The organism is Phormidium sp. FACHB-592 (assembly GCF_014695795.1).
Taxonomy (GTDB): Bacteria; Cyanobacteriota; Cyanobacteriia; order Leptolyngbyales; family Leptolyngbyaceae; genus Stenomitos.
This window is the reverse complement of sequence record NZ_JACJOZ010000074.1, coordinates 345524-445592: the sequence shown is the minus strand read 5'-3', so window position 1 is coordinate 445592 and position 100069 is coordinate 345524. Positions and strand designations below refer to the sequence as shown.

Annotated in this window: 153 protein-coding genes (2 of these 153 cut by a window edge); 73 read left to right on the top strand and 80 right to left on the bottom strand. The window is 48.9% G+C overall.

Features of this window, described 5'->3' with window-relative positions:
* Together H6F86_RS21170 and H6F86_RS21165 are read right to left on the bottom strand one after the other, a co-directional pair.
* Nucleotides 1-1286, bottom strand: partial view of a hypothetical protein gene (locus H6F86_RS21170; RefSeq protein ID WP_190450820.1) — the 5' portion only. The gene continues 112 nt to the left of window position 1, outside the view; only the first 1286 of its 1398 coding nucleotides appear in the window; it begins with the start codon at nt 1284-1286; the stop codon falls past the left edge of the window.
* Nucleotides 1287-1354: 68 nt separating this feature from the next.
* Nucleotides 1355-1867 carry a hypothetical protein gene (locus H6F86_RS21165; RefSeq protein ID WP_190450819.1) on the bottom strand — a complete coding sequence of 171 codons (513 nt, stop codon included), beginning with the start codon at nt 1865-1867 and terminating at the stop codon, nt 1355-1357.
* 60 nt (nt 1868-1927) lie between these two features.
* On the opposite strand from H6F86_RS21165, the gene H6F86_RS21160 reads away from it, so the two are divergent.
* Together H6F86_RS21160 and H6F86_RS21155 are read left to right on the top strand one after the other, a co-directional pair.
* Nucleotides 1928-2176, top strand: coding sequence for a helix-turn-helix transcriptional regulator (locus tag H6F86_RS21160; RefSeq protein WP_190450817.1), 249 nt, complete (start codon nt 1928-1930; stop codon nt 2174-2176).
* A 28-nt stretch (nt 2177-2204) separates the two neighbouring features.
* Nucleotides 2205-2462, top strand: a complete 258-nt coding sequence (locus H6F86_RS21155; protein ID WP_190450814.1) for a hypothetical protein — start codon at nt 2205-2207, stop codon at nt 2460-2462.
* Here the strand turns inward: H6F86_RS21155 and H6F86_RS32905 are convergent.
* From H6F86_RS32905 to H6F86_RS21105, 12 genes are all read right to left on the bottom strand, one after another.
* Entirely contained in the window at nt 2459-2587 is a 129-nt protein-coding gene (locus tag H6F86_RS32905) for a hypothetical protein (RefSeq protein ID WP_277881694.1), read from the bottom strand. The genes H6F86_RS21155 and H6F86_RS32905 overlap by 4 nt on opposite strands.
* Complete coding sequence (locus tag H6F86_RS21150; protein ID WP_190450812.1) at nt 2554-2850, bottom strand: hypothetical protein; 297 nt, start codon at nt 2848-2850, stop codon at nt 2554-2556. Before H6F86_RS21150 ends, H6F86_RS32905 begins: the two co-directional genes overlap by 34 nt.
* A gap of 4 nt (nt 2851-2854) precedes the next feature.
* Nucleotides 2855-3187, bottom strand: coding sequence for a hypothetical protein (locus H6F86_RS21145; protein ID WP_190450810.1), 333 nt, complete (start codon nt 3185-3187; stop codon nt 2855-2857).
* A complete protein-coding gene (locus H6F86_RS21140; RefSeq protein ID WP_190450808.1) occupies nt 3187-3597 on the bottom strand; it encodes a hypothetical protein in 411 nt (136 codons plus the stop codon). The genes H6F86_RS21145 and H6F86_RS21140 overlap by 1 nt, the downstream gene beginning before the upstream one ends.
* Nucleotides 3594-3812 carry a hypothetical protein gene (locus H6F86_RS21135; RefSeq protein WP_190450806.1) on the bottom strand — a complete coding sequence of 73 codons (219 nt, stop codon included), beginning with the start codon at nt 3810-3812 and terminating at the stop codon, nt 3594-3596. The genes H6F86_RS21140 and H6F86_RS21135 overlap by 4 nt, the downstream gene beginning before the upstream one ends.
* A gap of 40 nt (nt 3813-3852) precedes the next feature.
* Entirely contained in the window at nt 3853-4341 is a 489-nt protein-coding gene (locus H6F86_RS21130; protein ID WP_190450803.1) for a hypothetical protein, read from the bottom strand.
* Entirely contained in the window at nt 4341-5039 is a 699-nt protein-coding gene (locus tag H6F86_RS21125) for a hypothetical protein (protein WP_190450800.1), read from the bottom strand. Before H6F86_RS21125 ends, H6F86_RS21130 begins: the two co-directional genes overlap by 1 nt.
* The gene (locus H6F86_RS21120) at nt 5036-6121 is read right to left on the bottom strand and encodes a hypothetical protein (RefSeq protein ID WP_190450797.1); all 1086 of its coding nucleotides are present in this window, start codon (nt 6119-6121) and stop codon (nt 5036-5038) included. Before H6F86_RS21120 ends, H6F86_RS21125 begins: the two co-directional genes overlap by 4 nt.
* Nucleotides 6109-6231 carry a hypothetical protein gene (locus H6F86_RS32900; protein WP_277881693.1) on the bottom strand — a complete coding sequence of 41 codons (123 nt, stop codon included), beginning with the start codon at nt 6229-6231 and terminating at the stop codon, nt 6109-6111. Before H6F86_RS32900 ends, H6F86_RS21120 begins: the two co-directional genes overlap by 13 nt.
* Nucleotides 6228-6641, bottom strand: coding sequence for a hypothetical protein (locus tag H6F86_RS21115; protein ID WP_190450794.1), 414 nt, complete (start codon nt 6639-6641; stop codon nt 6228-6230). Before H6F86_RS21115 ends, H6F86_RS32900 begins: the two co-directional genes overlap by 4 nt.
* Nucleotides 6638-7024, bottom strand: a complete 387-nt coding sequence (locus tag H6F86_RS21110) for a hypothetical protein (RefSeq protein ID WP_190450793.1) — start codon at nt 7022-7024, stop codon at nt 6638-6640. The genes H6F86_RS21115 and H6F86_RS21110 overlap by 4 nt, the downstream gene beginning before the upstream one ends.
* Nucleotides 7025-7093: 69 nt before the next feature.
* The gene (locus H6F86_RS21105; RefSeq protein ID WP_190450791.1) at nt 7094-7279 is read right to left on the bottom strand and encodes a hypothetical protein; all 186 of its coding nucleotides are present in this window, start codon (nt 7277-7279) and stop codon (nt 7094-7096) included.
* 205 nt (nt 7280-7484) lie between these two features.
* Here H6F86_RS21105 and H6F86_RS21100 point away from each other — a divergent pair, with 205 nt between their 5' ends.
* The gene (locus H6F86_RS21100; RefSeq protein WP_190450789.1) at nt 7485-8177 is read left to right on the top strand and encodes a hypothetical protein; all 693 of its coding nucleotides are present in this window, start codon (nt 7485-7487) and stop codon (nt 8175-8177) included.
* A 4-nt stretch (nt 8178-8181) separates the two neighbouring features.
* Here H6F86_RS21100 and H6F86_RS21095 read toward each other — a convergent pair whose 3' ends face one another.
* The 5 genes from H6F86_RS21095 to H6F86_RS21070 form a co-directional block, all read right to left on the bottom strand.
* Nucleotides 8182-9366, bottom strand: a complete 1185-nt coding sequence (locus tag H6F86_RS21095) for a hypothetical protein (protein WP_190450787.1) — start codon at nt 9364-9366, stop codon at nt 8182-8184.
* A 600-nt stretch (nt 9367-9966) separates the two neighbouring features.
* Nucleotides 9967-10278, bottom strand: coding sequence for a hypothetical protein (locus H6F86_RS21085; protein WP_190450782.1), 312 nt, complete (start codon nt 10276-10278; stop codon nt 9967-9969).
* Between the two features lie 61 nt (nt 10279-10339).
* Nucleotides 10340-10510 (bottom strand): hypothetical protein, encoded by a 171-nt coding sequence (locus H6F86_RS21080; RefSeq protein WP_190450781.1) that lies wholly within the window; start codon nt 10508-10510, stop codon nt 10340-10342.
* Nucleotides 10511-10581: 71 nt separating this feature from the next.
* Nucleotides 10582-10932 (bottom strand): hypothetical protein, encoded by a 351-nt coding sequence (locus H6F86_RS21075; RefSeq protein WP_190450778.1) that lies wholly within the window; start codon nt 10930-10932, stop codon nt 10582-10584.
* 90 nt (nt 10933-11022) lie between these two features.
* Entirely contained in the window at nt 11023-11217 is a 195-nt protein-coding gene (locus H6F86_RS21070; RefSeq protein ID WP_190450776.1) for a hypothetical protein, read from the bottom strand.
* 210 nt (nt 11218-11427) lie between these two features.
* On the opposite strand from H6F86_RS21070, the gene H6F86_RS21065 reads away from it, so the two are divergent.
* Together H6F86_RS21065 and H6F86_RS21060 are read left to right on the top strand one after the other, a co-directional pair.
* The gene (locus H6F86_RS21065) at nt 11428-11625 is read left to right on the top strand and encodes a helix-turn-helix transcriptional regulator (protein ID WP_199305394.1); all 198 of its coding nucleotides are present in this window, start codon (nt 11428-11430) and stop codon (nt 11623-11625) included.
* On the top strand, nt 11626-12411 hold the full coding sequence (locus tag H6F86_RS21060) for a hypothetical protein (protein ID WP_190450768.1): 786 nt from the start codon (nt 11626-11628) through the stop codon (nt 12409-12411).
* Nucleotides 12412-12476: 65 nt separating this feature from the next.
* Here the strand turns inward: H6F86_RS21060 and H6F86_RS21055 are convergent, their stop codons facing one another.
* Genes H6F86_RS21055 through H6F86_RS21035 form a run of 5 tightly spaced genes read right to left on the bottom strand, consistent with a single transcriptional unit; the run spans nt 12477 to nt 13811 of the window.
* Nucleotides 12477-12785 (bottom strand): hypothetical protein, encoded by a 309-nt coding sequence (locus tag H6F86_RS21055; protein WP_190450766.1) that lies wholly within the window; start codon nt 12783-12785, stop codon nt 12477-12479.
* Entirely contained in the window at nt 12778-12966 is a 189-nt protein-coding gene (locus H6F86_RS21050) for a hypothetical protein (RefSeq protein ID WP_190450764.1), read from the bottom strand. The genes H6F86_RS21055 and H6F86_RS21050 overlap by 8 nt, the downstream gene beginning before the upstream one ends.
* Nucleotides 12967-12968: 2 nt before the next feature.
* Nucleotides 12969-13199 (bottom strand): hypothetical protein, encoded by a 231-nt coding sequence (locus tag H6F86_RS21045; RefSeq protein WP_190450761.1) that lies wholly within the window; start codon nt 13197-13199, stop codon nt 12969-12971.
* Nucleotides 13200-13209: 10 nt separating this feature from the next.
* Complete coding sequence (locus H6F86_RS21040) at nt 13210-13626, bottom strand: hypothetical protein (protein ID WP_190450759.1); 417 nt, start codon at nt 13624-13626, stop codon at nt 13210-13212.
* Nucleotides 13623-13811 carry a hypothetical protein gene (locus tag H6F86_RS21035; protein WP_190450756.1) on the bottom strand — a complete coding sequence of 63 codons (189 nt, stop codon included), beginning with the start codon at nt 13809-13811 and terminating at the stop codon, nt 13623-13625. Before H6F86_RS21035 ends, H6F86_RS21040 begins: the two co-directional genes overlap by 4 nt.
* A 91-nt stretch (nt 13812-13902) precedes the next feature.
* Here H6F86_RS21035 and H6F86_RS21030 point away from each other — a divergent pair, with 91 nt between their 5' ends.
* The 11 genes from H6F86_RS21030 to H6F86_RS20980 are packed head-to-tail and all read left to right on the top strand — an operon-like array spanning nt 13903 to nt 17682.
* A complete protein-coding gene (locus H6F86_RS21030; protein WP_190450754.1) occupies nt 13903-14139 on the top strand; it encodes a helix-turn-helix transcriptional regulator in 237 nt (78 codons plus the stop codon).
* A complete protein-coding gene (locus H6F86_RS21025; protein WP_190450751.1) occupies nt 14139-14390 on the top strand; it encodes a hypothetical protein in 252 nt (83 codons plus the stop codon). Before H6F86_RS21030 ends, H6F86_RS21025 begins: the two co-directional genes overlap by 1 nt.
* On the top strand, nt 14387-14647 hold the full coding sequence (locus H6F86_RS21020; RefSeq protein WP_190450749.1) for a hypothetical protein: 261 nt from the start codon (nt 14387-14389) through the stop codon (nt 14645-14647). Before H6F86_RS21025 ends, H6F86_RS21020 begins: the two co-directional genes overlap by 4 nt.
* Nucleotides 14648-14649: 2 nt before the next feature.
* Complete coding sequence (locus tag H6F86_RS21015) at nt 14650-15003, top strand: hypothetical protein (protein ID WP_190450747.1); 354 nt, start codon at nt 14650-14652, stop codon at nt 15001-15003.
* The gene (locus tag H6F86_RS21010; protein ID WP_190450744.1) at nt 15000-15224 is read left to right on the top strand and encodes a hypothetical protein; all 225 of its coding nucleotides are present in this window, start codon (nt 15000-15002) and stop codon (nt 15222-15224) included. The genes H6F86_RS21015 and H6F86_RS21010 overlap by 4 nt, the downstream gene beginning before the upstream one ends.
* Nucleotides 15221-15424 (top strand): hypothetical protein, encoded by a 204-nt coding sequence (locus tag H6F86_RS21005; protein WP_190450743.1) that lies wholly within the window; start codon nt 15221-15223, stop codon nt 15422-15424. The genes H6F86_RS21010 and H6F86_RS21005 overlap by 4 nt, the downstream gene beginning before the upstream one ends.
* On the top strand, nt 15421-15591 hold the full coding sequence (locus tag H6F86_RS21000) for a hypothetical protein (protein ID WP_190450741.1): 171 nt from the start codon (nt 15421-15423) through the stop codon (nt 15589-15591). The genes H6F86_RS21005 and H6F86_RS21000 overlap by 4 nt, the downstream gene beginning before the upstream one ends.
* Complete coding sequence (locus tag H6F86_RS20995; protein WP_190450738.1) at nt 15588-16289, top strand: hypothetical protein; 702 nt, start codon at nt 15588-15590, stop codon at nt 16287-16289. Before H6F86_RS21000 ends, H6F86_RS20995 begins: the two co-directional genes overlap by 4 nt.
* Nucleotides 16286-16915 (top strand): hypothetical protein, encoded by a 630-nt coding sequence (locus tag H6F86_RS20990; RefSeq protein ID WP_190450736.1) that lies wholly within the window; start codon nt 16286-16288, stop codon nt 16913-16915. Before H6F86_RS20995 ends, H6F86_RS20990 begins: the two co-directional genes overlap by 4 nt.
* Before the next feature lie 60 nt (nt 16916-16975).
* Nucleotides 16976-17383 (top strand): low affinity iron permease family protein, encoded by a 408-nt coding sequence (locus H6F86_RS20985; protein ID WP_190450734.1) that lies wholly within the window; start codon nt 16976-16978, stop codon nt 17381-17383.
* A gap of 47 nt (nt 17384-17430) precedes the next feature.
* On the top strand, nt 17431-17682 hold the full coding sequence (locus tag H6F86_RS20980; protein ID WP_190450726.1) for a hypothetical protein: 252 nt from the start codon (nt 17431-17433) through the stop codon (nt 17680-17682).
* Nucleotides 17683-18090: 408 nt separating this feature from the next.
* Here the strand turns inward: H6F86_RS20980 and H6F86_RS20975 are convergent, their stop codons facing one another.
* The 3 genes from H6F86_RS20975 to H6F86_RS20965 all read right to left on the bottom strand — a co-directional run bounded on the left by H6F86_RS20975 (nt 18091) and on the right by H6F86_RS20965 (nt 20234).
* Entirely contained in the window at nt 18091-19062 is a 972-nt protein-coding gene (locus H6F86_RS20975) for a helix-turn-helix domain-containing protein (protein ID WP_190450724.1), read from the bottom strand.
* Nucleotides 19063-19399: 337 nt separating this feature from the next.
* Nucleotides 19400-19855 carry a hypothetical protein gene (locus H6F86_RS20970; protein WP_190450723.1) on the bottom strand — a complete coding sequence of 152 codons (456 nt, stop codon included), beginning with the start codon at nt 19853-19855 and terminating at the stop codon, nt 19400-19402.
* Nucleotide 19856: 1 nt separating this feature from the next.
* Complete coding sequence (locus H6F86_RS20965; protein ID WP_190450719.1) at nt 19857-20234, bottom strand: hypothetical protein; 378 nt, start codon at nt 20232-20234, stop codon at nt 19857-19859.
* Nucleotides 20235-20380: 146 nt separating this feature from the next.
* Between H6F86_RS20965 and H6F86_RS20960 the strand changes: the two genes are divergently transcribed.
* From H6F86_RS20960 to H6F86_RS20935, 6 genes are read left to right on the top strand one after another with little or no spacing between them, the layout of a single operon-like run.
* The gene (locus tag H6F86_RS20960; RefSeq protein ID WP_190450717.1) at nt 20381-20911 is read left to right on the top strand and encodes a hypothetical protein; all 531 of its coding nucleotides are present in this window, start codon (nt 20381-20383) and stop codon (nt 20909-20911) included.
* A gap of 16 nt (nt 20912-20927) precedes the next feature.
* Entirely contained in the window at nt 20928-21494 is a 567-nt protein-coding gene (locus H6F86_RS20955; protein ID WP_190450715.1) for a hypothetical protein, read from the top strand.
* Entirely contained in the window at nt 21491-22270 is a 780-nt protein-coding gene (locus H6F86_RS20950; RefSeq protein WP_190450713.1) for a hypothetical protein, read from the top strand. The genes H6F86_RS20955 and H6F86_RS20950 overlap by 4 nt, the downstream gene beginning before the upstream one ends.
* Before the next feature lie 4 nt (nt 22271-22274).
* A complete protein-coding gene (locus H6F86_RS20945; RefSeq protein WP_190450711.1) occupies nt 22275-23975 on the top strand; it encodes a hypothetical protein in 1701 nt (566 codons plus the stop codon).
* A 45-nt stretch (nt 23976-24020) separates the two neighbouring features.
* Entirely contained in the window at nt 24021-24263 is a 243-nt protein-coding gene (locus H6F86_RS20940; protein WP_190450709.1) for a hypothetical protein, read from the top strand.
* Nucleotides 24260-24706, top strand: a complete 447-nt coding sequence (locus tag H6F86_RS20935; protein ID WP_190450708.1) for a general secretion pathway protein GspF — start codon at nt 24260-24262, stop codon at nt 24704-24706. The genes H6F86_RS20940 and H6F86_RS20935 overlap by 4 nt, the downstream gene beginning before the upstream one ends.
* Before the next feature lie 23 nt (nt 24707-24729).
* On the opposite strand, the gene H6F86_RS20930 is transcribed toward H6F86_RS20935, so the two are convergent.
* The gene (locus H6F86_RS20930) at nt 24730-24894 is read right to left on the bottom strand and encodes a hypothetical protein (protein WP_190450705.1); all 165 of its coding nucleotides are present in this window, start codon (nt 24892-24894) and stop codon (nt 24730-24732) included.
* A 38-nt stretch (nt 24895-24932) separates the two neighbouring features.
* Here H6F86_RS20930 and H6F86_RS20925 point away from each other — a divergent pair, with 38 nt between their 5' ends.
* The 3 genes from H6F86_RS20925 to H6F86_RS20915 all read left to right on the top strand — a co-directional run bounded on the left by H6F86_RS20925 (nt 24933) and on the right by H6F86_RS20915 (nt 26064).
* Nucleotides 24933-25184, top strand: a complete 252-nt coding sequence (locus tag H6F86_RS20925) for a hypothetical protein (RefSeq protein ID WP_190450703.1) — start codon at nt 24933-24935, stop codon at nt 25182-25184.
* 131 nt (nt 25185-25315) lie between these two features.
* Nucleotides 25316-25579, top strand: a complete 264-nt coding sequence (locus H6F86_RS20920) for a hypothetical protein (protein ID WP_190450701.1) — start codon at nt 25316-25318, stop codon at nt 25577-25579.
* A complete protein-coding gene (locus H6F86_RS20915; protein ID WP_190450699.1) occupies nt 25576-26064 on the top strand; it encodes a hypothetical protein in 489 nt (162 codons plus the stop codon). Before H6F86_RS20920 ends, H6F86_RS20915 begins: the two co-directional genes overlap by 4 nt.
* Before the next feature lie 34 nt (nt 26065-26098).
* Here the strand turns inward: H6F86_RS20915 and H6F86_RS20910 are convergent, their stop codons facing one another.
* The 4 genes from H6F86_RS20910 to H6F86_RS20895 form a co-directional block, all read right to left on the bottom strand.
* Nucleotides 26099-26380, bottom strand: coding sequence for a hypothetical protein (locus H6F86_RS20910; protein ID WP_190450696.1), 282 nt, complete (start codon nt 26378-26380; stop codon nt 26099-26101).
* A 90-nt stretch (nt 26381-26470) separates the two neighbouring features.
* Nucleotides 26471-26677, bottom strand: a complete 207-nt coding sequence (locus H6F86_RS20905) for a hypothetical protein (protein ID WP_190450694.1) — start codon at nt 26675-26677, stop codon at nt 26471-26473.
* A 10-nt stretch (nt 26678-26687) separates the two neighbouring features.
* Nucleotides 26688-27188: a type II secretion system protein gene (locus H6F86_RS20900; protein ID WP_277881692.1), complete on the bottom strand. Its 501-nt coding sequence runs from the start codon at nt 27186-27188 to the stop codon at nt 26688-26690.
* Entirely contained in the window at nt 27151-27699 is a 549-nt protein-coding gene (locus H6F86_RS20895; RefSeq protein ID WP_190450689.1) for an AP2 domain-containing protein, read from the bottom strand. Before H6F86_RS20895 ends, H6F86_RS20900 begins: the two co-directional genes overlap by 38 nt.
* Before the next feature lie 38 nt (nt 27700-27737).
* On the opposite strand from H6F86_RS20895, the gene H6F86_RS31940 reads away from it, so the two are divergent.
* Complete coding sequence (locus H6F86_RS31940) at nt 27738-27953, top strand: hypothetical protein (protein WP_206756066.1); 216 nt, start codon at nt 27738-27740, stop codon at nt 27951-27953.
* A gap of 386 nt (nt 27954-28339) precedes the next feature.
* Here H6F86_RS31940 and H6F86_RS20890 read toward each other — a convergent pair whose 3' ends face one another.
* The 3 genes from H6F86_RS20890 to H6F86_RS20880 form a co-directional block, all read right to left on the bottom strand.
* Complete coding sequence (locus H6F86_RS20890; RefSeq protein WP_190450687.1) at nt 28340-29116, bottom strand: EAL domain-containing protein; 777 nt, start codon at nt 29114-29116, stop codon at nt 28340-28342.
* A 6-nt stretch (nt 29117-29122) separates the two neighbouring features.
* Nucleotides 29123-29647, bottom strand: coding sequence for a hypothetical protein (locus H6F86_RS20885; protein ID WP_190450685.1), 525 nt, complete (start codon nt 29645-29647; stop codon nt 29123-29125).
* A gap of 157 nt (nt 29648-29804) precedes the next feature.
* Nucleotides 29805-30971 carry an RNA-guided endonuclease TnpB family protein gene (locus tag H6F86_RS20880; protein ID WP_190450683.1) on the bottom strand — a complete coding sequence of 389 codons (1167 nt, stop codon included), beginning with the start codon at nt 30969-30971 and terminating at the stop codon, nt 29805-29807.
* Between H6F86_RS20880 and H6F86_RS33215 the strand changes: the two genes are divergently transcribed.
* The gene (locus H6F86_RS33215) at nt 30888-31154 is read left to right on the top strand and encodes a ribbon-helix-helix protein, CopG family (RefSeq protein WP_347240798.1); all 267 of its coding nucleotides are present in this window, start codon (nt 30888-30890) and stop codon (nt 31152-31154) included. The genes H6F86_RS20880 and H6F86_RS33215 overlap by 84 nt on opposite strands.
* 73 nt (nt 31155-31227) lie before the next feature.
* On the opposite strand, the gene H6F86_RS20870 is transcribed toward H6F86_RS33215, so the two are convergent.
* The 13 genes from H6F86_RS20870 to H6F86_RS20810 all read right to left on the bottom strand — a co-directional run bounded on the left by H6F86_RS20870 (nt 31228) and on the right by H6F86_RS20810 (nt 37218).
* The gene (locus H6F86_RS20870) at nt 31228-31503 is read right to left on the bottom strand and encodes a hypothetical protein (protein WP_190450679.1); all 276 of its coding nucleotides are present in this window, start codon (nt 31501-31503) and stop codon (nt 31228-31230) included.
* Nucleotides 31503-32174 (bottom strand): glycoside hydrolase family 19 protein, encoded by a 672-nt coding sequence (locus H6F86_RS20865; protein ID WP_190450678.1) that lies wholly within the window; start codon nt 32172-32174, stop codon nt 31503-31505. Before H6F86_RS20865 ends, H6F86_RS20870 begins: the two co-directional genes overlap by 1 nt.
* Nucleotides 32175-32191: 17 nt before the next feature.
* A complete protein-coding gene (locus H6F86_RS31665; RefSeq protein ID WP_199305393.1) occupies nt 32192-32683 on the bottom strand; it encodes a hypothetical protein in 492 nt (163 codons plus the stop codon).
* Nucleotides 32684-32700: 17 nt separating this feature from the next.
* The gene (locus H6F86_RS20855) at nt 32701-32961 is read right to left on the bottom strand and encodes a hypothetical protein (protein WP_190450676.1); all 261 of its coding nucleotides are present in this window, start codon (nt 32959-32961) and stop codon (nt 32701-32703) included.
* A complete protein-coding gene (locus H6F86_RS20850) occupies nt 32958-33257 on the bottom strand; it encodes a hypothetical protein (protein ID WP_190450673.1) in 300 nt (99 codons plus the stop codon). The genes H6F86_RS20855 and H6F86_RS20850 overlap by 4 nt, the downstream gene beginning before the upstream one ends.
* A complete protein-coding gene (locus tag H6F86_RS20845; protein WP_190450672.1) occupies nt 33232-33906 on the bottom strand; it encodes a 3'-5' exoribonuclease in 675 nt (224 codons plus the stop codon). Before H6F86_RS20845 ends, H6F86_RS20850 begins: the two co-directional genes overlap by 26 nt.
* Nucleotides 33906-34268 carry a hypothetical protein gene (locus H6F86_RS20840; protein ID WP_190450662.1) on the bottom strand — a complete coding sequence of 121 codons (363 nt, stop codon included), beginning with the start codon at nt 34266-34268 and terminating at the stop codon, nt 33906-33908. Before H6F86_RS20840 ends, H6F86_RS20845 begins: the two co-directional genes overlap by 1 nt.
* Before the next feature lie 61 nt (nt 34269-34329).
* A complete protein-coding gene (locus H6F86_RS20835; protein ID WP_190450660.1) occupies nt 34330-34587 on the bottom strand; it encodes a hypothetical protein in 258 nt (85 codons plus the stop codon).
* The gene (locus H6F86_RS20830) at nt 34584-34820 is read right to left on the bottom strand and encodes a hypothetical protein (protein ID WP_190450657.1); all 237 of its coding nucleotides are present in this window, start codon (nt 34818-34820) and stop codon (nt 34584-34586) included. Before H6F86_RS20830 ends, H6F86_RS20835 begins: the two co-directional genes overlap by 4 nt.
* Nucleotides 34820-35224, bottom strand: a complete 405-nt coding sequence (locus tag H6F86_RS20825) for a hypothetical protein (RefSeq protein WP_190450655.1) — start codon at nt 35222-35224, stop codon at nt 34820-34822. The genes H6F86_RS20830 and H6F86_RS20825 overlap by 1 nt, the downstream gene beginning before the upstream one ends.
* Entirely contained in the window at nt 35224-35427 is a 204-nt protein-coding gene (locus H6F86_RS20820) for a hypothetical protein (RefSeq protein ID WP_190450653.1), read from the bottom strand. The genes H6F86_RS20825 and H6F86_RS20820 overlap by 1 nt, the downstream gene beginning before the upstream one ends.
* Before the next feature lie 18 nt (nt 35428-35445).
* Nucleotides 35446-36321, bottom strand: coding sequence for a GIY-YIG nuclease family protein (locus H6F86_RS20815; RefSeq protein ID WP_190450651.1), 876 nt, complete (start codon nt 36319-36321; stop codon nt 35446-35448).
* A gap of 75 nt (nt 36322-36396) precedes the next feature.
* The gene (locus tag H6F86_RS20810; RefSeq protein WP_190450649.1) at nt 36397-37218 is read right to left on the bottom strand and encodes a hypothetical protein; all 822 of its coding nucleotides are present in this window, start codon (nt 37216-37218) and stop codon (nt 36397-36399) included.
* Nucleotides 37219-37430: 212 nt separating this feature from the next.
* Between H6F86_RS20810 and H6F86_RS20805 the strand changes: the two genes are divergently transcribed.
* The 3 genes from H6F86_RS20805 to H6F86_RS20795 are packed head-to-tail and all read left to right on the top strand — an operon-like array spanning nt 37431 to nt 38206.
* Nucleotides 37431-37625 carry a ribbon-helix-helix protein, CopG family gene (locus H6F86_RS20805; protein ID WP_199305392.1) on the top strand — a complete coding sequence of 65 codons (195 nt, stop codon included), beginning with the start codon at nt 37431-37433 and terminating at the stop codon, nt 37623-37625.
* 25 nt (nt 37626-37650) lie between these two features.
* Complete coding sequence (locus H6F86_RS20800) at nt 37651-37884, top strand: hypothetical protein (protein ID WP_190450647.1); 234 nt, start codon at nt 37651-37653, stop codon at nt 37882-37884.
* Nucleotides 37885-37915: 31 nt separating this feature from the next.
* Nucleotides 37916-38206, top strand: a complete 291-nt coding sequence (locus H6F86_RS20795) for a helix-turn-helix transcriptional regulator (RefSeq protein ID WP_190450646.1) — start codon at nt 37916-37918, stop codon at nt 38204-38206.
* A 154-nt stretch (nt 38207-38360) separates the two neighbouring features.
* Here H6F86_RS20795 and H6F86_RS20790 read toward each other — a convergent pair whose 3' ends face one another.
* Nucleotides 38361-38531, bottom strand: a complete 171-nt coding sequence (locus H6F86_RS20790) for a hypothetical protein (protein ID WP_190450644.1) — start codon at nt 38529-38531, stop codon at nt 38361-38363.
* Here H6F86_RS20790 and H6F86_RS20785 point away from each other — a divergent pair.
* The 10 genes from H6F86_RS20785 to H6F86_RS20740 all read left to right on the top strand — a co-directional run bounded on the left by H6F86_RS20785 (nt 38520) and on the right by H6F86_RS20740 (nt 45530).
* Nucleotides 38520-38780: a hypothetical protein gene (locus tag H6F86_RS20785; protein WP_190450642.1), complete on the top strand. Its 261-nt coding sequence runs from the start codon at nt 38520-38522 to the stop codon at nt 38778-38780. The genes H6F86_RS20790 and H6F86_RS20785 overlap by 12 nt on opposite strands.
* A 184-nt stretch (nt 38781-38964) precedes the next feature.
* Nucleotides 38965-39243 carry a hypothetical protein gene (locus H6F86_RS20780; protein ID WP_190450640.1) on the top strand — a complete coding sequence of 93 codons (279 nt, stop codon included), beginning with the start codon at nt 38965-38967 and terminating at the stop codon, nt 39241-39243.
* A 170-nt stretch (nt 39244-39413) separates the two neighbouring features.
* Nucleotides 39414-39863 carry a hypothetical protein gene (locus tag H6F86_RS20775; protein ID WP_190450638.1) on the top strand — a complete coding sequence of 150 codons (450 nt, stop codon included), beginning with the start codon at nt 39414-39416 and terminating at the stop codon, nt 39861-39863.
* A 4-nt stretch (nt 39864-39867) separates the two neighbouring features.
* Nucleotides 39868-40050 carry a hypothetical protein gene (locus H6F86_RS20770; protein WP_190450636.1) on the top strand — a complete coding sequence of 61 codons (183 nt, stop codon included), beginning with the start codon at nt 39868-39870 and terminating at the stop codon, nt 40048-40050.
* Nucleotides 40047-40352, top strand: coding sequence for a hypothetical protein (locus tag H6F86_RS20765; protein WP_190450633.1), 306 nt, complete (start codon nt 40047-40049; stop codon nt 40350-40352). Before H6F86_RS20770 ends, H6F86_RS20765 begins: the two co-directional genes overlap by 4 nt.
* Before the next feature lie 57 nt (nt 40353-40409).
* Nucleotides 40410-43787, top strand: coding sequence for a hypothetical protein (locus H6F86_RS20760; RefSeq protein WP_190450631.1), 3378 nt, complete (start codon nt 40410-40412; stop codon nt 43785-43787).
* On the top strand, nt 43787-43939 hold the full coding sequence (locus H6F86_RS20755; protein ID WP_206756065.1) for a hypothetical protein: 153 nt from the start codon (nt 43787-43789) through the stop codon (nt 43937-43939). The genes H6F86_RS20760 and H6F86_RS20755 overlap by 1 nt, the downstream gene beginning before the upstream one ends.
* A gap of 11 nt (nt 43940-43950) precedes the next feature.
* Complete coding sequence (locus H6F86_RS20750; RefSeq protein WP_190450626.1) at nt 43951-44283, top strand: hypothetical protein; 333 nt, start codon at nt 43951-43953, stop codon at nt 44281-44283.
* A complete protein-coding gene (locus H6F86_RS20745; protein WP_206756064.1) occupies nt 44253-44975 on the top strand; it encodes a LamG-like jellyroll fold domain-containing protein in 723 nt (240 codons plus the stop codon). Before H6F86_RS20750 ends, H6F86_RS20745 begins: the two co-directional genes overlap by 31 nt.
* A 3-nt stretch (nt 44976-44978) precedes the next feature.
* Nucleotides 44979-45530 carry a hypothetical protein gene (locus H6F86_RS20740; RefSeq protein WP_190450622.1) on the top strand — a complete coding sequence of 184 codons (552 nt, stop codon included), beginning with the start codon at nt 44979-44981 and terminating at the stop codon, nt 45528-45530.
* 2 nt (nt 45531-45532) lie between these two features.
* Here the strand turns inward: H6F86_RS20740 and H6F86_RS20735 are convergent, their stop codons facing one another.
* Nucleotides 45533-46006, bottom strand: a complete 474-nt coding sequence (locus tag H6F86_RS20735; protein ID WP_190450616.1) for a hypothetical protein — start codon at nt 46004-46006, stop codon at nt 45533-45535.
* A gap of 140 nt (nt 46007-46146) precedes the next feature.
* Here H6F86_RS20735 and H6F86_RS20730 point away from each other — a divergent pair, with 140 nt between their 5' ends.
* Genes H6F86_RS20730 through H6F86_RS20715 form a run of 4 tightly spaced genes read left to right on the top strand, consistent with a single transcriptional unit; the run spans nt 46147 to nt 48383 of the window.
* Nucleotides 46147-46344 carry a hypothetical protein gene (locus H6F86_RS20730; protein ID WP_190450615.1) on the top strand — a complete coding sequence of 66 codons (198 nt, stop codon included), beginning with the start codon at nt 46147-46149 and terminating at the stop codon, nt 46342-46344.
* 52 nt (nt 46345-46396) lie between these two features.
* A complete protein-coding gene (locus tag H6F86_RS20725; protein WP_190450614.1) occupies nt 46397-46696 on the top strand; it encodes a hypothetical protein in 300 nt (99 codons plus the stop codon).
* Nucleotides 46693-46878, top strand: a complete 186-nt coding sequence (locus tag H6F86_RS20720; RefSeq protein ID WP_190450613.1) for a hypothetical protein — start codon at nt 46693-46695, stop codon at nt 46876-46878. Before H6F86_RS20725 ends, H6F86_RS20720 begins: the two co-directional genes overlap by 4 nt.
* 32 nt (nt 46879-46910) lie before the next feature.
* Nucleotides 46911-48383: a hypothetical protein gene (locus H6F86_RS20715; RefSeq protein ID WP_190450612.1), complete on the top strand. Its 1473-nt coding sequence runs from the start codon at nt 46911-46913 to the stop codon at nt 48381-48383.
* A gap of 18 nt (nt 48384-48401) precedes the next feature.
* On the opposite strand, the gene H6F86_RS20710 is transcribed toward H6F86_RS20715, so the two are convergent.
* The 6 genes from H6F86_RS20710 to H6F86_RS20685 form a co-directional block, all read right to left on the bottom strand.
* Entirely contained in the window at nt 48402-49604 is a 1203-nt protein-coding gene (locus tag H6F86_RS20710; protein ID WP_190450609.1) for an RNA-guided endonuclease TnpB family protein, read from the bottom strand.
* 188 nt (nt 49605-49792) lie between these two features.
* Nucleotides 49793-52195, bottom strand: a complete 2403-nt coding sequence (locus H6F86_RS20705) for a hypothetical protein (RefSeq protein ID WP_190450607.1) — start codon at nt 52193-52195, stop codon at nt 49793-49795.
* Entirely contained in the window at nt 52195-52692 is a 498-nt protein-coding gene (locus H6F86_RS20700) for a hypothetical protein (protein ID WP_190450605.1), read from the bottom strand. Before H6F86_RS20700 ends, H6F86_RS20705 begins: the two co-directional genes overlap by 1 nt.
* Complete coding sequence (locus tag H6F86_RS20695) at nt 52692-56972, bottom strand: hypothetical protein (protein ID WP_190450603.1); 4281 nt, start codon at nt 56970-56972, stop codon at nt 52692-52694. The genes H6F86_RS20700 and H6F86_RS20695 overlap by 1 nt, the downstream gene beginning before the upstream one ends.
* A 106-nt stretch (nt 56973-57078) precedes the next feature.
* The gene (locus tag H6F86_RS20690) at nt 57079-57528 is read right to left on the bottom strand and encodes a hypothetical protein (RefSeq protein ID WP_206756063.1); all 450 of its coding nucleotides are present in this window, start codon (nt 57526-57528) and stop codon (nt 57079-57081) included.
* Between the two features lie 32 nt (nt 57529-57560).
* Nucleotides 57561-58418 carry a hypothetical protein gene (locus H6F86_RS20685; protein WP_190450600.1) on the bottom strand — a complete coding sequence of 286 codons (858 nt, stop codon included), beginning with the start codon at nt 58416-58418 and terminating at the stop codon, nt 57561-57563.
* A gap of 650 nt (nt 58419-59068) precedes the next feature.
* On the opposite strand from H6F86_RS20685, the gene H6F86_RS20680 reads away from it, so the two are divergent.
* The 4 genes from H6F86_RS20680 (at nt 59069) to H6F86_RS20665 (ending at nt 62166) form a co-directional block, all read left to right on the top strand.
* The gene (locus H6F86_RS20680) at nt 59069-60043 is read left to right on the top strand and encodes a protein rep (protein ID WP_242033610.1); all 975 of its coding nucleotides are present in this window, start codon (nt 59069-59071) and stop codon (nt 60041-60043) included.
* 74 nt (nt 60044-60117) lie between these two features.
* Complete coding sequence (locus H6F86_RS20675; RefSeq protein ID WP_206756062.1) at nt 60118-61050, top strand: site-specific DNA-methyltransferase; 933 nt, start codon at nt 60118-60120, stop codon at nt 61048-61050.
* On the top strand, nt 61028-61801 hold the full coding sequence (locus tag H6F86_RS20670; RefSeq protein WP_190450599.1) for a PmeII family type II restriction endonuclease: 774 nt from the start codon (nt 61028-61030) through the stop codon (nt 61799-61801). The genes H6F86_RS20675 and H6F86_RS20670 overlap by 23 nt, the downstream gene beginning before the upstream one ends.
* A gap of 29 nt (nt 61802-61830) precedes the next feature.
* Nucleotides 61831-62166 carry a ribbon-helix-helix domain-containing protein gene (locus H6F86_RS20665; protein WP_190450597.1) on the top strand — a complete coding sequence of 112 codons (336 nt, stop codon included), beginning with the start codon at nt 61831-61833 and terminating at the stop codon, nt 62164-62166.
* Between the two features lie 279 nt (nt 62167-62445).
* Here the strand turns inward: H6F86_RS20665 and H6F86_RS20660 are convergent, their stop codons facing one another.
* The gene (locus H6F86_RS20660; RefSeq protein ID WP_190450594.1) at nt 62446-62913 is read right to left on the bottom strand and encodes a hypothetical protein; all 468 of its coding nucleotides are present in this window, start codon (nt 62911-62913) and stop codon (nt 62446-62448) included.
* A gap of 507 nt (nt 62914-63420) precedes the next feature.
* Here H6F86_RS20660 and H6F86_RS20655 point away from each other — a divergent pair.
* From H6F86_RS20655 to H6F86_RS20640, 4 genes are all read left to right on the top strand, one after another.
* Nucleotides 63421-64395 (top strand): protein rep, encoded by a 975-nt coding sequence (locus tag H6F86_RS20655; protein WP_242033610.1) that lies wholly within the window; start codon nt 63421-63423, stop codon nt 64393-64395.
* Nucleotides 64396-64469: 74 nt separating this feature from the next.
* Complete coding sequence (locus H6F86_RS20650; RefSeq protein WP_206756062.1) at nt 64470-65402, top strand: site-specific DNA-methyltransferase; 933 nt, start codon at nt 64470-64472, stop codon at nt 65400-65402.
* Nucleotides 65380-66153, top strand: coding sequence for a PmeII family type II restriction endonuclease (locus H6F86_RS20645; RefSeq protein ID WP_190450599.1), 774 nt, complete (start codon nt 65380-65382; stop codon nt 66151-66153). Before H6F86_RS20650 ends, H6F86_RS20645 begins: the two co-directional genes overlap by 23 nt.
* Nucleotides 66154-66182: 29 nt before the next feature.
* Nucleotides 66183-66518: a ribbon-helix-helix domain-containing protein gene (locus H6F86_RS20640; RefSeq protein ID WP_190450597.1), complete on the top strand. Its 336-nt coding sequence runs from the start codon at nt 66183-66185 to the stop codon at nt 66516-66518.
* A 279-nt stretch (nt 66519-66797) separates the two neighbouring features.
* On the opposite strand, the gene H6F86_RS20635 is transcribed toward H6F86_RS20640, so the two are convergent.
* The gene (locus H6F86_RS20635; protein ID WP_190450594.1) at nt 66798-67265 is read right to left on the bottom strand and encodes a hypothetical protein; all 468 of its coding nucleotides are present in this window, start codon (nt 67263-67265) and stop codon (nt 66798-66800) included.
* A 407-nt stretch (nt 67266-67672) separates the two neighbouring features.
* Nucleotides 67673-67915 (bottom strand): helix-turn-helix transcriptional regulator, encoded by a 243-nt coding sequence (locus H6F86_RS20630; protein ID WP_190450592.1) that lies wholly within the window; start codon nt 67913-67915, stop codon nt 67673-67675.
* A gap of 179 nt (nt 67916-68094) precedes the next feature.
* Here H6F86_RS20630 and H6F86_RS20625 point away from each other — a divergent pair, with 179 nt between their 5' ends.
* The 3 genes from H6F86_RS20625 (at nt 68095) to H6F86_RS20615 (ending at nt 69276) form a co-directional block, all read left to right on the top strand.
* Nucleotides 68095-68379: a hypothetical protein gene (locus tag H6F86_RS20625; RefSeq protein ID WP_190450590.1), complete on the top strand. Its 285-nt coding sequence runs from the start codon at nt 68095-68097 to the stop codon at nt 68377-68379.
* A 71-nt stretch (nt 68380-68450) separates the two neighbouring features.
* Nucleotides 68451-68759, top strand: coding sequence for a hypothetical protein (locus H6F86_RS20620; RefSeq protein ID WP_190450587.1), 309 nt, complete (start codon nt 68451-68453; stop codon nt 68757-68759).
* On the top strand, nt 68752-69276 hold the full coding sequence (locus H6F86_RS20615) for a hypothetical protein (protein WP_190450585.1): 525 nt from the start codon (nt 68752-68754) through the stop codon (nt 69274-69276). Before H6F86_RS20620 ends, H6F86_RS20615 begins: the two co-directional genes overlap by 8 nt.
* 81 nt (nt 69277-69357) lie before the next feature.
* Here H6F86_RS20615 and H6F86_RS20610 read toward each other — a convergent pair whose 3' ends face one another.
* The 4 genes from H6F86_RS20610 to H6F86_RS20595 are packed head-to-tail and all read right to left on the bottom strand — an operon-like array spanning nt 69358 to nt 71530.
* The gene (locus tag H6F86_RS20610) at nt 69358-69789 is read right to left on the bottom strand and encodes a hypothetical protein (RefSeq protein ID WP_190450583.1); all 432 of its coding nucleotides are present in this window, start codon (nt 69787-69789) and stop codon (nt 69358-69360) included.
* Nucleotides 69779-70441, bottom strand: a complete 663-nt coding sequence (locus H6F86_RS20605) for a hypothetical protein (RefSeq protein ID WP_190450581.1) — start codon at nt 70439-70441, stop codon at nt 69779-69781. The genes H6F86_RS20610 and H6F86_RS20605 overlap by 11 nt, the downstream gene beginning before the upstream one ends.
* 3 nt (nt 70442-70444) lie before the next feature.
* Entirely contained in the window at nt 70445-71236 is a 792-nt protein-coding gene (locus H6F86_RS20600; protein WP_190450580.1) for a hypothetical protein, read from the bottom strand.
* A gap of 3 nt (nt 71237-71239) precedes the next feature.
* Complete coding sequence (locus tag H6F86_RS20595) at nt 71240-71530, bottom strand: hypothetical protein (protein ID WP_190450578.1); 291 nt, start codon at nt 71528-71530, stop codon at nt 71240-71242.
* 92 nt (nt 71531-71622) lie between these two features.
* Here H6F86_RS20595 and H6F86_RS20590 point away from each other — a divergent pair, with 92 nt between their 5' ends.
* Entirely contained in the window at nt 71623-71808 is a 186-nt protein-coding gene (locus H6F86_RS20590; protein WP_206756061.1) for a helix-turn-helix transcriptional regulator, read from the top strand.
* Between the two features lie 5 nt (nt 71809-71813).
* Here the strand turns inward: H6F86_RS20590 and H6F86_RS20585 are convergent, their stop codons facing one another.
* From H6F86_RS20585 to H6F86_RS20560, 6 genes are all read right to left on the bottom strand, one after another.
* A complete protein-coding gene (locus H6F86_RS20585; RefSeq protein ID WP_190450574.1) occupies nt 71814-72299 on the bottom strand; it encodes a hypothetical protein in 486 nt (161 codons plus the stop codon).
* Nucleotides 72300-72545 (bottom strand): hypothetical protein, encoded by a 246-nt coding sequence (locus H6F86_RS20580; RefSeq protein WP_190450572.1) that lies wholly within the window; start codon nt 72543-72545, stop codon nt 72300-72302.
* Nucleotides 72545-73099, bottom strand: coding sequence for a hypothetical protein (locus H6F86_RS20575; RefSeq protein ID WP_190450570.1), 555 nt, complete (start codon nt 73097-73099; stop codon nt 72545-72547). The genes H6F86_RS20580 and H6F86_RS20575 overlap by 1 nt, the downstream gene beginning before the upstream one ends.
* Before the next feature lie 63 nt (nt 73100-73162).
* On the bottom strand, nt 73163-73582 hold the full coding sequence (locus H6F86_RS20570) for a hypothetical protein (protein ID WP_190450568.1): 420 nt from the start codon (nt 73580-73582) through the stop codon (nt 73163-73165).
* Entirely contained in the window at nt 73579-73941 is a 363-nt protein-coding gene (locus H6F86_RS20565) for a hypothetical protein (RefSeq protein WP_190450566.1), read from the bottom strand. The genes H6F86_RS20570 and H6F86_RS20565 overlap by 4 nt, the downstream gene beginning before the upstream one ends.
* Nucleotides 73942-73943: 2 nt before the next feature.
* Nucleotides 73944-74171, bottom strand: coding sequence for a hypothetical protein (locus tag H6F86_RS20560; RefSeq protein WP_190450564.1), 228 nt, complete (start codon nt 74169-74171; stop codon nt 73944-73946).
* Nucleotides 74172-74327: 156 nt separating this feature from the next.
* Here H6F86_RS20560 and H6F86_RS20555 point away from each other — a divergent pair, with 156 nt between their 5' ends.
* On the top strand, nt 74328-74792 hold the full coding sequence (locus tag H6F86_RS20555; protein WP_190450562.1) for a hypothetical protein: 465 nt from the start codon (nt 74328-74330) through the stop codon (nt 74790-74792).
* On the opposite strand, the gene H6F86_RS20550 is transcribed toward H6F86_RS20555, so the two are convergent.
* The 9 genes from H6F86_RS20550 to H6F86_RS20510 form a co-directional block, all read right to left on the bottom strand.
* Nucleotides 74782-75270 carry a hypothetical protein gene (locus H6F86_RS20550; RefSeq protein ID WP_190450561.1) on the bottom strand — a complete coding sequence of 163 codons (489 nt, stop codon included), beginning with the start codon at nt 75268-75270 and terminating at the stop codon, nt 74782-74784. The two genes, H6F86_RS20555 and H6F86_RS20550, sit on opposite strands and share 11 nt — an antisense overlap.
* Nucleotides 75267-80129 carry a hypothetical protein gene (locus tag H6F86_RS20545; protein WP_190450559.1) on the bottom strand — a complete coding sequence of 1621 codons (4863 nt, stop codon included), beginning with the start codon at nt 80127-80129 and terminating at the stop codon, nt 75267-75269. The genes H6F86_RS20550 and H6F86_RS20545 overlap by 4 nt, the downstream gene beginning before the upstream one ends.
* An 11-nt stretch (nt 80130-80140) precedes the next feature.
* Nucleotides 80141-80581, bottom strand: a complete 441-nt coding sequence (locus tag H6F86_RS20540) for a hypothetical protein (RefSeq protein WP_190450556.1) — start codon at nt 80579-80581, stop codon at nt 80141-80143.
* Between the two features lie 2 nt (nt 80582-80583).
* The gene (locus tag H6F86_RS20535; protein ID WP_190450554.1) at nt 80584-84858 is read right to left on the bottom strand and encodes a phage portal protein; all 4275 of its coding nucleotides are present in this window, start codon (nt 84856-84858) and stop codon (nt 80584-80586) included.
* Between the two features lie 81 nt (nt 84859-84939).
* A complete protein-coding gene (locus H6F86_RS20530; RefSeq protein WP_190450552.1) occupies nt 84940-86607 on the bottom strand; it encodes a hypothetical protein in 1668 nt (555 codons plus the stop codon).
* Nucleotides 86543-87001, bottom strand: coding sequence for a hypothetical protein (locus H6F86_RS20525; protein WP_190450550.1), 459 nt, complete (start codon nt 86999-87001; stop codon nt 86543-86545). The genes H6F86_RS20530 and H6F86_RS20525 overlap by 65 nt, the downstream gene beginning before the upstream one ends.
* A 22-nt stretch (nt 87002-87023) precedes the next feature.
* On the bottom strand, nt 87024-87554 hold the full coding sequence (locus tag H6F86_RS20520; RefSeq protein ID WP_190450548.1) for a hypothetical protein: 531 nt from the start codon (nt 87552-87554) through the stop codon (nt 87024-87026).
* Entirely contained in the window at nt 87551-87811 is a 261-nt protein-coding gene (locus H6F86_RS20515) for a hypothetical protein (protein ID WP_190450546.1), read from the bottom strand. Before H6F86_RS20515 ends, H6F86_RS20520 begins: the two co-directional genes overlap by 4 nt.
* A complete protein-coding gene (locus H6F86_RS20510) occupies nt 87808-88038 on the bottom strand; it encodes a hypothetical protein (RefSeq protein WP_190450544.1) in 231 nt (76 codons plus the stop codon). Before H6F86_RS20510 ends, H6F86_RS20515 begins: the two co-directional genes overlap by 4 nt.
* A 52-nt stretch (nt 88039-88090) precedes the next feature.
* Here H6F86_RS20510 and H6F86_RS20505 point away from each other — a divergent pair, with 52 nt between their 5' ends.
* From H6F86_RS20505 to H6F86_RS20435, 15 genes are all read left to right on the top strand, one after another.
* Entirely contained in the window at nt 88091-89332 is a 1242-nt protein-coding gene (locus H6F86_RS20505; protein ID WP_190450542.1) for a DUF2213 domain-containing protein, read from the top strand.
* Nucleotides 89333-89340: 8 nt separating this feature from the next.
* The gene (locus H6F86_RS20500) at nt 89341-90096 is read left to right on the top strand and encodes a hypothetical protein (RefSeq protein WP_190450541.1); all 756 of its coding nucleotides are present in this window, start codon (nt 89341-89343) and stop codon (nt 90094-90096) included.
* Nucleotides 90097-90618: a hypothetical protein gene (locus H6F86_RS20495; protein ID WP_190450539.1), complete on the top strand. Its 522-nt coding sequence runs from the start codon at nt 90097-90099 to the stop codon at nt 90616-90618.
* An 11-nt stretch (nt 90619-90629) separates the two neighbouring features.
* Nucleotides 90630-91601 carry a major capsid family protein gene (locus H6F86_RS20490; RefSeq protein WP_190450537.1) on the top strand — a complete coding sequence of 324 codons (972 nt, stop codon included), beginning with the start codon at nt 90630-90632 and terminating at the stop codon, nt 91599-91601.
* A gap of 8 nt (nt 91602-91609) precedes the next feature.
* A complete protein-coding gene (locus H6F86_RS20485; RefSeq protein ID WP_190450535.1) occupies nt 91610-92023 on the top strand; it encodes a hypothetical protein in 414 nt (137 codons plus the stop codon).
* Complete coding sequence (locus H6F86_RS20480) at nt 92023-92448, top strand: hypothetical protein (RefSeq protein ID WP_190450534.1); 426 nt, start codon at nt 92023-92025, stop codon at nt 92446-92448. Before H6F86_RS20485 ends, H6F86_RS20480 begins: the two co-directional genes overlap by 1 nt.
* Nucleotides 92449-92451: 3 nt before the next feature.
* A complete protein-coding gene (locus H6F86_RS20475; protein ID WP_190450533.1) occupies nt 92452-92832 on the top strand; it encodes a DUF4054 domain-containing protein in 381 nt (126 codons plus the stop codon).
* Between the two features lie 15 nt (nt 92833-92847).
* Nucleotides 92848-93315, top strand: coding sequence for a hypothetical protein (locus tag H6F86_RS20470; RefSeq protein WP_190450532.1), 468 nt, complete (start codon nt 92848-92850; stop codon nt 93313-93315).
* Nucleotides 93315-94136, top strand: coding sequence for a hypothetical protein (locus tag H6F86_RS20465; protein WP_190450531.1), 822 nt, complete (start codon nt 93315-93317; stop codon nt 94134-94136). The genes H6F86_RS20470 and H6F86_RS20465 overlap by 1 nt, the downstream gene beginning before the upstream one ends.
* 1 nt (nt 94137) lies before the next feature.
* On the top strand, nt 94138-94782 hold the full coding sequence (locus H6F86_RS20460; RefSeq protein ID WP_190450530.1) for a hypothetical protein: 645 nt from the start codon (nt 94138-94140) through the stop codon (nt 94780-94782).
* 10 nt (nt 94783-94792) lie between these two features.
* Complete coding sequence (locus tag H6F86_RS20455; protein WP_190450529.1) at nt 94793-95458, top strand: hypothetical protein; 666 nt, start codon at nt 94793-94795, stop codon at nt 95456-95458.
* 2 nt (nt 95459-95460) lie between these two features.
* On the top strand, nt 95461-96291 hold the full coding sequence (locus tag H6F86_RS20450; protein WP_190450528.1) for a hypothetical protein: 831 nt from the start codon (nt 95461-95463) through the stop codon (nt 96289-96291).
* Nucleotides 96288-98735: a right-handed parallel beta-helix repeat-containing protein gene (locus tag H6F86_RS20445; RefSeq protein ID WP_190450527.1), complete on the top strand. Its 2448-nt coding sequence runs from the start codon at nt 96288-96290 to the stop codon at nt 98733-98735. Before H6F86_RS20450 ends, H6F86_RS20445 begins: the two co-directional genes overlap by 4 nt.
* 10 nt (nt 98736-98745) lie before the next feature.
* Nucleotides 98746-99123, top strand: coding sequence for a hypothetical protein (locus H6F86_RS20440; RefSeq protein ID WP_190450526.1), 378 nt, complete (start codon nt 98746-98748; stop codon nt 99121-99123).
* A 65-nt stretch (nt 99124-99188) separates the two neighbouring features.
* Nucleotides 99189-99572: a hypothetical protein gene (locus tag H6F86_RS20435; protein WP_190450525.1), complete on the top strand. Its 384-nt coding sequence runs from the start codon at nt 99189-99191 to the stop codon at nt 99570-99572.
* Nucleotides 99573-99588: 16 nt separating this feature from the next.
* Here the strand turns inward: H6F86_RS20435 and H6F86_RS20430 are convergent, their stop codons facing one another.
* Complete coding sequence (locus tag H6F86_RS20430; RefSeq protein ID WP_190450524.1) at nt 99589-99732, bottom strand: hypothetical protein; 144 nt, start codon at nt 99730-99732, stop codon at nt 99589-99591.
* On the opposite strand from H6F86_RS20430, the gene H6F86_RS20425 reads away from it, so the two are divergent.
* Nucleotides 99726-99947 (top strand): hypothetical protein, encoded by a 222-nt coding sequence (locus H6F86_RS20425; RefSeq protein WP_190451110.1) that lies wholly within the window; start codon nt 99726-99728, stop codon nt 99945-99947. The two genes, H6F86_RS20430 and H6F86_RS20425, sit on opposite strands and share 7 nt — an antisense overlap.
* 18 nt (nt 99948-99965) lie before the next feature.
* On the opposite strand, the gene hisC is transcribed toward H6F86_RS20425, so the two are convergent.
* Nucleotides 99966-100069, bottom strand: the final stretch of a protein-coding gene (hisC, locus tag H6F86_RS20420; RefSeq protein ID WP_190451078.1) for a histidinol-phosphate transaminase. 946 nt of this gene lie beyond the right edge of the window; only the last 104 of its 1050 coding nucleotides appear in the window; the start codon falls outside the window, past its right edge — the gene reads right to left on this strand; its stop codon occupies nt 99966-99968.

The window sequence follows — 100069 nt, the reverse complement described above, 5'->3', positions numbered from 1 at the left end:
CCAAGTGCGAGAATACGATCGCGCACTAGCTGCATCACCTGAGCTTCAACGGCTGAGCTAGAGGCAAGAAACTTGGCTTGCTTTGGCAGGCGCAACCACTCTTGCAGTTTCGCTACTTGTTCGACTGATTCTGCTTTGTTGAGCGAGTTATCAACTGTTCTGAGAAAGGTTAGATCGGCTTCGCTAACGGTTGGTTCTTCAGTAGCGATCGCCTGCTTCTTCGGTTTTGCTCTAGGCTTATCAACGGCAACAAAACTATTACCTAAAGACTCAGCCGACTCTAGCGCTGCTGTTGGTAGATTGCCCTGTGAAACCTCATCACGGACAACATCGATCGCGGCTGCAATCTGTCTTGTGTTGGTAGCGTTTCTGATGCTGCGCTCGGTCTGACCCCAGATGGAAGATTCTTGATAGCCTTGCAGCATGGGCACATCGCCACCGATCAGCGCGATCGCTTCGGCACTACCACCCAGTCTTTGTACTTCTTTGAAAGCCATGAAACGCTGCAATGTTGACAGCCATTCAGGATCTTCTGATAGCGAGAGTGCCCAATAGGAACCCTTCGATCGTGTACCTGTTTGGTTGTAAACTGTCTTGCCGTTTACAGTGCCCTTTTCTTGATTTGGACGCATGATTTTCTTCTCTACTCTTGTGAGCGTGTAGGGAATGAAACCAAACGTCCAGGGAGAAGGTACAGGGCTAGAATCTAGCGCTCCATACTGTTTGTATAAAGCGCATAATTGCGAATGCAATCCTGTTAGGTTGTGAGCACCAGAAATGCTCATCATCCACGCTTTGGTAGCACCCATGCCCCCTGCGTAAAGCTCACGGACGTAGAAGAAGAATCGACCTGTACCTTTGCCACAAGTGGCGCATTCAGGTTCGTTACCTTTCAAGCAAGGCTCGTCTACGTTCTGTCGTTCAAACGAATACTTCTGCTCACCCTTCAGCCCTTTGTAGGGGATCTGGCACATCTTCTGCACAATCCGTTGACCGTTGCACCGATGCTGAAACCCTTGTGCTGTGTATGACTCGTACCACGTATCAAAGCATTCGTCAGGAGTGGCATAGGGCAGAAAGATGTTGAGCTTGTCGGGTCTGTCTGTGCCGTAGTGTTCGATGAACTTTTCGCGTGTGCGATCGTTGCACTCAATGCGGAACTTGTCGTTCAGCGTTTTGCCAGCACTGTTGTCTGACTTCTCTGCACCAACCCAGACGCGACCAATCACGTCAAGGTTGATCTTTTCTTCTGCCGTCGCTCGGTCTGTCTTGCCTAAAATAACCATCGCTTCTGTCCAGCTAGAGGATTAGGAAAGGGCGACAGGTGCCGCCCACGTCAACTGAGAAAGGAAAACTAGGCAGCGTACAGCTCTTTCACTGCTTGACGGTTGCGTGCTTCTCTGACATCGCTCCACTCTTTGTAGAGGTACTCAGCCGCTTGTACTGCCGTATCGAAGATGAAACTTTCACCGCTCTGTAGTCGGTTGCGTCCTACATAGGTCACGCACCACTGGCTACCCGTTGGCTGAACTTGACCCAAGAAGTGAGGACGACCGCCGCGACGTTGCCAGGAGATGTCGTAGGTTTTGGTGCTGCTATCGACCATCAAGTAGTTGATGCACTCGCGCTGACCGTCAGAGCTACCAGAGTCGAGCCAGGTGAAGTGAGGAGGAAGCTGAAGGGCGATCGCTTGAACTGCTGTCTGTGTGGGTGCCATAATTGCGGTATCCGTAGTTGGTTGATAGCTAGCTAGGGTCGCCACTGCTGAATGTCCTGAGAAAACTTGCAGCAGTGGCTTGAGTGCAGATTGGCAGCGGTGTTTAGCCGTTGCTTTTTCCGTATCTCTATATTCCGCTATTCTAGGCATTCTGTCAATATAGACATTCTGCAATTCAGGGTATAAGATATAGGAGAAGTTTTTTGGAGTATGGCTGTGCGTAATCGGGTAAAAGAATTTCTGGACAAAACCCCTGATCCTGTCACTGGTAAAGACAAGACGAGCGCCTACCGTTTTTGGAAGTTGACAGGATTGGCACGCGATACGGCTTACAAGCTCTACAACAATCCTGATTACGTACCTGGCGGTGAAGTGCTTGATGCTGTTTGCCGTTTCTACAAGCAGCAACCAGGAGAGTTTTTGGTATGGAGTCCAGACGACGAGACTGCTGCCAGTTAAATATTTGTTTGCTATAGGAGTAGTAATCATGAGTCTTGAGCTAATAGAAGATCGGCACTACAAGATTTTGGGTTGGTGTAACGTTGTTTACCTTGGTCCGCGTGAGGTGAACGGCAGTCTAGAGCACGGATTTATGCGGACTGATGGCATGGGCATTTACTGCATTGCACCTGATCAGGTTGATCTCCAAGTGCAAGAATGGGAGCCTGGCGAAGATAAATTGGCGGTTCGCGTTTTGAATCTGGGCGCAACGGCGGCAGAGAAAATGCCTGATCCAGCAATTTAAGGGCAAAAGCGCGGCAGTGGCTTGTGGAGCAAATCGAAGCCACTGCCCAGTAGGAATGCGATCGCCGATTGCCCCAGCGATCGCGGCAAGTCTAAGCGCAGTCCACCGGAAACAGTTTGAGCCACTGTCTTGGCGCTGTGCGGTGACGTGAGATGCGCGGTGAGAGGCGATCGCGCAATACTCGACGGTTGAATAGAATCACTCTGTCTGTCTGCCCGGTTAGCGGTGGGGCAGGCTTTAGCGTTGGAATGGGTGGCGGTGATAGTCTCATGGGGTCAGATGGGGTGAGGGTGAGATAACAACGGGAGCAAACAACGATCGATGTACCGCCTTCATTGATGGGTACCGTGGTGGGATGGTGCAGGGTGTCGCACTTGTTGTGGTTCACTGCGTTACCCTCCAAAGTTCAGACGTAGCTGAATCGGTTTATCAGGCACTTCGATCGCGCCTTTTTCTTCCAGCGCAATCAGCGCCAACTTGACCTGTTTGGGCTTAACCGTTTTGACCTTGTTCGTTTGGTGGTCGGGTACGCCACGCCACCGCAGGCAGAAGGCTTCGATGTCTAAGTCGCGATCGTCTCCTTCCATCAGCAGCGCAGCAGCAATGTAGCCGGTGGCGTTGATCAGCCCTAAATCCCATAACTCGATCAGGTTTGACTTGCTGAGAGTGCCAGCCTTGACCGCTTCATATTCTTTGGTTGGTAGTAGTTCTAAAGTTTGTACCATTACGCTGCTTGCTCCTGTACTGTGGTCTTTTTGCGTGTGTAGCTACCCTTGCCTGTCTTCTCCCATCCGTCTAACTCCATGCACCGATCGCGCACGGCATCAAGACGTTCATAAATTCCCTCCCATTGCTTGTCTTCATACAGGATTGTGAGGTCGTCCCACATTTCAACAATGGGCAACCACTTAGGGAAGACTTCTGCTACCTCTGGCAGTCGTGTTCTCCATTCCGGTATGAGTTGCAGCAGCTTGTAGCAACGACTGAAATCGTCAGCGTCAGAAGGAGTGTCAAAATTTATGCCGCACGATCGCCCTTGTTCTGAGATCGTGCCTGTCAGTACAGCCCAAATTGTTTTAGAGCTTGTCCCAACTTCGCCAGTTGTAATCCACTGATTAGCTCTTTGTCTTATCACGCTGCTTGCTCCTGTACTGCTTCAACTAACTCCATCGTCCCAATGCTTTTCTCTTCGGTGTTTTTGCCAATCAACACGTCGATGTAATTGGCAGTACTGCCCGATCGCTGATACACGAGCGTTCCAGGTTCGTAGTTCTTTCCTGGTTTCGGATCGAAAGTTACTGTGCCCGACCACGGACGCACCTTGAACGATTCATAGGTTTGACGCTTCACTAGGTCGCCTTTTTTAATCTCATTGCCGCTGCTTTATCCATTAGTTCGCCCTCAACATTTGGGTAAAAGATACGTGCGATCGCGCTTCACTCCTGGCACCCTCAGCCTCTGGAGCCACCCCAAGCTGACTCTCCATCACCACATCGCCTAACGGTCCTCGGTCTTTGTCCCTGTACTGCACCAATACGCCATCAGGTCGGGTGATGTTGCCCCAGAAAGACTTAGGCATCACTGCTGCCCACTCCTGTATCGTCTCCAGGTCGGGGATGGCAACGAGACGGGCGCAATACCGTCCGATCGCCGCTTCCATTTCTTGCCAGAAGTAGTCGGTGGGATTGGCAAGGTAGTAGATGATTGCGCCTGCCATGCCTGTGGCGTTGGTGTCAGTGGTGAGGGGCTTCGATCGTGCTCTGATTGGCATTGGGATAGAGACGATCGGGCAGTGGGCAGCGTCGTACAGATTGAGCGTGTACGTTTGAGTGGCGATCGCTGTGGCTGTGGATCCGCGGCGGCGTTTGGCTTCTCCCATTACGCTGCTACCTCCCACTTAATGCCTGAAACTGGGCGATTCTCTTCAACCGAGAGCCTGATGCCAGTGCGATCGACGTAACACTTTCTGGAAGCTTCCTTGATGCTGTGAAAAACTTCGCCAGTATCAGTGCGGCGAACTGGCATCGGCTTTCCATGTTTACAAGGTGGTAAAGCAGCGATCGCTTCAATCAGTTCTGGCTTAACACCAAGCCATGCCAAACCCTCTAAATCGACTTCAGCCAATTTTTGCCAGTGCTGTTCAGCAAAGGCTCTGAAGTCAGCTGCTCGGATGGCTCCAACGTTGCGGGTTACTTTGCGGTAGGGCAGCAAACCTTTTTCAATCCAGAGTTCAGCCCGATCTCGTTTGATATTCAAAGTTCTTGCTAGTTCAATGGTGCTGAAGTTGTCGAAGGATGCTTTGCAAGATAGTCCTAAGCGTTTCAGCCTTACTTTGATTGCCGTTTCTGACCGTTGCGCCCAACCCTTTCTCTTTGCAGTGTTGTTAAAGCGCTTGACTAAATCAGACAAAGGCAAGGTGCCTGCGACTTTTTCAAGATAAAAGTCTGCATCGGCTTCCCATGCCACCATGCCGCGCACTTGAGCGCTAACCGTGGCAGCACAACGTCGATTGCAGAACTTGCGGGGTCTGGTGTAAGTGAATTGGCGATCGCAGTTTGGGCAAGTAGATGTTTTCACGCCGCCACCTCCAACAAACTAAGCTGCCGCGGTTTCTGCCATGACCAGCAATACTCATTGCCTTGCCCCTGGTGATTGCTGCCCCCTTCTAAACCAGTCCCGCAACCAATCCGTGCCAAGATGCCCAAATCTTCCACCGCCCAACTATCTGCAAAAGCTTGCTCTAGCGCTGGCGATCGATAGTTGTAGGCAACCACCCGATCGCACACTCGACGCGCCTGCGTGACTGAATTAACCGCCATCCAAAACTCACTATCAGAGTGCGGCGCATGGTAGTGATAAGACGGGTTTAACTTGATGCCGTCTGACGGTTGCCAATAGGGTGGATCACTGATCGCTAGTTTGCGACCTCTGAGCGTGGCAGCGTATGCCGTCGCCGTTGCCCAATCATCAAACACAGCTACCTTGCAACCGGTTGGCAGGTAAGGGGATTGGTAGACCTTGTTGCAAGTCTTCTCTAGACGTTCTTGCCATCCCAGTGCTGAATTATTGGCACCACTGCCACTGGTACGCACGATCGACGATTGCGCTAGCCATCGGAACACGACACCGAATGCTGCTTTGAACTCAGTGTTATAGGCAGACTCATTACTGATGATTGAGTCGTACTGACTGCGCCATACTTTCCACCATTGCCACAACAGATCAGGGGTTTGAATGCGCCCTTGATTGTGCTTTTCTTTGGTGAAGTTCTTGCAGTACTTGAGTAGCTTGGCTTGCAACAGTAACCACTCAATAGATTTCAGTGGCAACCAATCAGCTTTGAAATAGGACTGGAAAGCAACTGCTAGAGGCGCGATCGCTTCTCTCTGCATTTCCTCAATCAGTGCGACCATTGCTGCTCTGAGCGCATCATCTGCCCAGGCTTGCCACAGCGCTCGAATGCAAGGGTCAGCGTCAGCTACAACGATATGCTTTACTTTGTCGGCGTAGGACGATCGTTGTAGGTAACGCATTAAACTACCGCCGCTGCCTGCAAATTGCTCCAGTAGCACTATGAAAGATTCATCGAGCGGCACATCGTCGTGATTGAGCTTGCTGCCGATGTAAGCGGAGTTGACCAGAGAGACTAGGCGTTGCATCGATCGCCCCCTTGCTGTTGCCTCTCCTGCCGCTTGGCAAGTAACAACTGCTTCGCTGCTGCCGCTAACCGCGCTTCAAGTTGCTGCCGTGGCGTTTGCTGTTGGTTCATGCTGCTGCCTCTCGCACAATTTCATTGCCTGCTTCATCAAAAAAGCGACAGCGATCGCCTTGAGGGTGAAAGTAAAAAACGTCCCCATCGTCGTATTGCACTTGGAGGTACGCACCCCCGCCACCCGCACCAACAATGCGCCCCATCTTGCTGCCAACTTCACAACGCATCCCATTGCATACAAAAGGCACATTGCGGTATTTAGCTATCCGTCTCACTTCCGACGAATCAATGACGCAGCGCAGCGATTTAGCTCGAATATCAGTAAGGGCAACTTCATGGTGCTCATTAACCATCCTGCAAAACTCAGCTTTTGCCTGTGTCAATTTCTGCCTGGTGTACTGCATCTTGGACCCCATCTCGGAGCCTTCCCACTTTTGTACCCAGCATTCGTAGGTGGTGACTTTCATGCTGCTACCTCCAGCGCCTGAAGGTAGGCAAGGAGAAGTGCGGTCGCTGGTTCAGCGTGCTGCCCTGTAAAGTACGCATGGTTTTTTGGCTTCAATACTTGAACGTAATGCTGCCCGTCCGTAGCGTTTTCAATCTTGTAGAGCCAACCATGTGCAGCGATCGCTTCTTGCAGGCAGGCTTGAAGAACAGCCTTTTCCATTACTCTTAAAGCGCTAGGAAGCAGATACCAGGCAACAGCATTGCCGTCCAAACTGAGCGTGAAAACTTGCCCGTCGTCAAACCTACTAACGCTACAGCGATCGGGTTCTAATGCTGCCCACTTTTCAAACACTGGCAGCAGTTCGATGTCTTCTGATGTCTGCGTATCTGTTACATTGTTCATTAGCTGAGTCCTGCCGTTGACAGGGCGATTTAGGCTATAGCCGGAGTACCATTCCGGCGTTCAATTTTTCTAAGCTGCGGTCTGTTGTTGCACCGCTTCGCTCAACAGCAAAGGCTTCAAGCGGTAAATGTTACGGGCACTCATTACCCGAAACCCATAAGCGACGGTCAGGCGCGCCTCAACCTGGTAAGGGGATAGACCCTGGTTGAGCAACGCTTTGATTTCGTTTTCGACAATTTTTGTTGCTGTAGCCATAGTCTTTGTGATGTTTGTCACAGATAGATTTCTGAAAAACCCCTGGTAGAGACAGGGGGCATGGGAAACGTCTTAGTAACGACCACAAGCAAGTGACCGACTCCTTCATACAACCACAAAACAACTCTAGTTGGCAACGCTAGTACGCAACTTTATACAATTCTGATGTTAGCGTTGTGTTGAATACTGAAAATGCGTTTGACAAATGCAAAGTTACTTGGACACGCTGAGTCAGTGGGTGGAGTCGGAAGCAGAAGCTGTCGGCGGTTACGCTGAACTGGCGCACAGAATCAGCGCTGCTTCTGGCGATCGCATCTCTTCTGAAGCCGTGCGAAAGTGGGCAAACCAGAAAGTTGGTCGCCACGGATTACAGGAGGATTCGCTTGAGAAGATTGCCGCTTATCGCAAGCAGACTAAAGAGCAGGTTAGAAAATGGCTGAACGGCGACGAGGCAAAAGAAAGCCTGGGGGAGTTCAATCTACAGGCGTTAAGGCAAGCTCCGATCGAGATTGTGGCTGAAGCGCTACAAATTTGCGCCGAATTACTGAAGTCTCATGTCACTCAAAAATCTGGAACGATCGTCACTGTAAAATCAGATTCTTATGTGGATGATCATGCTATGCCTTATGAATCCTTGCCAGCTTTGTTAGCGGATGCTTTTGCTCGTGCAAACTTGACGGTTGAAGAAGGTCAATCGAGGGTATTGGCTGACTTTGCAGACGGTCATGAAGCTCAGTTACAAGCGTTTATGAATGGCGAAGCTGAGCCTGATTTTTGCGGTTGCGCAGCTCTCTCCGTTGCTCTGCGTCAGATTACGGGCGACGAATGGACAGACGACATGATTGCACACAAAATAGCCCCCTGGTGTCACAAGGGGCTAGCTGATTCCTTAAACTAGGTTGTTAGCTGTTAGCGGTTGCAAGTCGGTTACGCCACCAAATTTTCTGCCAGACCGATCGCTCATCCTGATCGTTGTCTTCTACGATGGTCATCACTTCATCAGGAGACGCTAGCGCTACGGTACATTTGAACCGCCACGTTAGACCTTCCCAGAAATGTTCGTAGAAGTAAGTCTCATTCTCACCAGTGGCAATCACTTGCTCGATCGCTCGTTCGCGTGGCAACCACAAGTCTTTGTCGATCGTCCGTAGAGGCTTACCGATCAAATCAGAGATGGGCTTATTCAACCGTCCTTCTGTTAGTTCAGGTTTCAAAGCAAGGTAGTTGTAACCAGGTTTGGTGCTGAGCATTGCTACGGTGCCTGGTGTCGCTTTGAAAACGTTTAGATTTTGCTTCGCCCATGTTGAGGGCATAGTCTCAATTGCTATCATGGTGTTTGTCGGTATTGCTTGCACCCTCACCTTATCAAGGGAGAAGCTTTTATAAAAACTTCTCCCCACATAAATTTTGACCCACTTTAAGTTTGTTGGTAGAAGCGTGTTGAGATTAAACAAGAGTTCGCCTGCCTGCAATCGATCGCCGCAGACTACGGTAATTTCGTGTTGACGCCACTCAACTTTTAGCTTTTGCGGTTCTCCGGCTACACTGAGCCATTGCAGTACGGCTTGATCTTGAGCGCTAACTGTAAAACTATTTGTCATGGGGGCAAGACTTTCAGGGGAACCACGGTGCGCTGCACTGTTATTGTGCCCTAGCTTTATAAGCTTATCAGTACTTTCATCAACGCTGCCTGTGATGCTCATCACTTTAGCAGGTTCCAGCAATTCAATCCGACTAGCGCTAGCAATAATCAGCCCACAATCAGCCAGCCAGTCGGTTTGCTCTAAGATTTCACCGATCGGCGTTTGCACTTTAAGCGGATAGTCCAATACTTCTTCGCCTGCATCTAAGCGGGCGAGCAAGCATTCCCAATCTTCTAGGCTCATGAACTGCAAGACGCTTTGACCAATCACAGTCTTATCGTCAATACCAAGTACAGCAGCATTACCACTGATTAGATAAGTACCGTTGCGATCGAACACGCCAAAGGGAGGGCAACCGAGCGGAAAGTCAACAAGCATTTTTGTGCTGGGGGTAGCAGATCGCCATGCAAAGAAACGGGCGATCGTGGGCAACTTGCTTAACACTAAACTGAAGCCTGACTCCTTAACCTTAAGTGCTCCAGACTACTTTTGAACTTCGTAAACGAAAATTTATTTTTCTGATCGGTGAAAGCTGAAGACTCTTTACTGATACGTGTTTCTGCACAGATTGGATTCAAATTATTTTAACGATTTTGCACTTTGTGCGCTGCTGAACAAAAGCATTTACTGGCAAAAAAAGGAGGCGAGATCGCCCTAGTTGCTGCGGGGTGCGGGGTGTGATCGTCTTTTGTGCTGTCGGTGAGATAATAAGCCAAAACCCTCAAGGAACGTGCCGGGAAGCTGTGTTCTTGAGGGTTCTGACGTTTATGGGGGTATTCGCGCAATCCAATGTGAAAGCGCGGATAGGTTTTATTGTATGGTGCAGCGCAGATTATCTCCACGCGAACTGCGTGATCGAGTCAACAAAACTCAGTTTGAAATAGCTGTAGAGATAGGCAAGCAGCCCAGTACTTTGAGTGACTGGGAGACGGGCAGAAGATCTCCTTCTCTTAAGTTGCACGAGGTTAAAAAGATGATGAGAGCTTATGAGGCAACGCTAGAAGAACTTATTTGGGCGTTTGACCGAATTGACCCCGACGAGCTTTAGGATGAAACCTCCACAATGTCGAACCACTGACTCATCAGATAAGCTACGGCTGCGATCTTGTGTTCGTGCTTTGGCTCAAACGATCGCATGATTGTAGACAGATGGCGCAAGGCTGAGTCTTCATCAATGCCAGGTTTAGCTTTGATTTTGTTCTCACTCAACCCTGAAAAGAACCACTCCGAGGTCAGATCGGCATACGGGCTGCGTCTGTTTCTGTACTCATCTGGTATCTCCGCATACGGTGGCATTAAGCTGCTGACACTTGTTGGAAAAACCAGATTGACATCATTAATTGCTTGTGGTTGCATAGCATCACCTCAATAGTTGTTGACTTAAAGTTGGGAACACACGACTGACCGATTAGGCTTACTAAGCCTGAAGTTGCAGTGCGTACACTGCTTTTTGTGGACTTTCAATACTGGCACCGTGGCAAAGCGCGATCGCCTCTGCAATGAGTTGTGCTTCTGTCCAGCTAGCTGCTTGGATTAAGGGGTAAAGCCATTTCTCGCAATCTTTCAGGTAGATGTGGGCGTTGTACATGACGACTCAGGGGGGTTGATGTGTGTGGTTGCCTCAACTTTCTTCTGCGAGTGAGGCGATCGCGCTATTCCTTAAACGATCCGGCTAACATCTCCCTTCTTCGGCGTTCTCGGTCCAGGGATGCCATCACGGTTTGCATTTCTGCTTGACCCTGGTTCTGTACGCTTCGGTCCGCCAATCGTCTTCTCAGGGGTAAAGTTAGCAGCGCTAGCCCGTTTCGCACAGGGCTTACAGTCTGACACTCTGCCGTCCCAGACATTTATGCCAGGTCTGCCAGTGTTGTAACATTCACCACATCTGCCTGCTTGGGCGCAGTTGGCAGACAGGAAGATACTAGCGATTGTGGCGACAGTGGCAGTGGCGATCGTGCCTGTAATGGCAGCACTAGCGAGAGCAAGTTTAACGGTACGGTTGTGTGACATGATTGAGGGGTTCCAGTAATGGGACTTTTGTGAGGGCGCTGCTTTTTCTTCGCGGGAGGGGCAGCGCTTTCTGTTTTGGGAATGTGCGGTCTATTGACTTGCTTCGCTTGTTTTGTTTTCTGCAATCAAGAGCTTCGTTAAACGGTTGGTTAACGCTTTTTTTAACTCTTTCGTCTCACGTGCCAACTGGTCATCGAAGCCAGTTAAAGCAGACACTTGGCTATCACAGCCTGTAATAGCTCTTTTCAAAACTTCGATCGTTGCTTGTCGCTTGGTTCGCTTCATGGTGAAATTCTTCGGATTTGGTTGGGGTAAGGTGCCCGTCCGTGAGTGTCGTTAGCGGTGTTCTCAGGCGGGCTTGACGGAAGCAGGTTTGAACTGCCGCCCCTCACCATGTCTATAAGTATGTGTGAAAAAGTTAGCGGTGTCAACTAATTCACGCGAAGAAACTCATGCTAAGATAATGCTATGAATTAATGCATGGGAGAAAACTACGTGTCTAGAGTTGCAAAACTGCGCGAGGAGAAAGGTCTAACGCAGCGCCAAATAGCAGAGGCGCTAGGCGTAGATGTTTCAACTGTTCGCAACTGGGAAAAAAGTAGGGATGGCGTGAAAATGTTTGTCAGAGTCGCGAAGCTCTGCAATTTGTTTGAGTGCCAGCCTGATGATCTGTTTGAAGACGAGGTGATTTAGATGTCAACTTTTCTTCAAGCGGCGCAACCACTTTGCCATCAATGCCAGTCTTCTGACGCTTGGAAAAACGGCAAGCAGAAAAACGGATTGCAAGCATACAAGTGCAAAGCTTGCAAAACTGTTTTTACAAAAGAAAGCCGTCAAGGTTTTAAGAAACGTCGCAGATGTCGTAACTTTGATTCTTTCCGGATTCGCTATAAGCGTCTTTATTCTATTTGGGATTTGATGATTAAAAGATGCTATGACCCCAGTTACGGTAACTGGATACGATATGGCGGGCGGGGTATTAAGGTGTGCGATCGCTGGTTGAATAGTTTTGAAGCTTTTGTTTCAGATATGGGTGATCGCCCTAGCCCTGAATATAGTCTTGACCGCACTGATAATAACGCTGACTACACTCCTGAAAATTGCCGATGGGCGACTGCGAAGGAACAAGGCAGAAACAAGAGAAATAATCGCTTGATAACTATTAATGGGGAAACCAAATGCCTTTCTGAATGGGCAGAATCTTTTGGTATTTCGGCAAGCGTGGTTTATCAACGATTAAGAAGTGGTTGGGATTTTCAAACAGCCTTGAAAGCTCCTGTGCAAACCCTTTTTTCTTCTATTGGTAGAAAGAAACCTAGAAGGCTTTTAACTTTCAAAGGGGAAACCAAAACCATTGCTGAATGGAGTAGGCATACAGGAATCTCTAGACCTACTTTGCAAGCAAGAATTGATAAAGGATGGACTGCTGAAAAAGCATTAACAGAGCCAATAAATCAATCAAAGCGCCGATACGGCTAGTAAGGGATTACTGACTGGGCGATCGCTCCAGACTTTGCGGGAAGGGCGATCGCTTTTGATTTGGATTAGGGCTGAACGATGTCTTCGACTTGGTAGAGATACAGACGTAGTGCTTTGACCTCGGTAGGGTCATCAAAAAGAATCGTTTCGCCTCTGATTGTCGTCATGACTACGCTGTATGAAGCTTCGCTGTACGGTGAATCAGATTCTTCTTTAATCTCAACCAGTGAGATGTCATTTAAGTTAATGACGCGGTTGCCGACTCTGATAAATTGCATAGATCTCCAGTGGGTAATGTTTACTTGGTGCAAGCCATCAACAGGGAAAGTGCGATCGCTCAAGCTGTTCGCAGGCAGCAGGGAATGGTTAGTCAATCGTTAAAGCTTGCTTGAGTGCGCTGAAGTCTTCGCCTTCCATTTTGTATTCTTTGCCGTTTGCCATTTGCACATCGGCTTCGTCGTCATACCAGCGCACACTAGCGACTTGTTGAAAGTTAAGAGTTAACTCTCCATCCCAAACCGTTAAAAATTGCTGTTGCGAAAATGTGGTTGTCATGGTTAAAGTCCCTTAAAGTCGTTGTAAGCGTCGATCGCCTCATCCAATACGGCAAACTTTTTCTCAGGCACATACTTGCCTTTTGTTTTGCGGAATAGCTGAAAGTAATTAATATCAGCGTCAATGTCCCATACAGCACTGAGTCGCTTGCCTGAGTCGCTATCAGAAGCAATTACTTGTGTCACAACAAAATCGTTGAAGTCTTCTCTAGTGATGATGTGCGGCTTTTTCATGGCTAAAGTCCTAAATTAGATTGTGAGCTTCGTACTGTTCAGCCAGTTCGTGCGAGTTAGCACTGGCAGCAGCGATCGCGCTTAACTGCCCTTCTAGCGTCCATACGTTCTGTACAGTGCGTTCTACCCATACTTCTCGTAACTCAACTTCGTTGCTGCTGTAGGTGGCTGTAGTGCCGTTTGGATAGCGCACTGTTACTTGGCTGATGCCGTTGCGGTCTGGGTCTGATTCGCTGAGGTATTCGGCGGTGCCTAATGGTGTTTGGATGGGCGCGATCGTCTTTATCTGCATGGTGGGGAACCCGTAAATAGTTTCTAGCGCTCTCAATTCGGTGCGGATAAATTGCACCGATGAAGCTTGCAAGTAGGGACTTGTCTTTGCCGACCTGTGCGACTTGTAAAGCAGTAGCGCTTGTTCGTTGGTCATTGGTTTAGGAAGGCTTGGTGTTTTGCTTCGTCTTCAGCGTCCTGTTCCGCCGCTCTTGCCACTCCAGGCTCGGCTGCGATGAGCGTTGCCATCTCGTCGGCGGTCAGCGTCTCGGCGCGTTCCCAGGCTCTTAGCAGTTCGCCGGTGGTGCGTTGCGTCATCGGTTTGCGGTGTGTCGTTGTCATGTCTACAAATGTAATTCATCACGTGACACGTGTCAAGTAAAACGTGCTATATTGAACGAGTCGGTAGATTGTGAGAGATTAAAGGAAAGAAATGGTACTAGACGTGGATGTTGTACGGAGTCAAAAGATAACGGTGCCTGCTTTGGGCGACAAAATTAAGGCAGCTAGAAAGGCAGATAGCCGCACATTGAGCGCTATTGCTGCCGCTGCTGGTATGTCTACTCAAAATTGGTATCGCATTGAAGAGGAACGTCAAACCTTGCCGGAAGAGACGCTGCGACTGATTGAATCGGTTTTAGGCACTGATTTTGGAGTGAAATTTGACTAATGATCAAAATCGAAGACGTGTTGAACCACAAGTTAAGCGAGTGCGATCGCCGCATTCTTAGCGAGATTGCCAGTCTGCAAAAACTATTGGAGCAATTACAAAGACAGGTGGATAACGGTAGAGAGGACTGGACGCAGGGTAGCATCGATGCCACTGCTAATCGTTTGAGTGGAGAGTTGACTGAGCGATCGACATTGCGAGCTGTGCTGACTGATTTAGCCCAGGTAGAAAGCCAGAAGGTGAAGCTATGAACCATCGTTTTAGAGCAAAGCCTATTTATGACGGTGCTTTGCTGTCCGGTTGGCAAAGTATCAGCAACCCGCAGCAATTCAGCATTGAGCAATTCACCTTACTTTTAGATATTTGGGCAAGCAGTTTGACGAAGCACGGCATCTATTGGGGTGCCATTAAGAAAACCGATCACAGAGATGGCACTGTCACTATTGCTGCTCCTGGTGATGCTTGGCTAAAAGCGGCTCGTATTGCAAAGCAAGAGGCACAGCCATAACCATGCCAAGATACATCGTCAAGCTGCAAAATCATTATCTGGAATGGTCAACCGTTGTTGATGCCCCTGTAACCTACGGAATGTCGCTGGAAGAGTTTAAGGAATACTATCAGCAAGAATATGGCGCTGATGGCATGAGAAATCTGCCCGATCGCTTGTTGCGTGTGGAGGCAAAAGGAACATCATCTCAGCTAGATGACAGCGCTGAAAGTGTTGTCTCGTGCAACCGAGCAGGCAAAAACGAAACAAGCCTCACTGTTGAGCAAATTATCGATTTTTATTGCGTTAAGCAAGGAGAGGGCGATCGACCGATCGGAACTGACGACAATTTTGAAGATGAAGAGGTGAAGCCATGACCGACATCGCCATCCTGAAACATTTGCAGCAAGAGACAGCCGATCGCGCACTCAGCGAACTCGAAAACCTAGAGCTAAAAATCTCATATGCCAAGCGACGGCTCGGGCAGGGGCAGATTGCCAAGAGTTACAAATTTGCGGCGGATGCAGGGGCGATCGATGTTGCTATAGCCGAGCACGCCACACTAACTAAATTAATTGAAATGGAGCAAAAGCCATGACTCAACGCTTTTACATTGGTTACGTCATCCGCAAACTGGACAACGAGAAAGTACCTGTCAGCGCATCCTCGTCTAGGCGAGCAGCGGGTGAAGCGATGGAGACTTGGATCGACGAGCAAGATCCGCAGCAACTTGACTACAAGGTTGGCGCTGTATTCGCCAATTCAGTGCCACTCGTACAACTTGGGGAGAAGCCATGACCATCAACAACGGCACCACACCACAACCGACGCACGATGAAACGGGCAGACCGATCGCCGCTGCCTACCTAACTGCTGGAGGTACCTGCCTCTGGTATAGCGATGGGCAACTGCCAATGGTTCGGCACGTACTGCAAGGGCAATTAACACTGGAGCAAACGCCATGATTGATGACAAAAAGATCTACACCCCTGAAGAATTAGAACAGATTTGTCTAAATGAAGTGAACAGCTTTATGGACAAAAAGAAAGTTCCTCAATCAGTTTTGCTTGTAGAGCAAGACATTGAGACAGCCAACAGCATTGCAACTGATTTGATGGGTGAGCTTGGCTCGTTTATTGGCGCTAAAAGACTGCTAGAGATTAATTCCTACTGGGAATTTCGCGATCGTGTCCATGAATATCAGAAGCAGTACAACGTCAGCGGGTTAACGTTTGGCGAGATGACGGTTGACGGTAAGTTGGTTAAATTCCCTAAGGTCTGCGGTCAGTTGATCTTGCTGCCCGATGACATGGACGTGCTGAAAGCGTTTGTTCCTAGAGCGATCGAGCTATTCCGTCACTGGTCTGAGCGTAATAACGCTTATGTGCGTTATGTTGCCAATCTCAAGGGTGGTTGGGAGTTTGATGTTGAAACAAATTTACGCCACATTGAATACGTTTCTGAAAGCGCTGACTGGGTAGAGCTTGACTTCTTTCTGCCGTCTTCAGGGCATCACGATGAAAGCATGATGATTGAGGTTGGTTGGGGTAATTACGCTGCTGCAAATAGACTTGATGATACTGCTGGCGATTCAGTTCTTTTCTATGCCGATCGTTCTTGCGCGTTCAAACCGTCTAGCCTTCAACTTGAGGCTGCTAAATGAAGACTTTAGACTCTCTGACCGTTGAGATTGTATTGGTTGATGGCAAGCTAACCGCAGTCTGCCGTGATATAGGTGTAACTGTAAAAGGCGAACATCTATTCGGGTTGTTGCGCGACAGTTTAACAAGTTGTGTAGACGACAAACTTTTTGCTCTGCATGAATCCGGTAACCTTAAAATCAATGCTTTTGTTAAAGCGCTGATTGGCGCGGCTGATGCGTTGAACGGGGACGGAATTCAAGAATGGTTGTATCAAAAGCGGTGGGAGAAGCATCAAGAAGCGCTTAAAACTGCTTTTCATACTGCTTACCCTGTCTCAAAAAACCATATTATTTTGCCCAGTCCCTATCATGACCATGAAGATGAAGAATGGGATAAGGCGAAAGAAAAAGCAGAGCTTGGGCTGATTGCAAATGGCAAGCACGATCCTGATTGGGTTTTGTATTGCCAGGTTTGCTGTGGTTCAAAGTATTTTGAGTTTGGCGAAAGTTCAAGAGATCGATGGTATCAAAGCAATTTAGACTTGGGCTTACCGTTACTACCAATCGATCAAATCAAGGCAATGTACAAAAAACACGGATGGAAAGCTTTTGATTTTGATGCTTTTAGGTTAAAGCAACACCCGTAGCAGTGGCACGATCGCCCAGCATCTAGCAAGATAGAGCGATCGCACTACGCCCTTTGCTCCATGCCATTTAACACCCGGAAAACTAACAAGCTCTTTCGCAGAGTCGCTGAAAGAACAGCCAAAGTGATGGGCGATCCGATCGCCTTCGCCACCGCTCTCGTTGTCACCTTGCTTTGGCTAGCAGCAGGTCCGTTCTTTCAATTCAACGAGGGTTGGAACTTTGCTGCCAACAGCTCAACGACAGTCATCACCTTTCTAATGCTGTTCCTGGTACAGAACTCGCAGAACAGAGAGGCTCGCATCGCTTCACTCGAACGGCAGGCAATACTTAAAGCGATCGCGTCAGTGCCAAATACCATGATCGGATTGCACGACGATGACGACGATCGCCTAGACGAACTGGAAGCGGAATTGAAAGAGGTGAGGCAGGAAGCAGACCAGTGCGATCGGGCTGATTCTGACGGTTAACCTAGATGAGGAAGTTGTAGGGTCTTAGCAAACTATTTTGGAGATAAATGATGAACGAACAACTACAAAAGCAAAACAAGCTTGTTGATAAATTGCAAGGTCATCTCGCTTTCGCGATCGATGACGGAACGGCAGAGCAAGTGAAAGATTTGGCGTTCGCGCTTGAGGCTGCGATCAATGGGCTGACTGCGCTCAAAACGTTGGCAGTAAACGATGAAGAGATGGCAACGAGAGACAAAGCCTACGCTGAGTTTGAGAGCAAACGCAAAAAGTTCATGGAATCACCCCCCAAACTTTAAGCCACCCACGATCGCCGCTGCTCCTCTGACAAGCCTGACAATGGCATCATCTTCGGCTTCTGGAACTCCGCATCCTCTGCCCGGTTCTCAGCAGGGTCAGACGCTAGTAGGACATAGCCAAGCTTGCGGTAGTGTTGACTAGCTGCTCAGCCCTTTGAATGCTGGATGCCGCTCACAGGGCTGTAGTCAGGCACTCTAATGGAACAGGCGTTATATCGTTTCCACGGTTGTCCAGGCTCCTGTATCCAGAGAATCTTGGTGCGATCGGTTGATGATGCGCTGCGCCACTGCATTAGTCCAGGCATAGGCTAACCTCACGATTTTTGCCATTCTACCCAGTGACCAGAAAAGTGGGTAAGGGAAGCCCGACGATTTATGGCGCGATCGTCGGGCTTTGCTGTGTCTGTCCTATGCTGCACACTCCGCTAGTTTTTGCCGTTGCTGCTCTCTGATGAATATCTCCAACTTTTTCAGATGGACGTTTTCAATAACGAAATCGCTTAAGTCTTTGCGGCTCGATTTCTGCCATGAAAGATCCAAAATCGACCAGTGCTTGTACACCGGATCGAAAAACATTGGCTCTTTGACCTCAAATCCGTCATCTAAGGTGGCTGATTCGCTAATCTCTGGTGTGTAGCCACGATCGAGCAGCCAGCGGAATACGGGGCTAATCCAAGCCATTTCCAACTTTTCGCCGGACGGCAGCGCGTACATCTTTAGCTCTGCGATCGGCTCGTCCTTTTTCACCGCAGCAAAAGTTTCTGACTTCTGAAGAAACTCCACTCTGCCATTAAAAAACTTGGCTAGGTGTTCTGCTGCTTGATAAACGATGCGATCGTCTGGACTTAGACTCGCCACATCAACATCTGAGTTTCTTTCTTCTTGAGCGTGAGCGTCGGAACCTGCCCCTAAAGGGCAAGGCTCCAGAGCGGAAGCGAAATCTTTGTTTTGTCTTTCTGCTATCTTATTTTTCTTTATAGGGTCAACGTCGTTGACTACATCTGGTACACGACGTTGACTACCCTGGTCTACCTCGTTGACTACCTGTGGTCTATCAGGTTGACTAGCTTTAGGCTTCCGCACGTCTCGCAACTTGTAAACGTTGCTGCCCTTTTTCGGTCCACCCTGCTTCTTCCAGATGTACCCAAGCTCTACCAGTTTCTTAGTTGAGTTGATAATTCCTTGCTTGCTTAAGCCAGTAAGCTTCATCAATGTCTGAATACTTGGGAACGCTTCTCTAGAGTTGCACCCGTAACGGACGATAACAGAGTAGACAGCCCAAGCAGGAGCACCCATAGCAGCTATATGCCCATCGTCTACAACGTCATTAGCAACCCACCAGAAAGGCTGGTGTCTCGTATCTTGAACACGTCTAGCCATGCTAAAATTACCTCAAGTACGTCATTAGTTTGAATATCTTTGAAGCCTCACCGATGACCGCAAATCTAGGTGGGGCTTATTCTATTTTACTCGTTAGCAACAAAGCCCGATCGACTCGTTAATAGCGATCGCTTTTATGCACAATCTTGGTTTCAACTAATAATTAAAATCAGTAGAGCCTCTAAAACACGTCACCCCATCCGCTGAAACCCGCTCACAGAGCCGATCGCTAAAACAGGCTTCAAACAGGGGTATACCCCTATAGTCTGACGCTCAAACACGCTCCAGCAATTGATTGCAGCCATTTAAGGTGAGAAAATAGCTGATACTTTTTTTCTCACCTTAAAAACGTGACCAATCTATTAACTTTGTACGTTTTTTGCTGGCTGAACTTAACGTTTATTTCACGCATACGTCGATAAAGTGTGGGCAAGCTCATGTCCACACCTCTAACGCTTAAAGCTCTAACTAAATCATTGCCAGCAACTATCTCGCTATTGTCTAAATACTCAATTACTGCTGCTACTTGTTCTTGATGTTCCAAAGAGTAGGCGATCGCGTGAATGTCAGACTCGCGCAAACAGCCTTCAGCGTTTTTGGACCGAAGAACAGCGATCGCGGTTAACTTGCAAACTTGCTCAAAGGAAAACAGTTTTGCACCTTTGGGGATGTCTGCCCACGATCGCCAATTGCGCCAAGTATTGGGTGAAGGCTTAGATCCGTAGATTTTGATTGCGTATGTTTTGGCAAAAGCAGCAGGAAAATCTCGCTGCTGCAATTCAAGATCAATCATGCTAAACCTCTGATTCTTCACTCCCTAATTCTTCATCGGTTGACAGACCCCAAATCTTGCAAAGGGCTTTTGCTGTAGCGGGTACATCTACGCCTTGCACTTGGTTGTATTTGTTCTTCAATAAAAACGTTTCCAGCACAACAACAGGCGGCTCCCCCGACAGCTCAGAGCGAAACAGGATGCTATCGCGCAGTTCTTGGACATTTTGACTAGCCTTGGCTCTATCCATCAAAAACTGCTCCATCGCCCTAGTCGTTGAACTATTGCGAATAAATTCGCCTTGAGCGCAATAAAACAACTCAGTCTCAAGCGGCAACCCCACCTGATAACGTCTCGATCTTGGATCGTCCGCCGATTTAGCCACTATCTCTGTGCTCACACGCATTTACCTTAAGCGTAGTTGTTATCGCCATTCTAGCCAACGGTTTGCAATTGGAGCGATGAACTATCTATTTGTACACCTATTGGTGTCCAATTGCAAACCAATGTGTTAAGCTATCCTCAAACATTTGGTAGGTGTACATCATGATTCGAGATTTGAGCGAAAGCGGAAACAGCGAGCTAGCCCCAATGCCGCCAGCACGACCAGGCAGTGTTGCCAAACCTGCCCCCGATCGTGCCCAGTTGGCAACGGGTAAACCAGCACCAGTTGTTAAGTCAAGAGTGTCAGCAGAGCGTGAGCAAATGGCACCGATCGCGGCAAAGGCAGCGCAACGTGTGAACGTGCGCATGTCTGAGGCACTGGTTGACTTAGTAGGGGTGGTCAAGACTGCGGAACAGCAGCAAGACCAGCTAGCAGATGAATTGGCGCAACGGTTGGCAGCAGCATCAGACCCTCAAGCGTTTATGCAGAAGGTCATGCTGCGGACAGGTGAACTGTTGAGCGGCGAAGCGCCTGCTGCTCAACTTGACTTTGACTTTCTGGGCGGTGCACGTGAACAATTGGCACTGCTACCGGAACGTGAAATTGACACGACTAGCTTAGAAGCGTGGTTGCAAGAGTCAGAGCAGCAAGGGCAGCGGCAAATTCAAGCATTAGCAGAAAGCGAACTTTAGATAGGAGGTGCGATCGATGGACGACTTTGAACGGGAGTTTACGCAGGCAATGCAGATACAATCAGCGCCGGTTGCTTTTAGCAGGCGTGAGCGCATTCAGCCGATGCCTAAGCAAGCAGCGGCAGATTTTTTTGCTGACCACTGGATGGTGCTTGCTGGTGTTGGAGTGTTAGCTGCATCAGTCTTTGCTTCGTTACCGGCACAGTTAAGGAATAGCGCTGACCAGGCAAGACTTGCTGAGACAGTGCGCCCCATATCGGCACAGTTTCAGTTAGATGCGGCGCTTAACGGTTTGGCGGCTCAGAAAAACCAGATTGCTGAAGACCGTTTTAGTAACCCTAATTGTGTCGTGGCAGCAGCAGTAATCTCTGGTGAGCCTGTTTATAACATCGATCGCCGCTTGGTCAGTGCAGGCTCTACTGTGTGCGGTCTGGATGGTTCAACAGGCGTGGTCATTGGGCACCCCACTGGACGGCTTGACCATGTAACTGGGACAGCGATTATGCGCCCGATCGCAGACAAGGTTTACAGCAGCAAAGGTGCTGCATTTGCAAAGTTCAAAGCTAAATGGGGCAAGTCATGACAACAACAAATCAAGGTCAATCTTCAGGACGATCACCGCAGGAACAGCAAAAGGATTTTGAGCATAGCGCTGCTGCTGCCCTGGCAGTAATCCTCTTGCTAGCTTTGGTAGTGGTGATCTTCCTCAACTTCATCCCTTACTACATGGCAGCTAGTTGGATCGTTGGCAAGGTGCCTGGGTTAAGCACTCTGCTTACTGATTCAAGCCGCATTGTGTTCCCGATCGCCGTTGCCGGTGTCAGCGCCTCCGTTTACTTCTTCGCACGTGGCATTGTTGGTGCCAGCAAAAAAAGCACTCGCTCTAAGAAAGCAAAACATCTGCCTGTGCTGTTAGCGTTCGTGGCTGCAATGGTCTGTGTTGTTTCTCGCACACCAGCCGATCAGGTGTTCGTAGCGTGCTTAGGGTCGATCGCGGGTGCTTTTATTACCCTCGTACAATTCCGCTGGATTTTGTTTCAGCACAACGCGAGAGCCATCCTGGCATCGATGCAGGATGAGTTGGTAAGGGATGAACCAAAGGATGAAGATTTGCGGGTAGCCACTCGTAGCGAACGTCAGACCCTCAAGCAGCAAAACAATGTGGCGATGGTGATTGACGGTCTAGTGTCTCTTTGTGTCTATCCACCTGTTGCGATGCAGATGTTGCCAGTGGTGATGCTGACAGCAAACCTTTCTCTAGTGGACTGGGGCAACGTGATCATGATTTTTGTGACCACTGTGCTCACAGGTTGGTTGCTGCGGTTCTATTTAGGTCAAGCCAGAAAAGCTCAAGGGTAAGGCAATGGAAGATAAAGCGATCGTGCTACAGGGTGCGTCAAGACTAGCGCCTGTACGAGTCAGTGAAAAGCTGCAACTAAAAGATGAAAGTGAGGCTTCAGGGCAAACAGCCTTGGCAGCGTTTGGCTTTGCTGGTGCTGTTTGGCTGCTCACCGCTAACCCCATTGGCGCGATCGCTGCTCTAGGGGTTGGCTTTTTTATCTACACCAGAGTTGATAGCAAGGAAGAGGATAGAGCAGAAGCAATTAACGGTAACGCCCTCAGTGCGGCTCTTAAGCCCCAACAGTTAGACCAGTACTTGCAGGAAGTAGGCAGCGATCGTGTCCGTGCTGAATTGCAATGGGCAGAACGGCAGCATATCAATCTCCCTCGCAAGCAGCGGCAATTACTGGCAGCACTTGAGGCTGATTGCCCGCATGACGTGTTAGCGCTGTCTCAGGGTGAACTCATTGACCAGACGCGCAGGCACGGCATAAAAGCTGTACTTGAAGCCTTTGAAGCAGCGATCGCTGACGGGCACTTGCTCAACGAGATGCAGAAAACCTATGTCAGCATGGCACGGCAAAAGCTTGGAGTTACAGCCTCTCAAAATGTTGGCGTGGAGACACGGTTAAACGCGATTGCGGTTGACTCTCAAGCAGATCCCACAGTTGGCGGCGTACAGCCTCAACCTGTTGCACCTCAAGCTTTGACCGAGCCAGCACCAACAAAGCCTGCCACCCAAGCGCCCGACATTACCGACTTTATTATTGATCAAGGCAATAGCTTGGTCTTTCTAGGCGGTCAAGGTGTTGGCAAGTCGCGACTGATGGCGATTACTTCTCAACGTGGTCTAGAGCAAGGCAAGTATAAGCACGTCACAGTGTTGTCAGGGCTGGCAAAAGCGAACGAAGATCCCATTTATTGGCAGCACTGCGTCAATCAATTGTTTTTCGACCTGGCACCAATGGATGATCGCGATCGCGAGTTAGCACTAGCCAAGCAACTGAAAGCGATCCAAGACTTCAAGAATGCTGCCAACTCAGAGAATCCAGGTTTATTGATTCTGGATGAGATTGCTTTTCAAGCTGCTGTATTGGCTCGGTCTGGAGAGCATACGGTGCAATACGCCTTGCAAAAAGAGATCACTGATATTTTGCGGGTTGTCTGTAGCGGTGGCGCAAAACGTGGTTGGTTCGTGTGGGTTGGCACTCCACAAGGCGCGATCGGTGACATGGGTGATATTGGTCGAGCCATCAAGAAGCTAAAGCCAGTCTGCTGCGCGATCGCTCCGATGTCAGCAGTGAAGTCAAGAGGGCACTCTACCACTTGGGATGAAGGGCTTTATCAAGCTGCAAAGCTGAACTTTCCAGCTTTGTACTTTCCTCCGTCTACCATGAGCGATCGCATTGTGTTCTTTGATGGGCGCTGGCTACCGCAGACACGGCACGAACTGCAAACTGCAAAACCATCAGAGGCAAAGCAGTCAGGCAGCAAAGCGCAAGACTTAAAGGCAGCGATCGACAAAATTGTTTTTGCTGCTTTGAAGGGTCGAGGCTTTATCACTGCGGCTGAGTTGCGCCCCTACTGCGCCCAGTTTGATCCCATTCTGGTCTTGAAAGCTTATGCCCAAAGCCAGCCCGATCATTTCTATTTGCGTGATGCAGGGGCTAGCGATGTGCTGCTAGGGATGAAGCAGACGGCAAAGGTTGAAGCAAAGGTGTGAAAGGTTTTTCAGTTAATCAGTTCTAATCATATTGAGGCTTAAATCATGCAGACATACGATCGCAACTACATTAACGGACAGCTTGTCAAATATCAAAAAGCCTCTCCACAAGGGAAGGTCAACTGCCTTTGGCGCATTGCTAGCCACGCCGACATCTTCCCGCTTCATGAATTGGACTGCACAGGTGGTTTGAATATGGTGCAGGAAGACACGATCGTTGAATGGCTAGGGGTTGAAGGCTTCACGGTTGTTGGCAGCATGAAAATCCGGCAAGAGGCAAGAGTATGAGTGCTTTGAGCAGGGGGAAGATTGACTACCATCAGTACATTAATTCGGAGGAGTGGCGATCGAAGCATCCTGGTTTCCTAGCAGCAGCCAACTATCAGTGCAGTGCTTTTCCGTGGTGCAAGGTCGGCAAGGGTGCTCACTATCGTTGCCATCACGTTTCATACGCCAATTTAGGCAATGAGAAATATTGGTGGGATGTGCTTTGTCTCAGCCCATTCGCACACAAGCATATTGTTCACGGCATCTTGTCTGGCTATAAACGCCCTAGCGAGCAAGACTATTACCCCAATCGATCACAGTCGCTTTTCCATTCTTACTGTCGCTTACCTGTGCCTGCCAAGTATGCAGTAATGGTCTTTCTCTTCGCGCTTGCTGGCTATCTGGGTGCTGGAGAGTTAGGCATGGCAGCAGGGATGCTGATTGTTGTTCTTGTTCTTAGATGAAGACAAACCACAACCCAACCCACCTAGCCGATCGCGCCACTCACGCCGATCGGCTTTTCCAGTATCAGCGCCACCTCGCCAGCACTCGGATAGGGCACGGCATCATCATCCACCGCCACTATCCCGTTGATGCCTAGCCAGTACACGCCGATCGGGTCTAGGGCGATGTAGTCCATGCTAGTAACCATGTTGCACCTCTACCGCGTGCACCCTGGTCCCACCCCCCGTGCGCCTTCCTGGTATGCTCGATCGCTCTGCCTCAAGTACTATCACCCCTACTAATGCCAATGCCAAAAATGCTTTACCCACTGCCGCGCCCTCAACTGATAGCCCCACTATGCCTTGGGAGGTAGGGCATCCATCAGATAGAGACTACGGGAGTTTAGAGGGCAGTGGAATTGCTGATACGCGAGTACTACAAAAAAAATCTCACACCCACTTGCTTGACATCGGGAGTAAAACGGGAGTAATCTTATAAGTATGGAGGCAAGCAAAACACTTTTACTGCTTGCAAAGCAAATGGAAGCCCCTTTCAAAGGTCATCATTTAGTAGAGTCTGCTTTATCCGTTGACATACCTGGAACAATTACGTGCCCATCAAAAGAGTCTATGTATGCCACTCTTGCCGAGATTGCTGAGTTTTACGACAGTCCGGTCTTGCAAAAATTAGGCTCACCTTATACAGCGTTTAAGCGTTTAATCAGAGGCGATCGCAGTCGTACTGCTAAAGATAACGGTGTGACTCATCACGTTATTACTGTTACCCCTTGGCAAGGAATGACGCGAGATGGAAGAGACTTTTATCGGCTTCGGTTGGCTACTGCTGGAAGTTACAAGGTTGCCGCAGAACTGACAGAGTTATTCAATCTATGACAGGCATTCTCTGGCTGGTGCCCATCACGCCGATCGCGGTGTCAGCCATTTACCCTAATACTCAACGTCAACACGTCACTTTAGCGTATGGTGTTGAACGTAAAGACTACGAAAATATTATTGGGCTATCTGCCAGTGTCGGCATTTTAGAAGAATGCTGGAATGATGAAGTACAAACAGTGTCAGTCGTGCTGCAAAGCTGGCTACCTTGTAACAACTTGCATCCACACATCACTATCTCATGGGTCGATAGCAGTGCTCCTGTGATGTCAAACCTAATGCTACAAGGGGAGCATTATTCAAAAGCGTTGGATGGTTCAGTGTTGCCATGCATGGTCGAGTTTTTAGAATGGACTGACCCTGTTGACCCGCACAAGTGGCGCGATCGCTCTCCTGCCATCTGCAAGCAACCGGGCTGTGATAAAACGACTCGCAGTTTAACAGGCTACTGCCGCAGTCATCGACCCGCTACAAAATATCGTTAGACTCAGCCGATCGCACAGGTCGGCTTTTTCATGTCTACCGATCTACATTCTTAAAATCTTCCACCCACTGCCAGCATTGAAACTGCTTTTGCACTTTCAAATCACCATTGCCATAATCTTCGTACTGGCAGACCTGCAAGTGAACAACAAGCTTCTGGCTAAAGCTGCGTGATGGACGAATAGCAAAACCACCAGGAGCTTCAGAGTCGAACGAGACGCGAAAGCGCCAATCGTCAGTGTACCAACCTGAGCCTGGTGGCAGTCCGTAAGTATTAATTGGGCGTACTGGTTGCCCTGGGAAAAACTTGTGTGCCATCGTTTTGGGTGGCGTGTACTCTCCAACTCGATCGTGTAGATGCTGACCCTTAGATGGAATGCTTGATGCCCTTCAATTTTAGCCTGTAAGCTACGGTAGGCACTGCTCACTTTTGCCTAGCGTCTCTTTGAACACTTTCACTATTTTGTCTCTGACCGAGAAGGCGGCAGCGATCGCGGCATCAGTTTTAGATGCGGGCATATTCACCGACAAATAGATCTGCCGTATTTCATCCCTAGTCATTTGGCTCAGGATGAAACTCAATTCATGCAACTCCTCAGGCGTTAACTCAGGCATGACTTCTTTTTTATGGTGGACACTGCTCACTCTCCTCTGGTAAAACCACGGCGATCGTTACAACCACATCATCGCCATTGTTTCGATCTTTGATGTCGTAGTAGTCATGGTTATGTTGCCGTATGCCATCTGGTCCGAAGGAGTTGATCCGTACAACTCTCGCAATCTTCCCGTCTGGTGTTGATAGACAATGGCTGTTGTAATCGATCGACTTGCCCCATGCCGAATCTGGCGGCAGCTTGAAGCTTGGCACTTCATCGGGTTTGACATTGGGCTGCACATCAGGAGGGAACCGCCCGTTCTTCTGTCGATACCCAATAATTTCAGGCTTCATTGCTTCAATATCAGTTAACGCCTGGACCCGTTGAGCCTTACGAATTTGATTTAGATAGGCAGGCAACGCCAATGCTGCGAGAATTGATAGAACTCCGATCGCAACCAGGAGTTCTATCAAGGTTAAGCCGTCATCTGACTTAATTTTGTTTTTGTAGCAAAGAGTTTTGGAAAGCAATGTGTTTTTCAATAGCCTCCGCCTCGGTATCAAATCGACCTAAGAAAACTATTTTTCCATCCGCCTTCCCGTATGCCCGCCATTTCCCACTTCTTTTACAAAGGCATCTTCCTTTGAAACTTCTTCTAGGAGCATTAGAATCTCTAATAAACCTCACAGGTATGACACGTTCAGGTAAGTAGTTCAAATAAGCAAATTCTCCGAAAGCCTGAAAAGCAGCGTCGTTATAAACCTGAGCGGCTTCTTCTGGCGTAGCGTAGCCACCAAGCCCCGTTTTTTTACCGTTTACCGTGATTTGCGCTCTCCAAGCTTGAGCCTTGGGATCGTAATCAACTCCTTTGTAGCCACTTTTGTTCAGGATGCTAGGTCCTCTATTTACCCTGTTTTGTTGCTGAGTTGCAAGCCGCAGGTTTTCAAATCTGTTATCAAGTTTGATTCTATTTCGATGATCTATTTCCAGTTCCGAAATGTCGACTTCAGAGGAGTGCCACTTAAAGATCTCTCGATGCATTGATACGTGAACTGGCGCACCTGCCGACGAGTCTGCTCTTGAAGCGTAACCATTATAACCACCTGACTTGTAGTACCACTTCCACTGACTTAACCATTCAAAGTCACGTGCATCAACGATCGCCTGCTTCCCTTGCGTTAACTGATCGCTTTGTCGTCAAGCTTAACACCCCGATTTCTCAAGGACTTGCAATTGATCTTGGCTATGGCACAGGGTATGCAGTGATCCTTCTGGATTTTTTACGCAAGGAATGACACTGTTTTATAAGTATTGCTCCCGGCACTGAAATTAATGTAGGTGGTCAGACCTTACAAGTAATTCAAAGCACAGGATTGACGTTAACGGTTGACAACAAACTAAAGGTAAAACGTGGATATTAAAGCTGTTGGTATCAGACGAGAAGGCGGGGAAAACAATCAGACCGCCCAAGTTGTTCTGGAAGTTCAATTAATGGATGGCACCTATCGAGAGATAGGGAGAGAAAACATAAATAGCAGCTTTTCTTCTTGGTGGAATTTGAACTTAATCAATGCTGGTGATAGAGGGCACTGCCCCAACTGCGGCTCTCTTGATATTGGGTTGAGGTGTAACATAGGCATTTGCAAAGAGAAAATTAGCCATTACTAGTTACCTGAAAATTCTATTGATGGCTACACGGCACAGGTCGCCCATATTCATGCCCCTGCCCGTACAGCGTGGCGTATGGTGCTACCTCCTGATGGATCTCCCTGAGCCGTTGCTCGATCGCCTGATTCTCAATCATCTCCGCAATGCAAACGATCTTGAGTCTTTGAGCAATGACCAGAGTGCCCATGACGATCGCCACGCTCACCTCAGAAGCCAATAGTGTTTTACAGTAAGCCCCATCAATCTTCAGGAACTTTGGTTTGACTATATCAAGCGCACTGAAGCCGTTTTGCTTCTGCCCAAAGTCATCCAAGCCAATCCAGTGAAAACCAAAGCCGCGCATCTGGTCAAACACTAACAGCGATGGTGGCTGCAATGCGGATGATTCTGTGACTTCGAAATGGATGCGCTCTCGATCCACGCTCTTGTCTGCCATATGGTCAGCGATGAAACCTAGCAGCCCGTAGTCGTTCAGCGTTTCTGCCGATAGGTTCACCGCATGAACAGCGTTATCCTGATGCGCGATCGCGTGCAAGATACTTGCCCGATCAATCCGCTTCAACAAGTCAGGATGCTCGACCAGTCCATCGATCCATTGCATGGCAGGCACGATTTGCAAGAAGCCGCGATCGTCCGGTTCATGCAGTCGAGCCAACAACTCAAACATTAACGGGGGGTCAGCGTCAGTGCCGCCTGCAAGCAACTTAATCGGTTGGCAGTGAAAGATGATACGCCCCTGGTCTAGAGCGCTTTCAATGCGGTGGCGGAGTGTGCGATCGCGGAGTTTCATGCCGTCCTATTCAGTGTTAGTCATCTTTTTATACTCAGCGATCGCCAACCCCAAACAGCGGTTGCCATCATCTAGCCAAGCAATATCAAGCGTTTGGTCATCACAACAGAACGGAAATTCATTCTCAGTCTTGCAACGAATCAAAAGCGCTTTCTCAGTGCAAGTGAATAAACGACGCTTCAATCTTTTGCACGTTTGAACAGCGATCCAAAGCCCCCAGCTAGCTGGGAAAGCCGATAGGTCAATGAATAAATCGAACAACGCCCTAGGCTGATACGAGTCACGAGCCAATGCCGTAGTGCACTTGATCGTGTGAGTCGGGATTGCTCCGTTAATAGGTCTAAATCCCTCTCCCAGCAAGGCTTTTGCCGCTTCTGGTGTGATGGCAGCGGCAAAGAGGTTGTGGGTAACACCTGTGGTGGCAGGGATCTCGCCGCGATATTCGGCTGCCCAGGGCGTAAAAAGAACTGTCCCGAACGCACTAGACCCGCTATATTCTTCTTTCTTTCCACCGAATAAGCCTCTAAGCACTGGAGATATTCAGGCATCGTGTGCAATTAATCTAGACGCAACGCAGATGCTTATGGTGCCGAAATAGCCCTGATGCTCTCATTGTGACATTCTCCCAGCTTTATGATTAACATAAAGTGTGGGCTTCTCTCTTCACAGGCTCGGTCTTCCGATCGCCTCAGAGAGCTTGAACGGGATGACCCACCGCTCTTTTTTGAACATTAATTGCTGCGTTGTGATCACGATCTAAAGAGCACCCGCACTCGGAGCAGTTATGCCAACGGTCTTGCAGCGTTTTGAGAACTTTAACCCCACAACTTGAGCAGTCTTGACTTGTACCGTTTGGATTCACTGCAATTGTAAGCAATCCGGCTCTTTCAGCCTTGATTGAAAGGATTTGCAGGAATTGACCCCATCCAGCATCGTTGATAGATTTTGCCATACGGGTTTTTGTCAAACCCTTGATATTCAAGCTTTCATGCCCAATACTCTTTCCTTGACTCAACAGTTTTTTAGCTGTCTTGTAGTGAAAGTCTTTGCGCTGATTAGTAATCTTGCGATGCACCTTAGCAACTCGCTTCACTGCTTTTTTGCAGCGATTAGAGGCTTTCTTTTTCTTGGATAGCTGCCGCTGCAAACGCTTCAGACGTTTTTCAGCTTTGCGGTAAAACTGAGGAATGATAACCTCTTCACCATCGCTTGTCACCAAAAAAGACTTTAGCCCAACGTCAATTCCTACCGTATTCTCTGGGGTTGGGGAATCGAACATGAGTGATGGTACTAATTTATCTTCAAGCGATAAACTGACATACCAGGCACCAGCTTTATAAATGATGGTTGCGGTCTTCAGCTTGAAGCCATCCGGCAATGGGCGATGCAGAATCAGTTTGACCTTGCCAATTTTGGGCAGGTTGACTGCTTTACCGTTTACCCATTTAAGCGAAGCTTGTGGGTAGGTGAACGACCGATAACGTCCTTTACCTTTGAACCGAGGTCTTCCGCTGCGAGTGCCGTTGCTGTCTCCCTTCAAATAGCGGTCAAACGCCAGCTTAACCCGCTTCACCATATCCTGGAGCACCTGAGCATAAACCTCTTTGTACCAAGGACGTGCTTGCTTCATTGGTACTAAAGAGCGCTGCTGGCTATAGCAATCAGGCTGATTTTTGAGCTGTGGTAAATGACAGACGAGAGGGCAAGCATTGACAGGACAGCGATGCTCTTCCCACCATTGAAACCGTTCTGACAGCAGCCAATTGTACTGATGCCGCAATTTTTCCAGCCATTGATCCATAACGGCTTGCTGCGGGGCTGTTGGGCGCAATCGGTACTGGTACGTCGTTCTCATGATACGATTATACCATATTGCTACAATATTGCTACCATGACACAAATCAGTATTAGGCTACCAGACCGCGAAATTGAGCATTTGCAGGCATACTGCAAACTGACAGGTAGAACCCAAAGTGATGTTATCCGTGAATTGTTGAGAAAACTATCCGTTTCAGGGGTGCTAAACCCTATAGATTAATGCGCTTTCATTGTATGCATTGCGTATTGATTCGGTGATGAAAGTATTCAATATCACCCCATTGGCTGCACAATCAGGTAGGCGGCATATCCCAGAAAAACTTGCACCCGAAAGCGGTTAAGAACTTTTCTACTTCTCTGAATTGAGGCACATGAGCATAGAGCGCCCATCCACATTCATGCCCCGTCCATTGCATTCTGCCTAAATAGAGCGGCAAGCCAGTTAAAAACAAGTCGTTCATTGTATAGGTTGGCGATTCAAGATCTTCTCGAATCATTTGCCACCCGTACAACTCAGCGCTTTTTTCCAATTTTGCAGCTTCAAACTGTTCTTCAAGTGTCAGAGGCATCACATCAACACCTCTTTGGCTTTCAGTAAATACTTAAGCCGATCGTCGTAACCGTTATAGCCACCATTAATCCTGAGCGTAATGGTGTCAAAGTCATCCTTATCTGCCAGCGCTGAGAGGTTACGACTGTTCCAATACCAGAAGGCTGATGTGAGGCAGTCGGGGATACAGGCAAGCCTATCAGGATCGTTCAAGTAATCAATCCCCACAGCCTTCGATAAATCGCTGTAGTTGCTTCTGCCTGTTACCTGAATGAGTCCACGCCCTTTGAAGCGGCAACCATCACCCGGTTTAGTATTGCCCAAATCATCGCGCCATTCGTAGTCAGCGCCAGAGGCAATCTCTTCCTGGTATTGAAACTCTCCACTCTCATGGAGGACTTGAGCCAGGAAGTGGCAGATCCTTAGCGGCGTATCGACCTTGTACTTCTCAAGGTGTTGATTGAGTGGCAGCACAAACTTCTGCAAGCGCTCTTTAGGGGCGACCAAAGTGATCTTCAGTAGATCGTCTAACGTCACGAGTTCGGGTGGTACTGGCGGCGCTTTTCGCCATAACTCAGCGAACTTTGTCAGCACTTCGGCACTGGTTTGCTCTTGCAGGTACTTCAGCGCTTCCTGCTGTTGAGGGAGCGATCGATAGTGTTGAGCAACGTCAGTGAGTTGGATTGTCATTGGTGCCTGCTTAGAATTTACTGCTGCTGCGTCTCACCCAACACTTTGAGAACTTTATCGGCTTCGATGCGATCGCTCTCTTGTTCTGCATCTGATAGCTGACTGTATGGTGTCTCCATCTGCCTCATCCACCGTTCGACCTTAGCAGCAGGTATAGTAACTGAGCCATCGGCATTCTTGGTGCAACACTGGAATAGCCACCGCATCCAGTGTGACCAAATCTCATGCTGCAAGTCTGCCAGTTTTTCTCGCAATGGTGCAGCGCTGTTAGTCTCTCTAATCATCTGCCAACCTTTAATCATCTCTTGCTGAAGGTAGCCTGAGCCGTGTCGCCTTAGCTGTGCAGTAGCGCGATTGTCACGGACAAAAGCCAATCCAATGCTGTTATTCTCCTCAATAGCAAAGCCTATTCGATGAACTAAACCGCAATCACAGCAGGCAAGCCTGAGAACCTCTCCAGGTTTCATCTCAATGCCTTCACCGTCTTCCATTTTGGGATACAAGGTCATACAGGTGCCATCAATGGTTACTTGCGGGGTACAAAAAACTGCCCGATCGCGCCTGCATCAATAGTCACGCCTAGCGCTGTGCCAATCAGGGTAAAGCAGGAGAGGAAGGTGAGCGGTGGCACCTCCCGATTATTCTTGTCTGCTACAAGGCACTGATAGCCCAGGAACAGCGACACAATCAACGCGAAGAGATATGAGCCTAGTTTGCCTGCTTCACGCTTAACGGCTACTGGTGCCTCTACTGGTGCCGCCACAGGTTGTAATGGTTCGTCGCTCATCCTTGCCTCCAAAACAGCATCACGCCCAAACTGACAACCTGCAACGCCAAGATCACAATTTGCCACCCGCTGATGCTCCGCAGGCGATCGTCCATCCTACTCTGCCGCTGTTGAGAGGCTATAGCTAAATTGTTCACGTCATAACGCAGACCATCAAAGCGTTCCATCGACACTTGCCGAAACCGTGCTTGCGTCTGTTCTCGGTTTTCAGCTTGTTCGTACTGCGTGACTTGGCGTGGTTCGCGGGAAGTGCGATCGGGTGGCGTTTCTTCAGTCATCACGTTTTGAGTAGGCATCAAGAAATTCCCATAACTGTTTGCAGTAACGAGCGTCATCAAGCGCATTGTGGGCAGTGCTTGCTTGCTGTGGTAATTCGGGTTTCCCTAGTCGTCGCCATTCCTGCATGATGTCGTTGATGTACATCGGCAATCCCTTTGGCAAGTCCATCATGGTGCCGTACAACTGGCAATGCGAAACATGATCGTAGCTGCCGTAGTAAGCCCAAAGCTCAGGCTCTTCACCAAAGCTTGGATCGTTAAAAATGTCTTGAATCTTAGGGCTTGGATGCTTGGCTAGACCATCGGTGCCAAAGATCCGCGCTGAAAGTTTAGCAAGCCGCGATCGCTCAAAATGGTGCAAGTCAACGATCGGCAAGTCTTTCAGAAAAGCCATCACCTCAATAGAAATTACTTCGCGGCTTTTCCACGCTTTAGACTCGCCCCAAAGCCGTGGTGATACGCCACCGCTCATGGGGTTTATAGGGTGGCGTGGTGGCAGTTTGTCTAGTACATTGTCTTTCACCCATTGACTCGCGTGGTTAGGGTTGAATTCTGTGCTGATGGCGTAGTATTCACGATCGTCTTCGGCTACCACCGCGATGCTGATGAGGTCGATCGGGTGTCTGTGCCCTCGTTCTATAAATTCCGCGTCGATCCAATAGCGCATTACAACTCACCCGTGTAGCTGTTGCCCGTACCACCTTGTTCAACCTGTCTATGTACCTGGAGCGCCTGTAAGAGTTGCCGTTGCAGTTCTAAATCTTCAGGCTCGATCGACGCTTCTACAACGTTCTGCAACGTCTTCGCCAGATCGACTGGTGTTGTACCAATGAGTAACTGAGTTTGCAGCTGCTTGATCGCCATTATCATTTCAGGCAGTGCCTTGATCGCCTCACTGGACTGCGCTTCAGAATGGTGAGATATGCCAACTGTGGCAAAAACTCTTTCTGTGAATGTGTCTACGGTCCTGCTGAGTGCATCAACTTTCTCGTTTAGCAGTTCAATTTCTGTCTTAGGCACTTCAGGCATTAATTAGTACCGCGATCGACACCTATATTTTGCCCTGTGTACAAGGCTTTGGGCGTAAAATTCACATTCGATGGAAGCTATCAGGCAAAACTAGAAAGCCGTTACGCTCAATCAGTTCAATTTGCGCGATCGCCTCCAACAATTTCTCTACCTGCGCGATCGGGTAAAGGACATCTGCACCGGCTTTAACTCCCCAGATGTTGTGTTGTTCTTTGACTGCTGCAATAACGGTGGCTGAAATAGTAGGATACTTCTCCCTAACGGCATTCCCTACCTCGTAAGCCGATAAATGCGTTCTAACCGTCTGGTGCTTTTTCATTCTTGCCTCTCTCCAATAACTTTAGGATGCTTCCAGATGGGTGCATTCGTATGAGCCCAGACGATCGCATCCGCCAATGCTCTCAACGCCTCCACCAAGCACTTACCCTCACCACTGATGGCGCTGCCGTTCTTTACATCTTGCTCAATACGAACATAGACGCGACCGCTTGACTCATAAATGGTGAGGTTGATGTTTTCAAAGACTTTGCGATCGTCGCCTGCTGTGGTCATCAACATTCCTCTCGATACCGTGACTCGATCGCTTTCATCCCTGAAACGTCTATTGCAGGTGATTTGATCGAAAGCCAAAAGGTAAACAGGTCTTGTGTGTTTGCAACGGCATAGCAAAGAGCACATATCTTTTGTTCATGGCTTAAGTCGCTGTTGACGATCGTGTCAGGGTCAAACGGTCCGATAGCCTTATAGACTGGTGAAGCTTTGGCTCTTTCAGCATCCACGTCATAACCCTTTTCAAGCAGCCCTGCCTTCAAACCTCGATATTGCTGCGCCAATCCTTCAGCAGCACGATTGAACGCCTCATCCCATGTGATCTCTCCTGATTCTGCTGACGATAGGCAAAAGTAAACAACGCTGCTCTGACGGGCAATCTGCGCCAACACTGGTGATATTTCCATCAGTTCTCCTTCCCAAATACAAGATCAGCAGACGCGATCGCTCTCTTAGTCGCCTCATCCATCGTGCAAGTCTTCACCCGCAATTGCTCCTTCACCAGTTCCAAGATGTACTGCTGCCGTGCGGTCATCTCTGGCTTCTGACACATTGAATCGTGGAGAAGCGCGATCGCTGTTAACTCTTCCGGTGTGTACTCTAGTGCCATTTAACTCCTAATTCGCTGTTAAAGGTATTCATATTCATCTTCCCACCGTCGCCCATGCAACCAATTTGCCGGCTGAGCCAGAAAGGCTAGGTTGCCGTTGCGCTTCATGTGCCAGTCCTGCTGCTTATTCAAGATAGTAATAAGCGTTTGCACGTCTACATCTTTAACCTTTTTGAATGCAGATCTAGCATTTTGTTTGTTGGTCTTCTTTTTCACCGCTTCCCAGAACAGATCAAAATCCCTCTCTCTGTCTATAAACGCAACCGCAGACGTAGTAAAGACAGCCTTGCAATCTACCCGATCAGGTTGCAGATAGTTTGCTTTTTCGCTTACCATCAACGGCTCATATTTGCTTAGAGAAAAGCGGCTTTGCTTTTGAGCCTCTGCGACTGGGTTAGTTTTAGCGATCGCTCCATCCCGCAACTCTAAAGCAATCTGCAAAGCTTCCTTAATCTCGTAAGGTGCGTTGCCTTCAATGTGGAAGCCTGAAAGCAAGTCAATCAGCCTGTCTAATTTAGTGGCGCTACGATCGGCAGTCTCAGGCAAGCTTTTGTGAGTAAGACTATATCGAAGCTTGGCGCGAGTGCTTTGACTAATGGTTTCGTTTAGTGGGCAGTTAAACCAAGCGATGAATAGTTGCTCTGATGCGCTCAATTCATTCTCATGACAACCGACTGAGACAATACGGGCAACGTCATAGTAGCGCCCTAAGTTCAAGCCTTTGTGGTGCCCTCTTACCCAGCGCTGCCGAATGTTCTTAGCTTTGCCAACATACAGAACGGATTGCTCTGCCACTACTAAATATAGTCCTGGCATCTCAGGCAGTAGATGCAGTTGATCAAAAGCGTAACCAGGAATCTTAGCAAGGTCGATCGTTCTTGGATCTAAAGCCATGCCTCTACCTCTCTCCCCTATTCAACTTTTTAAGTATGCTTTTGGTAGATATCACCATTGTCCTTCTTATATTCCTCATATCATTTGTGGTTGTTCCAAATCTTTAGCGACCTTCTTATTCAGGAAGTGTCTAGAAGCTTTCATGCAGAGAGTCCTATAGGGAGAAGCATAGATATTAGTCAAACGCTTCCAGTAACGACCTTTAGAAAAGAACACTCTACTGTCTTCAAACATTCCGCCAGCCTGCACAAACACACGATCGCTCACTGCATCTTGCACAGCTTGAATTAACTGACGTTTAACGACCTTCGGCAAGCCTTTCTGAATCCGCCCATGTTTAGCATCAGCATCATTGGAAAGCCTGCGCCTGATTGTGCGATCGCTCCTGCCTAACGACTTAGCGATCGTTGACTGCTTGGTGCCGAACGGAATGAAGTCTTCAGAAACATAGGTGGCACTGCGACCATGATGAAGAACTTTACCTCTTACGCCAACGGAATAGTGCGACGGGCTAAGTAAAGCGCCTGGTTTGGCAAGTCCACGTTTATGTTTCTGTTGCGCCTTAAAGCGACTGCATTTCTGTAAGTGCTGGGCTTGTGCTTCAGCGGCGATAAATCGCATGTGCCGCAAGTCTCCAACCGTTACTTCGACCACAGCGCCAAAGTTGCTGATCTGCATTCGACGGCAGACATTATGCAGTCCGGCATAGTACACCCTGTACTGACCAGCACCCAGACCGTTTACTGAGCGAAATAACCGCAACTTCAGACCGTCACGCAGATACCGCTGAACGGTAGAAACGCCTCGACCTAAGCTTGCTGCCATCTGCCGCAAGTCAAACTCCGCACAGCCTCTTCCGAGCGTGTCAACAGCACGAACGGCAAACCATAGCTGCATAGCGGCATAACCCCTGGAATCGGAGCATAAGCCACCATCGGCTAAGGAGGCATGGAGTCTGACAGGTAAATCTGAGTACAAAGCATTAAAGCGACCGTACTTCTACACTTTAACAAAAGTGAGGCTTAGTGTGGGTACTTTTATGCATTGTGATAACATGGTGAGTGTACCAACGTGGTACCTTAGTAATGTAGGTTTTCTGGGGTACCCCTATGGTTCAAATGATTGTGACAACTGATAAGAAGCGCCTCACTATTTATGTAGGCGATGGCATGAAGGAAAGCTTGGATGAGATAGCTAAAGAGCAAAAGCGCTCGGTTAGTAACCTTGTAGAGGTCTTCCTAGCTGAGAAAATCGAGGAATATCAAACTAAGAAAGCAAAGCGTAACCGAAATGCAAAAACTTGATTCAAACCCTGTAGATGGAGGTTCTATGACATTCATCAGAACGCATTACTTAGAGCATGAATTTATTCGGGCAGTGTGGAAGGTTTACCCAACTCTTTGCGCTCAGACTGTTGCAAGGATTCAGTACGAGCTAGGTATCGAGCCTACCCAGGCAGGCAACGTGGAAATGTATACAGTCTCAGACTTCGACATGGTGATGCAGGCAATCCCAAAATACAAGCTGGTCGAAAACGCGGACGGATGGCTTGAACTAGCATGATTCCCATAACGAACAGCAGTCAGAGGAAAGCATGAGTGCAGCGAAAGACAAAATTTCTAGCCAAATTGGCGATCGTTTTAGGCAATTACGAATAGCGTCTAACAAAACTCAAAAAGAAACAGCAAAATTTTTGGGGATTCATAGAACAGCTATAGTCAAAATTGAGTCAGGCGATAGACTTGTCGCTGCTTGGGAACTATCTGCCGCTGCAAGCTTATTTGGCGTTGAAGTTATCAGTTTTTATCAAGGCGGAATGGTGCCGAGTGTTAAAGCGCCGAAAAAACAAGTTTTTGACTTTAATCAAGCCCCGTTCACTTGCTAGGGAAAAGTAAAATGGCTAAACATAAACAATGTTCGCACTGCGAAGGTGAAGGCGAAATCGAGTACTACCCGCCCTATGGAGCAGACGCTTTTGATGGGTGTGGTAACGCAGTGACTATAGATGTGCCCTGTTTTGTTTGTTCGGGCAAAGGGGTCTACCGCAAGATTCGCAAAGTTAAGTCGCTGTTGAGACGAGTTGCTTGATAACGGAATTTTGGCAGGGTGAGGCAACGACGATCGCCGCCCTGCCCATGGAAACTAGCCAATAAAAAGCGATCGCGTTTGCCCACAAACAAGCTAAGGGGAAAGATAAGATGAGTCTGCAAGAATTTATAGAGCGGTACAAAACGGATTGTTTTGATAGTTACGAGATTACAGACTCGAAGCTCTGGATTCGGTATGAGCGGATATTGACACCCGGCACTTATCCTTTTCTTAGCGTTCCAGGGAACAAAGAGCTGCATAAGTTTAGCGACTTGTTGGACGGCAGAATTTGCCATTTTGAGGGCAAAGAGTCTGTTAAAGGAGTGAAACTAGCAGTGATCGAAGTGGACACGTTTCGAGTGGGGTATTGACGGTGCAACTAATGACATAGACAAGGCAATTAAATATTTTCTAGATTACATTTCTTGATGATAAAAAGCGATCGCGTTTGCCCACGATCTCCCAACCATGCAGTCTCACCCAGATTCTAGCCTTTAGCGCTGAGTGAGACGATGGCTGATAGAGTAGGGGCGACCTTAAACAAGCGAGGTGAATATGTCTGAGCAGAAGTCTTCTAATTTTAGTATCCGCACTGTCACCACTCGTATTTACAAGAACGGTGAATTGGTTGGCGAAGAGACGAAGGAAATACCTGGAGAAGCGCGGTCTGTTGTAGTTGATACGTGTGGCGCTGACGCAGCAGTTACGCTGTCAGGCTTCAAGCTGTCTGCCGATGATGACTGCGCTGTTAGAGGGTTGAACTACTCTGTTCGCCAAATCCCTGTAGATGAGTGGAGATTGATAGACTACGAAGAAGCTGAAAAGAATAAATAAACAATCCTGTCAGCAAGTCTGAGGGGCAGGACTTGAATCTGCAACGTGGGAGCTACTCCGGCATAACCTTTCAGGGTGCGACCCTGTACCCAAACCAGTATTCTGGCACCTTTACCATTTGGCGACCATCAGTAAGATAATCATGGCACACCCACCAGTAGGCAAACGAAATGGCTAACAGCGAGAACTTATCTTGGTGGCAATACCACGAGCAAATTATCCGCAAGCAAGATGTGCATTGCTTTGACTACATTTTTAAGTGGGATTTGTTGTACAAGGCAAGATCTTACTATTTGACGCACGAAGGCTGGGGGACTGGCACAACTTGCTGGTATGTTGCGCTTGAAATTGGTTCCCGCTATATGTGTTGCGCCGATACCCCAGAAGAAGCTGTAGCGGTCGGGCTAAATACAGCCATAGCCTACTTGCGCCGCAAGTTAGAAACGTTTAACGATGGCAAAACAAAAGAGTTGTTGCTCCCTCACGAAACTGAGCGCTATCAAAAACTGCTGGAAGAATTGCAAGCGATCGACACCGCATGGGTAGACAAACCAACTCAAGACAATTACCACGACTGCGTTCAACGAAAGCACAATGAGAGATACGGTGTTGTTAGGTAAATAAATGGATGTTAGACAGGCAATGATCCAGGCGATCGCCCGAACCCGCACAACTTTCAGAACCACGTTAAGCGACCCGCGATCGGGCGGCAGTTACCTGGAGGGACGGCGAAGCGGTAATCTGACCGCTAAGATTAAACTGCCTGATGGGGCTTCAACTGTTAACCGTGTAGGGGGTTTTCGATGACAAGCGGTAGCGATTTTCTGAACGACATGCTCAACGGCAAACCCTCTCAGCAAGAGCAGGAAGCCATCATTAATCTTGATGCCTACATGGGTTTTATTGGGATGTTTGCCACCATAGCCTATGCCAGCACAAAAAAAGGTGAGTCTGATGCTGATGTGGAAGGGGAACTTTCAGGTCTTGGGCGGCTGCTAGTAACCCGCTTAAATAAAGAGCATCCGAATGATCCTGAGATGGTTCAAGCCGCGATCGATAAATACCTGACAATTTACAAAGAGCAAATAATCGCATTCAAGAACTTATAAAAACCATCAAACCGAATAGGCAAGGGCATAATAGAAACAGCTTTTCAAACGTTCTAAATGCCCTCTCTTTACGGCACCTGTAGATCCATCCCCACAGGCATCACGATCGCCCCCGCTTCAGGTGGTAGCCTTTCCACATCTAGCACCCTTTACCTATCGACTCAATACAGAACGAGAGGTGGCTTATCACTCCATAGCGCTATTACCCCGATCGCCTATTCCGCAGGACAAAAGATTGTCGTCACTGTCACCCCTTCAGCCTTAGCCAGTGGCGAGTTAGGCAGTGTTCACGAGATCGTCGTTAGCGGGTCAACCACGAATGATGTAGCGCAGATGGTGAGGTTGGGCGCGATTCCATTGCTCGCGATCGATCAAACCACGCAGCTTTCACTACCACGCAGCTTAGAGCTTTCCACTAACGCCCATATCGCACTCTCTGCCAGTGTCGCCACGATCGCTGCACTCCCTACAGGCAGCGACAGATTGAACGGCATGGTGCGGCTAGTCACTGCGACGGGTCAATATCTCCGCTACGACTCCACAGCGACAACAGGCGTAGTACTCAGTGCCCCTGGCTATTGGGTAGATTATTACCCCTGGGTTGGTGCAGCGAATGGTTTCACAACTTACATCGGCACTGCGACAAATGTTGATGGTGGGATTGATAATGCCATCACTGAGATCAACCCAGCAGATGTACTGCGATCGCTCCCGTATGCAGCCGATGGTGGCAACTCCACACCGCTCAGGCTTTGCTACCTCAACGAGTTGGTAGAAGACGGAGGCAACGCGATTGAAGCATTGGCACCGATCGCTGTTTCGATGCTGTTGGACAATGTGGATCAATCCACCGCTTTCAGCAACAAGATCTACGCTCGCTATCTGGGTAAGTTTAGGAAGCTCGACGGCACGCTAGACACGACTTTTGCTGCTTCTGCAATTCCAGTACTGATTTTTGACACAAAGGACGGACGTACAGAAAGTAACCTGTTCTTTCCTGAGTTCCTTGATCGCGGTTACGGTGCCCTCTACGAGTTTTATCTAAACTTCCGCAGCGACGAGATAGCTGCACTCAGAGATGGGTCAACACCGTCCCTCAGCTTTGGACCCGCAGGCGAGGTAGGTACTTATAACCCATTAGGATTCATCACTGGCAATGGGGTCTTTGGTGCAGAGTCTCGGTTGTCAGCAGTCGGTGTTAATGATGAATATCTGCGGGTTATCCCAGGCTCTAACAGCGTTGTGTCCCTACCTGGGGCAGCGTCGATTTCTTCTTACATTTTCTTTCGGGCAGCTAATCGATCGGCTACGGGTTTAGCGCCTAACACTGCTGGGCAAAAGGTCGTCATTAGCGGCACTTCTCGCGGTCAGATCGTAGTGCAGCCACCGGGCTATATGCTGGAGTCGATCGAAGCCATCCGTGCGATCGTTTCTACCGCTTCAGGCACGGCAACACCGGGCGCTTTCTTTGCCCCTGTCTCGGTCGGCGCTAGTGGCACACTCTCAGTCAGCATCACCATACCTGCACTGATTCGGGCTAACTATCCTGATGTGATTGCAGGACTGGCAGCAGGTTACAACGTGCCAAACCTCAAGGTTTATTTACGTTTCAGTGGCACCATCACCGCTCAAACGGCACTGGTGACAGTGGGTGCGGGTCTGACGACACTCAACTTTGTCATCACTACCAACGCAGGCACGGTTGGAGCTTTACCGACTAACCCTGACACGACCTTTAGCCTGTTCGCTAATCCCACGATCGCCACCGTCACCGCAGGCACAGGCGGTAATCTGGCAGCAGGCAGCTATGAAGTAGCGATCGCCAATCATTACCCCGCAGGCAACACGCAACTATCAGCAATCAGCCATGATCCGGCATTGGGTTGCCTCAAGGAGGTTACGACTGATTTAGCAGACGCGATCGCAGGCGCAAAGGGTTATACGCTCACCACTGCAAGTTATGTACAGCCTCCGGTTGGTGCGTTAGTTGTCGTTAGCGTTCCCAACACGGCTATCTTCGGCATTCTCCAACCGCTTTTTGTGCAGGGCGGCGGCGGCTATCTGTTGACAGGTAAGACGGCAAACACACTGACGCTTGAGCGATCGACTGATAACGGTAGTGACTATGCAGCAACAGGTCAAACGATCGCTTCTAATGCTCTAGTAGTGCCCGGCGGGATGCCCGGTACAGTTGGCGCTTCAGGCGAAGTTGCAGGGCTGCGCTACACCTTCAGCAGCATTACAGCACCAACGCCTGCTAGCCAATCGCTGCGGCTCAACAGTGCAGCGCCTAGCGGTGCCACCGCAATCTACGTCAGCGAGTTCGATCGCGCTGAATACAACGTCGCTACAGTCCTAAACACGCTCACCCCTGGCAGTTTGCTGCTCTTAGCCAGTAGTTCTGATCAGTCCGTCTATCACTACTATTCATTTGTTAGTCAGGTAGACAACGGCAGCGATCGCACCCTAAACGTTACCTACGCAGGCGGCGGCGGTGCCTTCATCGATCTATCAGACGTGTCTTTGAGCCTTTTGCTGAAAGGTACACCAGGCGCACCAGGCACGACTGGCACCAACGGTCTTGATGGTATCTCAGGGTTTGGTGTGCGTTACTCGTTCAGCACCTCCACTGCCCCTACCCCTACAGTTGGGCAGCTAAGGCTTAACAACGTTGCCTACAACAGCGCCACGCTGCTTTACGTCAGCGAGAGCGATCGCTTTAACATCACTGCCAGTTTGACGCTAAACAATATCAGTGATGGTTCAACCCTGCTAATCTTTGACGAAGCTGACCCCACCGCTTATGTGTATGCACTGCTAACTAGCCAGACGGACAACGGCAGCGATCGCACGTTTGCCATTACCAACGTCACCAGCAGCGGCACCTTATCAGGCAACGTTACTCTATCATTTGCTCCTAAAGGTGCCCCTGGAGCACCCGGTACGGTCAACGACACCGTAAATCTAGGCTTGTCCAGTGTCGGCACTGATCCGATAACAGCGGCAGACATCATTCGGCTATACAACAAACTTGGTCAACTTGTGTGGAGGCAGGCTAGCAATGGCTCTGTGCTGTTTGCTGCTGCCACCAACCTCGAACAGTCATGGGCAAAGGCTCAGAAAGCGACCGTCACAACGTTGATCGATAACACCACGATCTCCCTTGATGCTTCTCTGAGCAACCTTTATCAGGTGACTCTGGCAGGCAACAGAACACTTGCTAATCCAACTAACTTAGCGATCGGCACTAACTTTGAGGTCAAGCTGATTCAAGATTCTACGGGCACCCGCTCTTTGTCCTACGGAACGGCTTATAAGTTCTCCAGTGGAACGGCACCGCCACTATCAATCGCGGGTAGTGCTGTTGATCTCCTGAGTTGCCGCAGTTATGACGGTACGACGCTGCAATGTGATTTAGGAAAAGGGTACGCCTGATGCCGATGCCATTGTTTATCAAGCCTGCTGGGTTCGGTGTTGCTGTTGTTGAACAACCTTATGGTTTTGATTTCTATGTTGAGGACTGGGTTTCGTTTGCGATGTCAGGCATTGAAATCGAAGTGAATGGCATTGTTTTTTACACAGAGTAGCAAGGAGGAAAATGCCAAGTATCAAGGTTACAACCTATATCCCACCGTCAATACAGACAGGTCCGTTTACGTTCGCGATCGGTCAAGAAGTGAGCGGTGTGGTGTTTAACAGTGGCAGTCCAGCACTCGCTACGATTCCGCTAAACAGTGTGGTGCCTTTCCCGGTGGGTGTACAAATCCCGGTTCTAGTTGTCGGTGCTGGGCAACTAACTTTTTCGCCAGCTTCAAACGTTTTTCTGGGTTCACCTGATAACAAGCGTAAATCAAGAGTAATTGGTTCTCCTGCGGTGCTACAGCAAACCGAGCTTAACGTTTGGTGGTTATCTGGAGACTTGGTAGCGTGATCCATCAAGGCGTTTTAGGCGCGATCGCCGCTTCTGTTCAGGTAGCAGCACCAGCACCAGGCGGAGGCACAACTATTCTTGAGTTGCTTTTCAATGGTGCCAATGGCAGCACAGTTTTTACTGACACCTCATCTTATAACCGCACTGTGACTGGGTTTGGCGCGGCTCAAATTAGCACGCTGCAAAGTGTTAGCGGCGGGTCATCGTTGAAACTGAACGGCGATCCTGACTACTTACAGTTCGCTTGGAACTACCCGCTTATTGGGGATTTCTCGATCGAAGTTGGCTTGTACGTAACAGGCTATTCGCCGGGTGATGCGCCTGGGACAAGTGAGATTTTCTCGATCGTCAGCGACACCCCTGCTGTTGATTTGCTGCTGGAAGTAGAACAATCGTTGGGCAACCAAGTCAGATTCTCGCTTCGTGATGGCAATGCCGGTACGGTCTATTTCGACTTCTACTCGAACACAGGCTTAACGCTGTCTACTTGGACACGAGTTCGTTTTGAAGTTGTGGGGCTTGTAGCCACTATTTACTTCAACGGATTGGCTAATGGGACAGCCCCAGTCACTGGCAATGGACGGATACAATCGCTGACGATCGGGCGCGTTGGTCGTCTTTTCGCGCAGGGCATCACCGCTCGCGGTTACACAGGCTTTATTGACAACCTTACAGTTACTGATTTGGAATAACCTATGTTTCGCCACCGCGACAATCAGATCACATTGGATGATTTAACTCTGCCGCTAGCCTTCTGGCAGCTACAAGAACCGGGTTACGTGCTACCGAACGGCGCGATCGGTCGTGAGTATACGCCTGATACAGAACACGTTGTTATCTATCCTGTGGGCATGATGGGTGCTGACTTGCCGTGGACAGATGGCGACACCTACCTAAGTAAAGTTGAGCAATACGAAGCCGCTTACACCGCATACCAGGCAGAGCAACCACCGTTTGTCGATGGCGCAACATTTCCACGCTGGCAGAAATTGACAGATGCGCTCCGCAGTTCTGACTTGTTCTCAAAAGCCTACTCAGCATCAACTTCTGCCCCTGGTGCATGGAGTCTTTTGCTAGCATCACTGAACAGTAACAGTCCTGCTGACGACATGGGGCGATGGAAAGACTTTGAGTTTGCGATCGCGCAATTACGCCTAGCACTAGGAGAGGACGACTTTACCGCTGAACAGGTAGAGCGATTTAACAACATCCTTGCCGAGTGCCAGTTTGATGCCGCGATCGTCTAACCCTACTCAAGATTAGATTGCGACTTGCTGACCAGCTTGCCATCGCTGAACGTGGCAAAAATAACACCGTCACCTCTAGCCGTCCACTTCCTAATCTCGGTTGTGCCTGCTTGACTGACAAGCTCACCCTTGAACCCGATCACGTTGCTAGCCTGCACAAAGGTTAAGCTCTCGATCAAGCAAGTCTCAAACACTTCTTTAGTCGTCTGCGTTGTCTCAGGGTCGCACACTGGGTTATCAGGTACATCAACCACTACCGTTGTGCCTGTAGCGTCTACCTTGCCGATGTTGCTGTCCTTCGCAGGCTTTGCCGCTTCAGTCGGACTAGGAGACGTTTCAGGTGATGAGGTAGGAGAGGGCGCGATCGTCTCTGGCGTGGTCGAGGCGATCGGCTCCGGTGCTTTTGCCGTGCTGCATCCACTGATGCTGATGACTGCCAACAATGCTGCCAAGATTAGCGGTTGATTCTTGCTCACGAGGGTAAGGGTAGGGGACGCTACTACCATGCCCCTGATCATCCAGAAAAGCTCAAAGGTGCAGAAAGTTTTTATCGCACATCATTTGCCGTGTTAGCCTTAAATCTGTACACCACTATTATAATATCTGGTTTACGCAAATGGCAGGCAGAAAGAAGCTCGATCGCGCAAATTTACACGCCAGAGTAGCGCCATCTACAGGTGAAAAACTCAAGCAGATAGCCTTAACTCTTGGTTACACGTATAATGGCGAAGGTTCTACTGGACAGTTGCTAGACGCGATCGCGGATGGCGATGTGATTCTAATAGCGTCAAACAAATCTTCTAAAAGTGGTTGACGCTTTTATCTATACCTGACATACTAAAAGGGTAGAGAGCGAGAAAAAACAGATGAATGCTAACGACCTTAAATTGACTTTGTTTGGCAACCAGTACAAAGGGCAGAAGTCTCGCAACGTGTTTCATATGTGCGGCACATTAAGAGAAGAACTAGGCGCTGAACTCTTTGAAGCGTCAAACAACCTCAACTGGCTGATGAGTACCGGACGGCTAAATCCTCCTTACTTGCTAGCGCTGCGTGAAGGCACCGCTCAACAAGTTTGTAACGTCATTGTTAACTTGCAAGGCGTTGTGAGCGAAACAAACATGATTAAAGCGGTCGAAAGCTCAATCAAGCCTGTCAAAGTATGAATGATGATGACGACTTAATTTGGTTAGAGGCTTGGCTAAGTTGTTGTGATAATGCCTTAGCCAATTTTTTATTGACTGCTGAATTTGGCAGCGTGGCAGACGCTCATTATTTTCTTCGGTGCTTCAAGCGTGCCAAAACTGCGGCTATTGAAAGCCTGAAAGAAGTAATTATTTTTGACTAAGTCATCGTGCAAGTTTCGCGCAAAATAGAGTCATGGATCTAAAAGCCGCGATCGCGCAAGCCCTTGCCACACAACAGGAAACCGTGATCGGTCGTGCCTTGAGACTGGGCAGACCAGGAGACACGATCGATGTATCTATTCCTAACTCTAATGCGACGATACGGGCACGGTGCGCGACTGAAGTTAACAGTGGCACAGTGACAGTGGTGAAAACTTTACAGGGTGCTTGGGCATTTTGTAGCACGGCACCGCAGACGGTTGTTAACTTGCCAGGTGCCTTCCTGAAGGTGCGACCGAAGCTTAACCCTGTGCTAACAGGTCAAATTAAAATCCTGTTTAGTCGCGTGATTGATGGCGATCTGGTCTTTTTCATTGGTGGTGACAGAGAAACGCCTGATCAAATCTTCACGCTGCCACTTTCCGCCAATATACGGGCTTCTAGTCTGACGAATACCGGGGTAGATGCCGATGACTGGGTTGTTGGCATCGCATGGCGGGACGGTCAAGATGCAGGCTTGGAGCCATTAACCACCGTCGTTAATTTAACACCAGCCAGAGAGATGCGCTTAGGAGCAAGCCGCGAAAACTCTTATCTAGAAGCAAGGGGTAGCGGCTTCTGGAGTAGCCCTCTAATTGCTTCATCCACAATCAACCCCTTGATCATTGGCGCTATCTATGGAGAAACATCAACATCTAGCGAGTCTGGCACCCCGTCAAATGCAACTTACACACTTCTTACCCCAACGGTGCTCAGTGGTAGTTTAAACAGCGTCACCAACGGGACTGACATCAATAATCAGACGAGTTTAACAACCGGATCTAGTTCTAACAAAGGGTTTGCATTCTGGGATCAGGCGATCGCAGTAGCAGTAGGTAACACCGACTGGAATCGCTCTCAGATCATCGTCAATGGTTTAGTAGTTGACGGTCTATCAGACAACAGACACACAGGCAGCGTTTACGTTGCGCCTGATTTGCAGAAAGCAGCGACGACGATCGACCGCACTACTCGCGTTGAAACGGTAAACAGTCAGACCTTCACCGAGCAGCGACGGTATGACCTCTGGGAAACTTATCTGTGTGGTGATCAGCGAGCCTTGGTCATATCGCGTATTGAAACAATTGATCGAGAGGTCAACAACAATGGAGTCGTGAGAAACATCAGCACAGGTAGCTTCTCGCTAGTGTCGGTCGATCGCTCTGGCAATTTGCCTGATGCACCACTGTCCCAGCCCCTTAGTGATCTGTTGCTGGTCGATCGCCGCAACGACTCAACCTTTAACCTAGTCGGGGATGTCGTGTGGGAGGCTGACATCAACAACCGCAATAACGATCCATCTAATTCAAACTTCTTTAACGCCATCAAGCAAGGTAACGTTGAGCTGTCAGTAAACGAATACGACTTAAACAGCGATATGGCTACGCCAACCACAACCACAAGTAACGTGTTTAAATTAGTTGACGATAACTCTTTGCAGATTATTGCAGCCTCGTACCATCCGTGAACTACCAGACACCGACCGCTAGGCGGTACGGTGCTGGCTTCCAACTTCAACCGGAACAGCCTTAGACACGGAAGATTTCCTTCCAACCCTCGGACTTACATTCCGTCCATTGGCAGTAGCGCTAGTTCCTAACGCTAATACTCGTAAGCCTTCATCTCGAATATTGATAGCCGCATTGATATCTCTATCGTGCTTTGTCTGACAGCTAGAACAAGTCCAGCTACGAACATCAAGAGACAGGCTACCGACTTGATTGAGGCAAACGTGACAAGTCTTACTCGACGGGAAAAACCGACCGATTTCTAGATAGGTCTTTCCGTCTCTTTCCGCCTTGTATTTCAGTTGACGAGTGAACTCTGACCAGCCACAATCGCTAATTGCTTTAGCTAGACAGTGATTCTTAACCATGTTCTTGACTGCCAGATTCTCGACAACGATGACTTGGTTTTCGTTCACCAGTTTGCGAGATAACTTGTGTTGGAAGTCCTTACGAGAATTTGCAATTCTTTCATGCACCCGTGCTACGATGCGTCGGGCTTTCTTTCTGCGATTTGAGCCCTTCTGTTTACGAGATAGTTTCTGTTGCTTTCGTTTTAGATTCTTAGCGCGTTTTTTCAACGGCTTAGGATTGTCAAACTTGGAACCATCAGAAGTAATCGCAAAGTGAGTCAGTCCCACATCAATCCCGACCGCTTTACCATCCGAAGAAACTTCGACATCAGGCAATTCATCATCAAATAGCAGGGAGGCGTAATACTTCCCTGCATGATTCATACTTACCGTAACTGTCTTGATTCTCCCCTCAAACGTGCGATGAATCTTGGCAGAAACAACGCTTAGCTTGCCGGGAAACTTCAGATGGCTTTCATCGACAATCTGAACTTTTTGCGGGTACTGAATCGATTGTTTATCATGCTTTGACTTGAAGTTAGGGAATGATGCCCGTCCCTCAAAGAAGTTGATAAACGCTCTCGATAGGTTGAGCGAGACGCTTTGCAGCACTTGGCTGTAGGTTTCACCCAGCCATTCATACTCTTTTTTGAGCGCAGGTAATCGGCTATTCATCCCAATCTGAGATAAGCCTTTACCCGTCTCTTTGTAAAGCTCATTCGTTGCGCTCAGTGAATTATTCCAGTACCAACGCGCACAACCAAACGCCTTAGAAAGCGTCTCCTTTTGCTCGATGGTTGGATAAATTCTGACCTTGACAACGTTTTTCATATTGTTATTTTAGCACAAACCATATTTACCGTAACTTCGGTGTACCGTATAAGAGATTGGTTGCTTCTTGCCTATCCGGTTTGTTCTTCAGCTTCGGTAAAGACCATAAACCGGACGGCAAGAAGCAACCCTGGCTTTCATCCCGACGCTCAATTAAAGATTAGAGCGCGGGACTTCCCGCCGATTAGTTAAAACCCTTGCGGCAGATTCGCCAATACCTTCCGCAGCAGTACCGGGATTCGTAGATAACGACCCAGATCTAACTTCATTCCATCGCAAGTGACTCTGCCGTTATCGATCTTCTCGCTCCAGCTATTGCCGAAGATGATGTATTGTTTGCCCCTGATCCAGCATAGGTCGCCTTCCCGGTAAGCCCGGTTGTAGCGGATGTCGGGCGAAACGCTAGCCGATCGCTCACTGTTGGTAATCGCTAAATCCAACTCGGCAGCAGCCCTCGCATCCTCTGTGAAGCGTGTGGTGTAACTCTTAGATCCTCGCTCAATGCGACTGGTGTACAACGGTGGCGATCCTGGGGTCAGTCCTTCTACTTCCAACAGATACTTAAAGTTAGGGTCAACCACTGCCTTTTGTGGGTTGATGCTGGAGTTAAGCACGATCGCGTCTGACGATAAATCATGCGTCGGTGGTCGTCCATTCACCTTCTCAGTGTTGCCGATACCTAACCCGTTTTTCAGGTTGGTGCCTTCGCTGTTCTGGGTGATAGTGGTGCGATCGTATGCCTCTTGCCCTTTCTGATTAGAGGTAATTGAGACACTAATGTTTTGCTCGAAAATGCGTCCTGTGGTGATCAGGGGCAGAGGCTTCTTGGCTGTGCTGTCGGGATCCGGTGCTGTATACAGCGTGTTCTCATAGGTGCGCTGACGCAGGCAGAACTTAGCGGGTGGTTCATTCGGTGATACAGGCGTATCGACAAAATATGAATTGAGGTTGCCTAGCTCGTACTCAGTAATTTTTGTCGTTGGGGCAATCAAATTAAATTGATATGCAGCAATCTGTTTGGTAAAAACTAATCGTTTAGCGTCAGCGGCACCGCCAGTACCCGGTACCGAGGCTCTCGCCAACATCAGATCAAGTGTCTCAGGCTTCTCAGCGCCTTCACTTTTCAGTCGAGTTAACCGTGTGCCAGTCTCGCTAATCTTTTGCAGGTAGCCGGATGAGTCACGATCCCATACGGTTGTTGTTTCTTCGACTAGCTTCCAGAACGCAGCAGGGACTATGCCGCTTGTGTACAGTGTTTGTTTGACGGTTGAGCTTGAGTTTGTTACAGGATCTACAACGTTCACGTTCACGACACTGTAAACGTCCACACCAGCGAAGGCATAGCCGTATTTTACAAACCGAGTCTCGATCGTCGTACGTCCGATCGACTTCGTAATCGTTTGGTCTTTTGTTGGTCCACCATTATCGAACGCAAGCCCGATGCTGCGTAAGTCTGCCACAGGGTACGGGTCAACAGGGCTTTCTTTTGGATTCACTGTAACGCTGATACCAGCACTCTCCGATGCAGGCTCATTAAAGGTCAGCACCGACTTTTTGTAGACTTCGGCTAACTGAACACCGTGATACCGTTGCTCTTTGCCAGGATATGAGGTGCTAAACTCACCCAGAATATCGGCATCGCTGATCGTGTGCTGCTGGGTTGCGCCAAAAGTACGCAGCTCGATCGCGTTCGGGTTGCTCAGATAGGTAAAGCCCTGACTCAACCTGCCATACTCGTCCATCAGATTGGCAACGGTAGCAGTGGCAGCGTAGGACACATCAGGGGCGATCGTTACGCCCATTCTTGCCCCTTGCACGTTCAGCCCTACCTGTTGTGCGAGCGTCGCTACATCTGTCGTACTGAAGCCCTTGCTGCCAAGCTTCCGCATATAAAACGGCTCGCTCATCAGGTATTCGTGCCTACCTGTTAGCGATACGCTCACGTCGATTACGCCAGTAGGGAATAGGTCACGCGATCGCTCAGTAATCTCGCAGCTATCCACCTCAAAGCCCATATCGTAGAGCGTGATGGGTGTGCGATTGGCAAACGCTAGTAACACCTGATCGTAGTTAGCGAGTGACGTGGTGAACTTGAAGTTAGCAGTGGGATGCCCCTCAAAGCTGCGACTGTAACTGCACTCCCCTTCTAGGTTCCACTGTGAATAGATTTCTGGGTATGGTCCTGGTACTTCATCAGTGGGGAGATACTCAGGTGGATAGTGATCCAACACCCCAAAATAGGTCAGTGATGGCGGGGCTTCGTCCTCTCGCAGGTACACCGTTACCGTGTCGCCATTCTGTACAAACTCCCCTTGCTGTGGGTTGCCTGAGTCCACAGCAGGACGGTAGGAGGGATTGTTAGCAGTGGCTAAAGCGGTGACAATCGTGCCCTCTGGCAATATCACCGTACCAACGCCATCCACGACGACCACTGGTACTTGACCGCTGACCGCTAACGGTTGACCCGCAGTAAAGTCGATCGTGCTAAACGGTGCGCCTGCGTTTGTGGCAACACCGATCGAACTGAAAGAAGCGCCTGCGTATTGCTGTCTAGTGGCAGTGGGTAGGTTAGGGGATTCAATCAAGAACATCAGCGCCTTCTCTGCCCCTCAAAGAATGTGAACCTCACCCCATTGCCTTCTCTGCGGGATGTCAGTTCTAAGCCTGTCCTGACGTTGCCTGCTAGCCCTTCTATCTCCTCGAAATACCCTAGCCGTGTAGTGAAGCCTGTCAACCTGTCTTGTCTCTCTGGGCGGCAGTAGTCGAGGATGGTGATGAGTTGATAGGTGCCAGGGACGGATTGCGCGATCGACTCTAACTCTTCCAGCGCATAGCGGATTTCTTCACGACCATCGGTAATAGTCACCTCCATCCCTAACAGTGCGGTCGATGCTGTCAGTGTGGCAGAGGTGAAGCCATCTCTACGCTCTATCTGCTTCTGTCTGATTGGCTTGTAGTCTCCTGGTTGCACTCGCAGGATTAGTGCATTGGCAACAGTGTCGAACAGTGGGCATTCTTCGTCAGGGTTGTTGTAGGCAGCAACCAGATCGACAGGGCATGGAATCACTAGGGAGTTGATGAATGGCATTACTTAATACTTGCGAATGTTTTAGCTAACCCTGCATCTGTTTCTCTACGGACCTGTTTGATGACTGTTGCAGTATCCGGTCCGTTAATGTTTTGAGTGATTGAAGATTCGATCGGTCTGATCGCTGCCCCTGAAATCCGCTGCAACTCTGCCAATATCGCTTTGCTGTCAGCACTGCTAGTCGCTTGCTGCTGTTGTGTCGCTGCTGTGGTCGTCTGTGTAGTCATTTGTGATAGCTGCTGTTTAATCGCTTCAATCTGCGGGTTAATCGTCACCTGTGGCAACTGTGCTGCCGTTGGGTTAAGCCCACCGGGTAGGTTGAAATTGCCACCTTGTGTCGCCGCCTGTCGAATCTGTTGCGTGTTGATGCCTGCGATGCTTGTAGACCCAAGCCCCAAGCCCCGCAAAATCTCCTTCTGAAACTTGTTCTGTGCGGCTTCCTGCTGTTCTTTCGGCAATGCCCCAATGAGTTCGCCGCGTGCCTGATTGGTCTGACCCTGTTGGGTTACGTTTAAGCGGGCGCGATCGAACTCTGCCGCTGTGTCCTGTGTCTGTTTCTTCTGTTCCAGTAACAGTCCTTGTAACTGAAGCCCTAACCCTGCTGCCCTCTCTGCCTCGACCGCTTGCTGTGCTGCCGCAACGCCTTCCGGTGTGGCGTTGGGGTCTGCTTTAGCCTTTGCCAAGTCTGCCTGCGCTCTGGCGACAGAGGCTTGATTCTGAATCTGGGCAATCCGGTTCTGAATTTTTTCGTTTTCCAGTGCTAATTGGTTGCGCTGAATCTCATTCTCCAACGACTGACGCTCAAACTCTTGCTGTTGCTGTAGCGCCTTCAGTCTGGATGCAGCAGTTAATAGGACGATCTTCTCGCGTTCCTCATCTGTTTTAGCCCCTTGTGAAAGCAGGCTTAACCCGGTCTGAGCAAAGCCATTAAGTGCTTCTTGTAGTCCACGTCTAGCGCCAAATAGCTTATTCTGATTGTCCAGTGATGCAGTAAGCGCTTCCTGTAGCTTTAACTGATTCTGTAGTGGACGTATCTCGTTGTCAGCGGCAATCTTCGCCCGTTGCGCCTGTCTGTCTAACCGCTCAGAAACGACTCTGAATAGCGCCTGTTGCTGCTCAATCTCGTTCTTGACTAACCGACCAACTAAATCTGCTGACTTCTGGCGACTAGCGCGAATCTTGGCTTGCCTCTGTTCCTCCTTGCCTTCATCGTTAGACTTTGGCAGGGCTTCCAGTTGAGCGATCTTCTGTTTCTCTAGGGCAAGCTCCTGGGCGATCGTGTCCTTAGAGTTCTGTACCCGCAACAACCCTGCCTCAGACTCGCGTATCTGACGGGCAGCGACAAGGCGATCGACCTCTGTATTACGTTGTGTCTCAGCAATCTTAACGGCATCCAGTGCAGCAGCTTGAGCACGTTCGAGGATGGCAAGCCTGCGTGCTTCAAACTGCTCGATCGCTGCCGTGCGTTTAACCTGAATCTCTGCTTCTTGAGCCGCGATCGCCTCTAGCCCTTCCTTATCTTTAGGGTCAAGCTTGCTGCGCTTCTGGGTAAGCAACTGTTGCTCTTTGTCCAGTCGTGCCTGCGTAATCTTCAGCGACTCTGCGGCAAACTGTTGTTCTCCAACTAGCCCCTGTGCTTTGCGTCCCTCCAGGATCTTCTGCTGTTCATCAAAGTTCTGTAGCTGTAACTGATTCTCCTTATCTCGCGCCTCTTTGTTGAGCTTAGAAACCTCCGCTTCCTGTGTCTGCTGCTGTGTCTGTAGTTCCTTCAGGCGTGACTTGCTACCCGTGCCTTTGGCGATCGCTGCCTGTTCTGCCTTAATCGCTTTGGTGGTGGCTTCCAGTTGTTTCGCCAATTCCTCAGACCGGACGGCAGTGGTACGCTTCGCCGCTTCTGCTTCAGATATGGTGCCATTGTTCAATAGCTCCTGAATGTCAGACTGTTGTTTTTGGAACTCTTGTTTCTGCTGGTCAAGTGCTAGTTTGCGTGCCTTCGTAATACCGTCTTGCGCGGCTTGTTGCGTTGCCAACTCAGCAGAGCTATTCGCAGCAATCTTGGCTAGTTCTTCCTGTGCTTTTTCGGGGCTAATTGTGCCCAGCTCTTGCGCCTGCTGAAGTAGCTTAATGCGATCGTCCAACGCTTTCTTAAGTTCTGGTCCTTTAGCGTTCTGAGCGATAATTCTCTGTGTATTGGCTAACTGAGTCTCTAACTGCTGATAGCTTGTGCCTAGCTTCTCAGCTTGAATGACACCGAACTCTAGCCCCTCGCCTGCTTTCTTGCCACCTTCGGCAATTTTCTCGCCAATCTTGCCACCTTCTTTTCCTGTCTCAGCAACCTTCTCGGTAACGCTGGTGACGTTACTCTTAAGCGCATTTAACCCTGCCTGAATCGCTGCTGAATCAATACCTAGCGTTTTGGCTACAACTTGGAATGCCGGATTGTTAATCAACCCCTCAACGGTGCTAACCACTTTTGACACAATTTCGGTTTGAAATTTGCCAACATTACTAATAGTGTCGTTGAGGGCTTTTGACACATTTGTAATAGCGCCACCGACCAGATCAAAAGCGGGTTTTAATGCGGCACCGATAACAGTAGCTAGCTTACCGACGAGCCCAACAGTTACTTGGACAATACTGCCTAGCTGCTTGAAGTAGGCTATTGTTTGCCCCTGAATTAGTGCCGCCAATCCAGCACCTAAAGCCCCAACAAGCCGTAATAGTGGCTCGAAGAATTTGATTGTGTTGCCCACACCTTCAGCGACACCAAGCAACCCTTTGATGACATCACCAATCACAGGCGCAATGAACTCGATCGCGCCACCTAAGACGCTTGTGATTGATGCTCCAACATCGCCAATAGTGCTGATGACAATGCTTAAGCCTGAAGCCAGTCCACCGATAAGGAATTGAATGCCAGGACTAGTACTGAGTTCGGTAGAAGCATCAATGATGCCGCTAAAGGCTTTAGTCAACGACAGAAAAGCGGCAACACCAGGCTCAACAATTTTAGCGATCGCTCCAAACGTCGCGCCAATGATTTGACCAAGTGGAGCAATTAAGGTTGAAACAGTGGTGATTAAGTTTTGCACCACAGACGCAACCACTTGGAACGTGCCCCCAATAGCAGGCGCGATCGTTTGAAACGCTTGAGTTAGTCCGGGTAAAACATTTTGGGCAAAGGTGCTAAGGTTTGCGCTTAATGTGCCAAAAGTTTGTTGCACCTTCTGCAAGATGGTCGGCAGTACACCTTGGATCGATGCCCCGATTTGATTGGCAGCGTTAGCAACAGACTGGCTAGCACCTTGAGCGAAAGCGATAAACGTGTCTTTGTTGTCATTGAGAATCTTAAAGACAGCTTCAACACTTTTAACCAGTGGCACCAGCAGTGGCTTACCCGCTTCCCGCCCAATGATTTGAAAAACGTCTAAAACATTGGTTAGCTGACCAGATAGACTCTCCCCAGACAAAATTTTGTTGCCAGCCACGCTAACTTCTAGGCGTTTTAGCAGTTCCTCAACCAATTTGCCCTGCCCTTTAAGCTTGGCAATGTCGGGTCCAGTCAGCCCCAACTTCTTCGCTACCAAACTGTCAGCCCCTACGTCGCCTCTTAGAATTGACGAGATCTCCTGGTTTGCTTGGCTTAAGTCTAAGCCCGAAAGCTTTAATTCACTGGCAAATCCTTTTGTGAGAGAGGTTAGCGCCCCTTTGAGATCTCGCTTTGTTGCGTCAAACTGCCCCACGATCGCTGGCGTGTTGCGAAGCAAAACGTCGGTAACCCCTACGACCTGTTCGCTTGTCACACCCACAAGATCGACGCTCTGAAGCTCAATCTCTTTCGTTAAGTCGGTGATAAAGCCTTTTGTGGCTTGAATCTTCCCAAAAGCATCATCAATGCTCTTACCATCAACTTTGATTGTGACAGCGTTGGCAAGGTTGGTTTGACTGCTAAGAATCTGTGAGTTAAGTTTTTCAGCAGCCCCAACTGTACTGTCGAAAAAGCCTTTAGCCGACGCAGTGACAGCTTGAATTGCTGCCTGTACACCAAAAAAAGCAGCGCCAATGCTAGAGACAGCCGCAAGAACACCACCAGCCGCACCGCCGATGCCCGTAACGCTTTGGCTTGCTTCTGATGCTGCTTTACCAATACCGCTGAGACTCTTAGCAGCATTGCCGATCGGCACATTGCCAACGCTTTGCAATTCCGACTGAACTTTTCTGAGTTCAGCAGATGCATTGTTAACGACGGAGAGAATTAGTTGAAGCTTTCTATCTGCCAATTCTGCCTACTCTTGCATCGTGAGTACAATAGGAGTAGACGAGAACTCAAACCTAACCCAATTATGCCCTCTATCCATTGTGATGAGGGCATTTTGCTGTTTGTGGCTAGTTCAAATTAACTTGGCTTTTGCTTTTAAGTTTTTTGTCTTGAAACACTGCGGTAATAATTTGGCTATCCTTCCCAAGATCCCACTGCATGATTTCAGTTGCACCCGACTGACTCGCAAGCTCACCCTTGAACCCAATTACGTTGCTAGCCTGCACAAAAGTTAAGTCCTCAATCAGGCAAGTCTCAAACACTTCTTTAGTCGTCTGCGTTGTCTCAGGGTCACATAAGGGACTATCAGGAACATCTACGGTTACAGTCGTGCCCTGAGCATCAGCCTTGCCGATGTTGGAGTTAGGGTTTGCGGCGATCGAAGGGGATGTACTCGGTGAAGGCGTTGGGCTAGGGGGCACGCTTGCAGCAGGGGTACTGGATTTTGGACTGGAACCCGAACACCCGCTCAAAGCAACAACCAACACAGCGATCGACAACTTCTGGTAAAACCCCATATCCTTCACCAACGCAACTGCACTACAGTAGCTCAGTCGGCTAGGCAAATCACAGGGGCGATCGTACTAGCCGCCTCTTCTCGCTTGGTTCTTGCCCTGCTGTTTAAGCATTCTATACAACCTCTACCGCCGCGATACCGCAAACTATATCCTGTGTTTTGGTATGGATGCTTCACGCAAAGACAGCCCAAGTATCGAGGTGTGCCGTCCAGTTCAGGAGCTAGTTTGGTTGTTTCCTGGAAATAGAAAGACATTGGCACCATTGGAGTTTTTACTTTTGCGTTTATCTGACCACATTTGACGCAACTGCCATGCCCAACACGCCTAAGACTTTGCCCTGTCCCGCTGTAATCATGCCCACGCTTGCAAAGCCTGCCAAGATAAACCTTAGACTCATCGAAGACGTGAAGCTGGACAGGCTTGCTAATTGCAATTTTTTTGTCGGCTTTATCCTTAAGCCATTCTTTGATTTTGTCCCACTTCCGCAACATTCCTGGTAGCTCTAGCTTTAAGATTTCTTCTGCTAGCTGCTCGGCTCTATAGCCGCTAATGCTGTAGTTGTAAATTTTGCCTGCCTGCACCAGTTCTGAAGTTTTACGGCTTTTTTCTCGCCAATCATCGGTGTATTGAGGGGATACCCTATCGCAGATAGATTTAATCCAGTCAAGAGACTCAAATGTTCCATAGAAACACAATGTAAGGATGCCGTTTTTTCTTAAGTGAGCGCAACCATCCCCATCAAAAAAACCTTTTACATAAGCTAAGGAGTGTTCAGGGTTTAAATTATTGGGCGGCTGAAGCGTCAAGCTTTTTCTTGGTGTGATGTTCCAATGCTTCTCTAAATCGTCAAACCAATTCTGGCAGCAGCTAATGCTGATTGTTGCCGCCATGCTTGCTTTTATCTCTCTTCCTAAAATCTTCTTTTCTACTGCCTTCTTCTTGCTTATACTTACGCTGCCCGTGTACTTACAGTCTTTCGCAAACCGCTCTAGCAAGTAGCCGTCTGAATGAACAAGCGCGATCCTCAAAGTTTTTGTTTTGCCGATGGTTGATTGGCTTATGCATCCGTCAGCCGCAATCAGCCCTGCCCAATAGCAATTAAGCAGGTTAGGCTCCTCAAAAAACTCTTTGCTTGCTGAATGCTTACAAGCCCACCGCTCAACCTGAACACCTAGCTGGCATATTCTTTGCTTGATCGCCAGTTGAGTCCTGCCTGGTAGCAGGCTTGAAAGCTGTCTGGATGTTAGCCTCGGATAATTGCTTCTAATGATCTCGTCTTCTTGTTCTGCCCACAGATTCTTGTCAGGCATCAAGCCAAGCTTGAACGCTCTCAAATGAACACCTTTGATCGTTCGACGAGGGAGTTTTTCAGCTACATCCTCGAATTATGAGGGATAACTCTGATTCGTAGAATCGGTGCTATCCCCTTTTGGGTAAGGGTTTGAGGCAGATTAAGAGATAAAAGCTTTTTGGGTTTAAAAGCCAAAACCCGTGATACGGTTGGGATACCACTCTCCAACTGAATATCACGGGTTTTTGAATGTCTGATTCGGGCGATTCAGACTTCGGCGTTTCTATGTCTAGCATAGCGCCTGAGTCTGCTGCATCCAATAGTCAGCCCATTGCCCTATCGGATGTAAGCCCACAGGATAAACCTTGGGATAAGCACAGAAGCTTTGCCGATCGGGTGGAGGGTTTTTATGCAGGCAGTGAGTTCAATGGCTACAGCAGCCGGATTCACTACTGCTCTGAGTTGCTCGAATTTGGGTTAGCACCGACTGAACACGATACGCTGAAGCTAAAGTTACGCTCTGCCCGTTTTTGTCGCTTACGTCATTGCCCTGTCTGCCAGTGGAGGCGATCGCTGATGTGGAAGGCGAAGGCATACAAGGTTTTACCGAAGATTGTTGAGGCTTACCCCTCTCACCGCTGGCTGTTTCTGACGCTGACCCAGAAGAACGCGCCGATCGTTGAGTTGCGCGAGACGCTCAAGCAGATGAATCGAGGGTATCAGCGCCTGGTGCAGCTTAAGGCGTTCCCTGGTGAGGGGTGGCTACGTTCTACTGAAGTCACGCGGGGTAGAGACGGCAGCGCTCACCCTCATTTTCATTGTTTGCTACTGGTGCAGCGATCGTACTTTGGCAAGAAGTACATCAGACAAGATGAATGGGTGGAGATGTGGCGTAAGTGCATGAGGCTGGACTATAACCCAGTGCTGGATGTGCAGGCAGTAAAGCAGGGTAGTAAGCCGATGGAGCTGGTGCCTGAACTTCTGAAGTACTGCACGAAAGAATCAGACTTGGTAGCCGATCGTGAATGGTTCTTGGAGCTAACCCGCCAGATGCACAAGATGAGGGCAGTGGCGACAGGTGGGGTGCTGAAAGAGTACCTCAAAGAGCTGGAAGAGGAACCAGAAGACCTGATTGGCAACGATGATCAGAGTGAGATGGACGACAAAACCTCGGTTTATTTTAGTTGGCGAAGAAAAGAAAAAATGTACAGACTGTCCCCATAGACGGTAAATTCATCGGATGTTGCTGCTAGAATCACCGTGTAATACACGGTAAACGTAAGGGGTTATTAGGTGTGGTGAATGTTCAATCGAGATTGCTGGATGGGTCTTCTGTAAAGCCTCCAGTCAAGCCTGATCTAGGTATCTCAGCGTTTTTGAACAAGTTTCATTGCGGCGATTGCTTGGACGTGCTGCTTTTGCTTCCAGACCAATCTGTTGATTTGATTGTCACTTCACCACCTTATGCAGATCAACGGAAAAACACCTATGGCGGTATCCACCCCGATCAGTATGTAGAGTGGTTTCTACCGATCGCCGCCGAGCTAAAACGTGTCCTCAAGCCTACTGGCTCGTTTGTTTTGAACATCAAAGAGCGGGTCGTTAATGGTGAACGTCATACCTATGTTTTAGAGCTGATTCTAGAGATGCGTAAGCAGGGGTGGCTCTGGACAGAGGAGTATTGTTGGCACAAGCGAAATAGCTACCCTGGCAAATGGAGCAATCGTTTTCGGGACGGTTGGGAACGGTGCTTACACTTCAACGTCAGCAAAAAGTTTGCGATGTACCAAGATGAAGTGAAAGTTCCGACAGGCGATTGGGCAAAGTCTCGACTGAGGAAACTGAGCGAAACTGATATGCTTCGTGACAATTCCAAAGTGGGAAGTGGTTTTGGCAAGAACATTTCCAACTGGGTTGGGCGTGACATGGCATACCCTGACAATGTGCTGCATATGGCGACTGAGTGCGCTAACAAAGGGCACAGTGCAGCTTATCCTGTGGAATTACCAAGCTGGTTTATTAAACTGTTTACACAGTCTGGAGATGTTGTTTTAGACCCCTTTATGGGATCTGGGACAACCGCAGTAGCTTGTGAAAAGCTTGCTAGAAGTTTTGTAGGGATTGATGTAAGTGATGAGTATTGTGAACTTGCCCGCCATCGTTTGGGTAGTTTAAGGCAGTTAGAGATACTATCTCCCTTACAAACCAATGTCGCTACAAATCAGTCTTGAAGCATTAGAAAATCTAATTATAGAGCGGTTGAGATCCTTCTATGATCGCCGTATCAGCAGGCTTTTAGAGTTAAAGCTTAACGATTTAGCTTCTAAAAATCCTTATTTATTTCGAGCAACTGGAATCTCTGAAGCACCTCAGTTGGTTGAAGAATTAATGAGGTCGCGCCTTATTAAATCAGATGAAACAATTTTTGGCGATGAGTTCTTCGAGAAAATTGCTAAGGCTGTTGGCGATGGCGCAAAAGCAGAGCAAGTTGGCATGGATATTGTTATCGAAACAGAGAGTGACTACATTGTTATCGAGATGAAGTCTGGTTCCAACTGGCAAAATGCTCGAATGGGTCGTGGGATTAAAGAGGACTTTGACAAAGCCTATCAGGACTACTGCCAGATGGGGATTCAGAAACGGTTTGTCGCAATTCTGGGTCAATCAACAGGTCAGGCTAACTCTGAGCCTGATGAAGAAGGTGGTCGCATCTATTTGATTCGTTCAGGTCAGGCTCTCTGGGAAGAAATTACAGGCGATTCTGACTTCTATTTGAAGTTAACAAGGTTGATGAAAGATTACCCGCTGCGTTTGCGTCCTGACTATCAGGACGCTTGGGCTACTACCTTAAATAAACTAACCCGTGAATTTTCCCTTTTGTTTGTTGATGAGGAAGGGCATATCAACTGGGAAAAGCTCACTCAAGCAAATAGCGGATACATTCCACCACGCAGGACTAGACGCAGGAGTTCTGCAAATTAGATAATCACCGTGTATTACACGGAAGATCTATGACTAAACAAAAGCGTAGCGACTGCGGACAGTTTGCCGCTAAGTCTGACGCACACCGCGAAGTACGCAGCATTCGTCTCACTGATACAACCTGGCAGCAGCTTGGTGAAGTCGCTGAGGCACAAAGTCTGACGCGGGCAGATCTGATTGAGCAGCTCACTGAGTCAAGAGCGTTCGACCAGGTGGTGCCTACCAACGGACTAAGCTTGGCGCAGGTGGATAATGCGATTGCTTGTGTCCTTAATGATCCAATGGTCACACGCAACGGTAAAGACCGAGGCTCGGTGCGCCGTGCTTTAGAAGCACTACGAAACTCTTTAACTTCATCCGTGTAATACACGGCAAGATGCCAGTACCAAGCTCTGCTGGAGAGTAACTTGGGGAGGTGGTAGCACTAGGCATCATCTCAAGTCAGGGGCGTAGCGTAGCGGAGAGCGTAGCGTCCCTTGACGGGCGAGAGAACCGCTATGCTCTTGCCTGCTCCAGGGGATTGCCACCAGACGCCGCACAAACCGACCTTACAAGTGCAATCCCCTGGAGTTGGCTCGCGCCGAGCGGTCTTTGATTGATTCAAACCCTAGGGTTTGAACTTTTAGTAATCGTTCTGGTCTGCGTTACAGGTTTAAGCTTCTTGCACTAATACTAAAAGCTATCCCTAATCCAGAAAGAGTAATTAGAACGATTGCAACGTTCAAATTTCTGCGTCTCTTTTCGATTAGTTTGTCTAATTGCTCAATCCCTTTTAGTGCTTGCCTCATCGTAAATAGCTTACATTTTTCGTCAGGAAGCCTGTAAATCTCTGCGTCAAGGAAGGAGGCAGGGTCAACTACTTTTCCAGCACTAGCGGGGGATAAGCCTAAACTGCATGAGACGATCGACATTGCTGAGAAAAAGCAAACGGCTACTTTTACCCAGACGAGCCATCCTTCGTCTGATAAACTTTCAGCGAACTTAAGAGCAACACCACTGAAAGCGAGTGCGCCGCTTATCTTTGTCGTGGTGTTGTCAAGGGACTTGTTCACCTTCTCCAGTGTTTTTTGCGTATATTCGTAGGCAAAAGTCGCATTATTATGTTCAGTCATGACTACTAATTCAAATTCAAATCAGGACGACAAACCTAAACCACCCCCGCCCCCGCCAACACCTGATCCCCCGAAAGTTCGGTACGAGCGCACAGATGGTGATGATTCAAAAGGAAAATGACTGACCAGGGTGGCGGATCACGTCCTTTGTAAAGATTTGTATATACGCTATCGTATGATGCTGATAGTAAAAAACTGGTGACTTCAGCGGTAACGTCAGATGCTTTGATGTGATCGCAGTCACCGATTAGAGAGGCTGATTTTTGCTTAAAAACTTTTACCGAACCCTTAAGGGTTCCTATGTTTTTTGCATATCGTTGCATGCTTTTGCATCCCTCCGCCTTCACTTGAATTATGAGGGATAACTCTGATTCGTAGAATCGGTGCTATCCCCTTTTGGGTAAGGGTTTGAGGCAGATTAAGAGATAAAAGCTTTTTGGGTTTAAAAGCCAAAACCCGTGATACGGTTGGGATACCACTCTCCAACTGAATATCACGGGTTTTTGAATGTCTGATTCGGGCGATTCAGACTTCGGCGTTTCTATGTCTAGCATAGCGCCTGAGTCTGCTGCATCCAATAGTCAGCCCATTGCCCTATCGGATGTAAGCCCACAGGATAAACCTTGGGATAAGCACAGAAGCTTTGCCGATCGGGTGGAGGGTTTTTATGCAGGCAGTGAGTTCAATGGCTACAGCAGCCGGATTCACTACTGCTCTGAGTTGCTCGAATTTGGGTTAGCACCGACTGAACACGATACGCTGAAGCTAAAGTTACGCTCTGCCCGTTTTTGTCGCTTACGTCATTGCCCTGTCTGCCAGTGGAGGCGATCGCTGATGTGGAAGGCGAAGGCATACAAGGTTTTACCGAAGATTGTTGAGGCTTACCCCTCTCACCGCTGGCTGTTTCTGACGCTGACCCAGAAGAACGCGCCGATCGTTGAGTTGCGCGAGACGCTCAAGCAGATGAATCGAGGGTATCAGCGCCTGGTGCAGCTTAAGGCGTTCCCTGGTGAGGGGTGGCTACGTTCTACTGAAGTCACGCGGGGTAGAGACGGCAGCGCTCACCCTCATTTTCATTGTTTGCTACTGGTGCAGCGATCGTACTTTGGCAAGAAGTACATCAGACAAGATGAATGGGTGGAGATGTGGCGTAAGTGCATGAGGCTGGACTATAACCCAGTGCTGGATGTGCAGGCAGTAAAGCAGGGTAGTAAGCCGATGGAGCTGGTGCCTGAACTTCTGAAGTACTGCACGAAAGAATCAGACTTGGTAGCCGATCGTGAATGGTTCTTGGAGCTAACCCGCCAGATGCACAAGATGAGGGCAGTGGCGACAGGTGGGGTGCTGAAAGAGTACCTCAAAGAGCTGGAAGAGGAACCAGAAGACCTGATTGGCAACGATGATCAGAGTGAGATGGACGACAAAACCTCGGTTTATTTTAGTTGGCGAAGAAAAGAAAAAATGTACAGACTGTCCCCATAGACGGTAAATTCATCGGATGTTGCTGCTAGAATCACCGTGTAATACACGGTAAACGTAAGGGGTTATTAGGTGTGGTGAATGTTCAATCGAGATTGCTGGATGGGTCTTCTGTAAAGCCTCCAGTCAAGCCTGATCTAGGTATCTCAGCGTTTTTGAACAAGTTTCATTGCGGCGATTGCTTGGACGTGCTGCTTTTGCTTCCAGACCAATCTGTTGATTTGATTGTCACTTCACCACCTTATGCAGATCAACGGAAAAACACCTATGGCGGTATCCACCCCGATCAGTATGTAGAGTGGTTTCTACCGATCGCCGCCGAGCTAAAACGTGTCCTCAAGCCTACTGGCTCGTTTGTTTTGAACATCAAAGAGCGGGTCGTTAATGGTGAACGTCATACCTATGTTTTAGAGCTGATTCTAGAGATGCGTAAGCAGGGGTGGCTCTGGACAGAGGAGTATTGTTGGCACAAGCGAAATAGCTACCCTGGCAAATGGAGCAATCGTTTTCGGGACGGTTGGGAACGGTGCTTACACTTCAACGTCAGCAAAAAGTTTGCGATGTACCAAGATGAAGTGAAAGTTCCGACAGGCGATTGGGCAAAGTCTCGACTGAGGAAACTGAGCGAAACTGATATGCTTCGTGACAATTCCAAAGTGGGAAGTGGTTTTGGCAAGAACATTTCCAACTGGGTTGGGCGTGACATGGCATACCCTGACAATGTGCTGCATATGGCGACTGAGTGCGCTAACAAAGGGCACAGTGCAGCTTATCCTGTGGAATTACCAAGCTGGTTTATTAAACTGTTTACACAGTCTGGAGATGTTGTTTTAGACCCCTTTATGGGATCTGGGACAACCGCAGTAGCTTGTGAAAAGCTTGCTAGAAGTTTTGTAGGGATTGATGTAAGTGATGAGTATTGTGAACTTGCCCGCCATCGTTTGGGTAGTTTAAGGCAGTTAGAGATACTATCTCCCTTACAAACCAATGTCGCTACAAATCAGTCTTGAAGCATTAGAAAATCTAATTATAGAGCGGTTGAGATCCTTCTATGATCGCCGTATCAGCAGGCTTTTAGAGTTAAAGCTTAACGATTTAGCTTCTAAAAATCCTTATTTATTTCGAGCAACTGGAATCTCTGAAGCACCTCAGTTGGTTGAAGAATTAATGAGGTCGCGCCTTATTAAATCAGATGAAACAATTTTTGGCGATGAGTTCTTCGAGAAAATTGCTAAGGCTGTTGGCGATGGCGCAAAAGCAGAGCAAGTTGGCATGGATATTGTTATCGAAACAGAGAGTGACTACATTGTTATCGAGATGAAGTCTGGTTCCAACTGGCAAAATGCTCGAATGGGTCGTGGGATTAAAGAGGACTTTGACAAAGCCTATCAGGACTACTGCCAGATGGGGATTCAGAAACGGTTTGTCGCAATTCTGGGTCAATCAACAGGTCAGGCTAACTCTGAGCCTGATGAAGAAGGTGGTCGCATCTATTTGATTCGTTCAGGTCAGGCTCTCTGGGAAGAAATTACAGGCGATTCTGACTTCTATTTGAAGTTAACAAGGTTGATGAAAGATTACCCGCTGCGTTTGCGTCCTGACTATCAGGACGCTTGGGCTACTACCTTAAATAAACTAACCCGTGAATTTTCCCTTTTGTTTGTTGATGAGGAAGGGCATATCAACTGGGAAAAGCTCACTCAAGCAAATAGCGGATACATTCCACCACGCAGGACTAGACGCAGGAGTTCTGCAAATTAGATAATCACCGTGTATTACACGGAAGATCTATGACTAAACAAAAGCGTAGCGACTGCGGACAGTTTGCCGCTAAGTCTGACGCACACCGCGAAGTACGCAGCATTCGTCTCACTGATACAACCTGGCAGCAGCTTGGTGAAGTCGCTGAGGCACAAAGTCTGACGCGGGCAGATCTGATTGAGCAGCTCACTGAGTCAAGAGCGTTCGACCAGGTGGTGCCTACCAACGGACTAAGCTTGGCGCAGGTGGATAATGCGATTGCTTGTGTCCTTAATGATCCAATGGTCACACGCAACGGTAAAGACCGAGGCTCGGTGCGCCGTGCTTTAGAAGCACTACGAAACTCTTTAACTTCATCCGTGTAATACACGGCAAGATGCCAGTACCAAGCTCTGCTGGAGAGTAACTTGGGGAGGTGGTAGCACTAGGCATCATCTCAAGTCAGGGGCGTAGCGTAGCGGAGAGCGTAGCGTCCCTTGACGGGCGAGAGAACCGCTATGCTCTTGCCTGCTCCAGGGGATTGCCACCAGACGCCGCACAAACCGACCTTACAAGTGCAATCCCCTGGAGTTGGCTCGCGCCGAGCGGTCTTTGATTGATTCAAACCCTAGGGTTTGAACTTTTAGTAATCGTTCTGGTCTGCGTTACAGGTTTAAGCTTCTTGCACTAATACTAAAAGCTATCCCTAATCCAGAAAGAGTAATTAGAACGATTGCAACGTTCAAATTTCTGCGTCTCTTTTCGATTAGTTTGTCTAATTGCTCAATCCCTTTTAGTGCTTGCCTCATCGTAAATAGCTTACATTTTTCGTCAGGAAGCCTGTAAATCTCTGCGTCAAGGAAGGAGGCAGGGTCAACTACTTTTCCAGCACTAGCGGGGGATAAGCCTAAACTGCATGAGACGATCGACATTGCTGAGAAAAAGCAAACGGCTACTTTTACCCAGACGAGCCATCCTTCGTCTGATAAACTTTCAGCGAACTTAAGAGCAACACCACTGAAAGCGAGTGCGCCGCTTATCTTTGTCGTGGTGTTGTCAAGGGACTTGTTCACCTTCTCCAGTGTTTTTTGCGTATATTCGTAGGCAAAAGTCGCATTATTATGTTCAGTCATGACTACTAATTCAAATTCAAATCAGGACGACAAACCTAAACCACCCCCGCCCCCGCCAACACCTGATCCCCCGAAAGTTCGGTACGAGCGCACAGATGGTGATGATTCAAAAGGAAAATGACTGACCAGGGTGGCGGATCACGTCCTTTGTAAAGATTTGTATATACGCTATCGTATGATGCTGATAGTAAAAAACTGGTGACTTCAGCGGTAACGTCAGATGCTTTGATGTGATCGCAGTCACCGATTAGAGAGGCTGATTTTTGCTTAAAAACTTTTACCGAACCCTTAAGGGTTCCTATGTTTTTTGCATATCGTTGCATGCTTTTGCATCCCTCCGCCTTCACTTGATCGGCATTTTGCCACAACAATCTCTAAGAACTTGGATCTCCCATCCTTCCCAAAGCTTACCGCCCATCCTCTCCTCCTGCCGACCCAGCAGGCTCTTCGTCTACAGTATCTATCACTACAAAAAGTTGCCGTATATCAACATTGAGTTCTTGGCACACCTTGAGAACCCGCAGGACTGCGCCAAGGTTTCGCCCATTCTCCCAGTTTTGAATAGTGGTCTTAGTAAGCCCCGACGCTTGCGCCAAGTCGTCTTGACTCAACCCTTTGGTCTTCCTGTACTCAGCCAGTTTAGAAGTCACTTTTACATCCTCATCTCTCTTTGACATAATCAATTTAACCCAAAACAATTAGCTAAGTCAACTTGACAGGTCTAAGCAGATTTGGTTAAATACAGTTATGGGCGATTAGCAATGAGTCTCGCAAACCCGCTAACCGCCCATAGAGTCCAAACTGCTTAGTTAAGGAACCTTAGCCCATTATGTCACCTCAACTCCTTTCCTCCAACACCGTAGAAACCGCCCCTAGCAAGACCGATCGCGCCCTCTTCGCTTTCCTCGGTATCAGCGAACCACGCCAGTACATTCATCGGGTGACGCTGATCAACCACAAGCTCGATCGCTCCATGAAGCTAGACGTGGTGACGCTCTCTGATAGCTTCTGCGACGTGTTGCGCGAGGTTGCTTATCTGCGTGACCTTTACAAGCTGACAGGCTATACGCTCGATCCTGAGTCTAATTTTGAGCTACTAAGCGATCCGTTCTAATCCTTTCTACCTGCTGCAACGGGGCGCTACGCCCCTTCTTAACCCACTGCACTTTAGAAGGACTTAGAACCATGCATAAACTTTATCCAGTAACAAAACGCGATCGCAGAATGCGTCGATTGCCTGCACTTCAACCCAAATTCAAGATCGGTCAATGTGTTGAAACTCGTTGGATTATTGACGAGGAGACAAAAGAAATGTCAATCGATCGCGGCATTGTGCAAGGCTTTGCTTACATTTCAGGCGACTACGAATGCACTTCGCGTAGTGGTTATGCACCCTCTTCTGGCTTTAGCTACAGCATCCTTTTTGGTGGTTACGCTATCGAGCTAGTCGATGAAAATGAGCTTTTCCTGGCTGAGGAGGCGCTTTGTGTCTAAAGAGTACCAATTCCCGCAACCGAAGTACAAAGCGGGTCAGCACATTCAAACCTCATGGCGTACTGATGACACTAGGGAAATGGTAGTCGAGCAAGGCGTGATCATTGCGCTTACCTATACCGACTACAGCAGCGATCGCCACCATTACGATCCTGGTTTCACCTATCACGTCCAGTTCTACAATTCGCGAGTGTTCGCTGACGCTGTGCCAGAAAACGATATTGAACTCATTGGAGAAAGCCCCATGACCCAACCCAATCAAATCAGCATCACTATTCCTGAGTCTGTGCCGACACCGAAGTTTAGCCTGTTTGAAGAGGCTTGTTACGGCAAACACAAAGGCATCATTACAGGCATGGCTTACGAAAATCCGCTTGAGTCTCTAAGACATAATTCAGCCCCAGGATGGCGCTACGACCTTTCTTATAGCTTTCAAAAAACTCCGATGGAAGCTGTCAATACCAGCGAGGATGACACGCTTATTTACGAAGACTCTTTGAGCCGTTGCGCTTGTTAGGTCCAGCCGAATAAGTCCATAGACAAAAAGCAGCGTATGACTCGCAATCATACGCTGCTTTTTCGTTGTCAATACAAACGATCAACGGCGACGATCGCCAACCACTACAGGACGTGGTTTCTGAAACCCGTTGCGTTGAGGCACTGTCTCAGGCTCTAGTTCAACGCCTTGCAACTGAGCAAAGACATTGATCAACTCTTCAAGCTCTAGATCGAGCGTGACCAGTTCTTGTCGTGAGCCGTTGGGCAGCAACACTAGCTCGTAGCTGCATAGATCAGGGTCAATGTCAGGCACGATCGCCTTGAGGCTGTAGGCAATGCGATGATGGTTTGATGGTTCTGATAGACGTTGCAGGACTAAGGCGGCATAGGTGGCTCGTTCAGCCTCTCTCATCGTTGACAAATCGATCGGCTGTCCTTTGGCATCCATCCCCAACACAGACGCGAGCGGGATAATCTTCAATCCTGTCAGGTCGTTTGCTTCATAGGTGCGATCGCGTAACTTAATCTGCATCGTCGTCATCTCCTAAGCCGACATAGTAGGAAGGCAAGCCCAGTGCCTCATTCAGAATCTTTCTATTTGCCTCTAGCAAGCGCCGATCGCGCTCGTGTATAAACTCCTCTAACCGTTCCTCACCCCTGTTCAGTTCGCTGAAAACGTGCATCACTTGGTCGATCGACTCAGCATCTAGCCATCCCATCAACCGCTCCACTTCGGATGGTTGCCACAGTGTTAAGAGGTTGCCGATCGTGTCATTGTCGTTATTGCCACAGGTTGGAAAGGGCAAGTTCTGAAGCGTTGGCACACCATCATCGGCAGTCTGTTTACGCTTATGCGGCTCATAGAGATGCAGTTGCACTAACTCACCCGCTTGATCTAGCTTCTCGCCATTTGCCAGAAACAACCGCTGTACAAGGTCTACGTCTGTTTTGAGCGGTGCCAATTTGAACGGCAGTAACTTGTGTGAGCGGATAAGCTTGCCGATCGCTTCAATCAGTTGCCAACCATCAACAGAAGCGACCAGAACCGCGCTCTTGCATTCTTTTTCAATCCATAATTGCAAAAGTCTCTGCGTGAGCAAATCAAGCAGAGACAGTTGGTTTCGCGCCACTGGATAAAGAATGGCGATCGTGCCATCGCCGTAAGTGACGACTAGATGGCGCATTTATTAACAGAAGTTAGAGAGTGGAATCAGATCAATCTCAGGACTGCCAGCAAAGAACCCTACCTCTGTCTGACCCTCACCGAAGTTGATGGAGCCTGTAGAGTCAACTGATACCTGCCCAAAACTAATGGTCAGCAACGATTTACCGTCGATCGTCACGAAGGCTAACCGCAGATTCAACGCAGAATATGGGATGGTGCCAAGTGAAGACAACGAAGCAATCACGGTGGGGATTTCAAACGAGACGGTACTGTTCCAAAGTCCAGAACCCCATTTTTGGGCGTTGTCAGCACCGATCGCAAAACCTAGCGGAGTGGTGGCAGCGTCAAAGCCTGCAAACGTGCCTTGTGTGAGTGCCGTTTGATCAGTAATACCAGCAGCGTTCAGTTGCCAAGCCTTAGAGACAGCATCCGCCGCAACACCGTTACCTAGCGTACCGATCGGCTTTGCTGCCACAATCCCATCAGGTGGGACGATAAAATCAGACTGAAAAATACTGCTGCTGACTGCTGTTCTTGTAACAAACTTACGGTTCAACTTGAGGGCGATCGTTTCTGGTGTGTTGGGAAACGTCAAGTTGACCTTTGGCTTTTCACTGGTTGGATAGCGCGATCGGGTAATCTTCACGCCTTGGCAAGAAACGCCTTCTAGGTCGGCTAACTCAATCCCTGTGTCGTAGGTAATCTGAGAAGCTGTTGGCAGGAGCAATGTTACTGGTGCTAAGGGGTTGCTATTGTCACGTACAGCAGTACGGACTAAGCCTTTCACCACTTTTTGAATGACATCACCGGGCATTTGTTAAGCTCCTGTCGTTGGGTGAGTTACTGCTTCCTTCTCGTGCTTTTGTTCAGCTTTGAGTGATGGCAAATGGATTTGTTTGAGAAGGCTTTCCTCCTCAGAAATGCTCAGGCGCAGATCGAGAATGTCGTCAGCACCCGATGCGGAACGCGATGTGCTAGCGGAGACTGTGAGTGTTAAAACTTCCAAACCATCCACGGTGACGGTTAAATGCGGCTCTTTGTAAACGGCTTTGACATCAAGCTCAACATCTTTTGTAGTTGTCTTGACTTCTGTAGCGGGTATTTTCATGTGGAAGCCAGTCTAGGAGGGCTAAAGCAGGAGAGTTACTTCCATTAAGCCCTTGACTGAGTAAACTAGAGGGGTGATATAACGCTTCCGTTATGGATTTCTCAGGCGAGTTACTTGGAAGGCTATTGGCAGCTAGAAACATGACGCAGGGCGAAGCTGCAATCTTTCTAGGCGTGAAGCAACCGACCATCAACCTATACGTCAATGGCAAGCGCAAGATGAGCGCCGATCGCTTCTTATTGTTCCTAGAAAAGTTTGGCGGCGAGGTGAGATTCTAAGGTGATCAACCGTAAACCGCCAGCTGAAAGCTCCAGATCAATACGTGCCATTTAGCTCTAACGTTGCTAGCACTAATATTTTTATCAGACTCGATCGCTCTGCTGCACTGAATCTGTAACTCTGCACCTGTCACAACGCCTGATGCTTGGCACAACCACGCTCTAATTGCCTTATCCACTGAGTAGCTGACGTTAGCAGAAACCTGTTGATCGTTTACACCGATTAACGGGAATATCTTGCCCAATAAAACAGAAGATGTGTAAGTAGCACGGTGTGCAGTTGAGCCTACAGAATCATCTTCTCGCACTCGATAGCCTGAGCCGTTGACTGAGGGATCGAAATTGCCAGCGCCTTGGAAGCCGTAGTTTTTCACCTGGAAGCGTTGCCAATCTGCCTCAAAGCGCCGATCGAGGTAGGGTAGCAGTCCTAGTGGTTCTGTGGTTTTGGTCAGAACTGCGGTGATGGGATGTTCGAGTATTGCTACTGGCATTTAATTGTCCTGTGAAACCTTCGCGAACCAAACCCGCACTACTTCAGCACCTTTAACCAAAAAACTTTGTCCGTGAATGTCATGGACTTCTACGAATCCACCAGTTTGCACCGACTCATTAAAACTGTTGCAAAGCGCTTTAACTGAATCTTTGGTTGGTGGCGCAATGTCGATGGTGAAATCACTGTCATAATTGTTCTTAAAACTGATCTCTAATTGATACTGATCCACGCTGTCAGTGTCCATTACTCTCTCCAAATAGTTTCAGCGCCATCACCGATCGCTAGTTCCATCAGCCTAAAATAAGTTTCGTCATCGGCATAGAAACCACCCGCTACGCCCTTACTCTCAGCGATCGCCTGTTGCCTACCAGCATAAGCCCTGTCTGAGAAGTTGGCTAAAGTATCGTTATCACCCTCTATCACCCAATTAGAGACGGTATCAGCGACAAGCCCTAGTGTGTCCTGTGCAAATTTACCATCGCCCTGTATGGCTGTGTTTTTGCGTGATGGCTTGAGCCTGCCCTCATACCCTTCTGAGTAGGGCAGTTGCGAGACCAAACCTGCCTGAGTACGGTTGATTTGCTCTAACTCTGGAATCATGCCCCGTAGCGCTGTGGCGATCCATGAGTTGTTGCTGAGTTGCGCGATCGTCCTTTCTAGATCGGCTAACTGCTGTGGGTTAAGAGTTAGGGAGATTTCAAACACTGTCGTAATGCTCCCTTTGAACAACAATCTCGTTGTGGTGTGGCGCTTTCCTCCAGATGTAGATGCCGCCACAGTCGTATCCAGGGTACTCACAGAGATACCAAGTCCCGCCAAGCCATTTTCTGAACCACTTAAAACGAAGCATAAGCTCTCTCCTTAAATCGCTGTCTGCCAGTCACCTAGCCCCATTTCTGCCAACTTCACCCCGTAGCGCATCCCTACGCCTGTCGTAGCTTCAGCATACGTGCGGCATCGTCTCCACCCAGTACCGTCGCCTAGATTCACGTACCAAATCTGACCAGGAGCGATCGCGCTTTGCCAGCCGTCACGCCCGAACGATCGCGTCAGTGTAGACAGTGGAATGGATGCCTCGTAAGCCTGCACATATTCGCCGCCATCTGTTAGACCAGGAGCTTGAATTGCGGTGATGTTGACTAAACCTGAAATGGTCAACAGTGGCACAGGTTTGATAACTTTAGTTTCGCCATAGCGTACCTGTTCCGGTCGCATCCCAACGCTTTGCATGATGCCGTCAAACTCTGGACCCGTTATCTTTTGGAAGAAACCATTTGTCACGATGTAGCTTCCTCTTTCTCATCCTTGATGCGCTGGGCGATCGCTTCTTGGTGTGCTTGCTGCTCAATCATTGCCGTTGCAAGACTTTCACGGCTATATAGCTTTTTCCAGATTGCCTTAAGTGCTGCTTGCCTAGCTTTCAAAGCGTGCATCATAGCAAACTCAATCTCTGATACTGAAAAAGTAAGTTCAGGGACTTTTGAGAAAAACTCTTGTATCCAAGCGATCGTCTTGCCATCTTCAAAAGTTTCAAGCATCTGATGCGCCATCTCTACTAGCCGGACAGCGTGCTGCTCACGATCGCTCATCGCTTCCCACTGCTTCTGATAGGCGTTACGCTTGTCTTCTGTGACTTCCATTGTTAACGTCCTCGCTCTTTGGCGATCGCTTCTGCTTTGTCGGCAAGGTTTAGCCACACTAGCCACATGTCGTCACCGTCTTCTAGTTCGAGAGATTCTATGAGATGAGGAGCCCACGGACGCTCTACCATTTCTCTTATAGATTTATCCAGATCTATTTCATATTCAGACTCGCCTGAAACGTAAGAAGGATATTCCACTTTCTGATTGTTTAAGCTTGCGTCGGACATGGTGAAGTTCCTGTGAATCACATTGACACTATTGTAGTCGCGCTGATAGTTTGGACACATGGAATGCAGCGAGCGCATCCACCGACGCAACAAAAGACCGCTGACCGAACGAAGCCCGACACTGCAGGGCACCCAACAATCTTAAGGACTCCTACAATGCAAGTCTCACTCTTCCAGTCTGGTGCTGGTCGTTTTTCCGTAGTCTTCGCCGCTAGCTGTTACGTTTCAATTAAGCTTGTGGCAGAAGCGATCGCGCACTCCATCAACCTTGCCTACACCACCGAGATTAAGCCTGTAGCGCTTGAAGTTCACCGCTTTTATACTTCACCTACCGCTAAAGCTTTGTACCGCTTCACAGGCAGGGCAATACTCGCAGCGATCGCCCTAGCCGCATACACAGCATTTATGGCAGGAGGCAAGTTCAGAGCATGGTCGGACGGTTATGTTGACTCGTGCCTTGAGAAAGAGGCTACCCCTGCCGTAACTGTCAGCGTGAAGCCAGTAGTGGTCAAGGCTGGGGCTGTAGAGGCGATCGCGCCAGTTGTCAGCACACCATTACCAGTGCGTACCGTGAAGGGGAAGAAAGGGCGATCGCCTAAGCTTGTCCCCGTCATGCTTTAGCCGCTTTCCTCGCGCCTGCTTTTGCTCTTGCCTGAAACCGTTTCTTACCGAGCTTCTTGCGCCCGATCGCTGCTGCTAGCGCTTTTGGATCATCAGCACCTTTAGCAGCTAGAGACTTGACCAGTCGATCGTATTTGCTCATCCCATCTTTGTGCTGTTTTAGAATGTCCAAGGCTGTGGCAGAGTCGATTTTAATGCCTTGCTTCTGGAACTTAGCGATCGCATTAACCAATGAATCAGTGGATGGTCGTATGGTGCTAGGTGGTTGGCTAGACTTTTCGTCCAGCTCTTGCTCTGCTTGCTTGATTAAGGCTTGAGTAGATGCAGGCAGATTCTCAAAGAAGTCAGTGTTATTAATTACGCCAACAAGCTTGAAGTACTTCGCTAAACTGTCAAACTTCAACTTCTTAAAGACAGGGGCATTTATTACCTTGCCTGCCCTTTGGCTCAATGTGGTAAAAGCTATCTCTTTGCTCATGACTGCTTGCTCAGTAGTTCAGACTGCATTCTTAATGCAGTCCTGTTGGTAATCATTGTGTAATCAGCTAGAGGTGTTTTGCCCCCTTTAGTATTGGCAATACTATAGCCGTCATAGCCACGGGCAGAAGCGTATGTACCTTCATTGAGAAAGAAATTGTCGTAGACTTTTGCTACTTTCAATTCTGCCAGTTCTGACATTTTTCGCTTTTTCAAAGACTCTTGAGCTTCTTCGGGTGTTTTGAATTTGGTGTCTTCTTCACGACGATACCCAGGTAGGATCGTGCGATAAAACTTTCCTACCTTCTTAACCTGTCCTGCATCAACGCCATCGATCGACATTGCATCTGTCTTGCTGTCAACCTTTTTCAAGCTGACAGTCTTGTTTAGGCGCTCGGTTTCTTTCTGAATAATTAACGGTGCTTTTTTCTCCTTGAAATCTTCCGCGGCTTCCTCCATTTCTTTAATCAAGGCATCGTGCTTGACTATTTTCAGTCCAGGCTTGATCGACATCCTGACTACTGTTGAGCCTTCGCCTGCATAACCGCTTGCAGTCTTGTAACCTAACCCCGGTGGATTATCGACTGCTGTATAGATGGAGTCGCCAAACAAACCACCTCCAACAAATAGCTCACCAGTTTGAAGCTGTTTGGCATGACTCTCAAGAGCCACCCCTCTATACGTTGCTGTCTCGCCCCTAGCTATAGCAGCATCCATATCTGCCTTAGAGGAAAGCTCTGGTTTGCCGTCAAAACCTTGTATTTTTGCCCAAGCTGCCCCAATCCTGTCGCCGTTAGCGCTAGTGTCGATACTGTCTAAGCGATCTGATATGTTAACCATCTCATCAGCAGTCAGCTTAACTGGGTTTAAATCGCCTGCCTTCGCTTTGACAACTCCATTCTTCACAGAGTCATCAGCTACTTCTGGTTTTGCTTTAGCGGCTTGTTTTTTGGGTGCCTTTTCTTTTTTAAGTTCTGTTGTTTTGACAGCTTTTGGTGGCGCTTTCTTTGCAACTGTCTTCTCTGGGCTAGGCTTTGTACTTTTAGCCCTAGTACAGCCTGGTGGCTTTGTACCTTGCCAACCTTTGCCACACGCTGCATCCTTCCTAAAAGCCTCGATCGCTGGTGTAACGTCAAACCCATCTGCTTTGTACTTAGCGATCGCGCTAATCAGTGACCCGGTAGAAGGTGACAGTGAATCGACGCTAACGTAGCCATATTTGCCCCTGTAGTTAGGGTTATCGCCTGCGGTGCCACTTCTACCGCGTGACGACTGGGGGGCAGAAGTGATGCCTTTGGGTTTGAGAGTAGGCTTAGGGCGATCGCTAGCGGTGGGGAAGCCCAACTTTCTCAGCACTTCGTCTTCTGCCTGCCACGCTGCTAGGTTCTCAAAAAGCTCTTTACGCCCTAGCCTGCCTTGTCTGGTTAGCTTCGTTTGAATCTCTTCACGCCGTTGTTTGGTGATAGCAGGGTCGATCGTGAAACCTTGTTCTACCTTGCGCTGAATTTGTGCTGCTACTTGACGCTGCTCTGGTGTGAGTTTGCTTAAGTCAGCGGTTGCTAGTTTCTGTTGATCACGCTGCTGTTGCTCCTTGCGTTGCTCAAACTCACGCGCTCTGCGTTCGTACATAGCAGCAGTTGAGCCTTCTTCTGGTGTAGGTGAGATCGCTCTCTTCTCCTTCTGCTTATCTTTCTCTGCCTGCTTGGTCAACTCGTTGACTGCCACTTGTGCCACAGCTAGCCCTTGGGCAGCGTTCACCAAGTCAGCCTGAGTATTGGCCTTCAGCCCTTCCATCGCTGCTTGTAACCGTTGCTTACCTGATCCTCCTGCGGGTAGCTTAGTTGGCTGTGTCTGTGTCTTCGATGGCGTAGTTTCAATGCCTAGACGACTCAGCGCTTCAGCGGCAACTGCCTGAATGCGATCGGCGTTCTTATCCTCTGCTTTGGCAGTGGTCTTCAGGTCATCGACTAAGCCTGCAATCCGGCGCGATCGGGCGGATGGCTCGACTTTGGGGTAGCCCATCACAGCCAGTCGTGCGGCTTCCGCTTCAGGGTTAGCCATCATCTCTGAGACTTCTGCTTTGGTCATGCCTTTGGACTTAGGCTTGCCACGCCCCTCGACTTCTGCCCTTAGCTGCTGTCGTGCTTTTGCCTTCGCTGTAGTCTTCTGTAACGCTTCCTTGGAAGTTGTTTTAGACTTTTCCTTGCTGCATTTGGCTCTAGGACTAATAAAAGATTTACCACAAGCAACTCCCTCGCCGCGGGCATCTTGCCTGAGCGAGTTGATCGCGCTATCAACGTTGTAGCCTAAGCGCTGATATTTGGCGATCGCGCTAATCAGTGCTGCTGTAGATGGGTGCATAGAGTCAGCCTTAGTCTGTTTTGTCTTTGGTTTGGCAGCGTTCACAGTGTCATCAGCTACAACTGTCCAAATGCGCTCTAATCCTGCTTTGCGTGCCACATCATAGGCGAAGTGGTTGCCCACCACTTCAAACTGCTCGTCGCCTGCTTCATTCTTACCAGTCGGCTTCACGACGATCGGCACCCAGTTACGCCCATTCGTCGCTAACAACTTCTTGGCAGCGGCTTCGATTTGCTCGTCGGTGCCTTCGTGCTGACGTTTGCCAGAGGGGGACGCGATCGTGTCTGAGTAGGCACTGATGTAATTGCCATAGTCAAACGATTGTTTGTCTTCTTTGTCGTCTGCCCGCTCTTTGCCCATTACCGCTGGGTTCTTTTTGTCAGGCACTTGCAGCATTTTGGCAAGTTCAATCTGATCAGGATTATTTGGCACGATGATGCTAAATGCTCGACCTTCTTTCGACCCTTTAGCAGCCGCGATCGTCCGGTTGCTACTCTCACCGATCGCTTCGTACTGATCTTTGTCTGTCTCAACCACTAGCGCAGGATTCCAGTTACGCTCACCGCGATCGAAAGCAGCAGTCAATGTTTTATCGCCTTTACCTGCTGACTTAATTTCATCAGCGTAAAGCTGCATCATATTGCCCACATCGCTGAATTTGCTTGTAACGCCACCAAGCGATCGAGCATCCCGTTCTTCATAGTTTTTCTTCAGCGTTTCAAGGTCGTCTGATGGCTGTGGTTTGGTTGTCGCTTTACTCTTTTTGGCAACTGGTGTTGCTGCTTTCGGTGTTGCTGACTTTGTAGGGGTGGGTTGCCCTTTCCCCGCTCTAGTGCAACCTGGCTTTGTGCCTTGCCAACCTTTACCGCATGGCTTAGGTGGTGAGTTCTTTGTAGTGGCATCTAACCTTGAATCAGTGCGAGCATTCAACTTGGCAACGGCAGCAGCAACATCACGCTTCGACATAGAGAATTGCCCATAGCCTTCGTCAGTCATGCCCATCTTGCTATAGAAACCCTTTGCCCCTTCCACTGATGAAGCTTCTAACCCTTTGCCCTGCTTGGCAGCATGAAGCAACAACTGATTGAACATTTCAGAGCCAGAGCCTTTAGCAGAACCATCAGCGCCAAAGTTCTGCACTGTGATAGTGTTCCGACCCTCTTTGTAAGACATTGCTCCTGTGATGCCGTCTTTAGCGTTGTGGCTAGTAATCAACCCGATGTTAGGGTTCTTAGCGTCACGCATGGCGGTGAGAGCGCCCATCTTACCCGCCTTGTTTGGATCGTCTGGAGTGACCTTAAACCGACCGTTTGCCAGCTTATCGACCAACTGATTGATACGGCTCGTTCTGCCCACTGCCTCTTTCTGCCCCGCGCTTGAGTTCAGGTCAGCGTTGGGGTTAAGGATATGGCGACTTGTAGCAGTTTTACCCTTTGCTTCCGGCTTGCCGTTCTTGCACGTGCCTGGGGGTGCGTACCCTTTGCCGCAAGGTTGCCACTTGCCATCGCTGCGGATAGAGTCGATCGCTGGTGCTATGTCGTAGCCTTGCTGCTGATACTTTGCGATCGCGCTGATTAGTGAAGCGGTTGATGGGTGCAATGAATCCATTTTGGCTTTCTTCCCAATCTTTTCAAGAAAAGCATTAGCCGCTTGTGGTGTTAGCTCCATAGACATCACGCCGTCGTTGCCGCCTTTCGTTTTGCCAGTGACACTGAAGCCTATTTTTTCGTAGAAAGGAATTGCACCTGGCAGTGCATCAAGCCTAATTTTGCCACCGTGCCCTTTATTCACACTTTCAGCAATGACAGACGCCATGGCGGCAGTGCCAGCACCTCTGACAGCCTTCTTGTCCTTCCCTGCGATATTCCAAGGTGCCGTTGCTAAATACTCAATTTCTAGGTGGTCTTTGCCTTCCTTAACGATCGCGGCAGCTTGCAGATTCCCTTTTTTATCTTTAATCCCTGTAAAGGAACTCTCGCCAGATTCGACTTTATCAAGTATCTCAAACGCAATACTAGCGTTATCTTCTAGTGTTTTAGGCGCATCCTTTTTGCCTCTAAGGTCTGCATTCTTTGAAATCCATGACCTTAGATTTTTTTCTACTTCTTTTTTATCGGCATCGGTTTTGATTCCGCTTGATTGGAGGGTTTCGGCTTCTGTGTTGCCGCCAGTGCTGACCCCGCTGCTGCTTCCAGTTCGTGTAACTCGTCCAGGTACTTTTGATCCATTTTCGGCTTCCTTTATTGATTTATCTTTTGGTTTTGCTTCAACTGCTTTAGTCTTAGCCTTTCTCTCTACTTGTTGTGGGGCAGATTCTTTTTTAACTGCTGTTGTATTTGAGGAAGACGCTTTGCTTTTAGCCCTAGTGCAACCTGGCTTGTTCCCTTGCCACCCTCTGCCGCATTCAGCATCCTCTCTCGCAGCCATCACTGCCACAACTTCAGCGATCGGCATCGAGTAGCGATCGGCTAGTCTTTCCATCTCAGTCAATGTCGGCATAAGGATTTCTCTCAGCGGTTTGTTTTGAGTTCTGACCAATCAGCAGGTTCTACTTGCCCAGAGCGATCGCCCCCAACGTGGTAGCGATGTAATGCCCTCGCCTGTGCTGCATCTTTGACATGAGCAAAATACTTGTACTCATCAAAGAGTCCATCTGGCTTCGTCTGAGTCACTTTCCATAACTGCGTTGACTCTGGCTCGTTGCCGAGATAGATGTCAGCGCTGGAAGAGTGGCGCGATCGGTCTGAGGTGCCGAGTAAGTGCCCATACGCTGCAATCAGTGGTTTGCCGTTGGGGAAGCGATGACTACCAACTGGGTGCGTGATGCCGATCGTGCAACCGTGAATTAACACGCGGCGATCGTACTTGGGGAATGCATCGGCTTTCGGTTCAGATGGTGTTATGCTCCAAAAACTACTGTCAGTGTCTCCAAACTTTTTATGATTAATCATAATTAGCCTAATAATTGTTTGATAAATGCTGCTTCTTCTTGACTTAGCGGCTTGCCTTCCTTGAATTTGGCGATCGCTGCTTGCGAATTGAACGATTGCACTTTAGTTTCTTTGGCAGGCTTCTTCTCTTCCACTTTGCTTTTTTCAAGTGGAGGTGCGGTATCCTCCAATTCAATCTCTACAGTGTTGCCCTTTCTTTTCACTGAAGCTACTCTGTAGGTCGTGTTTTTAGGCACAAGCACCTCGCCTTCTTCTGGGTATAGTGTCAAGTCTTGTATGGAAGCCCCGCTACGGTTTTGTTTGACTTTAAGAACAACCGAGTTTTGGTTGCCAGAATCTTTAGAAAATCGTTCGGCAATAGATCGATCGCTACTGAAACTTGATACAGCGTCAGGTTTCATTGACGAACCTTCTTTAGCAGTATTCAGGAAGTCATCAAGCTCTTTAGTGGTCTTAAACGATAAACCCCTATAAATTTCGCCGTCATATTTTGGCGCTTTTTCGATATAACGATTGATCGCCTTACCTTCTTTTGTTGGCTTGCCTTCACGTTCAGCTTTACGAATCGCTGTGTAGTTATCTCCTGTAAAACTGGTGACGCTAGAAATAGTTTCTTTCGCTTCTTTTTTTGTTAGCCCCAGTTTTTGCTCTAACTGGGAAGCCATCGCCTCAATATCTGCTTTTTCTGGCTCATCACCTTCAGCTTGAACCAGTCTGCGACTAAAAATAGAGTGAGATCCAGCAGTACGGTTTTTTTGCTCTGCGGGTGCAGCTTTTGATGGTTGAGCGGTTTCTTTAGCAACTGGTGTAGTTTCTGGTTTAGCTGCTGTCGGTATTGGTTGCCCCTTCTTTGCTCTAGTGCAACCCGGCGGTTTTGACCCTACCCATCCTTTGCCGCATGTCGCATCAAGTTTTAGCCTTTCATCAGCAAAAGAGTCCGATTGCTCTCCCTGTGCTGCCTCCATCTGCCGCTTTACTTTGCCTACGAATGTTTTGAAAGGTTCGCCGCCCCAAATTAGCCAGTCGGTGTGAGCGCCAGAGCCTTCAGGGGCACTTGCAAAGCGACTGTTGCGGGCAAACCATCTGTACGCCTTTTCGACCTTTTCAGGGGTAACAGCTTTACCTTGCGCGATCGCCATTGCCTCTTTAATCGTGGCAGGTTCAATACCACTGCCTGACTTGCCTGCTTTGTGCAGTTCTAGCCCTTTCTTGCACGCCTGTCGTGCCTCGACGGGTGGCTTAAAGTTGATTTGCTCGTAAGAGTCGGCGCGCGGCGATTGCTTGGGCTTATTAGCTGGCACCGCTTTAGAGTTAACAGGAGGCGTTGCGACTTGTGGCTTAACGTCGTCGTCTTCCTCTACGTCGAGGTGGACAGTGCCATCTTTCACGTATTGCTTAACTACTTTGTACTTTGCTCCTTTAGGAACAACAATTTCATCCTCGGCTGGGACTGAAGAAACTCCTTTTACGGAAGCTCCTTTTGTATTTGATTTGACGCTTATGACTACACCTGGCTTTTTCTTCATACCCACGCTAAACCGAAGCGCGATCGCGGGATCAGATGAAAAACTACTTAAAGCTTGCAACTCAAACCCGTTAGATACAGATGAAATAAACTTGTCTCTCTCCTCGTCTGTGTTGAATTTAAGTCCTCTGTGTATTTCGCCTTTGAATTTAGGCATGGAGCGAACATAAAGATTTGTCCCGTCAGCACTCTCCTTGACTCCATCTTTGTATTCTTGATCGTCGCTTTTAAGAGGTTGACCAATTTCGAACTGTCTTATCTCACCTGCATCACTTGTGAAGGTAGAAATACCGTCTAAAGCAAACTCGGCTTTAGTTTTGTCCAGTCCTGTAATTTCGGCAATACGATCTATTTTTTGATCTCGTGACAAGTCGCCTTTAATAACATCGTGCGTCTCTAACGCTCTTTTTCTTTCTTTTTCGTCGGTTTCAGGAACAGGTTCACGTCCTCCGGCTGCTCCACGAACCTCTCCGGTCTTACTTCCTGATTTTTCTTGTTTTTGGGGTTTGGTTTCTGTTCCGACATTTAGTTTATCCTTAGCTTTTTCCTTAAGTTTAGTAGCTTTGACGGGCTTCTCTTCCATAGGCTTAGGCTCGACTTCGACCACTTTCTTCTTGGCAGTCTTCGTCTTCTTAGGCTCTGCCGCTTCAGGAGTTTCAACCGCTTTAGCTTTAGTCGCTTTCGGCTTCTTAACGATGGCTTTCTCTGGTGCAATCGGTTCACCTTTAGCTTTAGCGATCGCACCCTTCGCCTCAATCTTCACAACATCGCGTGCAGCCTGACGCAGATCCTTGTCTGTGACTTCCTTGCCTGCCTTTTTCAGGTCACGCCGCTTTTTGTCGATCGCCTTCTGAATCTTGCCGCGCAAGTCCTGCTCAATATCCTCTGCCTTAGCACCCGTTTTACGGGCGATCGCATTGGCAATGGCACCACTGGTCTTAGATGTCTGATACTTGCCTGCTTTGCCGCTAGCAGGCTTGGCAGTGCCCTTAGACTTACTAGCAGGTGAATCACCACCTTCGCCTACAAACGCCCTAATCTCAGCCGTTGTTTTCCCGAAGGCGTTGAACTTCTTACCCTTGGCTAAACTCTCGTTCTTAGCTTTGACCTTCGCTAGGAGTTCGCTGCGTGTACTAGCGTCTAGGTGGTAGAGGAAGAAAACGTCGTTGGAGTCGAGCAAGGTGCGGTCGTCTAGTAGTTCGTCAGCGATCGCCTGATCTTGATCATTGCCCTCTAGCGCTAGTTGCTCCTCACCCTCAAATTCTTCGCCCTCTAACTCTGCCTCGCCTAACATCTCCTCTTCAGGTGGCGGTGGAATAACGGCAGCGGCGATCGCGTCATCCAGAAACTTGACGTAGTTCTTAGGCAGTACAAGGTTCTGGTTAAACTCGTTCTGTCCCCACAGCGTGCGGATGCCAACCTGACCGATCACACTTTGCTCAACTTGTGCCAAGGTCGATAGCATCGTGGCGAACTGGCTTTGTAGCCCTGCGTTTTCTTCAGGGGATGGTGCATAGAGGACGTGCCAATGCCATGCAAGCCCTTTCAGTTCGTTGCCTTGTGTGGGTCCACTCTTTGCCGCACACAACACGTTAGCCAGTGTTAAAACATTGTCTTCGCACTTATCCTGCTGTGCCTGTGCAGTCGTATCGTTCCACGTTTGCCGCTCGGATGTTTCCATGCCTGTCGCGTTCAACCCAGCACTAAACTCACCAAACAGCACAGAAGGCGGGTAGTCTGTGGACGCTAAGAGGTAGTTCTTGCAGTGGTCGAGCATATCGCTATAACCACCGACTTGGCGACTGACAGGGGCGATTTCTTCGTTCTCCTTGTCAATCACCATGTCGCGGAAGTTCGATCGCCGCTGACGGTTGATCTCCAGTCGTGCTGATATGACCTGCTGTGCTTTCTGCGGATTGCTTTCGAGTTTGCCTAGCAGACCAGTGATTTTGTGTACATAGAAATCAAAATCCTCCAGCATTCTGCCTGCCCCTTTCACCCCGTTCGTATAGAGGTAAAACGACTCCAACATCGCTTGCAGAATCGAATCATCACAGCCCTGGTTATAGCTGCCCGTATACCCGTCGATTAGTTCAGCACCACGGAACCACAGCACACGCGATCGGTGGATACGCCAACTCGCTTCAGGTGCATCCATCGCCCTGTGGTCCACAATCTCAAAGTGCTCAGATTGCCGCAGCACCGTCAGCGATCGGTCATCTGGCACCAGTTGCCACCGGCTAAACAGCCACAGCTTTCTAACGCTGTTAAGTCGCTTCAGGTTCAGCGGTTGATCCAATGGCAACCCATCATCCGCATCCATAACGAGGGCAGAGTTACCCGTCAGAAACGCAGTCTTGAGCGCTTCTTGAAAGCCTTTCTTAGCTCCTTTGTAGACGTGACGAGCGCTATGGATTGGGATCTGGTTAAGTGCATCAATCAGTGCATTAAGCTTGGCACTGCTACCCGTTGGCAATGTGGGCGTACCCCATCGGTAAGTGGCAGCTCTGGGGATATTGCACACGACTTTACGCAGCAAGCCATAGTTGCGGAACAAGCTTTCTTGCTGTTCACGCTCTAGCCTGCCACCGTAGAAGACCGATGCCGATCGGCTAGGGTCAGTGCCGACCATACCCATACCTGTCTGTGGGTTATAGATCCCACCAGAGAGGGCAGCACCGAGCGATGCCATATCATCCCAGTGCGCTACGACCGATCCATTTCCGTTGCCATTGCCGTTTTGTGTTGCCATTGTCTAGCCTGTGGCTAAGATGGAAGCACAAACGCATATGTCATTGAGTTACTCTAGGGGTGTTTCAGCACCCCTTCTTTATTAAGCCCAAAGCAGGTCCATACCTGTTTTTTGTGGCTTGTTAGCTTCGAGCCAGATAATGCCTTGATCGAGCGCATCCACTTGATCGTCATTGGCAGCGTTAGGGAACTGAGCGAATTCATCCATTAACGCTTTGCACCATTCTTGTACTGGTGCGTACTCAGCATTTGTCTTATGCAGCGGTGGATGTAATTCCCACCATTCACCTACTGTAATCGAGGTTTTACCCATTGACTCAAGCGCTGCCGCAACAGCGTCAGAAGCAGGCAGTAAAATACCACCCCTTTCATGAATTGGCTGAATTGACCACGCACGCGATCGCTTGCTGTTCATCCCTGGCTTAAATGGTGTGATGCCTGTTAACTCACTACTCAATCGCTCAATCACTGCGGGTCCGTTTGCCTTATCTTCAATCAGTTTTGTATACGCTTCTGGGTAACGATTTGACGTTTCTCTGATCATTGTCTCGGTGCCACTTATGCCCACACGCGATCGTGCTTGGTAGGGCAGATAGTAATCAGAGAACAGCATCGGCTTCCCATCCTGATCTAACACCGTATGCACATCGGCAACCTGCGCGATCGCCTGCACAACCACATAGTCAGAATCTTTTGTGCCCTTAAAAGCAGCATCACAGCTCAGAATCATGCGAGTGAACCTAGGCGCAGCGCTTGGCACATACACACGCCAATTCGCCAGCTTAAACATCCCTCCTTCAGATGGCGCAGGTTTCTGTTGATGCTGTCCTGCGTAACCATACGAACCTAAAACAAGTTTCTCTTTCTCTAAAACATACTCAGGGAAGCGTTCTTCAAACATCAATGACCCCGGTTCGGTTCGAGGGTCTACCCAGCCGAGCGGTGTTGGTGCTTGTGGTGCTTCAAATTCTTGAGGGATACAAAGAAGCGCCCAGTCACCTTCCTGTAAAACGTGCCCGGACCAGTCAAGTTGATGTAAGCGCTGCATGATGCCGATACGAACAGACGATCGCAAGTCGTTGACCCGGTTACGGATGGCACTATCCCAGCGATCGAGGACAGCTTGACGCAGCAAATCTGATTCGATCTCTTTAGCATCATGAGGGTCATCTACCAAAATGCAGTCGCCGCGATCGCCCGTAATCCGTGAATTGAAACCAAAAGATGCCCTTTGCCCACCTTTGGTGTTCCAATAAAGCGACTTAGCGTTTGTATCAACACGCAGCTTCCAGTCAGGCTTAAAGCGTTTCTGATACCATTCACTTTCAATTAAGTCCCGGCAATAGGCGCTATCTCGCAAGGCTACACGAGGGTTAGAAGAAAGGAAGATAGCACGCCATGAAGGGCAGATAGTCCAAAACCATGCGGGGGCACAAACACTGACGACTCTAGACTTAAGACTGCCAGGTGGCACATTAATTAAAAGGTTTTGGATGCGCTGCTTATAGTTTGAGTCTTGTTTGTGTCGCAACCAGTCCAGTAGTGATTCCTGGATATGCTCACACATGGCATCAATATGCCAGTTCCAAGCTAGAGTCGTTTCCGGCTCTAAAACATGCCAGCTTTCTTTAACAAACGTCGCTAGGCTAATCTGCTCATTAGCAATTTTCTGCCTGGATTTGAACTCAGCCTGTTTCTTCCTCGCTAGCTTCTGCATCAGCGATAGCGTCGATGATTTGGATGAAGACATCTTCAGGTAGTTTGGTTTGCAGTTTGGCTAACGTTTGCTCTAACTCTTTTTCGACTTCAATCTTGACCCGTTGCGTATTTGACCAGCGATCGGGGTGTCTGCGCTCTAGTAGCCATGCTGACGCTCGCCAATCATCCTTGCCAGCCCCTTTGATGTGGGCTGCTGTCGAGATTTCAGCCTGGGCGATCGCATTAGTTACTGCTGAATAAAAGTCCCTGAACTCTCCCGAAGTAGCTTGCTCGCCTTTATTCATCCAATTACGGACGGAAACATAAGACACCCCTGCATAGGCACAGGAAGGCTCGATATAGTTGCCAGCCAACAACGCTTGCACCAGCTTTTCTCTGACTGCTGGTGTTAGTTTTGACGGTCTACCTCTACCTCTTCCTTCCATTTCTTATATTTTTTGTAGGTTTCTATTGCATTTGTCTTACAAACCCATGCCCGCATTGAGGGCAAGTGCAGTTAATCTCTTTGGTTTGACCATTGAAGCCGCGATCGTTCTCTGGTGGTGGGGGCGGATCACTCAACCCTTTAAGCAAGTTATCAAGCTCATCATCAAAGTAGAGCAATGATAGGTCAATATCCCCAGACAACTCTGCTAACACATCTGTGTCAGGCACGTAGTTAACCTCAGAGATACGGTTAGCCGCGATCGAAAGCAGCTTTGCTTTCGGGTCTTCGGCGTTCGGTATATCTTCCCTAATGTGGATAATCGGGCGATCGCCCTTGCTTCTAACAATTATCGGTTCTACCGTCTCACCAAAGCGATCGAAGCTAGTTTCAAGCCTAGCACTGCCGTCAAACACTTCACCGTCTGCTGCTGCCGTTATCGCGCCAATGAATCCTTCTGTAGCGATCGTGTGGTCAAGCATCCCCATGCCACGAACGCTATGCTTGTTACCGTTGCGTTGCTGTAAACGAAAGTCTGACAGTTTCTTTTTCATTCAACTAACTCCCGATCGTACTCATTGCCGTCAACACCACGCCGCCAGAGTAAGCCTTGCTCGTCGATCGCCTCTACCTCAAAACGTGTATCACCACAAACTGCATCCTCAAGCCTCCAAACACCTAAAAGCAGACCAAGATTGCAATCACAGTCATTGTTGCCAGAACACCACAAAGCGTCGTCATTGTCCCAGTCAACAGGCAAAGCCATCTGCCTGCCTGTCTGAGTGTCCGTAATGGTGACTGTAACGGTCATCCCACTAAATCCTGAAAGCTTACGCACAGGACACGACACCAACCGGATAGCTCTGCTGGATCGACCTTTCTGCCACTGTTGACAATTTCATAAATGGCAGTGCGGTGCAATCCCATCATGTCTGTCAACTGAGTATCGCTGTACGCCGATCGCTCAACTGCGTTCTTAAAGTTGCCGACAAAGCGACGGCGAAGTTCTTGCTGTGTTGGACTTTCCAACGATTTCATCTTAGGCAGGGTGGCAAGGGGTAGAACAAGGTATTGACTGCGTGATTACATTATGCCCTTGGCTACAGCAATTCGCTTTAATCAATTAGCAACGATCGAGCGTTTTGACTCCAGAGATGGAGTGATGACTGTCACCGCGATCGCTCGTGAGCCTGGGATTTTAACGTATCGAAATGCTGATGGATCAACTCGTCGTGAATTAGTATCGCGCGAGTTTTTGCGACGAACAGATAGCGATGGAAAACCGTTAGTAGCTCAGTTAGCTGATTTACCCGTAACTAGAGAGCATCCTCCCTGCCTGCTTCGGAATGATGATGCGTTACTAGAAAAGTATCAAGTCGGTAGAACTCAGAACAAAGTCCATGTCTTTGACGATGGACGGGTGCAAGTAACCTTTGATGTTTATGACCCTGAAACGCAAGACGACATCCGTTTTGGTCGCAAAGATGGCGTGAGCGTTGGCTATGAAACGAACGTAAGAAATGACGCTGGCGAGTGGCATGGGGAAGCGTTTGACGCTTTGCAAGATGAGCCTATGCGTAAAGACCACATGGCAGTCTGCTCTAAGCCAAGAGCTGCTGGCGCAAAAATCAAAACTTTTAGATTCGACTCCGCTGATACGAATGACATCGCATGGCAGATTGAACCCGCTATTGAAGCACCAATACCGACTGTTCGTAAGGATGCACCAGTGGCAGATAAATATCAGATTGAGCTAACGACCCCACAGGGCAAACGTCCTTTCTGGGTACCGATGGATCTCTACATTGAGATTAAAGAACGGGGGCTAGATGACTGCGGTTGCCATGCTGACGCTGCTGACATGGTGCCAGTGTTTGACACCACAGAAGAAGAGTACCGGGTTGACTCAGAGGGCGAACTGTGGCGGTTTGATAAAAAAACTGGCACAGGCAAGAAGTGTCCTGGTGGTTACTCGATCCCTGCTAGCAAGAATTGCAACCCTAAAACTCAAGTCAAGAAGAATCAGGAACGCACTCAGCAACTACGTGAAAAGTTTAGCGACGGCACTAAACGGGCTGCTGTTGACAAGAAGCGTGTGGAGCAAAACAGGTTGAGAGGCATTACTCCCGAGAAAGGCAAAGCGCTATCAAACGTCTCTAAGTCTGCCTCATCTCGGAGTAAATCAGGCTTCTCTGATTTCTCACGACAGTCGGCACCAAAGAAAGGAAAGAACAAGCCATCGAAGCAGGCAATTACAGCAGCAGCAGAAACCAATAGAGCGAAAGGGGCGGCTAGAAACAAACGCCTAGCAGAAGCAGGGCTTAACTTTTGAGGCAAGACATGACAACCATCACACTCCCCGGCAGTATCAAAACCCATGACGTTGAGCCTGAATTAGCCGAAGCACTTGAGTACTCACTTGAGATGAAAGAGCAGCAGCAGGCGATCGCAGAGTCCATGTATGACGACGAAGAAAACTATGAGGAAGCACCCATGAGACGCGGTTACGACAGTGAAGACGAGCGTTACGACTCTAAGAAAAAAGTCGTGATGGAAGAAGATGACGAGGATATGGATGACGAAGAAGAGGAAGACGAGATCCCTGACTTCATCAAAAAGAAGATGAAAAAGGATGCTGCCGATTTAGAGCGTGCAAATGCTCACATCGACTCTTTGGAAGGTGAGTTAGCGATCGCTCGTACTCTTCTCAACCGCACTGACTCCGAAGAAGACGAAGAGACTGGAGAACGTTCTGACTCTGATATTGAAGCAGCAGTGCAAGCACGTCTAGACAGTATTTTTGCAGCGTATGACGATGCAAAGCCGTTTCTGCCTGATGACTTCAAGCTAGACGGTAGCAGCAGTGCTTACAGCATTCAAGCAGCAGCGATCGCTAACTTTGACAGCGACATCAAGCTTGACTCAGAGCAAGCTGTGGCAGGGGCTTACACAGCAATGAAGCTATGGCGTAGACCGTCAACGGGCGGGCAGCTTGAGAAGCTAGCGATCGCCTCTTCAGTCCGTGATGACAGTCGAGACAACCATATGGATGCTGTCAAACAAATGTATGCAAACGCATGGAAAGGAGGTAACTAAATGCCCGTAACTACTCACATTGATTTACTCGACGGGCAGCTTTACTTCCCCGGTCAAGAAATCACCACTCAAGGATCGTCCATCAGTAGCATCCTGACTGGCTTTAACAACACTGGCGCGATCATTCCGTTCGGCTTTGGTGTTTGTCAAGGTGCTACACCTGACTTGCTGACACTGCCAACTGACGCGAACAGCATTTTTCGCGGTGTCAACCGTCAAATGGACATTGAAAAGCGATCGGGCTATTCGCTTGATGGCAGCGGTCGCTTTGGCATCCCAAACTTTCACGAACTAGCTTTTCTAGAAGCAGGCGACATTGCTGTTTATATTGACGGCGACATTGTTCAAGGCTCTCCAGTGTACTTAAACCACACAGCTACATCCTCAGTTGTTGGTGCATTTAGAGGCGCGGCTAATGGGGGTAGTGCCACTCTCATTGCTGGCGCTTACTGGTTGAAGACTGTCACAGGTGCCACAGCAGCGGCGATGAAAGTTGCACCACTACGCTTAAATCGTCCATAGGAGAATAACTGATGCCCGTTGAACAAGGTGGAATGTATCTTTATCGTGATCTCGAACAGCGCTTACCGCGTCTGATTGAGCCACGTCGCCGTGAATTGCCTTTTGAGTCAGGCACCGACATTCCAACGATGCCGGATTTAATGCCTGGTGCTCATGAATTAGTATCGACAGTCATTAATGATGTCGGTGATGCCAAGATTTTGGCTGATGGGGCTTTTGACTTCCCGTTAGTTGATGCCACTGCTTCAGAAGACCGTCACCGTGTTGTGATGGCGGTTGCTGGCTTTCATATCGACTTCCAAGCCGAACGGCGTGAGATGTACGCCTTGTCAAACGCTGCTGCAACTTTGCGGGTACGGCAGTACGACCAAAAGATGAAAACTTGTATTCGTGCCATTCAAGAGCGACGGAACCGGATCGCCGCTTTTGGCGACACCAAGTTGAACATGACAGGCTTGCTCAACAATGCCAACGTCACGCCAAACAACAGCAGTTTTGACCCGTATACTGCGACTACTGCGACCACGATGGCTGACTTTTTCATCAATGAAGTGCAGGACTTTTATAGCGGCAGTAGCGATGTGTTCTTCCCATCAGTGGCGCTGGTTAGTAACACTCTCTTTTTCCGCCTGATCAGCCTGGTCATGTCCGGCACTGCCACAACGGTTAAAGACCACATTGAAAAGGCGCTGAGTGAAGAAGGCATTAAGTTTGAGATCCGCAAACGTCAAGAATGCAGTGCAGCAAAGCTCGAAGCAAATGGTGTACTAGCACCCGGGACAAATAAAGACCGGATTGTGCTTTACAGCCTTGACCCCGAAGTGGTTGAGCGTCACATCGAAATGATTCAGATGGTGCCGATTAAATATGTTGAAGTGCATGGCTTGAAAACCATCTACCCCATGTTCGGTTGCACGACAGAAACGATCGTCAACTACCCTGGCGCGTTCGCTTATATCGACGTGGCAAAATCCGCTGCATAGGAGTTTAGATGACAAAACTGCTTGAGTTAATTCCGGAATACTGTGTTCCACGTTCTAACAATGGCGTGAAGTTCGATCGCATTCCGGTACGTCCGGGTATCAATTATCAACTTACGCCACTGGAAGTAGATAAGGTTATTGCCCATCCTGACTTTCAGCGCTATGCAGCTAATGGCAGCATCAAAATCATTGAATCTGTTGTTGACCCACTAGCGATCGAGATTGAACCGCAAGCACCTTTAGCCGCCAACCTCGAATTAAGTGGCTTCAAAGTTGGTGAAGGAGATGAGGAAACGGGCGGTATTATTCGCCGCACATCCACGATCGCTATCCTCGATCGCTGGCTAGAAAAAGAAACGCGAAAATCTGTACAAGGGCAACTGCAACGCCGCATTGCCGCAATCAAAAAAGGTGAAATCTAATGCCGATTACTGATGGACGCTTTTTAGTTATTGGCGATCCGAGTAGCCCTCTAACGCTCAACAACGGTGTGCAGTACCGTTCTTTCCGAATCAGTGGCACGCCTGCGGATCAAAACCTCTTCCCCTCTGATGAAGCTTGGAAGCTGATCAGCGCCAAATACACATCTAATGCACCTGGCACGGATGCTGGAGCCGTTACAGGGCTTTTAACCAAGTGTACGGGCACGACTGCGCCTGCTGCTGGCATAGCCTTGCAGACGGGCACATTCGATTTGAAAACCGCTGCACACAACACTGTTAACGCAACTTTAGTCTCTAATCAATCAGCATTGACATTTGCAGCAGGCGATCGCTTGGCGCTTGATGTCACAGGCGTTACAACCGCAGTCGATGGTGTGATCACGATCGGTTATCAACGGGCTTAATGTATGGCGCTGACTGTTGCCGACTTTCTCGCAGACCCACGCTTTGAGGAATTTGACTCACTGGACGAAACCCTAATCGCCAGTGAGTTGGCTTATGTAGCCACGCTGCTACCTGAGGGTTCTTTGTGCGTTGACGAGATGGACGAAGGGCGTAAGTACTATCTAGCGCATCTTCTGACACTAGACCAGACAGGGCAGTTGGGCGGTAGAGCGATCGGGCAGATCAGTTCAATCAGTGGTTCTCAAGGTTCTCAATCAGTCAGTTTCGCGGCGACAGATGGCAAAGCAGAAGCTAATCAGTTGAGCGCCACTAAATGGGGTTTACGGTTGCAGGCGTTGATGGCTAATAGCGCTTGCCGTTTTGTTACAGGCTTTGTGGTTTAGAGAGAGGGCGATCGCTTGAGTTGTTGCCTGTCATTTCCACTCACGAACTTTGACACACCTGGCAAATGTTACGCCCCTGTGCAAGGCGATACGTTTGACTGGTTTGACCTGTTCATTGAAGGCGATTACACGCTGTGGGAACCAGCAGGGCAAGTTAGAGACAACTACGCAGAAAAGTCAAAACTGCCGCCAATCAATTTTACTTTTTTGCCGCTAACTTATGGCACTTACACAATCACGCCTGAAGGTGTCGCAGCACCAATTACAGGACTGTTTACAAAAATTTCACCACGGTTATCTGCTGCTCAGACTGCTTTGTTTGCGCTCCCAAGACAGCGACTAGATGGTGACGATCCACGGCTTGGTAAAAATGTCTACGTCTACGATATTGAGCTGCTACTAGGCGATCTAACTAAGACGATCGTTGATGCCTCTTACTTTGACTATTGCAGAGACGTGACTCGCAGGAGTGTGGTGGCGTAATGACAAAAATCTACGCGGTAGTGCGTCCCTGCCCCAAAGTTTACGCGGTTGTTAATCAACGGTTTGAGCTTCACGTTATTGATGGAGAATCAAATCAAGTTGGTGGGACTTTCCCAACTGATTCACTTGCACTGACAACCTTGCTAGGTGATGCAGGCTATGTTGTCGATCGCGCTTTCCTTGCTGACAACCTGACATTACAACCGTTATTGCTGGACACGGTTTACGCTGTCACCCTCCTAACTGAACGGGAAGTTGATGGGTTGCTGCTAGTTTCGACTTTGATGGATGTGGGTTACGTTACTGCCTCCATCAGGCAAGCAGAATCACTGGCGCAGCAATCGCTGCCAATCGATACAGCACACTCGATCGCCTCTCTTCGGCAGTCTGATTCTATTCAAGCCTCGATTTTTGGCTTAGACACAGCCTACTCAGCAGGGGCACTGACGCAGCGCGATGCGGATGCTTTGTTGCTGATGCTGCTGCGGCAAGACACCAGTTACACGGTCAGCACGCAACGCTTTGCAGACGGACTGACGACAACACCGATCGCTGTCGATAGTAGCTATCAAACAACGACAGCTAGACAGCCTGATGGCTTACTGCTTTCAGGCTTGTTAGTCGATAGCGATCGCCGTGTTGCAACAACTAAGCAGGCTGATGCTTTAAGCGGCATGACGACTCTGCTAGATGCAGCGCCATCGGTCACACGACAGGCAAACGCCGACAGCTTAACCATGCAGTCGCTGTTGATGGATACGACGTACAGCGTAGCGATAGGCAGCACTCGGACAATCTTTACCACCGTTCTTAGGAGTTAATATGGCGTTTCAGCCTTCAGATATTAAGCGGCAAATCTTAGCAGCCTACCTACCCCCTGGCACGATCGTTAATGCCCATCTCTTAACGGCAGTACTGACCGACACGATCGACACGGTGGCTGAACTCACTCAAGCAGCGGGCGGGAACTATGCTGCCAAGCCTTTAACAACGACTGCCGCTGCACTTGTAGGCACAAGCGCGATCGTTAACGTTAGTGATGGTCCACCCCTATGGAGCAATCTTTACACAAGCGCAGCAACGCCGATCGTTGAGATGGCTTTCTCTAAGCAAATCGGTGGGGCGAGTGCTGGCAGCGATCCGGTGCTTGGCTCGGTAAAGCTGACTGAAACAACCACGATTGCCAGTGTGACAACTACAGCCGATTCGGTCATTCTCACCACGACTGGAAGCTTTGCTGGTTTGGCAGAGGGTTATCGACTAGCGGGTACAGGCTTGGCATTCGGATCAGTGATCGATGAAATCACTTCTGCAACTCAGATAGTGATGAGTCGTCCTGCAACAGCATCCGGCACCATTACGCTCACAGTTTATGTGCCTGCACCTTATACGCCTTCAACTTCAAGCGGTAGCCAGAATACGCTCACGGTGCCACTGCCACCTACAGGTGTGCTGGCTCATTTATAAGGAGTAGCAAATGCCGACACCTGTTCAGTTAGCAACTTTTGGTAGTAATACTGCCTTTTTCCAGTTTGGCAAAGGGACAGGCACTAATGTCGATCCTTACGGATTGCAGGCGTTCTCAGGCTTAACAGTTGATCCGACAGCCCCAGGAACGACAGCAGCGGGGAACGATCGCCAGATTGCGCTTGACCTTAGTGGCGCAATTCTTGCCAATATCCGCAACCTGACGCTGTTGCGCGATCGCGTCCAAGCTTCACCACCAATTGAAAGCGCAGTTGCCACAGTCACTATCACCAGCACTAGCACTACTTGGGTTTATTCCAGCGCGATCGACTGTAGCGGTTACAACGAGATCTCGTTTCTGCCGATCGTGACCACAGCAGGCGGCACAGTAGGCAATTCAGGCAACTATCGACTGGTCTGGAGCCATGACGCAGCAACGAGCGGCAACGCGCCAACCAATGGCATCAATGAAACCGTCAATACCTATGCCACCGCAAGTGGTGGTGAGCAAGTGATTAGCCAGAACATTAACGTCTATTCTTTTACTTCTAACACGACTGGAGAGAAGTCTTCCAGCCCGTTTTCTGGCGAAAAAAGAGGCAGGTATTTATTCATTGGGCAGCGATCTGACAGCGCTATCACCATCACCGCTAACTACCGTTATCAACTCTACTGATCATGGCTAACATTTTTCCCGCTAGTGCTGGCAATATTCCTGGTCTGCCAGCGATGCAGGTACAGAGAACGGGCTTTATCGACGGCAAACCTGGCTTTGTCACTAGTTTTTCAGGACGGCGATCGGGTAACTCGTTTAACGCCAGTGGGCAGACAGACGTTGTTGAATTTGTGTTGAACAATAACCGCATTCCTTTGCTGGCTGGCAATCAAAGTATAGAAATAATTAGCACATCAGCAAGTGATTCAGCGCTAGGGTCAGGCGTGAGAACTGTAGAACTTGTCTACTTGGATGCTGCTTACAACCTACAGAAAACAACTGTCACTCTAAACGGCATTCTGGCTGTCTCAGTACAAAAAGATGGTGCAAGCGTTACGCCACAAGCGATCTGGTGGATGCATACTTTAACCGCTGGCACAGGGTTAACCGCAGCCGGAAATATCATCCTACGGATTGCAGGTGCAGGCGCAGAGCTAGAGCAGATTACCTCTGGCGGCAATATGTCCCTGTCGGCACGATGCGCGGTGCCTTTGGGCTACGACGCTTATATTCCGTCTTTCTTTGGCTCGGCGGTGTCAGCTTTGCACGACTTCCGCTTTCGTGCCACCGTCTCTAAGCTTGATGTGCCAGGTATTTCGTCAAAAACAATATTAGAAGGTATTTACAACTTTCAAGGTGTGCTCTCAGTTCGAGAAGGCGACAATGCTATGCGCGATATGGGGTATCTCAGACTACCCGAAAAAACACGAATTAAGATCTCCACGATTGCTGGCGCTGCCACGGCTCAGTGTGACGCTAGCTTCCCTGCCTTGTTCGTCAAGAGGAACACATGACGTACAGCGCTGGCACATGGTCGACTGGTACGTGGTCAGCAGCAGCTTACGCAGCGGCTACTTGGGTCGTTGCAGAAACAGGGAGAGCCTTTTACGTCAGCGCTACTGGCAACGATACGAATGATGGTCTTACTCCTTCAACAGCATGGGCAACGATCGGTAGAGTTAATACAGCGATCGTGGCAGGGCTTCAAGACGGCGATCGCATCCTCTTTCGAGGTGGCGATACTTTCAGCGCACCGGATGGGATCTCTTTTGATTCACCAAACACGCCTAGAAGTACTACGCCTTACCGTTTCGACTCTTATGGCACGGGCAAAGCAACGATCCAAACGACTGCGGCAAACAGTTCGCCTTTTTACATTTACAACCGTGATGTACGGATTAGCAACCTCAAACTATTTCAAGCTTCCTACACGACTGCTGGTGATGCTGTAAATTTCTACTACGAGAACGGCAGTGGCTACTCTGGCAGCGGTGTGATTAATTGCGACATTGATGGCTGCAAGAATGCGATCGTTTTTGGTGGCACTCCTGCCTTTAGCAACTTTACGATCGAAGGCTGCACAATCACCAACGTCAGTACGCAGGGCATCATTTCATACGCAGACAATCCCTTCACGCACAAAAACATTACAGTGCGATCCAACATCATCAATAAGCTGTGGGGCTTGGGTACGACAACACCATCAGCATCCGCGATCGTCCTGGGGGGTGTTGTAGACGCTCTGATTGAAGATAACTATGCGGATGGTAATGATTCAGCGAATGGCTTTGCTTGCAACCTAATCTGGGTTTATGATGCCAAGCGAGCAATTATGCAGAAAAACATTGCTGTCAATGCCAAGTGCCAAAACACTTCACCCGATGGCGGCGCTTACGGCATTGATCTCAATTGCATCGATTGCAAGATTATCAATAATTACGCTTACAACTGCCGTGGTGAAGCCGCTCTGATCATCGACGGTGATGGCAATAGCATCAGTGGGAATATTTTCGTTGATTGTGCCAAAGGTTCTCCACTGGCGGGCGATTCAGGTTTTGGCACAATTTACATCTACGGTGGACTCAATGGTGAGTCAGCCACAAATTCTACGATTATCAATAATACGATCGTCAATCGTGTGAACCAGACGGGCGGTGCTCCTCTGCCTGCAATCTATAATCGCTTGGCAGTCAACACAGGCTTGATTGCTAAGAATATCCTAGTCAGCACACTCACCACGTTGATGGCGGAGTCGCCTGCCGCTGGCTTGATCTTTATTGATAATCAATATTATTCAACGACCGGCACTGTTACCTTCAAATGGGGTGGCACAACTTATACAGGGCTGACGAATTGGCGCGGCACCCCTGCACAAGAGAAAATTGGTGCAACCAATTATGGGCAAGAAGGTAATCCGCTTTTTGTCAATTTGTCGGGAACCATGGCGACTGATTTTAAGCTCACAGCAGCTTCCCCCACAGCTACAAAAACAGGCATTGACCTGTACGGCTTGTATGGCATCCAGGCAGGCTTAACTGATTATTTTGGCACCGATATTAGTCAGAAGATCACCAGCATTGGCGCTGACTCTACTCTGAGTGTTGGGGCGCGATCGGCTACTCCCGGTACACCACCTGTTTACGTTGTTACTGCCGCCGATGCTGCTTATGTGGCGACAAAACTGCCAAATGTGCCAACAGCAAGGCGCGATCGCATCGCCACGGTTGCCAATTCAGTTGCGACAGCGCAATCGACTACTGGCAGGCAGATCATTGATGACTTAGCAACCGCTCATCGTTGGTGGCAGGCGGGTGCCGATAGCACTGGGGTAAGCGTCGGCACTGCTGTTTCAGCGTGGACAGATTGGATCACTGGATCAAACCAGTGGGTGCAAGCAACAGCAGGTAGCAGACCTCTCTTGCAAACCGATACAGTGGCAGCAGGCTTCCGCTTGTCGTTTGACGGTGTTGATGATTTCCTTGATGGGAGTAATACCGCGAATCCATTGCTGCCAGATAGCGCTGATTTCTCCTTCCATGTGGCAGTAACCCGCAACAGTACAACGGTCGATCGACGGCTTTTAACGCAGTTTATTGGTGGCAACGCTACTCGATATATCAGCCAACAAACAGCGACTAATTTTGCTCAGTCGATCGGTGGCACCCTTACGCCAACGACTGCGGTTGTTTTTTCTGGCAGTGGCATCCTTTCGTCATATCGGAGTGGCACAACTTTTACAACGATCGGCACAAATAATGCCTCAACTAATAGTGTGCGAACCACTTCAGTACAGCAAACGGGCAACATCTTCGGGGCGCGAACGGGTGGCACGACTGCTTATAACGCAGCCTTGACAGATTTTTGGAACGGCTACTTACACGGCTTGATTGTTTACCGCACTCACAGCGCCACCGTGCAAGCAAGGATTCGAGCCTTTATGCAAAGTTACAACATTTAGGAGCTATACAATGAAACGTATCACTATCTTTATTCCTGCTGCCTACAAAGCACAAGCCGATCGCGCCGCTATGGACTATGACCCGACTGGCGGGCAAAATATGTTCAACAACCGTGTGCCGTTTGAGTGGACAAATGAAGCGCCTCTGTATCACTACTCCAGTGGGGTTTATACCGAGCTTCAGGCGATCGCCATGAAACTGGCGTTGATCCTGATCCCTGGCGCTGTCTTCTATATGTTGTCATCGCCTAGCGATTCGGCAGAGCCAAAACTCTTAGAAACCAATAGTTTCAATGCTCAGTCATTTATTAACAAAGCTTGGACCTTTGAGCAATGTTGTAGCGATATGGGGCTGTCGGCTCACTTTGAGCTGCAAGCACCCGCTTGAAAGCAAAAGAGCGATCGCTCCAAGCTTAAACAGTCTAGTCAGCCGCGAGGGAAGCTTAAACAGCCATGACACCACAACAGCTTCTGGCACAACGAGAACAGGCAAGGCGCGATCGGCAATGGGCTGAAGCTGATCGCCTGCGTGATGAGTTGACAGCACTGGGCTATCAGGTGGTCGATCGCGCAGACGGTAGTAGTCTCATTCCTGATCCTTCATCTGTTTCTGTGGTTCAGGTTGACCATTGGAGGAACGATCGCACTGGCATTGACGCTGACGGCAAACTGTGGGGCTATACTGCCAAACCTGGGGGTGCCAACAGCGCTTGCAGAGTTAACGATATTGAGAGTCGATCAACTTTTGTAGTGACAAACCTAGAGCGTCATCGGCAACGGTGTAGCGGTGGCTGTAGTGCTGGATGCCCCTTTCCTAACACTTTGAGAAATGGCTGAACTAACTTGGATCGAGTCACCAGAAACACTCAGAAGATACGCATTCGTACAATCGCTTAATGCGATGCCCTGGTGGATGCCTACGGGTTTGGCGATCGCGCTGGCTGAACGGAGAGCTAAGGCGTTGTGCGATCGGTTGAGTCAGGAGTGACCGTGCCATTGTCGCCTTTGGTGATGGGGTGGTCGATCGCGCTTTGCTGCCATTCTCGCACGACCACAACCGCTTTGCGCCCAGTTTGTAGCTGCTTGCACAAGTATCCGCAATACATCGGCGCAGGTATGTACGATCGCCTTGCTAGAATCTTTGTGCAAGAAGCGATGGCAGAGAACGAGGAGACAACAGCTAGCCAGGACGGCGACATAGAACCAGGCTGAATTTACGTCAGCGGACTGCTACACCAAATGGATTAGCGCTTCCACCAACACCTGGTTTTGCTCGTCCGTGCCAACGGTAATGCGCAACTTGTCGCTTAAACCAGCTTGATGGAAGTAGCGCA

What these genes read in the sequence shown, in the direction of transcription:
- H6F86_RS21020 (WP_190450749.1), top strand. Translation starts at nt 14,387, where the DNA reads ATGAACCATCGTTTTAGAGCAAAGCCTATTTATGACGGTGCTTTGCTG.
- H6F86_RS20995 (WP_190450738.1), top strand. Translation starts at nt 15,588, where the DNA reads ATGATTGATGACAAAAAGATCTACACCCCTGAAGAATTAGAACAGATT.
- H6F86_RS21000 (WP_190450741.1), top strand. Translation starts at nt 15,421, where the DNA reads ATGACCATCAACAACGGCACCACACCACAACCGACGCACGATGAAACG.
- H6F86_RS21035 (WP_190450756.1), bottom strand. Translation starts at nt 13,811, where the DNA reads ATGACAACGACACACCGCAAACCGATGACGCAACGCACCACCGGCGAA.
- H6F86_RS20505 (WP_190450542.1), top strand. Translation starts at nt 88,091, where the DNA reads ATGCCCTTGGCTACAGCAATTCGCTTTAATCAATTAGCAACGATCGAG.
- H6F86_RS20625 (WP_190450590.1), top strand. Translation starts at nt 68,095, where the DNA reads ATGTCACCTCAACTCCTTTCCTCCAACACCGTAGAAACCGCCCCTAGC.
- H6F86_RS21060 (WP_190450768.1), top strand. Translation starts at nt 11,626, where the DNA reads ATGTCAACTTTTCTTCAAGCGGCGCAACCACTTTGCCATCAATGCCAG.
- H6F86_RS20795 (WP_190450646.1), top strand. Translation starts at nt 37,916, where the DNA reads ATGAGTGCAGCGAAAGACAAAATTTCTAGCCAAATTGGCGATCGTTTT.
- H6F86_RS21005 (WP_190450743.1), top strand. Translation starts at nt 15,221, where the DNA reads ATGACTCAACGCTTTTACATTGGTTACGTCATCCGCAAACTGGACAAC.
- H6F86_RS20685 (WP_190450600.1), bottom strand. Translation starts at nt 58,418, where the DNA reads ATGGCGGCAACAATCAGCATTAGCTGCTGCCAGAATTGGTTTGACGAT.
- H6F86_RS20805 (WP_199305392.1), top strand. Translation starts at nt 37,431, where the DNA reads ATGGTTCAAATGATTGTGACAACTGATAAGAAGCGCCTCACTATTTAT.
- H6F86_RS20915 (WP_190450699.1), top strand. Translation starts at nt 25,576, where the DNA reads ATGACAGGCATTCTCTGGCTGGTGCCCATCACGCCGATCGCGGTGTCA.
- H6F86_RS20865 (WP_190450678.1), bottom strand. Translation starts at nt 32,174, where the DNA reads ATGACAATCCAACTCACTGACGTTGCTCAACACTATCGATCGCTCCCT.
- H6F86_RS20605 (WP_190450581.1), bottom strand. Translation starts at nt 70,441, where the DNA reads ATGCGCCATCTAGTCGTCACTTACGGCGATGGCACGATCGCCATTCTT.
- H6F86_RS20880 (WP_190450683.1), bottom strand. Translation starts at nt 30,971, where the DNA reads ATGAGAACGACGTACCAGTACCGATTGCGCCCAACAGCCCCGCAGCAA.
- H6F86_RS20620 (WP_190450587.1), top strand. Translation starts at nt 68,451, where the DNA reads ATGCATAAACTTTATCCAGTAACAAAACGCGATCGCAGAATGCGTCGA.
- H6F86_RS20430 (WP_190450524.1), bottom strand. Translation starts at nt 99,732, where the DNA reads ATGGCACGGTCACTCCTGACTCAACCGATCGCACAACGCCTTAGCTCT.
- H6F86_RS21085 (WP_190450782.1), bottom strand. Translation starts at nt 10,278, where the DNA reads ATGCAACCACAAGCAATTAATGATGTCAATCTGGTTTTTCCAACAAGT.
- H6F86_RS20765 (WP_190450633.1), top strand. Translation starts at nt 40,047, where the DNA reads ATGACAAGCGGTAGCGATTTTCTGAACGACATGCTCAACGGCAAACCC.
- H6F86_RS20585 (WP_190450574.1), bottom strand. Translation starts at nt 72,299, where the DNA reads ATGCCAGTAGCAATACTCGAACATCCCATCACCGCAGTTCTGACCAAA.
- H6F86_RS20670 (WP_190450599.1), top strand. Translation starts at nt 61,028, where the DNA reads ATGTCGCTACAAATCAGTCTTGAAGCATTAGAAAATCTAATTATAGAG.
- H6F86_RS20610 (WP_190450583.1), bottom strand. Translation starts at nt 69,789, where the DNA reads ATGCAGATTAAGTTACGCGATCGCACCTATGAAGCAAACGACCTGACA.
- H6F86_RS20980 (WP_190450726.1), top strand. Translation starts at nt 17,431, where the DNA reads ATGATGAACGAACAACTACAAAAGCAAAACAAGCTTGTTGATAAATTG.
- H6F86_RS20640 (WP_190450597.1), top strand. Translation starts at nt 66,183, where the DNA reads ATGACTAAACAAAAGCGTAGCGACTGCGGACAGTTTGCCGCTAAGTCT.
- H6F86_RS20770 (WP_190450636.1), top strand. Translation starts at nt 39,868, where the DNA reads ATGGATGTTAGACAGGCAATGATCCAGGCGATCGCCCGAACCCGCACA.
- H6F86_RS20970 (WP_190450723.1), bottom strand. Translation starts at nt 19,855, where the DNA reads ATGATTGATCTTGAATTGCAGCAGCGAGATTTTCCTGCTGCTTTTGCC.
- H6F86_RS20985 (WP_190450734.1), top strand. Translation starts at nt 16,976, where the DNA reads ATGCCATTTAACACCCGGAAAACTAACAAGCTCTTTCGCAGAGTCGCT.
- H6F86_RS20500 (WP_190450541.1), top strand. Translation starts at nt 89,341, where the DNA reads ATGACAACCATCACACTCCCCGGCAGTATCAAAACCCATGACGTTGAG.
- H6F86_RS20710 (WP_190450609.1), bottom strand. Translation starts at nt 49,604, where the DNA reads ATGAAAAACGTTGTCAAGGTCAGAATTTATCCAACCATCGAGCAAAAG.
- H6F86_RS20815 (WP_190450651.1), bottom strand. Translation starts at nt 36,321, where the DNA reads ATGGCTTTAGATCCAAGAACGATCGACCTTGCTAAGATTCCTGGTTAC.
- H6F86_RS21100 (WP_190450789.1), top strand. Translation starts at nt 7,485, where the DNA reads ATGCAAAGTTACTTGGACACGCTGAGTCAGTGGGTGGAGTCGGAAGCA.
- H6F86_RS20445 (WP_190450527.1), top strand. Translation starts at nt 96,288, where the DNA reads ATGACGTACAGCGCTGGCACATGGTCGACTGGTACGTGGTCAGCAGCA.
- H6F86_RS20490 (WP_190450537.1), top strand. Translation starts at nt 90,630, where the DNA reads ATGCCCGTTGAACAAGGTGGAATGTATCTTTATCGTGATCTCGAACAG.
- H6F86_RS20595 (WP_190450578.1), bottom strand. Translation starts at nt 71,530, where the DNA reads ATGAAAATACCCGCTACAGAAGTCAAGACAACTACAAAAGATGTTGAG.
- H6F86_RS20565 (WP_190450566.1), bottom strand. Translation starts at nt 73,941, where the DNA reads ATGGAAGTCACAGAAGACAAGCGTAACGCCTATCAGAAGCAGTGGGAA.
- H6F86_RS21040 (WP_190450759.1), bottom strand. Translation starts at nt 13,626, where the DNA reads ATGACCAACGAACAAGCGCTACTGCTTTACAAGTCGCACAGGTCGGCA.
- H6F86_RS20850 (WP_190450673.1), bottom strand. Translation starts at nt 33,257, where the DNA reads ATGCCTACTCAAAACGTGATGACTGAAGAAACGCCACCCGATCGCACT.
- H6F86_RS20560 (WP_190450564.1), bottom strand. Translation starts at nt 74,171, where the DNA reads ATGTCCGACGCAAGCTTAAACAATCAGAAAGTGGAATATCCTTCTTAC.
- H6F86_RS20555 (WP_190450562.1), top strand. Translation starts at nt 74,328, where the DNA reads ATGCAAGTCTCACTCTTCCAGTCTGGTGCTGGTCGTTTTTCCGTAGTC.
- H6F86_RS20700 (WP_190450605.1), bottom strand. Translation starts at nt 52,692, where the DNA reads ATGCCATTCATCAACTCCCTAGTGATTCCATGCCCTGTCGATCTGGTT.
- H6F86_RS20755 (WP_206756065.1), top strand. Translation starts at nt 43,787, where the DNA reads ATGCCGATGCCATTGTTTATCAAGCCTGCTGGGTTCGGTGTTGCTGTT.
- H6F86_RS20960 (WP_190450717.1), top strand. Translation starts at nt 20,381, where the DNA reads ATGATTCGAGATTTGAGCGAAAGCGGAAACAGCGAGCTAGCCCCAATG.
- H6F86_RS20830 (WP_190450657.1), bottom strand. Translation starts at nt 34,820, where the DNA reads ATGACCACAGCAGGCGACGATCGCAAAGTCTTTGAAAACATCAACCTC.
- H6F86_RS20810 (WP_190450649.1), bottom strand. Translation starts at nt 37,218, where the DNA reads ATGCAGCTATGGTTTGCCGTTCGTGCTGTTGACACGCTCGGAAGAGGC.
- H6F86_RS21165 (WP_190450819.1), bottom strand. Translation starts at nt 1,867, where the DNA reads ATGCCTAGAATAGCGGAATATAGAGATACGGAAAAAGCAACGGCTAAA.
- H6F86_RS20930 (WP_190450705.1), bottom strand. Translation starts at nt 24,894, where the DNA reads ATGGTTACTAGCATGGACTACATCGCCCTAGACCCGATCGGCGTGTAC.
- H6F86_RS20990 (WP_190450736.1), top strand. Translation starts at nt 16,286, where the DNA reads ATGAAGACTTTAGACTCTCTGACCGTTGAGATTGTATTGGTTGATGGC.
- H6F86_RS20600 (WP_190450580.1), bottom strand. Translation starts at nt 71,236, where the DNA reads ATGCCCGGTGATGTCATTCAAAAAGTGGTGAAAGGCTTAGTCCGTACT.
- H6F86_RS20890 (WP_190450687.1), bottom strand. Translation starts at nt 29,116, where the DNA reads ATGAAACTCCGCGATCGCACACTCCGCCACCGCATTGAAAGCGCTCTA.
- H6F86_RS20895 (WP_190450689.1), bottom strand. Translation starts at nt 27,699, where the DNA reads ATGCATCGAGAGATCTTTAAGTGGCACTCCTCTGAAGTCGACATTTCG.
- H6F86_RS20870 (WP_190450679.1), bottom strand. Translation starts at nt 31,503, where the DNA reads ATGCCTCTGACACTTGAAGAACAGTTTGAAGCTGCAAAATTGGAAAAA.
- H6F86_RS20520 (WP_190450548.1), bottom strand. Translation starts at nt 87,554, where the DNA reads ATGAAAAAGAAACTGTCAGACTTTCGTTTACAGCAACGCAACGGTAAC.
- H6F86_RS21120 (WP_190450797.1), bottom strand. Translation starts at nt 6,121, where the DNA reads ATGCAACGCCTAGTCTCTCTGGTCAACTCCGCTTACATCGGCAGCAAG.
- H6F86_RS20535 (WP_190450554.1), bottom strand. Translation starts at nt 84,858, where the DNA reads ATGGCAACACAAAACGGCAATGGCAACGGAAATGGATCGGTCGTAGCG.
- H6F86_RS21145 (WP_190450810.1), bottom strand. Translation starts at nt 3,187, where the DNA reads ATGGTACAAACTTTAGAACTACTACCAACCAAAGAATATGAAGCGGTC.
- H6F86_RS20475 (WP_190450533.1), top strand. Translation starts at nt 92,452, where the DNA reads ATGGCGCTGACTGTTGCCGACTTTCTCGCAGACCCACGCTTTGAGGAA.
- H6F86_RS20545 (WP_190450559.1), bottom strand. Translation starts at nt 80,129, where the DNA reads ATGCCGACATTGACTGAGATGGAAAGACTAGCCGATCGCTACTCGATG.
- H6F86_RS21010 (WP_190450744.1), top strand. Translation starts at nt 15,000, where the DNA reads ATGACCGACATCGCCATCCTGAAACATTTGCAGCAAGAGACAGCCGAT.
- H6F86_RS21160 (WP_190450817.1), top strand. Translation starts at nt 1,928, where the DNA reads ATGGCTGTGCGTAATCGGGTAAAAGAATTTCTGGACAAAACCCCTGAT.
- H6F86_RS20940 (WP_190450709.1), top strand. Translation starts at nt 24,021, where the DNA reads ATGCAGACATACGATCGCAACTACATTAACGGACAGCTTGTCAAATAT.
- H6F86_RS20590 (WP_206756061.1), top strand. Translation starts at nt 71,623, where the DNA reads ATGGATTTCTCAGGCGAGTTACTTGGAAGGCTATTGGCAGCTAGAAAC.
- H6F86_RS20515 (WP_190450546.1), bottom strand. Translation starts at nt 87,811, where the DNA reads ATGACCGTTACAGTCACCATTACGGACACTCAGACAGGCAGGCAGATG.
- H6F86_RS20530 (WP_190450552.1), bottom strand. Translation starts at nt 86,607, where the DNA reads ATGTCTTCATCCAAATCATCGACGCTATCGCTGATGCAGAAGCTAGCG.
- H6F86_RS20910 (WP_190450696.1), bottom strand. Translation starts at nt 26,380, where the DNA reads ATGGCACACAAGTTTTTCCCAGGGCAACCAGTACGCCCAATTAATACT.
- H6F86_RS20840 (WP_190450662.1), bottom strand. Translation starts at nt 34,268, where the DNA reads ATGCCTGAAGTGCCTAAGACAGAAATTGAACTGCTAAACGAGAAAGTT.
- H6F86_RS20760 (WP_190450631.1), top strand. Translation starts at nt 40,410, where the DNA reads ATGCCCTCTCTTTACGGCACCTGTAGATCCATCCCCACAGGCATCACG.
- H6F86_RS31665 (WP_199305393.1), bottom strand. Translation starts at nt 32,683, where the DNA reads ATGACCTTGTATCCCAAAATGGAAGACGGTGAAGGCATTGAGATGAAA.
- H6F86_RS21130 (WP_190450803.1), bottom strand. Translation starts at nt 4,341, where the DNA reads ATGGGAGAAGCCAAACGCCGCCGCGGATCCACAGCCACAGCGATCGCC.
- H6F86_RS21075 (WP_190450778.1), bottom strand. Translation starts at nt 10,932, where the DNA reads ATGTCACACAACCGTACCGTTAAACTTGCTCTCGCTAGTGCTGCCATT.
- H6F86_RS20680 (WP_242033610.1), top strand. Translation starts at nt 59,069, where the DNA reads ATGTCTGATTCGGGCGATTCAGACTTCGGCGTTTCTATGTCTAGCATA.
- H6F86_RS21050 (WP_190450764.1), bottom strand. Translation starts at nt 12,966, where the DNA reads ATGACAACCACATTTTCGCAACAGCAATTTTTAACGGTTTGGGATGGA.
- H6F86_RS20635 (WP_190450594.1), bottom strand. Translation starts at nt 67,265, where the DNA reads ATGACTGAACATAATAATGCGACTTTTGCCTACGAATATACGCAAAAA.
- H6F86_RS20485 (WP_190450535.1), top strand. Translation starts at nt 91,610, where the DNA reads ATGACAAAACTGCTTGAGTTAATTCCGGAATACTGTGTTCCACGTTCT.
- H6F86_RS20435 (WP_190450525.1), top strand. Translation starts at nt 99,189, where the DNA reads ATGACACCACAACAGCTTCTGGCACAACGAGAACAGGCAAGGCGCGAT.
- H6F86_RS20835 (WP_190450660.1), bottom strand. Translation starts at nt 34,587, where the DNA reads ATGAAAAAGCACCAGACGGTTAGAACGCATTTATCGGCTTACGAGGTA.
- H6F86_RS20855 (WP_190450676.1), bottom strand. Translation starts at nt 32,961, where the DNA reads ATGAGCGACGAACCATTACAACCTGTGGCGGCACCAGTAGAGGCACCA.
- H6F86_RS21025 (WP_190450751.1), top strand. Translation starts at nt 14,139, where the DNA reads ATGATCAAAATCGAAGACGTGTTGAACCACAAGTTAAGCGAGTGCGAT.
- H6F86_RS32900 (WP_277881693.1), bottom strand. Translation starts at nt 6,231, where the DNA reads ATGAACCAACAGCAAACGCCACGGCAGCAACTTGAAGCGCGGTTAGCG.
- H6F86_RS20450 (WP_190450528.1), top strand. Translation starts at nt 95,461, where the DNA reads ATGGCTAACATTTTTCCCGCTAGTGCTGGCAATATTCCTGGTCTGCCA.
- H6F86_RS20945 (WP_190450711.1), top strand. Translation starts at nt 22,275, where the DNA reads ATGGAAGATAAAGCGATCGTGCTACAGGGTGCGTCAAGACTAGCGCCT.
- H6F86_RS20495 (WP_190450539.1), top strand. Translation starts at nt 90,097, where the DNA reads ATGCCCGTAACTACTCACATTGATTTACTCGACGGGCAGCTTTACTTC.
- H6F86_RS20905 (WP_190450694.1), bottom strand. Translation starts at nt 26,677, where the DNA reads ATGCCTGAGTTAACGCCTGAGGAGTTGCATGAATTGAGTTTCATCCTG.
- H6F86_RS21105 (WP_190450791.1), bottom strand. Translation starts at nt 7,279, where the DNA reads ATGGCTACAGCAACAAAAATTGTCGAAAACGAAATCAAAGCGTTGCTC.
- H6F86_RS21045 (WP_190450761.1), bottom strand. Translation starts at nt 13,199, where the DNA reads ATGAAAAAGCCGCACATCATCACTAGAGAAGACTTCAACGATTTTGTT.
- H6F86_RS20750 (WP_190450626.1), top strand. Translation starts at nt 43,951, where the DNA reads ATGCCAAGTATCAAGGTTACAACCTATATCCCACCGTCAATACAGACA.
- H6F86_RS20975 (WP_190450724.1), bottom strand. Translation starts at nt 19,062, where the DNA reads ATGGCTAGACGTGTTCAAGATACGAGACACCAGCCTTTCTGGTGGGTT.
- H6F86_RS21030 (WP_190450754.1), top strand. Translation starts at nt 13,903, where the DNA reads ATGGTACTAGACGTGGATGTTGTACGGAGTCAAAAGATAACGGTGCCT.
- H6F86_RS20645 (WP_190450599.1), top strand. Translation starts at nt 65,380, where the DNA reads ATGTCGCTACAAATCAGTCTTGAAGCATTAGAAAATCTAATTATAGAG.
- H6F86_RS20655 (WP_242033610.1), top strand. Translation starts at nt 63,421, where the DNA reads ATGTCTGATTCGGGCGATTCAGACTTCGGCGTTTCTATGTCTAGCATA.
- H6F86_RS20525 (WP_190450550.1), bottom strand. Translation starts at nt 87,001, where the DNA reads ATGGAAGGAAGAGGTAGAGGTAGACCGTCAAAACTAACACCAGCAGTC.
- H6F86_RS20920 (WP_190450701.1), top strand. Translation starts at nt 25,316, where the DNA reads ATGTATGCCACTCTTGCCGAGATTGCTGAGTTTTACGACAGTCCGGTC.
- H6F86_RS21110 (WP_190450793.1), bottom strand. Translation starts at nt 7,024, where the DNA reads ATGAACAATGTAACAGATACGCAGACATCAGAAGACATCGAACTGCTG.
- H6F86_RS20480 (WP_190450534.1), top strand. Translation starts at nt 92,023, where the DNA reads ATGCCGATTACTGATGGACGCTTTTTAGTTATTGGCGATCCGAGTAGC.
- H6F86_RS20665 (WP_190450597.1), top strand. Translation starts at nt 61,831, where the DNA reads ATGACTAAACAAAAGCGTAGCGACTGCGGACAGTTTGCCGCTAAGTCT.
- H6F86_RS20725 (WP_190450614.1), top strand. Translation starts at nt 46,397, where the DNA reads ATGAATGCTAACGACCTTAAATTGACTTTGTTTGGCAACCAGTACAAA.
- H6F86_RS20455 (WP_190450529.1), top strand. Translation starts at nt 94,793, where the DNA reads ATGCCGACACCTGTTCAGTTAGCAACTTTTGGTAGTAATACTGCCTTT.
- H6F86_RS20730 (WP_190450615.1), top strand. Translation starts at nt 46,147, where the DNA reads ATGGCAGGCAGAAAGAAGCTCGATCGCGCAAATTTACACGCCAGAGTA.
- H6F86_RS20825 (WP_190450655.1), bottom strand. Translation starts at nt 35,224, where the DNA reads ATGGAAATATCACCAGTGTTGGCGCAGATTGCCCGTCAGAGCAGCGTT.
- H6F86_RS20720 (WP_190450613.1), top strand. Translation starts at nt 46,693, where the DNA reads ATGAATGATGATGACGACTTAATTTGGTTAGAGGCTTGGCTAAGTTGT.
- H6F86_RS20660 (WP_190450594.1), bottom strand. Translation starts at nt 62,913, where the DNA reads ATGACTGAACATAATAATGCGACTTTTGCCTACGAATATACGCAAAAA.
- H6F86_RS20775 (WP_190450638.1), top strand. Translation starts at nt 39,414, where the DNA reads ATGGCTAACAGCGAGAACTTATCTTGGTGGCAATACCACGAGCAAATT.
- H6F86_RS20785 (WP_190450642.1), top strand. Translation starts at nt 38,520, where the DNA reads ATGAGTCTGCAAGAATTTATAGAGCGGTACAAAACGGATTGTTTTGAT.
- H6F86_RS20740 (WP_190450622.1), top strand. Translation starts at nt 44,979, where the DNA reads ATGTTTCGCCACCGCGACAATCAGATCACATTGGATGATTTAACTCTG.
- H6F86_RS20820 (WP_190450653.1), bottom strand. Translation starts at nt 35,427, where the DNA reads ATGGCACTAGAGTACACACCGGAAGAGTTAACAGCGATCGCGCTTCTC.
- H6F86_RS20510 (WP_190450544.1), bottom strand. Translation starts at nt 88,038, where the DNA reads ATGAAATCGTTGGAAAGTCCAACACAGCAAGAACTTCGCCGTCGCTTT.
- H6F86_RS21115 (WP_190450794.1), bottom strand. Translation starts at nt 6,641, where the DNA reads ATGAAAGTCACCACCTACGAATGCTGGGTACAAAAGTGGGAAGGCTCC.
- H6F86_RS20950 (WP_190450713.1), top strand. Translation starts at nt 21,491, where the DNA reads ATGACAACAACAAATCAAGGTCAATCTTCAGGACGATCACCGCAGGAA.
- H6F86_RS20705 (WP_190450607.1), bottom strand. Translation starts at nt 52,195, where the DNA reads ATGTTCTTGATTGAATCCCCTAACCTACCCACTGCCACTAGACAGCAA.
- H6F86_RS21080 (WP_190450781.1), bottom strand. Translation starts at nt 10,510, where the DNA reads ATGTACAACGCCCACATCTACCTGAAAGATTGCGAGAAATGGCTTTAC.
- H6F86_RS20550 (WP_190450561.1), bottom strand. Translation starts at nt 75,270, where the DNA reads ATGAGCAAAGAGATAGCTTTTACCACATTGAGCCAAAGGGCAGGCAAG.
- H6F86_RS20540 (WP_190450556.1), bottom strand. Translation starts at nt 80,581, where the DNA reads ATGATTAATCATAAAAAGTTTGGAGACACTGACAGTAGTTTTTGGAGC.
- H6F86_RS20465 (WP_190450531.1), top strand. Translation starts at nt 93,315, where the DNA reads ATGACAAAAATCTACGCGGTAGTGCGTCCCTGCCCCAAAGTTTACGCG.
- H6F86_RS21015 (WP_190450747.1), top strand. Translation starts at nt 14,650, where the DNA reads ATGCCAAGATACATCGTCAAGCTGCAAAATCATTATCTGGAATGGTCA.
- H6F86_RS20460 (WP_190450530.1), top strand. Translation starts at nt 94,138, where the DNA reads ATGGCGTTTCAGCCTTCAGATATTAAGCGGCAAATCTTAGCAGCCTAC.
- H6F86_RS20715 (WP_190450612.1), top strand. Translation starts at nt 46,911, where the DNA reads ATGGATCTAAAAGCCGCGATCGCGCAAGCCCTTGCCACACAACAGGAA.
- H6F86_RS20580 (WP_190450572.1), bottom strand. Translation starts at nt 72,545, where the DNA reads ATGGACACTGACAGCGTGGATCAGTATCAATTAGAGATCAGTTTTAAG.
- H6F86_RS21070 (WP_190450776.1), bottom strand. Translation starts at nt 11,217, where the DNA reads ATGAAGCGAACCAAGCGACAAGCAACGATCGAAGTTTTGAAAAGAGCT.
- H6F86_RS20440 (WP_190450526.1), top strand. Translation starts at nt 98,746, where the DNA reads ATGAAACGTATCACTATCTTTATTCCTGCTGCCTACAAAGCACAAGCC.
- H6F86_RS20780 (WP_190450640.1), top strand. Translation starts at nt 38,965, where the DNA reads ATGTCTGAGCAGAAGTCTTCTAATTTTAGTATCCGCACTGTCACCACT.
- H6F86_RS21155 (WP_190450814.1), top strand. Translation starts at nt 2,205, where the DNA reads ATGAGTCTTGAGCTAATAGAAGATCGGCACTACAAGATTTTGGGTTGG.
- H6F86_RS33215 (WP_347240798.1), top strand. Translation starts at nt 30,888, where the DNA reads ATGCCGCAATTTTTCCAGCCATTGATCCATAACGGCTTGCTGCGGGGC.
- H6F86_RS20690 (WP_206756063.1), bottom strand. Translation starts at nt 57,528, where the DNA reads ATGGGGTTTTACCAGAAGTTGTCGATCGCTGTGTTGGTTGTTGCTTTG.
- H6F86_RS20800 (WP_190450647.1), top strand. Translation starts at nt 37,651, where the DNA reads ATGACATTCATCAGAACGCATTACTTAGAGCATGAATTTATTCGGGCA.
- H6F86_RS20955 (WP_190450715.1), top strand. Translation starts at nt 20,928, where the DNA reads ATGGACGACTTTGAACGGGAGTTTACGCAGGCAATGCAGATACAATCA.
- H6F86_RS20935 (WP_190450708.1), top strand. Translation starts at nt 24,260, where the DNA reads ATGAGTGCTTTGAGCAGGGGGAAGATTGACTACCATCAGTACATTAAT.
- H6F86_RS20845 (WP_190450672.1), bottom strand. Translation starts at nt 33,906, where the DNA reads ATGCGCTATTGGATCGACGCGGAATTTATAGAACGAGGGCACAGACAC.